Genomic DNA, 115343 nt, shown 5'->3' with positions numbered 1-115343 from the left:
CTGGAAACACGGCTGTTCAGCGAAGAGGAAATCCCCTGGGATCGACTGGCCTTCACCACTATCCGCAACGCGCTCAGGTTCTACTTCGCGGACAGAGCCGGGAAGGAGCCCGAATTTCCGCTTCGCCACATCGCCTTGAGCCCTGAACAGGACGATCTGGTCTTGATCAGGTAAACCCCAGTTGTTCGATTTCGCTACTGTAACGGCGATAGTCCGGGCTGTCGTGGCGACTGTAGTTCAGGTTACGGAACAGGCCGGTCAGCTTGACGAAGTGGTCACGGACCGCCTCCTTATCCGCAAAGTCATGTGGCGCATCAAGACATTTCAGCAGCAGCAAGAACAGCTCCTGCTGGCGCTCAACCGGTGTCGACGCATCCACATCGTCGAACGCATCCTGCTGCAAATAGACCTGATCGAGACATTGCGACTTCTGCCAGTCAAGATAGTCCTCCAGCGTCACCCCTTCTTCCCCGGTCACCTGCATCATCTGCTGCACCTGCTCCCCCTGTCGGATCAGTTCCAGCATGCGTTTGACATCCTGAACCCACTGCGGCGACAGCTCACGGCTGAACCAGTCACTCAGCTGATCAAGATAACGCGACCAGGAGATCAGCGGATCTACTGCCGGATAGGCACGCTTATAGGCTCGCTCGGCGCTCAGTCCCAAAAAGGTTTTCACCGTACGCAACGTCGACTGGGTCACAGGCTCCTCGAAGTTACCCCCTGCCGGCGAAACCGTGCCGATCAGCGTCAGACTCCCCTGCTCCCGATCATTGGTTTCGACAAGACCGGCACGCTCATACAACGCCCGCACGGCCGAATCCAGATAGGCCGGGAACGCCTCTTCACCCGGAATTTCCTCCAGACGCCCGGAGGTTTCACGCATGGCCTGCGCCCAGCGTGAGGTCGAATCAGCAATCAACAGCACGTTGTAGCCCATCTGGCGGTAGTACTCGCTGATGGTGATTCCGGTATAGATGGAAGCCTCACGCGCCGCCACCGGCATCGACGAGGTATTACAGATGATCACGGTGCGGTCCATCAGAGTGCCGCCGCGCGGATCAGGCATGTTGGGGAATTCAGTGATCGTTTCGACCACCTCACCGGCTCGCTCACCGCAGGCCACAATGACCACGATATCCACGTTTGAGTAGCGTGAAATCAGCCCCTGAAGCACGGTTTTACCGGCTCCGAAAGGTCCGGGTATACAGGCCGTCCCTCCCAAAGCGACCGGAAAAAAGGTATCGATCAGACGGATACTGGTCAGCATCGGTTGCTGTGGAAACAACCGCTGATTGTAGCCTTCACGCAGCAGGTCCCGATTGACCGGCACACGCACCGGCCAGCGCTGCTGCATGCTGACCTCTCGCTCCTCGTCATTCTCCAGTCGCAACCGCACCACCGGCGTCGTGACGGTAAAGCTGCCTTCCTGCACCCAGGTCACTTCAGCCTCACCCCTCAGGTTGAACGGCACCATGATCTTGTGACTGAATCGGCTCTCCGGCACTCGCCCCAGCAGGTCACCCGCCTTGACCCGTGCCCCGACCTTGACCACGGGCTGAAAGGACCATTTCTGCTGTTGATCGATGCCGTCCACGGACAGTCCGCGCGGCAGGAAGAAACCGTGCTGGCCCGCAATCAGTTCCAGCGGGTTCTGCAAGCCGTCATACACCTGCCCCAACAATCCGGGCCCCAGCGCCACGGACAGCATCTGCCCGGTTTGCTCCACTTCGTCACCGATGGCGACGCCACGGGTGGTCTCGAATACCTGTACATCGGCCTCGCCGTGACGCACTCTGAGCACCTCTGCCTGCAGCCGCTCCTGACGCTCTCCATCATGGCGTCGAGGACAGATCAGCACCACTTCGTTTTTGGTGATCGGGTAATACTCACCTTCGGCATCACGCAGCATGCGGATGCTGACAATATCGTCACGGACACCGATTACGCGGGCGGTCGGAGTGTTCGGAGTTGTCATCGGTCGGCCTCTGTTACCGGGTCGATCCGGACCGGGTCCATCCCGTCATCCTGAGTGGCGCCTGACAGCGCACGATCAACCAGTTGCGAAAAATTTTGTTGTGCCGCCTTCGCCTGCCAGCGCAGTCGATACTCGGCAATGGACCACCGCAGCCGGTAGGCGGCGACAGCGATCAGAGAAAAGGGGTGACTCTGCTCCAGCATGCGCAGCTTGCGCCACAGACGCGCCAGAATCTGCTGCTCCAGCTCGACACCCTGCCCCTGCTTGAGCTGGGACAGGGATTCGACCAGCCATGGATACTGGCGTCCCAAACCGAAATCGGGCTGCTGCCAGTCGCGACGAATCATCCAGACGTGCTTGCCGTAACCCTCAAAGCTGCTGCCTTCCTGCTGTCCTGCCAGGCGATACCGCTGCGCCGCGATTACACTGCGCCATTCAAGGTTCTCCGCCAGCACCGCGCGCAGCGACTTGTAGGGAATCGACGCAAGCTCCTGCTCCCAGTGCAACACTTCATCCCGATCGGAGAAAGCCTCATCCCCACTGCGCTCACGCTGAAACAGGCGCAAGGCGCGCACCAGCAGGTCTCGATCCTCTTCCGGCAACATGCCCAGCCGCCGCTCAAGCTGCAGTATCGAAATGGGCAACTCCTTGAGCTGTTCAAGCTGGACCGGCAACGCCGGCAACGCCGGAATCAGGGTATAGTAGACCGACACTAGCGGATCACTCCCTCCAGAATTGCGCGGAAGCGCGGCTGGAGATGGCGCAGTAAAAGCTCGGCCAGAGCCCGGTCGCTGAGATCAATCTCGGCATCATCACCGTTGCAGCGGATGCGGATACCACGTCCGTCGTGTACATCCAGCGTCACGCCTTCTCTGAGCTGGACGTTGAGTTGCTCCTGCACGTACTGGCTCAGCTTACCCTCGCGGTAGGCGTGTGGATTACGCCGCAGCTCCTCGAGCCCCACCACGCCCGCCGGCAACAACACTTCAACCCTGGGCATGGCACAGATAGTGGCATCCTGACAGGCCTGCATCACCACCTCGCGGATCACTTCACGGATAAAGACTTCACTGTCGAGCTGTTCACTGACCTGCAGCCGTACACGGTCGGCAAAGGTCTGGCCGAGCTGCTCGCGCAGCTGCAGATTCATGTCTCGAGCGGCCATTTTCAGCGCATCTTCCCCGGCTCGCTTCAGGCGCTCAGCATCTTCCTGAGCACGACGGCGCAGGTTTTCCGCTTCCTGACGTGCCTGCTCCAGCAGCCAGTCAGCACGACGTTCGGCTTCTTCAATCAGCTCGGCCGCCTCTTGCTGTCCACGCTCGACCCCTTGCTGACGCAGGCGTTCAATCAGTGCCTCAACGCCCGAGGCTGCATGTTGTTTGGCCTGATCGTTCATTCGCGCCTCCGTTATGCCGGAATGCCCGCACTGATGACCAGCGCGAAGATGAAAGCGAAGACCGCAAAACCTTCCACGATGGCCGCCGGTGCGATCGACATACCGAAGATTTCCGGCTTGATCTTGGAGACATTGATGGCACTGGCACAGCACTGCCCCTGACGCACGGCACTGAACAACAGCGCCAGCCCGGCGAGAATACCGATCGCAAACAGACCCGGCGCATTATCCAGCGTGACCGTGCGATTCAGGGAAAACATCACCACGATGCCGTAGATTGTCTGCGACGATGGCATAGCGGCTATACCCACATAGCGGCCATGACCGGTTTCGGTTTCCAGCAGGGCACCACAGGCCGCCTGGCCCGCCAGTGCGCAGCCGATGATACTGCCGATTGCACCCAGCGCCATAGGGCCATAGAGTCCTGCCCATCCCAGGGCCAATATCAGGTTATCCAAGGGTTCACCTCCCGCTTGGTGAAAGGTTGAAAAGCGTAGCCTTCATCGGCCAGGCTCCAGTTGTAAAATTCGATCAGGTTCAGGCGCAGGCCGTGGATCACGCCACTGACCACCGCAAGTACAAAATTGAGCAGATGGCCCAGCAGCAGGATCAGCACTTCAAGGAAAAGCCCCATCCCCGGTACGGCGGCAGCCACATCACTGGCCAGCTGATTGAAGGTAATCGCCAAAGAAGCACTGGCTAATCCCAGCGCAAAAAGGCGCAGGTAGCTGAGCACATCGCCAAACATCTTGGACAGGCCGGTCAGGGCCAACAGACCATCCACCAGTCGCCATAGCCAGTTGCGAGCACCGAACCAGGGACGATCACTGGAACAGAACAGGATCAACACCATTCCAACAACCATCATGCCCCATTCGACATCCAGCTGCTGACGCAGCCAGCCGCTGACCCCGGCCACAATCAACAGCACCCAACCCAATGGTGCCAGCATCTGCAGGTTCGCCCGGTGACGCCAGGCACTGATCAGGTTGGCCAGCACCAGGTGGCCTGCGCCCATGATCACTGAAACCTGCATCATGCTGTCGAAGTCATTCATATCGAGTATTTTCAGCGCCGCAAGCGGCGCTGGAGGTTCGGCACCAAAATAGCTGCCAACCAGTACCCCCCAGCCGGCCGAAAACAGTGTCAGCGTGGTCCCCAGAGCACGCAGCCGGCGACCGGTTGCGCTTTCTCCCATACGGGTCCAGTAAAACATCAGAACAGCCCCCAGCAGCAGGGCGTAACCGGCATCAGACAGAATCAGGGCGAAAAAAGCCGCAAAGGAGAAAAACACCACCCGAGACGGGTCCCAGGCTCGGTAGCCGGGCATCTGGTAGAACCGCACAATCTCTTCACCGCCGGCCATGCTTTCAGGGTTGGCCAGCAGTGTCGGAGGCGTTTCACCTTCGGCAACAGGCTCAATCACCAACGCCAGCCCCTCGTCCTGTGCAAAGACCTCCAGCTGCAGCCGCTGATCGGCCGCAAACCAGCCCTGGATGGCGAAAATTTCACCGGCATCCAGCGTCTGCCGACCGACCTGCGCGCATTCGGCCCGATCCTGACTCCCCGCCAGCGATCGCTGCAGCAGGTAAAGCCAGCGCGTGAGGGCTTCACGCTCCGCATCCAGGGCTTCCAGTTCAATTTCCAGGTCTTCCTGTCGGCGGCGCAGCTGGCTCAGCGGAACCGAACCGGTGTGGGTCCGGGGTACAGGCATCTGGTTGGCGCGCGGCTCCGTCTCGGAAACCACAGCAACATAGGAGTAACGGTTATCACGATGAACGACCGACCAGGGCAGGTCGGTTTTGACGACTTCGGACATGCGGTAGTTGGGCACCAGATAGAACCAGAGCCGATAACCCAATAGCCCGGATTCACCGGGAAGTTCAAAGCTCCCCCAGGGTTCGAGATCACGAATGCGCTTGCGCAAAAAATCCAGCTGCTCCTGCAGATCCAATCGACGCTTGCGATTTTCCAGTGCAGCCATCACCACTTTGGTCAGATCAAAGTGCCGTTCGACCGTTACCTGCTTGCGCTTTTGTGGACAACTGAGCAGATAGCGGATCGCTTGCTGCAGCTGATCCGGGTGAACGTCCTCGGGCAACTCAAGCAGCAGATCAGGGCGCGCCGCACTCAGTGGAATCACATGCAGCAAGCCCAGTGACTGCAGACGATCCAGCACCACCGCCTTATCAGTCGTCAGTCCGACCAGGGTCGCCTTACTCAGCGTCTGAATACTCATGACATCGCCATCCTGGCCCGTTTGTTTTTGGCAATCTTCGCCCGCACCACGCCGGCACGCTCGGCATCGGACAGCGCAATGCGGATGCGTCGAATATTGGCCTCGGTTCGGGGAATCAGTACCTTATCAAACAGGTTCAGGCGCTGCGTCGTCTTTTGCAGCGCTGATTCGAGACGCTCAAGCCGCAACAGCTCGACCTCATGGCGAACCTTCAGCTCCAGCATCTGTCGCAAACGGTCTGCCAGGATATCGACCCATTGGGGCAAGGCCAGACGGGAGTACTGACGACTGTCGATTTCAACCCGCTCGACCACCGGCAACTCAATCCCGACCAGGTTATCGGTGCGCTGGTGCACACGCCTCAGTTGCACCAGAGAGCCCAGATCCAGAGAAGTACCTGCCAGCATGGGCAACTGCACGGCAACCGCTTCATTCACCTGCTGCATGTGCATTTCAAAGTCGGCCAGCGCGCGCCGCGATTTCAGTCGAGCCGCCAGGATCTGCTTACGCTTCAGGTCCAGTGCCGGCACAAATTGACGAAACGACTTCAGACGCTGGTTTTCATGGTTGAGTGTGCTCTTGTTCAGCGCCAGCTTGCCCATCGGACGTTACCCTGCAGCCTGTACCTTGGGAAAATACTTATCCACAAGCTGCTGTTTCATCAGCAACTCCTGCGGCTGGAAGCATTCCGCCAGGGTCTGCCAGCAGAGATCAAGCGCTTCCTCCAGCGGAATGGAAACACTGATATCCATGAAACGGCTACGGAACAGGTCACCGAACCTGAGCAGCCGAAGGTCATACTCGGTCAAATCAAACGACATGGCCTGCTTCTGCTGCGCATCCCGGGCCTCAGCATAGAAGCGCACCATGGTATTCATGATCTGGCCGTGGTCCTCGCGTGTCACCTTGCCGATCACATGCTGTTTGAGACGCGACAGGGAGCCGAAGGGATCAAGCACTCCGTTGTGTAGATAAAACTGCCCCTCGGTGATGTAACCGGTGTTATCGGGTACCGGGTGTGTGACGTCATCACCCGGCATGGTCGTTACCGACAGGATGGTGACCGAGCCGGCGCCCTTGTAGTCACAGGCCTTCTCATAGCGACGCGCCAGCTGAGAGTACAGATCGCCGATATAGCCACGATTGGAAGGCACATGTTCCATGGAAATGCCCACTTCCTTAAGGGCATCGGCGTAGGCGGTCATGTCGGTCAGCAGTACCAGTACCCGCTTGCCTTCCTCAACCGCGAAACGCTCCGCAACCGCCAATGCCATGTCCGGTACCAGCAGCCCTTCGACGGTAGGGTCAGACCCCAGATGGACGAACATCACGGTACGGGCGCTGACGCCTGCTTCCTCGAAAGCGCGACGGAAGAAATGGTAATCGTCAAAGATCAAACCGATGCCGCCAAACACCACCACATCGGCATCGGCATTCGCACCGATCTGTGCCAGCAGGCGGTTATAGGGCTCGCCAGCCACTGAGAATATGGGGATTTTCTGACTCTCGACCAAACAGTTGAACACATCAATCATCGGCACGTCGGTGCGGATCATTCTTGATGCGAGGATACGCCGAGCCGGGTTCACCGTAGGTCCGTCGATCTCGATGCGTGCTTCTTCACTGAGACTCGGCCCCCCATCGATGGCACGACCTGAACCGGAGAATGCGCGTCCGAGTATGTTGGGGGAGAATGTCACCTGCATCGGGTGCCCCAAAAAGCGGATACCGGCCTTGGTCGACAACCCTTTGGTGCCAGAGAACACCTGCAGGGAAACGCTGCCTCTCTCCAGCTGAATCACCTGCGCCATGAAAGGCGGCTGATCGGGATCGAGTATGTTTTCGATCAGGGCGAGGTCACCATAGCCTATGGCTGATACTTCACCCTCTTCGGGCTCAGGCACATGAACTTTGACAATATCGCCGACAATTTCCAGTATCCGCGAGTAGCGCACCAACAGCTGTGTCACTCCGACCTCCCTTTCCGTGCCCGATTCAGATATCGGTCAGCTTGTAGACTTCATAGGCCACTTCTTCATAAGGATGGGCCTGTTTCAAGGCTGCCACGGCCGCATGAATCAGCTCATCGCTGCAGACCATTTCGACCTTGAACTCGACGACCTTCTCCAGCTGGCCGAGTTGCCCCAGATGCGGATCGGCACCGGCAAGCGGGCGAAACTGCCCCGTACCCGATGTCTGCCAGCAGCACTGATCGTAGTCGCCAATCTTGCCGGCACCGGCTGCAAAAAGCGCCGCCTTGACGGGCTCAGCATCCGCTTCGGGCACGAAGAAACAGAGCTTGTACATCCTGCCTCCAGCAATCCGGTTCAGGCAAACTTCGTCATACATTAGCGCTGACTGTGCAGTTGCAGCAAGCGCTATCCGCAGGATGACAATCAACAGTGACAAAAAGATTGCGTTCGCGCATAAAAAAGCCCGCTACGTGAGCGGGCAGAGGGAACAACAACAAGGTTGAATTCAGTGTAGACCCAGAACGTCCTGCATGTCGAACAGACCGGTCTGTTTGCTTTCCAGCCAACCGGCAGCACGCACTGCGCCTTTGGCAAAGGTCATGCGGCTGGAGGCCTTGTGCGTGATCTCGATGCGCTCACCTTCAGTAGCGAACAGAACCGTATGATCACCCACAACGTCGCCGGCACGGATGGTCTCGAAGCCGATCTGCTTGGCCGGGCGAGCGCCGGTGATGCCTTCACGACCATAGACCGCACACTCTTTCAGGTCTCGACCCAGGGCATCGGCGACCACTTCACCCATGCGCAACGCAGTACCGGACGGAGCATCCACCTTGTGACGGTGATGGGCTTCGATCACTTCAATATCGTAGCCGCTGTCATCACCCAGCGCCTTGGCGGCAATCTCCAGTAGCTTGAAGCAGAGGTTAACCCCCACACTCATGTTCGGCGCGAACACGATTGCCGTCTTGTCGGCGGCCTGCTTCAACTCATCCTTCTGACCGTCACTCAGGCCGGTAGTTCCAATCACGACTTTTTTGCCGTGGGCCGCGCAGAAGGCCACATTCTGCATGGTCACTTCCGGCGCCGTGAAGTCGATCAGCAGATCGAAATCATCGACTACAGCATCCAGGCTGCCGGCCAGAGCCACACCCAGCTTGCCAACGCCCGCAAGTTCACCGGCATCCGCCCCGATCAGCGAACTATCCGGCTCAACGATGGCCGCACTGAATGTAACCGCATCGTCCTGCTGCAGCGCTTCAATAATGGTCTTGCCCATACGGCCGGCCGCGCCGGTCACCGCTACTCTGATCATGCTGTATTCCTGTGTCTGTCTGTAACGGCACACGCCGACAGAGGGTCTCTGTCGGCGTGTGCGATCAGGTCATATCTTCAAAGAACTTCTTCACCGAGTCAAAGAAGCCTTGCTTCTTCGGGCTGTGCTTGCTGTTGCCCTCTTCGGTTGCTTCAGCAAATTCACGCAACAGTTCTTTCTGACGGCTGTTGAGGTTGACCGGCGTTTCGATCATCACCTTGACCATCAGGTCACCGGTACTGCCGCCACGGACTGGCGTAACGCCCTTGCCTCGCAAACGGAACAGCTTGCCGGTCTGGGTCTCGGCCGGAATCTTCAGTTTCACGCGACCATCCAGCGTCGGTACATCCAGTTCGCCCCCCAGAGCAGCATCAACGAAGCTGATCGGCACTTCACAGTACAGGTGTTTGCCGTCACGCTGGAAGATCGGATGTTCACGTACATGCACCTGCACATAGAGATCACCCGAAGGGCCACCGTGAGTGCCCGCTTCCCCCTCGCCGGACAAGCGGATACGGTCACCGGTATCCACACCGGCCGGGATCTTGACCTGCAGAGTCTTGGTTTTCTCGACACGCCCCTGACCATGACAGCTGTCACAGGGGTCGGAAATGACCTTGCCTTCGCCGCGACAGGTGGGACAGGTCTGCTGAACCGAGAAGAAGCCCTGCTGCATGCGCACCTGCCCCATACCGCCGCAGGTCGAACAGGTCTTGGCACTGGTACCCGGTTTGGCACCACTGCCATCACAGATTTCGCAGCCGACCAGGGTCGGGATTTCCAGGGTTTTCTCGCAGCCACGTACAGCTTCTTCCAGCGACAGGTCCAGGTTATAACGCAGGTCAGCGCCACGCTGGACACTCGAGCGACGACGACCTCCGCCACCACCGCCGAAGATATCGCCGAACACATCACCGAAGATGTCAGAGAAATTGCCCTCGAAGCCGCCACCGCCGAAGCCGCCACCCTGACCATCTACCCCGGCATGGCCGAACTGGTCATAGGCCGCTTTTTTCTGGGCATCCGACAGTACCTCGTAGGCCTCGCTGATCTCCTTGAATTTGTCTTCGGCCGCTTTATCGTCCGGGTTGCGGTCCGGATGGTACTTCATCGCCAGGCGACGATAGGCTTTCTTGATATCGCGATCGGACGCGTCACGCGACACACCCAAAAGTTCGTAGTAGTCCTGCTTTGACATGATCCGAATCTGACTGGTTAAGGTTTGGCCCGCAAGAGCCGGACATGACAACGCGGGCCTGGGCCCGCGCTGTCACACTGCAACGATCGACAAGCGCGAGCGCTTACTTCTTATCGTCCTTAACTTCTTCGAATTCGGCATCGACAACGTCGTCTGCCGCATCCTTGGCACCTTCGGCACCGCCAGCCTGTTCAGCCTGAGCCGCTTCGGCGTACATCTTCTGAGCCACAACTGACAGCGCTTCAGTCAGGGCTTCGGTCTTGCTTTCAATCGCAGCCTTGTCTGTGCCCTTCAGTGCTTCTTCCAGCTCCTTGATTGCAGCTTCGATCTTTTCTTTCTCTTCCGCTGTCGCCTTGTCACCAGCATCCTTCAGCGTTTTGTTCGCCGTGTGGATCATGGCATCACCCTGGTTGCGGGCGCCGGTCAGCTCCTCGAACTTCTTGTCTTCTTCAGCGTGCGCTTCGGCATCGCGTACCATCTGCTCGACTTCATCATCGCTCAGGCCAGAAGAAGCCTTGATCACGATAGACTGTTCCTTGCCAGTGGCCTTGTCCTTCGCAGACACGTTCAGGATACCGTTGGCATCGATATCGAAGGTCACTTCGATCTGCGGCATGCCACGCGGTGCCGGCGGAATGTCGGCCAGGTCAAAGCGCCCCAGGGACTTGTTCTGTGCCGCCTGCTTACGCTCACCCTGAACGACGTGAATGGTCACGGCAGTCTGGTTGTCGTCCGCGGTTGAGAACACCTGCGACTTCTTGGTCGGGATGGTGGTGTTCTTCTCGATCAGCGGAGTCGCCACGCCGCCCATGGTTTCGATACCCAGTGTCAGCGGGGTTACGTCCAGCAGCAGTACGTCTTTCACATCACCGGACAGAACCGCACCCTGGATGGCTGCGCCGATGGCAACTGCCTCGTCCGGGTTCACGTCCTTGCGCGGTTCCTTGCCAAAGAACTCGGCCACTTTCTGCTGTACCAGCGGCATGCGAGTCTGGCCACCGACCAGGATCACCTCGTCGATCTCGGATACGGATACACCGGAGTCCTGAACCGCAATGCGGCACGGCTCAATGGAGCGCACCACCAGCTCTTCAACCAGCGATTCCAGCTTGGCACGGGACAGCTTCACGTTCAGGTGCTTCGGGCCGCTCGCATCAGCGGTGATGTAGGGCAGGTTGACGTCGGTCGCCTGCGCGGACGACAGTTCAACCTTGGCCTTCTCGGCCGCTTCCTTCAGACGCTGCAGTGCCAGCGGATCGTTGTGCAGATCGATACCGCTCTCTTTCTTGAATTCGTCGGCCAGGTAGTTGATCACCGCCAGGTCGAAGTCTTCGCCGCCCAGGAAGGTGTCACCATTGGTGGCCAGCACTTCGAACTGGTGCTCACCGTCAACGTCGGCGATCTCGATGATGGAGATATCGAAGGTACCACCACCCAGGTCGTATACGGCTACAGTCTTGTCGCCCTTGGACTTGTCCATACCGTAAGCCAGCGCAGCAGCCGTCGGCTCATTGATGATGCGCTTCACTTCCAGACCGGCAATTTTACCTGCGTCCTTGGTCGCCTGACGCTGAGAGTCGTTGAAGTAGGCCGGTACGGTAATAACCGCTTCAGTCACTTTCTCGCCCAGGTAGTCCTCGGCGGTCTTCTTCATCTTCTTCAGGATCTCGGCAGAAATCTGCGGCGGCGCCATTTTCTGACCCTTGACGTCAACCCAGGCATCGCCGTTGTCGGCCGCGATGATCTTGTACGGCACCATCTTGATGTCTTTCTGTACCACCTGATCTTCAAAACGGCGACCGATCAGACGCTTGATCGCAAACAGGGTGTTGTCCGGGTTGGTCACCGCCTGACGCTTGGCCGGCTGACCGACAAGGGTTTCACCATCATTGGTGTACGCGATGATGGACGGGGTGGTGCGATCGCCTTCGGCGTTCTCGATCACCTTGGTCTTGTCGCCATCCAGAATTGCCACACAGGAGTTGGTGGTGCCCAGGTCAATACCGATAATTTTGCCCATGTTCTGCTCCGATATTTCTGTTGCCCGCCAAGCGGGCTGATAATCTGTCTAAAATCTGGTTGCTTCTGTATATGGGTGCGCGTTGAGAAATTTCAACGCCCCGCGTCAGCCTTTTGCGACCATTACCATGGCCGGGCGCATCAGGCGACCATTGAGCAGGTAGCCTTTCTGGATCACGGTCACCACCGTGTTTGGCTCCACTCCCTCTGCCGGCACCATCGACATCGCCTGATGGTGTTCCGGGTTGAACGGCTGCCCTTCCGGGTTCAGCTGTTCAACATTGAATTTTTCCATGCTGCCCAGGAACATGCTCAGCGTCATTTCGACCCCTTCACGGATCGCCTTCATCGCCTCATCGTCCCCCTGACTGGCTTCGATGGCACGCTCCAGGCTGTCCACCACCGGCAACAGCTCATTGGCGAACTTTTCCAGACCAAACTTGTGCGCCTTTTCCACATCCTGCTCGGCACGACGACGAATGTTCTGGATTTCGGCCTGAGCGCGTGGCTGCAGCTCGGCCAACTCCTTCTTCAGGGCGTCGACTTCGGCACGGGATTCCTCGAGCTTCTGCAGCAAATCAGCCGCTGACTCTTCGGCAGCACTTGGTTCACAAGCCTCTGTCTCGGCCAGGTTTTCGACCGCGTCCTGAATCGGCTCAACGGTTTCCTGTGTGTTTTGCTGCTCTTTCGACATCAGGTCTCTCCAACTGACTCTTGAGGTTACGCCTAGATGCCAACCTATATGGGGACCTGCAACGCGGATTCAAGCGCTCAACCTATTTTTTTCATTCAACGATTGATGACCGGGAGAAAATGGCTTATATAGTACTGTATAAATAAACACTGTATATAAACCCATAGGGTGGCAGCCATGCTGACGCAGATAACGATCCGTAACTTCGCGATTGTCGATGCTCTGGAAGTGGAACTGGACTCCGGAATGACCGTCATCAGCGGTGAGACCGGTGCAGGCAAATCGATCATGCTGGATGCACTGGGCCTGTGTCTCGGTGACCGTGCAGACAGCGACAGCGTTCTGAAGGATGCCGATCGGGCCGAACTGACCGCCAGTTTTGATATCCGCAACCTGCCTACAGCAATGCTATGGCTGGATGAGCATGAACTTGAAGGCGATCCTCAGGAGTGTCAGCTGCGCCGCGTCATCACCCGTGAAGGCCGAAGCCGCAGTTACATTAATGGCCGCCCCACGCCACTGACTCTGGTTCGTGAATTCGGCCAGCACCTGGTCGATATCCATGGCCAGCATGAGCATCAACGTCTGCTGAAGAAGGACTACCATCGCGTACTGCTTGACGATTTCGGCGGCCATGCAGAGCTGGCCGAACAGGTACGTCGTCACTTTCACAAATGGCGTCGTCTGAATACCGAGTGGCTGGAACTGACCCAGATTTCAGATGAACGTAATGCGCGCATCCAGCTGCTCAGCTACCAGGTTGAGGAGCTGGACCAGCTGGCTCTGCAGGAAGGTGAACTCGAGCAGCTGGAACAGGAGCAACAACTGCTTGAGAATGCCGGCAGCCTGCTCGGCACCGGACACCAGTTGCTGCAACTGAGCAGCGATGCAGACGGCGAGAACTGCCTATCGATGCTTCAGCATTGCCTTCACCTGCTGGACCAGCTTCACGCTGAAGACAAACGTGTGCAGCAGGCCGGTGAGATGTTCAACACTGCGCTGATCCAGGTCGAGGAAGCCGGGCGGGAAATCCGACATTTCCTCGACAGCATTGAAACCAATCCCGAGCGCCAGCAGGAAGTGGAAGAGCGACTGTCCGCCATTTACGATGTCGCGCGCAAGCACCGCCTGTTGCCGGAGCAACTGATCGAGTTCCACCAGTCATTACAGGCCGAATTGAGCACCCTGACCGGGTCCGACGAGGCACTGGCGCAACTGGAGCAGGATGTACTGAACGCACGTGCCGACTATCTCAAGGCTGCCGCCGAGCTGAGCGAGGCTCGCCAGCGCTGTGCCGGCATGTTGGATACACAGGTCGACGAGCAACTCAGCGCTTTGGGAATGCCGGCCGCCCACTTCAGCGCCTGCCTGACCCCGCTGGATGAAGAACGTTACAACGCCAACGGCCTTGAAGATATTGAATTCCTGATCAGCACCAACGAAGGCCAGCCAGCTCGAGCGCTGGCCAAGGTTGCCTCCGGCGGCGAACTGTCTCGCATCAGCCTGGCCATTCAGGTGATCACCGCTCAGACCTCAAGCACACCGACCCTGGTATTTGATGAAGTCGATGTCGGCATCGGCGGTGGTGTCGCGGAAGTGGTCGGCCGAATGCTGCGTGAATTGGGTCAGCGTGTGCAGATTCTGTGCGTGACCCATCAGCCGCAGGTAGCCGCTCAGGGGCATCAACACCTGTTCGTCACCAAGAAAGGGGTACAGAACGGCACTCACACTCGAGTGCACCGTTTGAACAAGACACAACGAGTAGAAGAGGTTGCTCGGATGCTGGGCGGCGTGGACATCACCCGGACATCCTTGAATCACGCACGAGAGATGCTGTCAGCCTGATGGCTGACAGCAAAAGAGCAGTGTTGCTTACTTGCTTTCCTCACAGCCGTCCTTGCAGACGCCGTAAAGATATAGAGTACGATCAGTAATGGTGAAGCCAAGCTCTTCGGCCACCTTATCCAGAATTTCGCCAACCTTGGGTTCGCTGAATTCCCGCACCTTGCCGCATTTCACACAGACCACATGATCGTGGTGCTCATCACGAGCCAACTCAAATACTGAATGACCACCTTCAAAGTGGTGGCGAGACACCAGACCCGCCGCCTCAAACTGGGTCAATACACGATAGACGGTCGCCAGACCTACATCTTCGCCCTGCTCCATCAGAAGCTTATAGATATCTTCAGCACTGAAGTGGTCGCCCTCTCCGGCACGCTCCAGAATCTGATAAATTTTGACCCGCGGCAGAGTCACCTTCAGTCCGGCCTTCCGCAGTTCCTGATTTTCCAGTGCCATATTAGGTCTCAATCACTATGCTGTTCGGGATTTGCAATGTTAGACTCCATTATCTTTGTTTAGGCATGAAAACGGAAGCCATTGTCCGATGCGAAAGGTTCTTCTTAGCGTTACAGCTGCACTTCTGATTGCCGGCTGCTCCGAGTTCCCCGGTGTTTACAAGATCGATATCCCCCAGGGCAACGTCGTCACTCAGGAAATGGTCGACCAGCTGCGCCCCGGCATGACCCCGTCACAGGTGCGCTACATTCTCGGCACTCCGCTGGTTAATGACAGCTTCAGCGAAAACCGCTGGGACTACATCTACAGCATCAAGGATGGTGACGGTCAGCGCTACCAGGAGCGCATCAGTCTGTTCTTCGAAAACGACAAACTGGTCCGCCTCAGTGGCGACTTCCGTCCGGGCGCCAAGCCGGAAACCACTCGCTGATCTCCGGCGCGCCACTCATTCCTTTTCGGCCTCGGCGGCCTTCTGCGCTTTCATCTTGGCCGCCCGCCGCGCCCTGACCTCTTTAGGGTCTGCAATCAATGGGCGATAGATTTCCACGCGATCGCCATCTCTCAATGCGGTATTGCCTGGATCCTTGATCGCCTTGCCGAAAATACCCATCGGGGTACTGTCAGGATTGATCTCCGGAAACAGCTCAACAATGCCTGAGCGGATCACCGCCTGCTGGGCAGTACAGCCTTCTTCTACCTGCAGAGCGATGATTTTCTGCTCATGAGGCAATGCATAGGCAACTTCAACTTTCATCATCCCTCTCCTAACCGTAGATCTGATCAGCCCGGCTGACAAAAGCATCCACCATGGTCGTGGCCACCGAGTTGAAAACCTTGGACATGGCCATTCCGGTCAGCTTGCCCTTGAACTCGAAGTCCATGGTCAGCTCGACCTTACAGGCCTCATCACTTAGCGGCGTAAACACCCAGATACCGCGCAGGGAGGAGAAAGGCCCCTCCACCAGCGCGATTTCCATTCGCCCGGGCCTTTCCAGCCGGTTGCGCGTGGTGAAACTGTACTTGAGCCCCCCTTTGGACAGGTTAAGGGTCGCGACCAGTTCGTCGTCTCGTTCCGAGATCACCTCGGTCGACGCACACCAGGGCAGAAACTGCGGATAGTTGCGCACATCATTGACCAGATCGAACATCTGCTCGGCAGTGTGCAACACCAGCGCGCTGCGATTTACTTGAGTCATGTCGGCGGTTACCTGGCTGGCCTGAATCAGGCCAGCTTGTCATACAGGTTGACGACAAAGATCACCATCACCGCTACTGGCGCGATGAAGCGGATCACCAGCGACCAGGCGCTGTACGTCATATTGGAACCCAATGCCAGCTCATCACGCGTGATGTGCTTGTTCAGCATCCAGCCGGAATAGATCGCGATCATCAGACCACTGAGCGGCAACATGACATTGGCGGTAATAAAGTCGAGGAAATCGAAAATCCCCATACCCAGGAGCTTGATCTCCTCCCAGTGGTTGAAAGACAGCAGCGAAGCGATTCCCATCAGCCATACGATCACACCCAGCAGCAGCGCTGCGGGCAGACGCTTGAGACCGAAACGCTCTACCAGCCAAGCCGTCGCCGGCTCCAACAGAGAAATAGCGGATGTCCAAGCGGCTACACCCACCAACAGGAAGAACAGGAAGCCAAAGACCTGACCACCCGGCATCTGACCGAAGGCGACCGGCAGGGTAATGAACATCAGGCCCGGACCGGCAGCTGGATCCATCTGATTGGCAAAGACCACCGGGAAGATCGCCAGACCGGCCACCAGCGCCACGAGCGTATCGAGCACACCGATGGTCAATACGGTTACCCCGATAGAGTCCTTTTTACCCATGTAACTGCCGTACGCCATGATTGCGCCCATACCCAGTGACAGGGTAAAGAACGCATGCCCAAGCGCTACCAGAACCGCATCCCATGTCAACGCTTCCGGGTTGAAGCTGAACAGGAACGACCAGCCCTGGCCAAAGCTGCCCGTATTGACCGAGTAACCCAGCAATACCAGCAGCAGTACGAAAAGGGCCGGCATCATGATCTTGGTCGCACGCTCAAGGCCCTTGTTTACGCCACCCGCAACGACACCGACGACCATCAGCACGAACAGGGTATGCCAGACCAGCATTTGGTCCGGACTGGCCAACAGGTTAGTAAAGCGCTCGCCAGCCAGATCACTGCTGATATCCACAAACTGGCCAGTTCCCATCCCGGCAATATAGTGCAGAACCCAACCTGCCACGACGGAATAGAAGGAGAAAATGATGTAGCCTGCCAGCACACCCAGCCAGCCGATCAGGCTCCAGTTCTTGTTCAATCCAGCCTCGGCGGCGGTTTCGCGTACCGCATTAATCGGGCTCTGGCGAGCACGACGCCCCACCAGAATTTCACCCATCATGATCGGAATACCGACCAGCATAATGCAGAACAGGTACACCAGTACAAAGGCGCCACCACCGTTTTCACCTGTGATGTAGGGGAACTTCCAGATGTTACCCAGTCCGACGGCTGAACCCGTCGCTGCGAGAATGAAGATCCACCGGTTCGCCCATGAACCGTGAATTGACTGTTTAGACTGCATATTGTTCTCAAGTTGGAAATTGTACACGGGGGGCAATTGTTCATAAATCGGACAGAGGTGACAACCTTTTCGACCATTAGTTGATGCCCAGGTAACGCTAAGGTGCTGAAACGACGCAATTTGCCCGCTTTCATTGCACCAAGGCCACCTATATAATCGCGCCATGGCGAAGAAAAAGAAGGCTCCAGGCGGAAACACCATCTGCTTGAACAAACGTGCCAAGCACGAATACACCATCGAAACCCGTTTCGAGGCTGGCTTGTCCCTGCAAGGCTGGGAAGTCAAAAGCCTGCGCGAAGGACGGGGCCAGCTGGTCGACTCCTATGTCGTATTCAAGAACGACGAAGCCTGGCTGGTGGGCGCGCACATCACGCCGCTGATTTCGGCATCGACCCACTATGTCACCGACCCACGTCGCGATCGCAAGCTGCTGCTGCACCGCCGTGAAATTGAAAAGCTTACCAATGCGGTGGAAGCCAAAGGTTACACCTGTGTTGCCCTGGCCCTCTACTGGAAAAACGGCATGGTCAAGTGCGAGATCGCACTGGTGAAGGGCAAAAAGCTGCACGACAAGCGCGCGGCCGAGAAAGAGAAAGACTGGAACCGTCAGAAGCAGCGTGAAATGTCTGTCGCCGCCCGCTGAACTTTTCCACTTTCGCCCGGTCAACTAAGTCGTTACAATAGCTCGTTACATATCTGGGGGTGACTTGGCTTCGACGCTGATTACGAACCCTTAGGTGCATGCCGAGAACGTGATGATTCTCGTAAATCCCTCATCACACAGTTATAGTTGCAAACGACGATAACTACGCTCTGGCTGCTTAAGTCAGCCAGCGCCGCGCTCTAAGGTGTCTGTAACTCAGAGATTTTGCGGTGTCATTCGAGACAGAATCGCCCGGATGCTTTGCTCTAAGCTGAACGGTTAAAACTAAAAGAGCTCGCCCATAGCACCCTGGCTCTCGGGTCGCGACGGGTTAACTAAATAGAGATGCCTAAGCATGTAGATCTTGAGGCAGAGGATTGGCGGACGCGGGTTCGAAACCCGCCACCTCCACCACCTTCCCTTCCCAGACTTTCCCAGACAATCCCACACCCCTTGAAACCATGGGCCTCACGGCCTATTGTTGGTTTCAGACAGTCCCAACAAGTGCCAGCAAATCCGGGGCACATTGGGGGCATCGCTGGGGGCAGATTGCTGGTTTGAATTTCTTATGCCCCCAAAGACATGCCCCCACTCGAATTGAGCAGAGGGAGCCATGCCACTTTCCGACCGTCAGATCAAAGCCGCCAAGCCCCGCGACAAGGTGTATCGCCTGAGCGATGAGAGATCCCTATACCTGGAAATCACTCCTGCAGGGGGGTAATCCCCCCGAAAAGTAGCAGTGCTCAAAAGTAGAATTTTCTCGTAATGTATACGCAGGAGGTTCTGCATGAAGAAGTCCCGATACACCGACAGCCAGATCATGGCGATACTGAAACAAGCGGAAGCAGGTACCCCAGTTCCCGAACTATGTCGTGAACATGGGATGAGCAGCGCCACATTTTATAAGTGGCGGGCGAAATACGGCGGCATGGATGCTTCGTTGATGGCTCGGCTGAAAGAGCTTGAAGATGAAAACCGCCGCCTGAAGAAAATGTATGCTGAAGAGCGGCTGAAAGCCGAGATCATCCAGGAAGCACTGCAAAAAAAGTGGTGAAGCCGTCTCGGCGCAAGGAGATGGCACAGACCTATGTTGCTTCCCGTGGCGTCAGTATCCGGCTTGCCTGTGCTGCCTTTGGTATCAGCGAATCCTGCTACCGGTACCAACCCAAGCTGTCATCGGAGAATGCTGAGATTGCAGATTGGTTGATCCGCCTGACTGAACAGGATTCAGACTGGGGCTTTGGTATTTGCTTTGACTACCTGCGTAATGTGAAAGGCTTCGGCTGGAACCATAAGCGCGTATACCGTATCTACTGTGAACTTGCATTGAATCTGCGCATACGGCCTCGGCGGCGCCTAAAGCGCCATAAGCCGGAGCCGTTGAAACAGCCCCTGCGACGCAACCAGGTGTGGTCGATCGACTTCATGCACGATCAGCTGTCGGATGGCAGAAGCTACCGGCTGCTCAATGTGATCGATGACTACCGGCGAGAAGGACTGGCAATAGAAGCAGGCTTCTCTCTGCCATCCATGCGAGTGATACGCACCCTGTCTCAGTTGATTGAGTGGAGGGGGAAACCATCGCACATTCGCTGTGACAACGGCCCAGAATTCATCAGTCACGAATTCACCAACTGGGCTCGTAAACATGACATCCGGATTGAGTATATTCAACCCGGCAAGCCTCAACAGAACGCTTACATCGAGCGTCACAATCGAACGCTCCGCTACAGCTGGGTCAGTAAGCATCTATTCGAAACACTAGAGGACGTTCAGGATTATGCAACGCAGTGGCTCTGGTTTTACAATCATGAGCGGCCGCACAAAGCCAATGGTGGCCAGCCACCACTAAAAGTGGCTTAGCCTCTACTTTTGGCATCAGCTAAAAAGGGGAGGATTACCGGGGCTCCTCGCCTTTATATAATGATCGGATTATTGCTCATGAGATGGTTCATGCCGTAATGGCGGTTAACATGGACCTGACCGCAGATGGCAGTAATAACCAGGTTGATGGTGGGGACTCCTTCCCCGGTTGGTTTACTGAAGGAGCCGCTGAATTTATTCACGGCGCGGATGAACGAGTTCAGTCAGATATCGCCCGAGTGGGTATTGCTGCAATACTGGCCGCTCACCAAACCACTCCAGGTTCTCCAACAACCAGCGAAGGTTATTCAGCAGCTTATATAGCGGTTAAAAAATTGCATGCCGATATCCAGTCAGCCTCTGGCGGTGCGGCTGGCATCAAGGATGTAATGGCTCACTTGGCAGCAGACAGGAATAACTCTCTGGATAGCGCGCTGGCAAGTTTAAAAGGAAGCTATGCCACATTGCCCTATGGCAGCTTGAGTGAGTTTGATACACATTTTGCCAGCAATGGAGCTGACTTTATCAATGGCTTGGGACTCTATGCTACCAATGGCCTTAATCTAGCTGACGATGATACTGGATCTATTGCTGGCTCAGATTACGGAGGCAGCGTGCTTAATGCCGAGAACGTTCTGGCTAACGATGTCAGAGCAGGAAGCGCTCAGAATTTTTCCCTGAATTCGCCCACTCTAGCCCCTGACAAGGTCTATACCTTCGTTATTGGTACTCATGCTTCCGATAAAATTGAACTTGCTACCAGTGGAGTCGATACGGTCAGTTTGGGAATTAGCCTGGTCGATATAGCTGTAGACGCTTCAGGTGCAAGTGATAAATTTGACAAAGCATTAGATGTGAATACTAAACACCTTGTTCACGCAGCTTCGGTATTCGAGACACCGGCGGTAGATTTCCGATACTGCCATGAGGGCGCTGTTTATTGTAGTGGTTGATCCAGTCTGTCAGCGCCCAGGCCCTTGATATGTCGTTTGCGTAGGGCACTGCATATGCCCACTCCCTGATCATTGTTTGTATAAATCGCTCCGCCTTGCCGTTCGTTCTGGGCGTGTATGGGCGCGTGTATACATGCTTGATCCCTTCCCGTTGTAAAACTGCATTGAACCGACGGGAACGATAGGCTGGACCGTTATCGGTCATCAGGCGTTTCACCTCTACACCTATTCCGCGGTAGGCCGCTAGAGCGTTTTCCAAAAAGCGCGTTGTGGTGCCTTGCTGCTCATCTGGTAGTACCCGGGCAAACGCCCAGCGGCTGTGATCATCAATACAGATATGAACGCACTCATAACCCGCACCTCGGGTATTCTGGCGACGGTTGTTTGTCACGCGGTGGCCGGGCCTGTCGAAGCGAGGCAGCTTCTTGATATCCATATGCAGCATGTCACCCGGCGCGGGGTGTTCGTAGCGCTGCGCAGGTTGCACCGGCTCCAGGTGTGAGGCTCGATTGAGCTTAAGTCGGCGCAGTACAGCTGTCACTGTGGAGTAAGCCAGACTCAGTGCCTGTGCGATCTGCTTGGCAGTCCACTTGAGTGTCAGGCGCATCTTCTGAATCAGCTCAACCCACTGTTTCGGCATCTGCCTCGGTGAGGCGTGGGGACGGCTGGATGCTGACTCAAGACCAGCCTCACCTGCCTCTCGATAACGAGCAATCCACTTGTACACAGTGTGCGTGCTGATACCAAAAGTGCTGGCAATGTCTCGCACCGGCTGCCGCTTACGGAGGGCTCGATCAACGATCAGGGCTCGAATATGAGGCGTAGTTCGGGCATTCTTGTGAGGGTTGTTCATGTCGGTTGTTCTGTGCTGTTTGTTTGGCGATAACCAGCATCTCGAACTTAACCGGCGTGAACAACCTCCTTAGCACCCACAATTAGAGCAGGTCAACTCTTTGCGAGGGAACTTCGGCTCGGTCCAGACACGGCTGAGCCTTAGCATTAGTTATATGAGCGGGGCCGTCACTATAAATTCAGAAGCTCGATCAAGAATCGAAGATGCTGATTTTGCCATTGAAAGTACAAATCTGGCCAAGTTTCAGATTATCCAGAGCGCAGCTACCTCTATGCTTGCGCAGGCAAATTTACAGCCCCAACAAGTTTTGAACCTTCTTCGATAAATTCGAACAAAAACAAACATCCTCTAATAATTGTCAGCCTCTCGACGTGATTTATGCGGAAGAGGCCTATCGGCTTTAACAGAAGCGGTCTCAGAGAAAGCATGCGATCAGCGAAAAGAGCATGCAACTCTTCTTTTCTGTTATCTGTTGAGCCGACCACACTCGATAAAAGACTAGCCACCTCTGTTACCAGCCCCGAACTGATTCCGGCGCTATCTCCGTGATAGTATCTTGGCCCGACACACTTTTATCCACAGCGAGGCCCCGATGATCTCCACCATTCTCGTCACCGGCTGTTCTACCGGTATTGGCAAACACTGTGCATTACGACTGCGTGAGTCTGGCTACCGTGTGCTGGCTACGGTGCGCAAGCAGGAAGATGTGGCGGCCCTCGAGGCACTGGGGCTGGAAAGCTTTGTACTGGACCTGAATTCATCCGAATCCATTGAGCAGGGCGTGGCTCATGCATTGGAACTGACCGATGGCCGTCTCGATGCGCTGTTCAATAATGGCGCCTACGGTCAGCCGGGCGCCGTAGAAGACCTCAGTCGCGAGGCTCTGCGTGAACAATTCGAAACCAACCTGTTTGGCTGGGTCGAGCTGACGAACCGTGTGATTCCGATCATGCGTCGACAGGGGCATGGCCGAATCGTCATGAACTCTTCAGTACTGGGACTGGTTGCGATGAAATACCGTGGCGCCTATAACGCCTCCAAGTTTGCTCTGGAGGGGATCACCGACACTTATCGTCAGGAGTTGAAAGGCTCGGGTATCGAGATTTCACTGATTGAGCCAGGCCCCATCACCAGTGCCTTTCGGCGTAATGCGCTTGCCGCATTCAAACGCAATATCGATCACCAGCACAGTGCTCATGCAGCGACCTATGCGGGTGTGCTAAAGCGCCTGGAAAGTGACGAAGACGAGGGGTCCCGTTTTACCCTGACCCCGGAAGCAGTTTTCAAGTCATTGCGCCATGCACTGGAGAGCTCTCGCCCGCGGGCGCGCTATTATGTAACGCTGCCAACCTACCTGCTGGGATACCTGCGTCGCTTGCTGCCAACACGATGGCTGGATGGATTGCTGATGCGATCATCCGAGAGCGAAAACCGCTGATCCAAACGTCGCGCACGGCCGTACTCTGGTTGTGGATAACCATGAAGAGGCCGTGCAATGTCGACTCGCTATCTGCTTCCCCTGCTAAGTCTGGTGCTGGCCCTGAGCGGCTGTTCCAGTGATGGCTGGAGGACGGCTAGTCGCGCCAGCGCCGGCATCGCCCCTTTGGCAGAGCACACCCCAGAGGCGGTCATTCAAGCCTATGCCGCTGATGCCTGGGGTTGGCGAGGTCTATTCGCGGTTCATACCTGGATAGCCGTCAAACCACAGCATGCCGATCAATATATAGTCTACGAGGTGATCGGGTGGCGAGAAAAGCGTGGACTACCGGTGCTGCGGCAGGAGCGAGACATTCCTGATCGCTATTGGTTTGGTGCCCGCCCGGAGTTGATTCTGGACCTGCGGGGCCCCGAAGCCGAGCGCCTGATAGCGCCAATACAAGCGGCCGTAAGAGACTACCCCTGGAAACATGAATACCGGGTGTTTCCTGGCCCAAACAGCAATACGTTTCCGGCATGGGTGGCACAAAAGGTTCCGGAACTGAATCTGGAACTCCCTTTTCGTGCAATAGGATCGGGCTGGACTCAATTTGCCCCCTGATAGCCAATGATCCAAGCAAGACTCTGCAGCGTAAGTCGCACATCAGATACATATTAAGAACCATTCAGGCTTATTTTTCTGTAGTATGTCTGGCCTCCGGCTCTCTGAACCCGGACGATCAGACTCATACCCTCTTGTGATGGCGAGACCTTCCATGTTCACACGTAAACTGAAACAAGAATTGTCCATCTGCAGGGAGCAGCTTTCAGAGAGTCAGCAATTGATTGCGGCCATAAGCAATTCGATGGCAATGATCGAGTTCACCCCGGAAGGGTATATCCTTAGCGCCAACGAGCTTTTTTCAAAAGTGATGGGCTATGCTGAGGATGAACTGATCGGCAAACACCACAGTATGCTCTGCGACTCGACCCTGACGCGCAGTCCTGATTACCGCCGCTTCTGGCAGAACCTTGCCCGCGGAAAAGGCGCCAGCGAACGCTTCAGTCGTATAGATAAGGGGGGACGCAGGGTCTGGCTGGAAGCCAGCTATATCCCCGTCAACCGTGAGGACGGCCAGGTGGCCAAGGTCATCAAGCTGGCCCAGGATATAACGCCCACCGTCTCACGCGAGCAGGATCACCAGAGCTTTCTGGATGCAATCAATCGCTCCATGGCGGTCATTGAGTTCAACCTTCAGGGTGAAGTGATTCGCGCCAATCAGAATTTCCTGTCCACAATGGGTTATCAGGAGAAGGACATTCTGGGTCGCCATCACCGCATGTTCTGCCCGGAATCCTATGTGGGCACCAAGGAATACACGCAGTTCTGGAAACAGCTCAACGAAGGTGAATACATGTCCGGCATGTTCGAACGTGTGGATCGCCATGGACGCACCGTTTGGCTCAACGCCACCTACAACCCGCTGTATGACGCTACCGGTAAGCGCTTTGGGGTTCTCAAGATCGCCAGCGACATCACCGCCGATATCGAACGAAGAAACGCCGAGTCAGAAGCCGCTCAGCTTGCATATGACATTGCGCTTGAAACTGACCAAAGTGCGGTCAACGGTGCTCTTGCTGTCGACGACACAGTCAGCATGGTACGCAATATAGAACAGCGCCTACAGACAGTGGCCGAACATGTGACCGCACTGAGTGATCAGTCCGGGAAGATTGAGCGCATTGTCGATGTCATTCAGGAAATTGCCGAACAGACCAACCTGTTAGCACTGAATGCGGCTATCGAAGCTGCCCGTGCCGGTAGTCAGGGTCGGGGGTTTGCCGTGGTCGCCGATGAGGTCCGCAATCTGGCGCGGCGAACCAGTCAGGCAACGGAAGAGATCAAGCAGGTCGTGGAGCAGAACCGCCACCTTGCAACCACCGCGGCTGACGAGGCCCGTAACAGTCAGACTCAAGCGGAACAAGGTGTCTTGCTCGCCAACAAGACAGGTACCGTCATGCTGGAGATCCGCCAAGAAGCGCAACGTGTAGTGGAAGCGATCGGTCAGTTCCGAGAGCAGGTTCAGGCGGACTGAATGCAAAAGGCCCGCAATATGCGGGCCTTGCTTGTGTATCCACTATCGATATTCAGACGACGCCCTGCTCCAGCATCGCATCCGCAACTCGGCGGAATCCGGCAATATTAGCCCCCAGCACCAGATTATGAGGCTGATCAAATTCCTTCGCGGTTTCACTGCAACGACTGTGGATATCGCTCATTATCGCCTTCAGTTGACGATCCACCTGCTCGAATGTCCAACGCTGCATGCTGGCATTCTGACTCATTTCCAACTGGCTGGTCGCCACACCACCGGCATTTGCTGCCTTGCCCGGACCATAATGGATGCGGTTGGCAATGAACAGTTCCACAGCGGCCGGTGTTGACGGCATGTTGGCTCCCTCGCTGACGCATCGGCAGCCACTGTTCAGCAACGCCCGGGCATCCGCTTCAGTGAGCTCGTTCTGCGTTGCACAGGGGAACGCCACATCGCCGTTGAAACGCCAGACGGCATGACCATCATCCGGATAGGCTTCTCGCGGGATGAATTCGGCCCTGGGGAACTCATTCAGGTATTCACGAAGCGAAACCCGCTTTTGCTCCTTGAGCAGCTTGAGGGTTTTGAGGTCTATACCCTGCGCATCATGGAGCGTTCCACTTGAATCTGAACAGGTAACGGGCCTGGCACCTAATTGATACAGCTTTTCGATGGTGTAGATGGCTACGTTGCCTGCCCCTGATACCAGGCAGGTTTTATCCTGCAGACTGTCACCGGAAGCCTTCAACATGTTTTCGGCAAAATAGACGCACCCATAGCCGGTTGCTTCCTTGCGCACCAGCGATCCCCCCCAGAGCAGTCCCTTGCCGGTCAAGACGCCTTCGTAACGACCGGTCAGACGCTTATACTGACCAAACATGTAACCGATCTCGCGCGCTCCAACCCCGATGTCACCCGCGGGCACATCCGTGTTAGGACCGATGTGGCGGTACAGCTCGTTCATGTACGACTGACAGAAGCGCATGATTTCCTGATCGGAACGCCCTTTAGGATCAAAATTGGCGCCGCCCTTGCCACCGCCAATCGGCAGCCCCGTCAGCGCATTCTTGAAAATCTGTTCAAATCCCAGGAATTTGATAATTCCGGCATTGACCGAGGGATGGAAACGCAGGCCTCCCTTGTAAGGCCCCAGCGCCGAATTGAACTCGATACGGTACCCCTTGTTGACCTGCACCTGCCCCTGGTCGTCAACCCAGGGAACCCGGAACATGATCTGGCGCTCTGGCTCGACCATACGTTCGATGATGCGGTTGTCACTATAGTGGGGGCTCTGTTCCAGCAGCGGCTCCAGCGACTCAAGCACCTCTTCGACCGCTTGGTAGAATTCGGTCTGCGCAGGGCTTGAGGCCATCAGGCCAGTGATGGTGTCATGAATATAGGACATTAAGTACCTCAGATAATGAAGCGGAAGATGGTCGGAACATCAACGTGCAGTCAGTAATGCCTTGCTGCATTTCTGACAAACGTCAGGCGACATCTGGAATACCGGAAAGCGCTGGAAAAATCCCGACACGATAAAGCGGCGACAATCATAAAGCACTACATTAGTGCAAACAACGCACCACATTAGGGCATTGAACTTATTTCAACCCGCTCCGTCTGACACCAATACTTGCTCGACAATAAACAACCGGGCTACTCTTTCACGCTGAAAATTCCACAGGGACAGGTCCTCATGAAGTTCATCCTGCAATTCTTGAACTCGCGAATCTACTGGCTGGTACTGCTTATTGGAGCTGTGACAGCCGAAGCCGTAGCGCTTTATTATCAATATGCACTCGACTATGGCCCCTGTGTTCTCTGCATCCATATTCGACTTTGGCTATTCGCACTGATTCTGCTGGCCATTGCAGCGCTGCTGTTGCCCCGCTGCCAAAAGGTGCAGACAGGAGGCAGATGCCTGGCTTTGCTCATCGCATTGGGTTTTACCGAACGCAGCTGGCGCACTCTGGCAATCGAGCGCTACTGGATTGAAAGCAGCTGTTCACTTGAATCGGGCCTGCCAACCTGGTTTGCACCCGATAAATGGTGGCCCTGGATGTTTGAGATCTGGGAATCCTGCGGCTACACCCCTGAGATGGTTGCCGGCTTTACCATGGCCGAACTGCTGTTGGCCTCAGGAGTGTTTTTCATCATCTTCAGCGCAACCGCTTTTGCCGCCAGCGTTGTCAGGAAAACACCTTAGAACTGACATCCAATTGTCACAATCAACCCCTCATAATGGCGCCATGACATAATCAAGAGGATAAGATCATGAGCGCCACTCAACTCACCGCTCAACTGCGCCAGTTGCTCAATCGGGGCTACTCCATCGAAGATGTACGCAATCTGGTTCCGGTACCGCATGAAGTGCTGGAACAAGCCATTCGCGAGCACCGCCTGCAGGAACACAGCCGTCGTCATGACCGCCTATTGCAGGGGCAGGCAGACTTCGCCATGCGCCTGGGACGCTGGAGCTGAACCCCTGCCACACTTTGCTTGACGCCGCTCACGGATGCGTTGATATGCCGCACCTTCGGAGTATTTACTTTCAGCAGAAGACAGGCCTAAACTCGCATTATTTGCGTACTAACGGTTGAAAACCGATCTAATAAAGGAAGCCTGCTATGAAGAAAACCCTGCTGATCGCAGCTGCTGCCGTGATGCTGTCTCCGGCTGCTGCCATGGCTGAACGCTCTGGCGAAGAAGTTTACAACACCAAGTGTTCCGTTTGTCACGTTGCCGGTATCGCTGGCGCGCCGAAATTCGGTGACGCTGCTGCCTGGGCTCCGCGTGCCGAGAAAGGCATCGATGCTCTGCTGGCAACCGCAATCACCGGTATCAAGGCCATGCCGCCGAAGGGTACCTGTGCAGATTGTTCTGACAGCGAACTCAAGTCCGCCATTCAGTACATGCTGGACGCTGCCAAGTAATCTCTTTGGCCGACTCAATAAAAAACCGCCTATTGGCGGTTTTTTATTGCCTACAACCTCTCTGTCCGATCAGAACAGGCTGGTCGGGTCCATCGGCTCTCCCTCGACATCCCCTTCAGGGCGTGACTGCAGCTTGTCGAGTGCTTCTTCCACGTCACCTTTCTGAATCACGATTTCAACCCGACGGTTACGCGCCCGCAGCTCCGGTGTGCTATTGGGACCCAGTGGACGAGTATCGGCATAGCCGGTGATGCTGTATCTCGACTGGTTGATACGACGATCGGAAAAGAGTTCATGTGCAACCGCCAGCGCACGCGCCGAGGACAGCTCCCAGTTGGATTCGAACTGACGCCCGCCGTAGGGAATATTGTCAGTATGCCCCTCAATCGCCACCTTGCCACTGATGTCGAGTAACAGGTCACGGATCTTCGCCACCACTGGAATGTATTCAAACTTCAGTGCAGCCGAGCCGGAATCAAAAGAACCACGCTCCTTCACCCGGATAATGATACGGGTACCGTCCGTTTCCACCTCGACGCTGCCCTCGCCTATCTCTGCCGACAGAGCCTCAGCCACTGCAATCGCTTCTTCGCGGGCCGTTTCTTCCTGCTCACGACGCAACGCCTCCAGACCTTTCAGCCGATCCTCGATCTGCGCTTCACCTTCAAGGGAACGAACATCAAGACTGTTCATGTCATTATTGATGGTCATTTGACGCACTTCGTTCAGCGGCGTTGGCTCTGGACGCCCGGGACTGAACTCCTGTGCAATGATAGAGGTACCCTTGGGGATATCTTCAACCTTGATCTGATTCTGTACGCCGAAGGCCTCGCGCATGGAACCGGCCAGCTGTTTGAACTTGAGCACGTCCATCTCGGAAAAGGACAGCAAGAGCACGAAGAAGCACATCAACAGCGACATCAAATCCGCAAAGGTCGCCATCCATGCAGGCGCACCGGGCGGGGGACATTTACACTTCTCTTCGTTATCGTCACTCATCGCCGCATCCCTCAGCTTTCGGCAACGGCACGTTTACCTTCGGGCAGGTAGCTGCGCAGCATCTGGTCGATTACACGTGGGTTCTGGCCTGCCTGAATCGCCAGCAGCCCATCAATCACCAGTGCCTGGTTAAGCGCTTCTTCGTCACGGCGCACTTCCAGCTTGTCCGCAATCGGCAGCGCAAACATGTTGGCAATCATGGCACCGTACAGCGTGGTCAACAGGGCCACCGCCATCGCGGGACCGATGGATTTGGGATCAGACATGTTGGACAGCATCTGTACCAGACCCACCAGCGTACCGATCATGCCCATCGCCGGGGCAACATCCCCCATCGCCTTGAAAATCTTGGTCCCAAAGTCATGACGGTCGTAGGTCAGGCCCGCTTCCTTTTTCAGCAGTTGCTTGACCACTTCTGGGTCATGGCCATCCACCAGCAGCTGAATGCCCCGCTGCATGAAGTCAGATGACACTTGCTTGTCCTCCAGCGACAGCAGCCCGCCCTTGCGTGCGGCATCCGCCAGATCAACGGTTTCAGCGATGATGTCTTCAGGGTTAAGAGACTTGAACATGAACGCCTTGACCATCACTTTGCCGGCGGCAAGGAACTGGGCAAGCGTGAATTTCATTAACACGACCAGCAGTGTCCCGCCAAGAACGATCAGAATAGAGGGCGGGTTCACGAAAATGCCGATATCGCCGCCGAGCACCATAGCCGCGATGATGATGCCAAAGGCCCCGATAAGGCCTACGAGGGTAGCCAGATCCACTGATCGCTCCTGAATAGATATTTCCGACCGAAAACGCGTGCAAAACCGGTAGTTTCGCCAGTAACGATGATACCAGAATGGAACAGGTGTTCACCCCATTTACCGGCTTTTTCCCACTGCGGATTGACCCCCCTCACTGGGTTGGTTAACGTGAGCGGCCTATAGAGGACAGTAAACCGCCATGGCATCCAAATCCAAGACTCCCGACTTTGAACAGTCCCTGCAACAACTGGAAGGACTGGTTGAACAGCTTGAGCAGGGCGACCTGCCCATCGAAGAAGCGCTGAAGGCGTTTGAGCAGGGTATACGGCTGACTCGTGACTGTCAGACCATACTGCAGCAGGCCGAGCAGAAAGTTCAGCTGCTGACCGAGCAGGACGGCGAAATCCATGCCAGCGACTTCCCGGAACAGGTAGACTCTTGATATGAGTGATCTCGCACAGCTGTTGCAACAGTATCGTCAGCGGGTCGAGCAGCAACTGGACCGTCTGGTAACGACCGAACAGGCTCTGGAACCCCGACTGCAGCAGACCATGCGCCATGGCCTGTTGAATGGTGGCAAGCGTCTTCGCCCGGCACTGGTGTATCTGAGTCACAAGCTCTGCAGCGGAGAAGGGCCCCACATTCTCACCGACCGGGCAGCGGTCGCCATTGAGTGCGTGCACAGCTACTCGCTGGTGCATGACGACCTGCCCGCCATGGATGACGATGATCTGCGCAGGGGACAGCCGACCTGCCATATCGCCTTTGACGAGGCCAGCGCCATCCTTGCCGGTGACGCGCTTCAGTGCCTGGCATTCGAACACCTCAGTGAGCCTTGTGAAGGCGTATCTGCCGCATTGCAGCTGCGCATGCTCAACGTGCTGGCCCGTGCCAGCGGCGAGCGCGGCATGGTTGCCGGTCAGGCATTTGACCTGTCACATGTGGACAAGCCGTTGGCGCTGGAACAGCTGCAGGCGATGCATGCCCACAAGACCGGCGCCCTGATCACCGCCGCTGTCGAACTGGGCGCGCTCTCCGCTTGCGCTCCGGGCGAAGACAAGCTGGAGCTGTTGCGCCGTTATGGCGACCTGATCGGACTGGCCTTCCAGATTCAGGACGACCTGCTCGATATCGAAGGTGATACCGCCACTCTGGGTAAGCCACAGGGTTCTGATCTGGCCCAGAACAAGCCGACCTACCCGGCCCTCCTGGGCCTGGAGGGTGCACGGGAGCGCCTGCACCAGTTGCATGAAGAGGCTGTCACCATACTGCGCGGTTTCGGGCCGGACGCCAACGACCTGATCGCACTGACCGATTACATCGTAAACCGCGATCATTGATGATGTTCAACCAGATTCCGACTACCCGACCGATCACACCGCTGCTGGACCAGATTGATTCACCCGCAGCCCTGCGCCGGCTGTCCCGGTCACAATTCCCCCAGCTCGCGCGTGAACTGAGAGCCTTCCTGCTCTATTCGGTTGGACAGACCGGTGGCCATTTTGGCGCCGGGCTGGGCGTGGTGGAACTCACCATCGCCCTGCATTACCTGTTACAGACACCCGATGAGGATCTGATCTGGGACGTGGGTCATCAAAGTTATCCACACAAGATACTGACGGGTCGTCGGGAGCAGATGCTGAGCATGCGTCAGAAGGGTGGCCTGTCCCCCTTCCCCAAGCGCAGCGAGAGCCCTTTCGATACCTTCGGTACCGGCCATTCCAGTACCTCCATATCCGCAGCACTTGGCATGGCGCTGGCCCAGCGCCTGCAGGGACATGACCGCCACACGGTTGCCGTCATCGGCGATGGTGCCATGACCGCCGGCATGGCCTTCGAGGCGTTGCATCACGCCGCCCACACCGGCGCCAATCTGCTGGTGATCCTCAATGACAATGACATGTCGATTTCGCGCAACGAGGGGGGACTTGCCAGTTACTTGGCGCGCAATTTGAAGCAAAAGACCGATAGCCCGGTAACTGCCGAACTGTTCAAGGCGCTGGAACTCAGCTATACCGGCCCCGTGGATGGCCATAACTTCAGTTTGCTGCTGCCCGCGCTGGAACAGGCGCTGGCTCAAAACGGCCCCAGGCTGCTGCATGTCGTAACCCGCAAGGGCAAGGGCTTTGCACCTGCAGAAGCGGACCCGGTGGGCTACCATGCACTGACCAAACTGGAACCACCGGCGAAAGCCTCTACCTCAGCCACCCCCAAGCGCCCCAAGTACTGTAATGTGTTTGGTCGCTGGCTGTGTGAAACCGCCTCTGTGGATAACCGCCTCGTCGGTATCACACCGGCCATGCGCGAAGGCTCAGACCTGGTGGCCTTCTCCCGGCAGTTTCCGGAGCGCTATTTCGACGTCGCCATCGCCGAGCAGCATGCCGCCACTCTGGCGGCCGGCTTTGCCTGCCGCGGCATGAAGCCGGTACTGGCAATCTATTCCACCTTTTTGCAACGCGCCTATGATCAGGTCATCCACGATATCGCGACCCAGCAACTGGATGTTCTGCTGGCCGTGGACCGGGCGGGCCTGGTGGGCGAAGACGGCGCCACCCATGCCGGATGCTTTGACCTGGCGTTCCTGCGCTGCCTGCCCGACATGGTACTGATGACACCGGCGGATGAGGCCGACCTCATGACCATGCTGACGTTGGGTTACCAGCATAAAGGCCCTGCCGCCGTGCGTTATCCCCGAGGCGCCGCAGCCCTGCCTCAGGCAACTGCCATTGACTCACTGCAACTGGGCAAGAGCCGCACCTTGCGCGAGGGCAGTAAGGTTGCGCTGCTCAATTTTGGCCCCTTGCTGAACAGCGCCCAACAGGTGGCCGAGGCGAATGACTACACGCTGGTGGATATGCGTTTCGTCAAACCGCTTGATTCAAAAAGACTGGAAGCATTGGCGGCGAGTCATGAACTGCTGGTCAGTATCGAGGATCATGCCGTGCAGGGCGGTGCTGGATCAGCCGTGGCAGAGTTTCTGCAACAGGCCGGTTTAACCACACCGCTGCTGATGCTTGGCATTCCGGATCGCTGGATTGCCCATGCGACACGAGAAGAACAGCTGATCGAGTGCGGACTGGATGCTGGCGGTATCGAAGCCTTGATCCATCAGCGTCTGGGACATTGACCGCCTGAAGGCTGTAAGGCCTGCGACCGCTGCACTGATACCAGCGGGTCGACAGGCTTACCGCAGCGCGTTATTCGTCCTTGAAATGGTGCTCGGTCATCATGTGACCCAGCTTGCCCATCTTGGTCTGCAGATAGTTTTCATTGTGGCGGTTCTTGCCAACCTGCAGCGGTACGCGCTCGGCCACGTTGACACCGTACTTCTCCAGTGCCGCCACCTTGCGCGGATTGTTGGTCATCAACTTGACCGCCTTGATCCCCAGATGCTCAAGCATCGGTTCACACATGCTGTAGTCACGCATGTCGGCGGCGAACCCCAGGCGTTCATTGGCTTCAACCGTATCGGCTCCACCATCCTGCAGGTGGTACGCCTTGATCTTGTTCAGCAGGCCGATGCCACGTCCTTCCTGACGCAGATAAAGCAGCACGCCCTTGCCCTCTTCCGCAATGCGCTTCAGTGCTTCCTGCAGCTGAAAGCCACAGTCACAACGCAGGCTGAACAGCGCATCGCCGGTCAGACATTCTGAATGGATACGGGCCAGTACCGGTTCATCACCGGCCACTTCGCCGAACACCAGCGCGACATGCTCCTTGCCGGTAGCGGGATCTTCAAAACCCACCATGGTAAAGACCCCCCAGGGGGTCGGCAGCCGCGAATCGGCTACATACTGTACTGACACCTTGGTTGTTTCCTCTGTCACTATACGTTTCACGGGGGCGACGCAGACTCAGCCCCAGAACAAGAGCAGCCCCTGAAGCACCAGCGCGGCAAAAACACCGGCCAGCACATCATCAAGCATGATTCCCAGGCCACCATGAACACGACGATCAATCGGTCGGATCGGCCAGGGCTTCCAGATATCGAACAGGCGGAACAGGATAAAGCCGAGCAACGCCCAGATCCAGTCCACCGGCACCGCGATCATGGTGATCCAGTAGCCGACGAACTCGTCCCAGACGATCCCGCCATGATCATGAACGCCCAGATCGCGTGATGTACGACCGCAAAGCCATATCCCGATCACAAAGGCGACCAGCGTCAATCCCAGATAGACCGGCAGACTGGTCTGAGCCATCAGATACCAGAGCGGCACCGCCGCCAAGGTGCCAAAAGTGCCCGGCGCCTTGGGCGCGGCACCACTGCCCAGCCCGAAGGCCAGAAAATGAACGGGGTTACGCCAGACCGAAGCCGGTGCCTTGTTCATGAAGACTCCTTGAAATGATCATACCCCTGCGCCAGCCCCTCGACCGGCTGCCCGAACTCGTCCAGCACACGCAGCCCCGGCTCAGCGGTGATACAGCCCACCTCGGTCAGCCGAATACCCAGACGCTCCGCTGCCGCGACACAGCCTCTTACCTGTTCGGCCGCAACGCTGAGGCAAAGTTCGAAATCCTCGCCGCCGGACAATGCCCACTCGGATGCATGTTGTGGATAAAGTCGGCGCAAGGCTGCCGAGCAAGGCACACGCTGTTGCTGTACCTCGGCCCCAACACCCGATGCCTCCAGCATATGGTTAAGATCGGCCAGGAGACCATCGGAAATATCGAGACCGGCATGAACCCGGCTACGCAGACGCTGGGCAAGCGACACTCGGGGCTCGGGACGGTGGAAACGCTGCTGCAGATAACGCACATCGGCATCGACCGGCAGCGGATGCAATAAGGTTTCCAGCCCGCCACGACTGTCACCCAGAGTGCCCGATACCAGAATGCGATCTCCTGCCCGGGCTCCGCTGCGCAACAGCGCTTGCCCCTCAGGCACCAGACCATGTACCTGGGCACTGAGCGTCAGGGTGGCACCACGGGTGGTATCACCACCAACCAGGCTCATACCCAGCTCAGTGGCTCGCTCGGCCAACGCGGCGGCAAAAGGTTCCAGCCAGGCTGCATCGCCACGGGGCAGAGTCAGCGCCAGCGTCAACCAGGCCGGTGTTGCCGCCGCCGCGGCCAGATCGCTGACAGCCGCACCCAGCAGGCGATAAGCCACCTCTGCAGGTGGGGTACCGGGCAGAAAATGGGTCCCTTCGACCAGCGTATCAATCGACACCACCAGCTGCTGTCCTGCAGGCACCTGAAGCACGGCGCAGTCGTCACCGATACCGGTGATCACGCCTGCCCCCTGCTTCGCCTGCATGAAACAGCGGCGGATCAGCTCGAACTCACCCACGATGGTTTGCTAAAACGCTCAGTTGCCGGAGCGACGTTCGCGGATCTCGGCCGCACGCACCCGCTGGGCCAGCTTGTCGAGAATACCGTTCACGTACTTGTGGCTCTCGGTGGCGCCAAATACTTTAGCCAGCTCCACGCTTTCATTGATCGCCACACGATAGGGCACCTGAAGGCGATGAATCAGCTCATAGGCACCGATGCGCAGTACGCTCAGCTCCACCGGGTCCAGATCATCCAGCGGACGATCCAGAAACGGACGAAACGCCTCGTCCAGATCACGGCTGCCACTGGTCACACCGCGCAGCAGTTCAGAGAACAGCTGAGTGTCGGTGTTGCCCATATCGTTATCGACACGGAACTGGGCTTCGATCTCGTTGGCACTCTGACCGGCCAGAGACCACTGATACAACGCCTGCAGTGCGAAGCTGCGAGCATTGCGGCGCATCTCGGTCAGGTTGGGCTTGCCCTTCTTACGCGGAGTGGTGTCGCTCATGCTCAGACCTCAAGCTGACGCAGCAGGCTGACCATTTCCAGTGCAGACAGTGCGGCTTCGGCGCCCTTGTTACCAGCCTTGGTTCCGGAGCGTTCAATGGCTTGTTCGATGGAGTTCACGGTCAGGATGCCGTTGGCCACCGGTACGTCGTAATCCATGGAGACCTGGGCCACGCCCTTGGAGCTCTCGGCAGAGACGTATTCGAAATGCGGGGTGCCACCGCGAATCACGGCACCCAGAGCGATAATGGCATCGTCCTGCTTCTGCTGGGCCACGCGCTTGACCGCCAGCGGGATTTCGAACGCACCCGGCACACGGATCACGCGGATATTCTCTTCAGCCACACCATGACGAGTCAGTGTGTCGATCGCACCATCCAGCAGGCTCTCGACCACGAACGCGTTGAAGCGGCCGACCACGATGGCGTATTTGCCGTTGGCGCTGACGAAGTCGCCTTCAAAAACTTGTACTGTCATAAGCTAATCCATCAATCCTCGTAGGGGATGTACTCTTCGATCTCGAGATCAAAACCCGAGATCGCATTGAATTTCATCGGCGAGCTGAGCAGGCGCATCTTGCGCACGCCCAGATCACGCAGAATCTGGGAACCTGTACCCACGGTCAAATAGGCACCGGAGGCACTGACATTTACCTTGGAACGCTTCTGGCTGGCATTGAGCAAGCTATCAATCGCCTCACCCAGATCGACACGGCGGCCGCTGTCGATCAGCAGTACCACACCCTTGCCTTCCTCGGCCACACGCTCCAGTGCACGGCGCATGGTCCACTTCACTTCCGGACCGCGGCGGACGCCGACCACGTCACGCAACACTTCAGTACGCACGTGCACACGCACCAGCGTAGACTCGTCCGGGGTGATGTCTCCCTTGACCAGTGCCAGATGGGTGCAGTTCTGAATCTCGTCGCGGTAGCTGACATAGCGGAAATCGCCGAACTCGGTCGGCAACATGCCTTCGTCCGTCCGCTCGACGGTATGCTCGTTCATGGTGCGGTAGTGGATCAGGTCGGCGATGGTGCCGATCTTCAGTCCGTGCTTGGCCGCGAACTTCTCCAGGTCCGGGCGGCGCGCCATGCTGCCGTCTTCATTGATGATTTCGACAATCACCGATGACGGCATGAACCCGGCCATACGCGCAATGTCACAACCTGCTTCAGTATGGCCCGCACGACTCAGGACGCCACCGGGCTGAGCCATCAACGGGAAAATGTGCCCCGGCTGAACGATATCCTCAGGCACGGCGTCGGCCTTGACCGCCGCATGTACGGTGACCGCACGATCAGCCGCAGAAATACCGGTGGTCACGCCCTTGGCCGCTTCGATCGACAGGGTAAAGTTGGTGGAGAAGGCAGCGCCATTGCTCTGCACCATCAGCGGCAGCTTGAGCTGCTCGCAACGCTCGCGGGTCAGGGTCAGACAGACCAGACCACGGGCGTGGGTAATCATGAAGTTGATATCTTCAGGACGCACGCACTGGGCAGCGATCACCAGATCACCTTCGTTTTCCCGGTCTTCGTCATCCATCAGGATGACCATCTTGCCCTGGCGAATATCTTCGATCAGTTCTTCGGTGGTGTTCAGCTGCATAATCCTCTCCCGCCGCCTCAGCGACGCATGAATCCGTGGTTAGCCAGCAACGCCAGAGTCACCCCTCCGGCATCGCCGTCAGCAGGTTCGTCAGTCTGCGCTGCACCCATCAGGCGTTCCAGATAGCGGGCTATGATGTCCACTTCCAGATGCACCTGACGACCGGCTGTATAACTATCGATAATGGTTTCCTGTGCCGTATGGGGCACTATATTCAGCAAAAAGCTGTCACACTCAAGGGCATTGACCGTCAGGCTGACGCCATCGACGGTGATCGACCCCTTGGCAGCCACGTAGCGCTGGATCGATGCCGGCATGCGTACTTGCAAGCGTACTGAACGGGCATCCTCGCTGCGCTCGACAATGGTACCCAGTGCGTCAACATGCCCAGTGACGATATGACCGCCGAAACGGGTATCGGCCCGCATCGCCTTTTCCAGATTGACCGCTTCACCGATGGCAAGCGACTCAAATCGGGTATGGGCCAGTGTCTCCCGCGACACATCGGCGATGAAGCCGTCGCCGGGCAGTTCCACCGCCGTCAGGCACACGCCGTTGGTGGCAATGCTGTCACCGAGCTTGACGTCGCTCAGGTCCAAACCGCCGGTACGCACATAAAGCCGCATGTCTCCACCAATCATGCGGATGTCTGCAATGCTGCCAACGGCTTCAATGATTCCGGTAAACATCAATCAGTTTCCTCGCGACAGCTCAGGGTCAGACGCAGGTCATCACCCAGCTGGCGCGTATCGGTTAATTGCAGACGATACTGCTGTGCCATCTGATCCAGCGGCAAATTGAACAGCGGTCGAGCCGAGCTGCCCAATAGCGTAGGCGCCATGTACAACACCAGTTCGTCGACCAGCCCCGCCCGCAGGGCGGCACCGGCCAGCGTCGCACCGCATTCGATCAGCAGTTCGTTGCACTGCTCATGTTCCGCCAGCCAGGGCAGCAGGGCCGCCAGATCCACTCGGCCATCGGCCGAGGGCAAGGATAACACCCGCGCGCCGGTAGCACTGAGAGCGATGGCGGCCGGCTCGTTTTCGGCCCGAGTCGTAGCGACGAGCGTACTGCCCGGCAGGCTCAGCATGGCGGTCGAAGCCGGTAAACGCAACTGGCTGTCAACGACCACTCTCATCGGCTGACGCTCTGCCGCCAGTGCCGCCTGCTCAGGCGGCAGTCCCAGCTCCGCAGCCCTTACGGTCAACGACGCATTGTCGATCAGCACCGTGTCCACGCCGGTTAGCACGGCTGAGCTGCGTGCCCGCAAGCGCTGCACGTCAGCCCGGGCGGCAGCCCCCGTAATCCATTGTGACTCCCCGCTCTGCATGGCGGTACGACCATCCAGACTAGAGGCCAGTTTCAGTCTCGTGTAGGGGCGCCCCCTCTCCATACGACTGATGAAGCCGGGATTAAGCGCTCGCGCCTCGGATTCCAGCAGTCCGGAAGCGGTTTCGATTCCGGCTTCCTGCAACCGCACCAGCCCTCGACCGGCCACCAGCGGGTTAGGATCCTGCATGGCACAGATCACACGGGAGACACCCGCCTTGACCAAGGCTTCGGCACAGGGCGGTGTTTTACCATGGTGACTGCAAGGCTCCAGAGTGACATACGCGGTCGCACCCCTGGCCTTGTCACCCGCGGCGCGCAGGGCATGGACCTCGGCATGGGGTTCACCTGCCTTGAGGTGGGCACCTTCACCGACCTTCTCGCCATCGCGTACGATCACGCATCCGACGCGCGGATTGGGATCGGTGGTATAAAGTCCCTGACGAGCCAGCTGAATGGCACGGGTCATCCATTGATGATCCTGGGCATTGAAGACACTGCTCATATCAGCATCACTCCCCGTCACCGCTGTTCGCCACAGGGTCGGACAGCCGCTCAATCTCTTCGCGGAACTCCCTGATATCCTGGAAGCTGCGGTAAACAGAGGCGAAACGGACGTAGGCAACCTCATCCAGCTTGCGCAATTCGGCCATCACGGCTTCGCCCACCTCACGCGAAGGCACTTCACGTTCACCGGTGGCACGCAGGCGCTGCTTGATGCGGGTAATGCAGGCTTCGATTTCCTCGATGCTGACCGGGCGCTTTTCCAGCGCTCGCTGGATGCCGGCACGCAGCTTGTCTTCATCGAATGGCTGACGGCTGCCGTCATTCTTGATCACGCGAGGCATGAGCAGTTCGGCAGTTTCGTAAGTGGTAAAACGCTCATGGCAGCTGATGCACTCACGCCGACGCCGGATCTGCTGGCCTTCGGCGACCAGCCGGGAGTCGACAACTTTGGTCTCATGGGTGCCACAAAACGGACAGTGCATGCATGCCTCAGCTTAAAGAGCGTTTGCCGTACAGGCGTTTCCCGAATGGGAGCCTGCCGGTGAGAATGTCTGGGCCTATGCCCTGGTATAAAAAAAGGGCGGCCGCAGCCGCCCCTGCTATTCTACCGGCTTACTTGTAAACCGGGAAGCGGGCACAGATTTCCTTAACCTGTTCCTTCACACGAGCGATGGTGTCTTCATTGTTGATATCGTCGAGGATATCGCAGATCCAGTTCGCCAGCTGAGCCACTTCCTCTTCCTTGAAACCGCGACGGGTCACGGCCGGAGTACCGATACGCAGACCAGAGGTCACGAACGGAGAACGCGGATCGTTCGGTACGGAGTTCTTGTTCACGGTGATGTTGGCGCGACCCAGGGCGGCGTCCGCATCCTTACCGGTGATGTCCTTGTTGATCAGGTCAACCAGGAACAGGTGGTCCTCAGTACCGCCAGACACGATATTGATGCCGCGATCCAGGAATACCTTGGCCATTGCCTTGGCGTTTTTGACAACCTGAGCCTGATACTCTTTCCATTCCGGCTCCATCGCTTCCTTGAAGCAGACAGCCTTGGCAGCGATCACGTGCATCAGCGGACCGCCCTGAGATTCCGGGAATACCGCGAAGTTCAGTTTCTTCTGCAGCTCTTCATCCGCATTGGCAGACAGGATCAGGCCGCCACGCGGACCACCCAGTGTCTTGTGAGTGGTAGTCGTCACTACGTCTGCGAAGGGCAGCGGAGTCGGGTATACACCTGCCGCGACCAGACCGGCGATGTGCGCCATGTCGACGAACAGGTAGGCGCCAACCTTGTCGGCGATTTCGCGGAAACGTGCCCAATCAACGATCTGAGAGTAGGCAGAGAAACCGGCCACGATCATTTTCGGCTTGTTCTCAACGGCCAGACGCTCAACTTCGTCGTAGTCGATGGCACCGGTTTCCGGGTTCAGGCCGTACTGTACCGCATTGTAGATACGGCCGGAGAAGGATACCGCCGCACCGTGGGTCAAGTGGCCACCGTGCGCCAGGCTCATGCCCAGAACGGTATCGCCCGGCTGGCACAGCGCCATGTAAACGGCTGCGTTAGCCTGGGAGCCGGAGTGCGGCTGAACGTTCGCATACGTTGCGCCGAACAGTTCTTTCGCACGTTCGATCGCCAGTTCTTCAACCACATCGACGTATTCGCAGCCACCGTAGTAACGCTTGTGCGGGTAGCCTTCGGCATACTTGTTGGTCAGAACGGAGCCCTGGGCTTCCATGACACGCGGGCTGGTGTAGTTCTCGGACGCGATCAGTTCGATGTGCTCTTCCTGACGAGTCGCTTCTGACTGCATCGCAGACCACAGATCCGCATCATAACTGGCAATAGACATATCTTTGCTAAACATTGCTGTCCCCTGAATTTGCAAAAATAGCGGCAAAGTTGGCGCAGGTAGTGACGGACTGACCTGTATGACCTGTAGCTGCCTTAAAAAAGAGGCGCATTATAGTCTAAAAATCATACGGAAGGCACATGAAAAGGGGTCAGTCCATTACGCAAAAGATTCATTTTATGGCAGACCCCCTTCAGATATTGCCCTGAAGACACTGCATTCATCTTCCATACGCTCATCAGCCGACAATTCGCAACGCACCAGCCCGTCGTGTTCCGTTGGGCAAGGGAACACGACGGGCCATAACGTGCAGACATCTGATGATGACCATCTCAGTCGATACTGATTTTCACACCTTCTTTCGGCTCGGCCGGCTTCTTGGGCAGAGTGATCGCCAGCACGCCATCTTCGAAGGCCGCTTTCACCGCCTTGGCATCCACATCACTGCCCACGGACAGCTGGCGGACGAACTGGCCGACATGACGTTCCTGACGGATCAGTTTGCCATCTTTTTCTTCCTTGTTTTCAGTACGCGTCTCCCCCTTGACCGTAAGCACACCGTTATCGAGGGAGATGTGGATATCCTCTTTCTTCACGCCCGGCATATCGACATTCACTTTGTAGGCGCTATCGCTTTCATGAACATCAATTGCCGCAACCCGGTCGCCGTTGGAACGGCTTGCCAGGGGACGGAAGAAATCATCAAGGAAGGTATCATCAAAAAGGCTGTTGAAACGGGTCAGACTTTTACTCATCTCAATGCCCCCATTCAGGTTGGATTATTGATCAGAGACCCAATCGGCACAGAGGCCGGTCGTCATGAGTGTAGGCCGGACCGAGTAATCGTGCCATTGCACCGGCTCAAATGGCTTTCGTGCCTGTCGACAGGTAGAATCTGGCTGTTTTTTAACCCCAAACCTACAGGCATATTGATGGCTCAGTACGTTTATACGATGAACCGCGTGGGCAAGGTGGTACCGCCCAAGCGTGAAATCCTCAAGGATATCTCCCTGTCGTTCTTTCCCGGCGCCAAGATCGGTGTACTTGGCCTGAACGGTGCCGGCAAATCCACCCTGCTGCGCATCATGGCGGGCGTTGACAAGGACTACACCGGCGAAGCGCGCCCCATGCCCAACATGAAAGTGGGCTACCTGCCGCAGGAGCCGGAGCTGGATGACAACAAGACTGTACGCGAAGTAATCGAGGAAGCGGTTTCCGACGTTAAAAATGCGTTGGCCGAGCTGGATCAGGTCTATGCAGCCTACGCCGACCCTGATGCCGACTTCGACGCTCTGGCCAAGAAACAGGCTGAACTGGAAAACCTGATCACCGCCAAGGACGGTCACAACCTGGATCAGGCATTGGAGCGCGCGGCCGACGCCATGCGCCTCCCGCCCTGGGATGCCAAGGTCGAACACCTGTCCGGTGGTGAACGCCGCCGTGTTGCGCTCTGCCGCCTGCTGCTGGACCACCCGGACATGCTGCTGCTGGACGAACCGACCAACCACCTGGATGCCGAATCCATCGCCTGGATCGAACGTTTCCTGCAGGAATACAGCGGCACCGTCGTGGCCATTACCCACGACCGTTATTTCCTCGACAACGCGGCCGGCTGGATTCTGGAACTGGACCGCGGCCACGGCATTCCCTGGGAAGGCAACTACTCCAGCTGGCTGGAGCAGAAGGAAGCGCGTCTGGAGCAGGAGGCCAAGTCCGAAGCAGCTCACCGCAAGGCGATGAAAGCCGAGCTGGAATGGGTGCGTCAGGGCGCCAAGGGCCGTCAGACCAAGTCCAAGGCTCGACTGAAAGCGTTCGAGGAGATGAATTCACGCGAATTCCAGCAGCGCAATGAAACCCAGGAGATCTATATTCCACCGGGTCCGCGTCTGGGCGATAAGGTCATCGAGCTGCATAACGTCACCAAGTCCTACGGCGACAAGCTGCTGTTCGAAAACCTGAACTTCTCTATCCCGCCGGGCGCCATCGTCGGTATCATCGGTCCCAACGGTGCCGGTAAATCTACCCTGTTCCGCATGCTGACCGGCGAAGAGCAGCCTGATTCCGGCGAAATCGAGATCGGTTCTACGGTACAGCTGGCCTATGTCAACCAGTCCCGTGAACTGAACGGCAACAACACCGTGTTCCAGGAGATTTCCGACGGTCAGGACATCATCACGGTAGGCAACTACCAGACGCCGTCACGAGCCTACTGCGGACGTTTCAACTTCAAGGGCTCCGACCAGCAGAAGTTCGTCAAGGACCTGTCCGGTGGTGAGCGCAACCGTCTGCACATGGCCAAGCTGCTGAAAGAAGGCGGCAATGTCCTGTTGCTCGACGAACCGACCAACGACCTTGACATCGAGACGCTGCGCGCACTGGAAGAAGCCCTGCTGGCCTTCCCGGGTTCCGCTGTGGTGATCTCGCACGACCGCTGGTTCCTCGACCGTATCTGTACTCACATCATCGCCTATGAAGGCGACTCCAATGTGGAGTTCTTCGAAGGCAACTACACCGAGTATGCCGAGGACTACAAGCGCCGTTACGGCAAGGACCATCAGCCTGAGCGGATCAAGTACCGCCGCATGAGCTGATTATAAAGGCCGCCTCTGGGCGGCCTTTTCGTTTGGCTATCAGGCAGCCTGCTCCAATTCCGCCATGCAATGGCGGTCGCGGCCACCATCCTTGGCGCAGTAGAGCGCTTCATCAGCGCGCTGCAACAGACTTGAGTGATCTTCCCCACCCTGCAGCATGGCGATGCCGATACTGGTGGTAAAGCTGACTTCGTCACCGGTTGGCACCTGGAGACTGGTCTGATGACAGGCGGCACGGATGGCTTCTGCCCGCTCACGAGCCTGATCGGCATCGACTCCGGGCAGAATCAGCAGAAACTCTTCACCACCGAAACGACCGGGCAGCTCATCCTTGCTCCTGGACTGCTGGCGCAGAATGCGTGCAAACTGCTTCAACACAATATCCCCGGCCGCATGACCATACTGATCGTTGAATCCCTTGAACTTGTCCAGATCGAACATCATCACGGCGAGCGGACGTCCCTGGCTGTGTGCATCCTTGATATCCTCATCCAACTGCTCCATCACCTGGCGACGGTTGGCCAGCCCGGTCAAGGGGTCGCGTGTCGCCTGTCGGTACAGCACCAGCAGCAGATTAAGTTGATTGACTGAGGCCCAGCCGGCAATGCAGCCCAACAGCGCCAGCAACCAGAGGTCGTTGACGGCAGTCACCTGACCAAAGCTGCTCAGCCAAAGCTGAGTGACCAGCTCGACGAGTACGACAAACAGTGTAAAGCCCAGTATCTCAAATACGGTCAGTGGAAAGATCGCCAGCATGGTGATGATCATGAACGGGAAGAATGCATATCCGGCCACACTGGTTTGATAGCCCTGATTCTCCAGAATCAGCGTACTTCCTGTCTGGAACAGCGTCAGCACCATGACCAGCAACAGCAGACGGATCAGGGACACTTCAAGACGGTAGGGCTGAGACGCCCAAAGTCCCAGCAGTAGACAGCTACAGCTGGAGGCAAGACGGGCATAGGCGATAGTGGTACTGACATCAGCCGGTAACAGCCACCAGTCAATCAGAATCCAGGCACTTTGCAGTACCATCAGCAGCCAGGCAATCATGCGCACCCGGGTAAAAAGATGATAACTGCGGGTATGATTGAAATAGCGCGAGTGCCGCCCGGCTGCCAGCAAATCTGTCATGACGTCCCACATTCCGAAACCTGCCTGAGATTATTTTTATAACCGACAAGATTAGGACAACAACCTGCAAACATTATTGATCTGGCGCACTCAGTCTCCACAATCCATCTGTGGTGTAATACCATTCGAAAGAAACTGGATCCTCAGGAGCCCGAGCGTGAACAATCATCTAGAACGGCGCCGCTTTACCCGCATCCCTTTTGATGCCGAATGCGAATTGCACAGCGACAAGGGCTCAGCGGTAGTCCAGTTGCTCGATATCTCCCTGCGCGGCACGCTGATCGAATCACCGCGCCCGCTGCCCATCGAGGTCGGCGAAACCGCCCGACTCCACCTGTATCTGGCCAACGATATTCTGATCGAAATCCCGGCGACCCTTAAGCACGCGGCCCCTCCGCAGTACGGTTTCGTTGCCGAAGGCATCGAGATCGACAGCATCACGCACCTGCGTCGCCTGATCGAATTGAATCTCGGTGACGAGACCCTGCTGGAGCGAGAGCTGGAACAACTCCTCGAGGGTTAAGCCAGCGCTGACTCAGATCGCGTCCAGTGCTTCGGAAAGGGTCTTCACACCGACCACTTCCATGCCGGGCATGGGCTCACGCGGGACATTGGCGATCGGTACGATGGCGCGTTTGAAACCGTGCTTTGATGCCTCGCGGATCCGCTCCTGACCATTTGGCACCGGTCGAATCTCTCCCGACAGCCCCACCTCGCCAAACACCATCAGCTCCTGCGACAGCGCCAGATTGCGAAAACTTGAGACAACGGCCAGCAAGAGCGCCAGGTCGGCACTGGTTTCCAGCACCTTGACGCCCCCCACCACATTGACGAATACATCCTGATCGCCGGTCATCAGACCGCCGTGACGGTTCAGCACCGCCAGCAGCATCGCCAGCCGGTTCTGCTCCAGACCCACCGCTACCCGGCGCGGGTTGGACAGATGTGAGGTATCCACCAGCGCCTGCAACTCCACCAGCAGCGGCCGGGTCCCTTCCCAGACCACCATCACCACACTGCCGGGGCTGGGTTCGCTGCCACGACTGAGGAAGATGGAACTCGGATTCTTCACCTCCTTGAGACCGTTCTCGAGCATCGCAAACACCCCCAGTTCGTTGACGGCACCAAAGCGGTTCTTATGGCTGCGCAGGGTACGAAAACGGCTGTCGGATGATCCCTCCAGCTGCAGTGAGCAGTCGATCATGTGCTCCAGCACCTTGGGGCCGGCCAGGGAACCATCCTTGGTGACATGACCGACGAGGAACAGCACCGTACCGGTCTGTTTGGCAAAGCGCGTCAGGAAAGCCGCACTTTCACGTACCTGAGAGACGGACCCCGGCGCCGATTGCACATCGGCCACGTGCATGACCTGAATGGAGTCGATCACAATCACCTTGGGCCGCAACTCGTTGGCCAGGTCACAGATGGTTTCCACCGCGGTTTCCGACAGCATCTGCAACTGGTCAGCCTTGAGTCCCAATCGTGCCGCCCTCATCGCAACCTGCTGTAATGACTCCTCCCCGGTGATATACAGTGCCGGCATCTGCCCGGCCAGGTGACACATGGTCTGCAGCAGCAGCGTACTCTTGCCCGCGCCCGGATGACCGCCGATCAACACCGCCGAGCCAGGCACCAGCCCACCGCCCAGAACACGGTCCAGCTCTGCGCTGCCGCTGGAGAAACGCGGCATCTCCTCCAGCGCCACTTCACTGAGGCTGACCACCTTCTTCTGCGCACCCGCCCCGCCGGCATAGCCATCAAAACGCGCACTGCGCACGCCGCCGGCATCGGAGCCCAGCCGCACCTCGGTAATCGTGTTCCACGCCCCGCAGGCACTGCACTGCCCCTGCCACTTGCGGTAATCAGCGCCGCAATCGTTGCAGACAAAGGCGGTTTTGGTTTTGGCCATCGGGGTGCCTCCTGAAGGATTAGGGTTTACACTGAGCGTCTGTTTGCAGAACTCGATTGTATCAAGCGGCAGCTGTCCGGGTCAGCCTCGGCCCCCTGTGAACGACCGCGCCGATCTAGCCAACAAGGAAAATCTAATAATGAAACTGGAAACACTCGCCCTGCATGCCGGTTACGAAACCGATCCGACCACCAAGTCCGCGGCTGTGCCGATCTACCAGACGACTTCCTATACCTTTGATGATGCCCAGCACGGTGCCGACCTGTTCGACCTGAAGGTGGCAGGCAACATCTACACTCGCATCATGAACCCGACGACGGATGTGTTGGAGAAGCGCGTCGCGGCAATGGAGGGCGGTGTCGCCGCGCTGGCGGTAGCCTCCGGCATGGCGGCCATCACGTATACCATCCAGACCCTGGCCGAGGCAGGGGACAATATCATTTCCACCAGCGAACTGTACGGCGGCACCTACAACCTGTTCGCCCACACCCTCCCGCGCCAGGGGCTGGAAGTGCGCTTTGTGCAGAAAGATGACTTTGCCGCTCTGGAAGCCAAGATTGATGCACGCACCAAGGCGATCTACTGCGAATCCGTGGGCAACCCCTCCGGTGGCATTGCCGATATCGAGAAGCTGGCCGAGATCGCTCATCGTCATGGTGTGCCGCTGGTGGTCGACAACACCGTGCCCAGCCCGTCACTGTGGCGTCCGATCGAACAGGGCGCTGACATCATAGTCACCGCAGCCACCAAATACATCGGCGGTCACGGCACGACCATCGGCGGCCTGATCATCGATTCCGGCAACTTCCCCTGGGCTGACAACAAAGAGCGCTTCCCGCTGCTCAATGAGCCCGACGTGTCCTACCACGGCGTGGTATACACCGAAGCCTTCGGCCCGGCCGCTTTCATTGGTCGTGCACGCGTGGTCCCGCTGCGCAACATGGGCGCGGCTCTGTCGCCGATGAACGCTTTCCTGCTGCTGCAGGGACTGGAAACCCTGTCGCTGCGCATGGAGCGCATCTGTGAGAATACGCAGAAGGTCGCCGAATATCTGGAGAATCACCCTGAGGTTACCTGGGTCAACTATGCCGGCCTGGAAAGCCACAAGGACCACGCTCTGGCGCAGAAGTACATGGGCGGCAAGGCATCCGGCATCCTCAGCTTCGGCCTCAAGTCAGGCCGTGAAGGTACGCGCCGATTCTACGATGCTCTGGAGATTTTCCTGCGTTTGGTGAATATCGGCGACTGCAAGTCTCTGGCGTCCATCCCGGCAGAAACCACCCACCGTCAGCTCAACGATGAAGAGCTGAAATCCGCCGGCGTTTCACCGGAGATGGTGCGTCTGTCAATCGGCATCGAACATGTCGACGACCTGATCGCCGACCTGGAACAGGCCCTGTCCAAAAGCGCCCAGTAAGGGTCAGCTTTCCGGCGGACAACACGCCAGAAAGCGCGCCACTGCAGCGGTATCAGGCCGCTGCCGGTGGCGCAGCAGGTACAGCTGACGCCGGATACTGTGTTCCGGCGCCAGCACCTGCAACTCGCCACTTTGCAACGACTGCTGCACCACATGCCTGGACAGGCAACTGACTCCCAGCCCTGCACGCACCGCATTGTGAATCGCTTCCGAACTGCCCAGCTCCAAAATCGGCTGCACGCCCTCCAGCGTACCGAAGAGTTCCTGTTCGACCACGCTGCGGGTACCCGACCCCGGCTCACGCATGATCCAGGGCAGATGAGCCAGCGACTGGCCCTTGAATGAAGGCGCTGCCACAATCACCATCTCATCCTGCCGCCAGGGTGTCATCACCAGATCCGGATGCAGGGCACGTCCTTCGATAAGCCCAAGATCAAGCTCGAATCTGAGCATCCGCTCGGCGATGTCGTCGGTATTCGCAATCTCTACCCGCTCACAAGGCAGTTCGCCACGTGCCTCTCCCAGAAGTCGTGGCAGCAAGTAATTACCGATGGTGGTGCTGGCACCTACCTTCAGCTGGTTGCCGCCGTCACGAAACAGGGCTTCTGCATCCCGTGCCTGTACCAGCAGCGCCCTGGCGCGCGGCTGCAATGCGCGCCCACTGGCATTCAATACCAGCCGCTTCCCCACCCGGTCAAACAGCCGCTCGCCCAGACGCGATTCCAGCTCCGAAAGGGCATTGCTGGCCGCCGACTGCGACAGGGAGACCGCTTCTGCCGCACGAATCGTAGAACCGGTTTCAATGACAGCGAGAAAAACCTGAAGTTGGCGCAGAGAAAGCATCGTCACCTCCATATCGAAAAAACAGGTAAATAATACCAAATCAATCCGTTTCTAAATTATAAACAATGACATTAGAGTGCTCACCTGCTTCACAGGAGATGCCCGATGCCACTGCTGTCACGATTCAATCTGCCTCATCTGTTGCCCGGCCTGACGCTGACACTGGTGTTGAGTCTGGGCGCCCTGCTGCTGGTGAAAATGCCACTGCCCGGCATCGCCATGGCCGGCCCACTGACACTGGCGATGCTGCTGGGGATACTGGCGGGTCATCTGGCCGGAAACAGGCTGGAACAGCTGAGCACTCAGGGACTTCACTTCAGCCGCCACTATCTGCTGCGTGCCGGCATCATTCTCTATGGCCTGCGCATCAGCTTCGATGATCTGCAGGCAGCCGGGCTCAGCGCACTGCTGATCGACCTGGTGGTTGTAGCCGTCACGCTGGCCACAGCCGCCTGGGTCGGTATCCGCTGGCTCAAACTGGAAGCCCGTACCGCCGTGTTGATTGGTGCCGGCAGCGCCATCTGTGGTGCGGCTGCCGTGCTGGCCAGTGCCCCCACCATTCGTGCCCGCCAGCAGGCGGTGCCCATTGCCATCGCCACCGTGGTGCTGTTCGGCAGTGCTGCCATGGTGCTGTATCCCTGGCTGTTCACTCAGCCGTGGGTACAGGCGTTGTTCGATAACGGCGACGTCGCGTTCGGAAGGCTGGTCGGCGCCACCACGCATGAGGTCGCTCAGGTCACGGCGATAGCGGCTACCCTGCCAGAAGAAGCCGCCCATACGGCCGTCGTGACCAAGCTGATGCGAGTCATGCTGCTGGTACCGGTGCTGCTGTTGCTGAGCCAGCTGTTCGGCCGCGAGGAAACGCCCGCAGCCGGCACCCAGCGACTGCCCATTCCCTGGTTTGCGCTGGTGTTCATGCTGCTGCCGCTGGTGAACACGCTTGAACTCTTGCCCGACAACCTGCTGATGCTGCTGCACCAGCTGGATCAGCTTTTCCTGGCAATGGCGATGGCCGCACTGGGCTTTGCCACCCGTTTGAGCGCAATCCGCGCAGCCGGCTGGAAACCGATGGTTCTGGGGGCTCTGCTCTTTGTTCTGCTGCTGCTTGGCGGGACAGCCCTGACAGTGCTGTTGGGCTGAGAAACAAAAGCCCCTCTATGATGAGGGGCCGGGTATAACCAACGGCAACCGAGTCACCTAGCTGAAGGCGCGGATGGACTCAATGCGCGCAATCGCCTGCTGCAGCTCAGGCTCCACCTCATCCGGGGTACCGGCACAAAACTCCAGGTCGGTCAGACGACCGTTCTTCAGGCTGTAAACCCAGCCATGAATGCTCAGCTCCTGACCGCGCGCCCAGGCGTCCTGAACGATAGTGGTATTGCAGACGTTATGGGCCTGCTCGATCGCATTCAGCTCACACATCATGTCCACCTGGGCAGGCGTATCCTTCCAGGGACCAACAAGCGCGCGGTGCTTGTTGTAAACATCCCGAATATTCCTGAGCCAGTTGTCGATCAGGCCATGAGAACGCTGATCCAGCGCAGCTCGTACACCACCACAGCCATAGTGCCCCACGACCATGACATGTTTGACCTTGAGTACCTCAACCGCGTATTGCAGGACCGACAGGCAGTTCATGTCGGTATGGACCACAATATTGGATACGTTGCGGTGGACAAACAGTTCCCCCGGCAGCAGATCGACAATCTCGTTGGCCGGCACACGGCTGTCGGAACAGCCGATCCACAGGTATTCGGGGGCCTGCTGAGATGCCAAAGCCGGGAAAAAGGCCGGGTCCTGCTCATGGATGCGGTCGGACCAGGTGCGGTTGTTCTGGAAAAGGTTTGAGAGCTTTTTCATCTGTTCTATCCGGTCGAAACAACACAGGCAGCGATGGGTATCACCGCTGCCCGTGTCTGACGGCTTTTTAATGCGGCCTGTTAGCGGTGGTACTGAGCACTCAGCTCGTGAACCGCATCGACAAAGACCTTAGCGCTCTCGGGATCAACAAACTGGTGGATACCATGACCGAGGTTGAAGACGTGACCGTTACCCTCACCAAAACGGGCCAGGATGTCGGCCACTTCCGCACGAATACGCTCCGCTGGAGCATAGAGTACGCTGGGATCCATGTTGCCCTGCAGGGCGACACGATCGCCGACACGGCGGCGGGCGTCATCGATGTTGGTGGTCCAGTCCAGACCCAAGGCATCAGCACCGGCCTCTGCCATCATTTCCAGCCACTGACCACCATTCTTGGTAAACAGGATCACCGGTACACGACGGCCTTCATGCTCACGGATCAAGCCGGACACGATCTGCTGCATGTATTTGAGCGAGAACTCCTGGTACATGGGTCCGCTGAGTACACCACCCCAGGTGTCGAAGATCTGTACCGCCTGAGCACCGCAGCGAATCTGTTCGTTCAGGTATCCGGTGACCGACTGCGCCAGCTTATCCAGCAGGGCATGCATCACCTCGGGAGTGGCATACATCATCTGCTTGATGTGGCGGAAATCCTTGCTGGAACCGCCTTCTACCATGTAAGTGGCCAGCGTCCAGGGGCTGCCGGAGAAACCGATCAACGGGACGCGTCCAGACAGGGCGCCACGGATTTCGCTGACCGCCGCCATGACGTAATCCAGATCCGAGGCCGCATCCGGGATCGGCAGCTCGGCCACGTCCTTTTCAGTGCGGATGATCTTCTTGAAGCGCGGGCCCTCGCCCTGTTCGAAGTAGAGCCCCAGCCCCATCGCATCCGGGATAGTCAGAATATCGGAAAACAGGATGGCCGCATCCAGATCGTAGCGTTCCAGCGGCTGCAGAGTTACCTCGCAGGCCAGTTCACGGTTTTTGCACAAACTCAGAAAGTCCCCCGCCTGAGCACGGGTCGCCCGATACTCCGGCAGATAACGCCCTGCCTGACGCATCATCCATACCGGAGTCACATCAACCGGTTCAAGCAGCAGCGCACGCAGAAAGCGATCGTTTTTCAGTTCAGCCATCTCGCCATCTATCCTGTAAGTCAGAATTTATTTGCCGACATTGTACCCGTAAAAGCGGGCAAATGCGCTCCACCTGATCACATCCATCCGGTTGCGCTGTATAATTTGTAGGCTAAGGTTAACTGAATAATGACTATCCGGTGACGATGTTACATGACGCGAAGCACCAAAGTTCTCAGCCTGCCCCCCTCCGCAGATCAGCACGACCACCAGCATCACCAACTGGTGTTTGGACTCGAAGGTGATACTGCCTTTGAACTGGTAGGGCATAGTCGCGAGGTGCGTATCGGTCACGGTTGTCTGGTTCCCTGTGCAACCGACCACATGTTCAGCGGCCTGGGCGACAACCGCATTCTGGTGCTGGACCTTCCGGTTGAGAGCGACGACCGCTTGCAGCAGGAACGTATCGACCGTCTGTTCCAGCAGGCCAGCTATTTCCACTGTCCTCCCGAACTGCAACTGTTGTTGCGTTCACTGAGCCGAGAGATTCAGCATAATCCCACCGACCCCCTGTTGCAGGAAGCCTGCAGTAACACCCTTATCTGCGCGCTGCAACGCCAACTCGATCAGACTCCACCCAGACGCATCCAGGGCAAACTCAACCTGGACCTGCTGGATGATTACATCGATATGCATATCGACCGTCGCCTCCCGGTGGAAGAGATGGCGGGCCTGTTTTGCCTGAGCAGCAGCCAGTTTTTCGCCCGCTTCCGTGATCAAACCGGGGTGACTCCCATCCAGTATGTCAACGAGCGGCGCCTGCAGGCGGTTCGCAAGGCACTGCTGCAGGCACCTGACTCCATTGCACAGCTTGCCGGCCGTTACGGTTTTGGCAACCAAAGCGCCCTGACCCGTGCCTTCAGCCAGCGTTTCGACATGTCACCGGCCCAGTTCCGTCGTCAACGAAGCGATCTGCCATCGGAGAATTAAGCAAAACAACCGTAGAAACCGACAAGACCGCTCCGCAACGACTGTTATTAAATGCCGCTTCAGTGGGCAATTCGGCTCTCTGAATCGGCAATACCCCAGGATGTCTGCCTGCAACCGGCAGCCCGGCATCTGCGGAAGAGTTGAGGAAAAGTCTATGTTCAAAGCGATCGATGCACTGCATCCGGGATTGATCGAGCAGCCTCTGACAGCGCTCTGGGAGCAGATCTCCCCGCTTTACGCCATTGACGAGAGCCGCTGGCTCAGGGAACTGATGGCGCTGGCCGAACCGACCGGCGATCAGATCCGCCAGGCAGAATCACGCGCGACCAGCCTGATCGAGCAGGTTCGGGCCGATGATGGTGCCATCCACATGATCGACGCCCTGCTGCTGGAATACAGCCTGGATACCCGCGAAGGCATCCTGCTGATGTGCCTGGCAGAAGCGTTGATGCGCATCCCCGATGCCGAAACCGCCGATGCTCTGATCCGCGACAAACTCAGTGTCGCCGACTGGAAGAGCCACCTGAGGAATTCCGACTCCCTGCTGGTCAACGCCTCCACCTGGGGCCTGTTGCTGACCGGCAAGGTGGTCACCATGGATGAGCGCGAAGACGGCACTCCGTCTGGCGTCATCAACCGTCTGGTCAACCGCCTGGGTGAGCCACTGATCCGCCGCGTCATGCAGCAGGCGATGAAGATCATGGGCCACCAGTTCGTACTCGGCCGTGATATCAACGAAGCGATGAAACGCGGCAGCGAGTACCGTCAGAAGGGTTACACCTACTCCTTCGACATGCTGGGCGAAGCCGCCCTGACCCGCACCGATGCTGCCAAGTACCTGAACGACTATAGTCGCGCCATCGACTTCGTCGGCAACTATCAGGACAAGAAGGCCAAGGGTCCGAAGCCGAGCGTTTCGATCAAACTGTCCGCCCTGCACCCGCGCTACGAGCCGGGACAGGAAGAACAGGTCATGGAGCAGCTGTTCGAGACCGTGCTGAAGCTGATTCGTCAGGCCCGTGCGCTGGATGTCGCCATCACCGTCGATGCCGAAGAAGCGGACCGTCTGGAGCTTTCCCTGCAGCTGTTCCAGAAGCTTTATCAACACCCCGATTGCAAAGGCTGGGGTGGATTTGGCCTGGTGGTACAGGCATATTCCAAACGCGCCCTGCCGGTCCTGATCTGGCTGGCAGCGCTGGCCAGGCAGCAGGGAGACCTGATCCCGGTACGCCTGGTTAAAGGCGCCTACTGGGATTCCGAGATCAAACTCTGCCAGCAGAAGGGTCTGGATGGTTACCCGGTCTTCACCCGCAAGGAGTCCACCGACGTCTCCTATCTGGCCTGTGCCCGCTTCCTGCTCAGCAGCCATGTTAAGGGCCTGATCTGGCCGCAGTTTGCCAGCCACAACGCGCACACGGTTGCCACGATCATGACCGAAGCGCAGCACAATCAGTTTGAATTCCAGCGCCTTCACGGCATGGGTGATGCGCTCTACGACCGCGTGCTGGAACAGGCCGGCGTGGCCGTGCGCATCTACGCACCCGTTGGCAACCACAAGGACCTGCTGCCTTACCTGGTTCGCCGCTTGCTGGAAAACGGCGCCAACAGCTCCTTCGTCCACCGTCTGGTCGATGCCCGTTGTCCGATCAGTGAACTGACCGAGCACCCCTGGCTGACCCTGAACAAGCGCAACCCGCTGCACAACCCGCATATCCCGCTGCCGCGCGACATTTACGGCCAGCAGCGCCAGAACTCTCGCGGTCCCAACATTGACATTGCCTGCGAGTGGAAACCGTTCAGCGCCAAAGTGAACGAATGGCTGAACCACCAGTGGCTGGCTGGACCGATCATCAACGGTGAGAGAATCGAGACCGGTCGTATCGTTGAGGCCAAGGCTCCTTACGATCACCGCCACCATACCGGCCGCGTTCACTTTGCCAACGCGGAACTGGTGGCGCAGGCAGTTCAGGTCGCCAGCGATGGTTTTGCCGACTGGCACGCCACTCCGGTCGGTATTCGAACTCAGGCACTGATGCGTCTTGGCAACCTGCTGGAAGAGAACCTGGAAGAACTGGTCGCACTCTGCCATCAGGAAGCGGGCAAGACCATTCAGGACAGCATCGATGAAGTCCGTGAAGCCGTGGACTTCTGTCGTTACTACGCGCTGCAGGCCAACGACCTGTTCAGCACTCCGACCAAGCGTATCCTCGCCGATGGCAGCAGCCATCAGTTGATTCGCGATGGCCGTGGCGTTTTCGTCTGCATCAGTCCGTGGAACTTCCCGCTGGCAATCTTTCTCGGTCAAATCACCGCAGCTTTGGCGGCCGGCAATACCGTTGTCGCCAAGCCGGCTGAACAGACCAGTCTGATCGCCGCACGCGCGATTGAGCTGATGCTGGCTGCCGGCATTCCGGGAAGCGCCATCCAGCTGCTGCCCGGTACAGGTGCCGACGTTGGTGCACCACTGACTGCCGACCCTCGAATTGCCGGTGTTGCCTTTACCGGATCGACCGAAACCGCACGGCTGATCAACCGCGCACTCGCGGCGCGCGACTGTGCGCCAGTGCCGCTGATCGCCGAAACCGGTGGTCAGAATGCGATGATTATCGATTCCACCTCCCTGCCGGAGCAGGTGGTCAAGGACGCCGTGCAGTCCGCGTTTGCATCCGCCGGCCAGCGCTGTTCAGCACTGCGCGTCCTTTGCGTGCAGAAGGACATTGCCGACCGCATCATCGATCTGCTCAAGGGTGCCATGGCCGAGCTCAAGACCGGCAACCCCTGCCTGCACAGCACCGATGTAGGCCCGGTGATTGACGCCGGCGCTCAGCAGGGACTGCTCAACTACATCGAGCAGATGAAGTCTCACGCTACGCTGCTGGCGCAGTCGGCACTGCACCCTGATGCGGATCAGGGCACCTTCGTCGCACCCACCGCGTTCGAAATCGACTCCATCGAACGCCTGGGTCGTGAACAGTTCGGTCCGATCATGCACCTGGTGCGCTATGAAGCCAAGGACCTGGATAAGCTGATCGATCAGATCAACCACTGTGGTTACGGCCTGACGCTGGGCATTCATACCCGCAACGAAGGTACCGCCGCGCACATCGAATCCCGTGCCCGCGTTGGCAATACCTACATCAACCGCAACCAGGTGGGTGCCACCGTTGGCGTGCAGCCGTTCGGTGGTCAGGGCCTGTCCGGCACCGGCCCCAAGGCAGGTGGCCCACACTACCTGCTGCGCTTTACCCGGCTGCAGCCGAATGTGACCCGACCGGCGTCCAAAACTGACAAGGTGGAGGGATAATGATGCATCACTCTGATATTCGCGACATCCAGGCTTCCGCAGTCTGGGAAGCCTGGAACCGCCGCGGCTTCGCTGACCGCTGCCGTCTGCTGACCGCCGCGCTGGAGCATCTGCCCGCACATGCCGAGGCAGCTCTGACGGAGCGCCTGGCACGTCAACTGATGGTCGATGCCGAAGCGCTGGAGATCACGCTGGAGATGCCGGGCCCCACCGGTGAATCCAACGAACTCTACCTGACAGGACGAGGGGTTGCCCTGATTCTGGGCACCGAGGCCAGCACTGAAACCCTGGTCGCCTGCCAACTGCTTGCTGCTCTGGCCTGTGGCAATGCCGTGGTGCTGCGCTGGCCCGGTCAGGAAAGCTGGCTCAGCCAACTGGTGGAAGCACTCCACCAGGCGGGTGTTCCCCGGGCGCTGCTGGCTGTCGACACCGATTCTCCGGAACCGGTGCTGTTCAGCCATAGCGACCTGCGCATGGTCATCGCCAGCTGCACACCTGAACAGGAAATCCAGCTGAACCGTTCGCTGTCCGCTCAGGAAGGCGTCCTGCTGCAGCTGGTTGCGGAAACGGATCTGCAGCATTGTCCGCTGCTCACCAGCCCCGATTTCCTGCTGCGTCTGGTGACTGAAAAAACCCGCACCATCAATACGACAGCCGTTGGCGGTAACGCGACCCTGCTGGAGCTCGGCAGCCGCACCGTCTAACATATCTGGATGGCAACGCCCCCACACCATCCGTTGTCGACCTGCCTCAGCTTCTCTGAGTTCACGCATGAGGCAGGCGTACAATAATCAGGCCCCACGAGGGCTGCAGAGAGGCTTTTTGCATGATTGAAAACAACTATGCGGTCTACGGGACCTTTGTCGTTTACCTGATTCTGATGCTGGCAATCGGTGTCATCGCCTACCAGCGCACTGCAAGCTCATCCGACTACTTCCTGGGCGGTCGCTCACTCGGCCCCTGGCCCGCGGCTCTTTCCGCCGGTGCTTCCGACATGAGTGGCTGGCTGCTGCTCGGTCTGCCGGGCTATGCCTTTGGCTCCGGTCTGGAAGCGCTCTGGCTTGCCGGCGGTCTGTTGATCGGTACCTGGGGCAACTGGGTACTGACAGCCAAGCGTCTGCGCACCTACAGTATCGAAGCCGGTGATGCCCTGACCCTGCCGGAGTTCTTTGCCAATCGCTTTCACGACAAATCGCGCATGCTACAGGTAATCTCAGCGTTCTTTATTCTGCTGTTCTTCCTGTTCTACACCAGCTCGGGACTGGTAGCCGGTGGCAAGCTGTTCGAAACCGTATTCGGTCTTGAATACACCACTGCACTGATCATCGGCACCATCTGCATCGTGTCCTATACACTGTTTGGCGGCTTCCTCGCCGTGTCCTGGACCGACTTGGTACAGGGGCTATTGATGGCGGCTGCCCTGCTGATCGTACCCGTTGCAGCGATTCAGGCAGACGGTGGTTTCTCTGCCATGTGGACCGCGGTCGAAGCGAAGAATCCCGAACTGCTGACCCTGTTCAATAACGCGGATGGTGAACCACTGGGCTTCATCGCCATCGTCTCGCTGGCAGCCTGGGGCCTGGGTTATTTCGGTCAGCCACACATCCTCGCCCGTTTCGCGGCCTGCCGCAGTAACCAAGAGATCCCGACTGCACGCCGCATCGCGGTGGCCTGGAGTGGCCTTTCCATGGCAGGCGCACTGCTGGTCGGTCTGGCGGGCATGCTGTTTGTCGAAACCCAGATGGGTGGTGAACTGGGCGATGGCGAAACCATCTTCATGCTGCTGGTCAATGCGATCTTCCACCCGGTCATTGCCGGTATCCTGCTGGCTGCGATTCTGGCGGCCATCATGAGCACCGCGGATTCTCAGCTGCTGGTATCATCCTCGGCCCTGGCCGAAGACTTCTACAAGCAACTTCTGCGTAAGGATGCTTCTCAGAAAGAGATCGTGATGGTCGGTCGTCTGGCTGTTATCGGACTTTCCCTGATTGCCATGTTCCTGGCATTCAACCCGGAAAGCACCGTACTGGGTCTGGTGTCCTATGCCTGGGCCGGCTTCGGCGCGGCCTTCGGCCCTGCACTGCTGATCAGTTTGTACTGGAAGAAGATGACTCGCAACGGTGCCCTGGCCGGTATCGTGGTCGGTGCCGTCACCGTAGTCGTCTGGAAACAACTTTCCGGCGGTCTGTTCGACATGTACGAAATCGTACCGGGCATCATTTTCGCAACCGTTGCGATCGTACTGGTATCGCTGATGGGAGCTGAACCCGATGCCGAGGTTCAGGCCCAGCACGAACGGATGTTGAAGAACCTCTGACCCACTCTGACGGCAGCCCGCTTTTCGCGGTGCTGCCGTTGCTGCACCTCCCTTTATCATCTATACATTAGGTGAACCCATCAGGGATGCAGTCAGCATGAAACTTTCACCGATTGCCTTTCTGGCTCTGGCCTGCGTCAGCCAACTAACCTTGGCCGGCGACGACTCAGACCTGCCGGACTGGGCAGCCAACAGTCTGGATCGCACCCATGACACCATCGGCAGCTGGGTCGACTATTCCGCACGTCGACTTGACGGACTGTTCGGCACCGAGGAAAGCCTGACGGTGGATAATGAATCCTTCCTGCGCATTACGCATGAGACGCTCTGGCAAGAGTCAGACGGTTTTTCGGATGATTTCAGTGTGCGCTTCAAACTCGATCTGCCCACCAGCCGAGAGCGCTTGCGACTGCTGATCGAGAGCGATCCCGAGGAATCCCTCGGCACACTGGCGGAACAGGGCAGCGACAGCCAGCTCAACCAGCGACTGGACGGCAACAATGTCACGATCGGTCTCGATAAACTGGACCCGGACGACAAGCGCCAGCACTGGAGTTACCGTTTTGGCGGCGGCATCAAGGTCAGAACGCCGATTGATCCCTACCTGCGCGCGACCGGAGAACGCGTCTGGAGCTGGGATGACAGCCCCTGGGAACTGAGCAGCTACAACCGCCTTTCCTGGTTTGACAGCGATGGCTACTCTGCACGCAGCCATTGGGATCTGAGCCGGCCACTGGCCCCCAATCGCCGCCTGCGCTCATACACCCAATTTCAATGGCAGGAAACAGAAGACACCCTGGAGTTCTCCCAACGTTTCGAGATTGCACGTCAGATCAATAACCGCAGCAGCCTCCGCCACGGGCTGATCATGGTCGGCGACAGCCTGTCCAGACCGCATATCAATGACTATTACCTGCAAAGCTGGTATCGACGCGACATCCACAAGGGGCGGTTGTTTCTGGACCTGATCCCGGAGCTGCACTTCGACCGTGACTCTGATTTTGACCCCCGCTGGGCCGTCACATTGAGACTGGAGTTTTTCCTCAGGAAAACGATCGACCGGGCAAGTCGTTAGAGGCCAGGCACAAAAAAACCGGATGCCATGACAGCATCCGGTTTTTTAAAAGTCGCTCAGGCAAGCAATCAGACTTCGAGGAAGTCCAGAATGCCCTCAGCAGCTTTACGTCCTTCATCAATGGCCGTTACCACCAGGTCAGAACCGCGCACCATGTCACCACCGGCAAACACCTTGGCATTGCTGGTCTGGAAGGCGAAACGGCCAATTTCCTGTGGCTGTGCCTGAGTCTTGATACGACCATCATCATGCAGATCGATACCGAAATCGGCAAACCAGGACGCCGGGCTCGGGCGGAAGCCGAAGGCCACCAGCACAGTGTCTGCCGGCAGTACTTCTTCAGATCCAGGCACCACTTCAGCTCGACGACGGCCGTTTTCATCAGGCTCACCCATACGGGTGGTGACCAGCTTGACGCCAGTAACCTTGCCATTCTCGCCAACCACTTCCACCGGCTGACGGTTGAACATGAATTCCACCCCCTCTTCGCGGGCGTTTTCCACCTCGCGCTTGGAGCCCGGCATGTTCTCTTCGTCACGACGATAGGCACAGATCACCGATTCGGCACCCTGACGGATGGAGGTACGGTTACAGTCCATGGCCGTGTCGCCGCCACCCAGTACCACAACTTTTTGACCCTTGACGCTGATGTATTCAGCCGGATCCTTCTCAAAGCCCAGGCAGTGGTTGACGTTGGAGATCAGGAACGGCAATGCGTCGTAGACACCGTCCAGGTCTTCACCCGGGAAACCGCCCTTCATGTAGGTGTAGGTTCCCATGCCCAGGAAGACGGCATCGTACTCGTCCATCAGCTGCTGCATGGTCACGTCCTGGCCGACTTCGGTGTTCAGACGGAACTCAACGCCCATCTCGGTGAACACTTCGCGACGACGGCTCATCACGCTCTTCTCAAGCTTGAACTCCGGAATACCGAAGGTCAGCAGACCACCAATCTCCGGGTTGCGGTCAAATACGACCGGCTTGACGCCGTTGCGCACCAGAATATCGGCACAACCGAGGCCCGCCGGGCCTGCGCCGATGATCGCAACCTTCTTGTCGGTCCATTCCACCTTGGACATATCCGGCTTCCAGCCCATGGCGAAAGCGGTGTCGGTGATGTACTTCTCGACAGAACCGATGGTCACGGCACCGAAGCCGTCATTCAGTGTACAGGCACCTTCACACAGACGGTCCTGCGGGCAAACACGGCCACACACTTCCGGCAGGGAGTTGGTCTGATGACTCAGCTCCACTGCTTCCATGATGTTGCCTTCAGTGACCAGCTTCAGCCAGTTGGGAATGAAATTGTGTACCGGACACTTCCATTCACAGTAAGGGTTACCGCACTCGAGACAGCGATGTGCCTGAGATGAGGCATCCTTGGGTTTGAACGGTTCATAGATCTCGGCAAACTGCTGTTTACGCACGCCCGCCGGGATTTTTTCCGGTCCCTGACGGCCAACATCGATAAACTGGAAATCGTTTTTCAGACGGTCAGTCATGTTACCACCTCGTCCGGCACCTGCCCCTCGGGCAGGTGCTGCTGTTAGTCGTTCTCTGTGCTTACTCGGGACGTACACGCACAGTGTTCAGAAGTTCATTCAGGCTTGCGGCCTTCGGCTTCACCAGCCAGAATTTGCCGCTGAAGTCGTAGAAGTTGTCGAGGATCTCCTGACCCCAGGCACTTCCGGTCTCCGCCGTGAACTCCTCGATCACCGAACGCAGGTGGTTCTTGTAAGCTTCCATCTGCTCGGTCGCGATGCGGTGAATGTCCACCAGCTCGTGGTTGTACTTGTCCACGAAACTGTTGTTCATATCCAGCACATAGGCAAAACCGCCCGTCATGCCGGCACCGAAGTTGTAGCCGGTCTCGCCCAGTACGGTCACCATACCACCGGTCATGTATTCACAGCAGTGGTCACCGGCCCCCTCGATCACCGCGTGACAACCGGAGTTGCGCACGGCAAAACGCTCACCGGCATGACCCGCTGCGAACAGCTTGCCACCGGTCGCACCATACAGGCAGGTATTACCCAGGATGGTGGTCTCATTGGACTTGAAGGTGACTTCCTTGAACGGACGCACGACGATCTTGCCACCCGCCATGCCCTTGCCGACATAGTCATTGGCATCACCTTCCAACAGCAGGTTCTGGCCACCGGCGTTCCACACACCGAAGGACTGACCGGCATGACCACGGAAGTTGAACGTGATCGGCGCATCGCTCATGCCCAGGTTGCTGTGCAAGCGCGCGATTTCACCGGAAGTACGTGCACCCACAGAGCGGTCGCAGTTGGTAATCTCCAGCGTCCACTCACCGCCCTGCTTACCGGCGATGGCATCACGCGCCAGCTCCAGCATCTGGGTATTCAGGCTGCCCGGATCATAGGGTTCGTTACGTGCCTGCTGACAGGTATGCGGATACTCTTCCGGCACCCCGGCAGTACCGATAATCGGTGTCAGGTCCAGGTTGGCATGTTTTTCGGTCACGCCTTCCAGGATTTCCAGCAGGTCGACACGACCGATCAGCTCGTCAAAGCTGCGTACGCCCAGCTGAGCCATCAGCTGACGGGTCTCTTCCGCCACGAAACGGAAGAAGTTTTTCACCATTTCCACGGTGCCGCGGAAGTGGTCGTTACGCAGATCGGCACGCTGGGTCGCAACACCGGTCGCACAGTTGTTCAGGTGACAAATACGCAGGTACTTACAGCCCAGCGCCACCATCGGCATGGTACCGAAGCCGAAGCTTTCCGCACCCAGAATCGCAGCCTTGACCACGTCCAGACCGGTTTTCAAACCACCGTCTGTCTGCAGACGAATCTTGCCGCGCAGCTGGTTGGCACGCAGTGCCTGCTGGGCATCAGCCAGACCCAGCTCCCACGGAGAACCGGCATAATGGATGGAGGTCAGCGGAGACGCCGCAGTACCACCGTCATAACCGGAGATGGTGATGAGGTCGGCATATGCCTTGGCAACACCACAGGCGATGGTGCCGACACCCGGACGGGATACCAGCTTCACTGACACCAGACCTTCAGGATTGATCTGCTTGAGGTCGAAGATCAGCTGCGCCAGGTCCTCGATCGAGTAGATGTCATGGTGCGGCGGCGGTGAAATCAGAGTCACGCCCGGTACCGAGTAACGCAGGCGTGCGATCAGATCGTTCACCTTGCCACCCGGCAGCTGACCACCTTCACCCGGCTTCGCGCCCTGAGCGACCTTGATCTGCATGACGTCGGCGCTCATCAGGTATTCCGGCGTCACACCGAAACGGCCCGAGGCCACCTGTTTGATCTTGGAGCGCTTGATCGTGCCGTGACGGGCTGGATCTTCACCACCCTCGCCGGAGTTGGAGCGACCACCCAGTTCGTTCATGGCCACAGCCAGCGCTTCATGCGCTTCCGGAGACAGCGCTCCCAGAGACATGGCGGCACTGTCAAAGCGCGGGAAGATATTCTCGACCGGCTCGACTTCGTCCAGCGGCACCGGCTTCAGGCCCTTTTTCAGACCCAGCAGGTCACGCAGTGTAGCCACACCACGGTTGTTGACCAGTTCCGCGTAACGGTCATAGGCGCGCTTATCGCCCGTGGTGACCGCTTCGTGGATCGTCTTGACCACATCCGGGTTGTAGGCATGGTATTCACCACCGTGAACGTACTTCAGCAAACCACCCTGACGAATCGGCTTACGGGGGCTCCAGGCCTGCTTGGCCAATTCACCCTGTTCCTTCTGGAAGTCGGTGAAGCGAGCACCTTCGATACGGCTGCAAACGCCACGGAAGCAAAGCTCAACCACTTCGCTGGACAGACCCACGGCTTCGAACAGCTGAGCACCACGATAGGACGCGATGGTTGAGATACCCATCTTGGACAGGATCTTCAGCAGACCCTTGTTGATGCCCTTGCGATAGTTTTCATGCGCCTGCAGCGGCTCCAGACCCAGTTCACCGGTGCGACAAAGGTCATTGAGCACACGGTAGGCCAGATACGGATATACCGCGGTGGCACCAAAGCCGAACAGCACTGCGAAGTGATGCGGGTCACGCGCAGTCGCGGTTTCAACGATCAGGTTGGTTTCGCAACGCAGTCCCTTCTCCACCAGGTGGTGGTGTACTGCACCGGTGGCCATGGAGGCATGGATCGGCAGCTTGCCGCGCTGGATGTAGGCATCGGTCAGGATCAGCAGCACCTTGCCACTGCGAGCGGCTTCTTCAGCCTGGGCACAGAGGTTCTGGATCGCCTGCTGCAAGCCGATTTCAGGATCGTACTGCAGATCCAGCTGCTGAGATTCGAACCCCTCATGCGGGCAATTCAGCAGATAGCGGAACTTGTTGGCAGACAGCACAGGCGTGGTCAGGATGATACGACGCGCATGCTCCGGCGTTTCTTCGAAGACGTTTTGCTCGGCACCGATACAGGTCTCGAGAGACATGACGATCGCTTCACGCAACGGGTCGATCGGCGGGTTGGTCACCTGCGCGAACTGCTGACGGAAGTAGTCGTACGGCGAGCGGATCTGACTGGACAGGACCGCCATCGGCTTGTCGTCGCCCATGGAGCCAACCGCTTCCATACCGGACTCGCCCAGCGGGCGCAGAACCTGATCACGCTCCTCGAAGCTGACATTGAACATCTTCATGTGTTCCCTGGTCTCTTCCGGCGACATTTCGCGGAAGGACTGGGACTCCACTTCGAAGTTCATGTGCTGTTCAAGGCGAATGGCATTGTCCTTCAGCCACTGCTTGTAGGGCTGACCGGACTTGAGCTTGTTGTCCACATCTTGTGTGTGCAGAACTTCACCGGTCTGGGTATCGATCGACAACATCTGACCCGGTCCGACACGGCCCTGAGCCACAATGTCTTCAGGCGCGTAGTCGAACACGCCGATCTCGGACGCGGTGCAGATATAACCGTCACGGGTCATTACCCAGCGGGACGGACGCAGTCCGTTGCGGTCCAGCATGCAGACTGCGAAGCGGCCATCGGTCATAACCATACCGGCGGGGCCATCCCAGGGCTCCATGTGCATGGAGTGATAATCGTAGAAGGCACGCAGATCGGAATCCATGGTCTCGACGTTCTGCCATGCCGGCGGCACGATCATGCGCACGGCCTTGTAGATATCCATGCCACCCACCAGCAGGAATTCCAGCATGTTGTCCATGCTGGAAGAGTCAGAGCCGGTTGTATTGACGATCGGCTGCAGCTCATCCAGATTGGGCAGAAGCTCAGTAACGAACTTGGTGCGACGTGCACGTGCCCAGTTGCGGTTGCCGTCAACAGTATTGATCTCACCGTTGTGTGCCAGGAAGCGGAAAGGCTGAGCCAACGGCCAGCGTGGAGCCGTGTTGGTCGAGAAACGCTGATGGTAAGTACAGATAGCCGTTTCCAGACGCGGATCGTTCAGGTCCTTGTAGAACACCGGCAGATCGACCGGCATCATCAGGCCCTTGTAGGACAGAACCTTGTCGGACAGGCTGCAAATGTAAAAATCAGGATCCTGGCTGAGAGCGTTTTCGGTGAGGCGGCGGGCTGTAAAGAGGCTAACGGCAAATTCTCGATCACTCTTGCCGTTCGGATTGATAAATACCTGCTCGATCTGTGGCAGTGTATCTTTCGCGATCGGCCCCAAGCAGCTTTGATCTGTTGGCACTTCACGCCAGCCAGCAACTTCAAGGCCCTGGGCCTCCAAAGCACTGTTCAGCTCATTCCGAGCCTGCTCGGCAAGGGCCGGCTCCCGGGACAGAAATACCATGCCCACGGCATAGTTTTCGCCGAGCTCTACGCCCCGCTCTTCTTTCATGACTGCACGCAGGAAAGTGTCCGGCTTCTGCATCAGCAGGCCACAACCATCCCCTGTTTTGCCGTCCGCAGCGATTCCCCCGCGGTGAGTCATGCAAGCCAGTGCTTCAATCGCCTTTTCCAACAAGTCGTGACTGGTCTGACCCTGCATATGGGCCATCAGACCAAAGCCACAGTTATCCTTGAATTCTCCGAGGCGATAAAGACCTTTATTCATAAGCCGACCTCACTAAAAAACTCTTCAAAAACAAATAGTTATAATATCTCCTTTCTCCCGGGGCATACTGGACGGGCAAAAAGGGGAAGCAATTTTACACGCGCGGTGAAAAAAGAACAAATTTTATCCAGCAAGGGGTAAAATTCGAGACCAAAAAAATGGCACCCAAAGGTGCCATTTTTCATCGTAAGCTACTGATTTTTCTGTATATCTGATTTAACACCCGCTATTGATCGTGCCCAGGGCCGCAACTTCTTGAGATCGGCCGGCAATGCATTTACGGCGCTCACAGCGGCTGCACGGTCAGCATATTGCCCATAGACCACGACATGCCAGGGCTTACCCTTGAACAGGGTACGGAAATAGTAGAAACGCTGCGGTTGGGACTGAGCCTCAATGAAGTCCTTAACGCTCTTTTCTTCGCGGGCTCCCAGCATCTGCAGGGTATATCCCTGCTCTGGCCAACCCAGCAACTCCTGCTCACGAAGCCAGCGCTCGGCCACGCCAGCCGTCGATTCAGCCTGAGCAGGCTTGGGCTCGGGTTCCGGTTTTGGTTCCGGTTTTGGTTCCGGTTTGGGCTCAGGTTTGGGCTCTGACTTCGGTTCCGGCTTGGGTTCTGGCTTAGCGACGGGTGTTGCTTCGGGTTCAACTGCTGCCTTGAGATCAGGCTCAGACTCAACAGCCAAGTCAGAGCGGGGGCCGGAATCAGCATTGGCAACAGAAATCGCCTCTGTTACCGGTGTCGCCTCCAGCGGCTCAGAAATGGCCTGTGCAACCGGTGAAGAAGCGCTGCCTGCAGATACATCATCAGACACAGCAGCCTGCGCAGCCACTTTCGGCAGTTCCGGCCTGACCATATCAATGTTTTCTGCTTGCGGAGCCTTGAACGGTGAAGGCTCTTCATCCAGAGGAATCTCTTTGACTGAACCTGTCTGCGCCTGAGGCACTTTATTAATGGCCAGCGGCAGGGTTACTCGTTCTGCAACCACTTGCTCTTCCTCTTCGTCCGGCAGGTATTGCCAGATGGCAACCGAGAAAACCAGCAGCAGGATCACAAAAGCGGCACTGATATGCTTGGGAGGCATCGGCAACCGGCCGGGCGAGCGAGATACCCCGGCGTCACGCTTGAGCACCTCGGCAACCGCCTGACGCAGCCGCGCTGGTCGGCCGGCAGACTGTTCAACCAGAAGGCGCAACTGTCGTTCCTTGAGTGCCACCCCATCCGGCAACAAGGACTCGATGAATTCCGCCGACTCTTCAGACGTAAAGGGTTCAAGGTTCTCGACATGCAGGTGCCCTTCGAGACGCTGATCCAGCTCCAGACCTCTGAAGCGCTGCTCAAACGCTGCGGTGCCCGCCAACAGGATGCGGGGAGCAGCAGCCCCCTCGAGAGTGGCAAAATTGATCAGCAATTCCAGCGCATTATTGGTCAGGTAGTCAGCATCATCGATCAGCAATACCAGCGAGAGGTCATCCTCCGCCAGCTGCTTCGCCAAGCCATGCAGTTGCGAAAGACGCGCCTGATTGCCATCTGCCGGTTCCAGCTGCAAGGCATGCGTCAACGCCTGCAGCAAGCCGGTTACATCCGCTGTGGCTTCAAAGCCCACCATTGCCGACCGACCCGTCGACGCCTGCCCGTCCTGCTCCAGCTTCTGCAAGAGTGTCGTTTTTCCACAGCCTTCGACACCCGTTATCAGGATCAGAAAGTCGGAAAAGCGCACCAGATGCTGCAGTTTTTCCGACAACTGCAAGCGCGAACCAGGCTCATGGTAGTAACTGGGTACACTCATGTCCGACCTTCAACCTCCTGTTCCGAATCTGCCTTCCAGCCGGTTATAGCTGACCCAGGCACTCACCTGCGGTCAGCGTTTCGGTCAGCCGCTCTGCAGGGAAATCAGACGTTACGACTGCCTTACCCAACTGCTGCAGTAGCACCAGACGCAGACTGCCGTCGATCACCTTTTTGTCTACCGCCATCAGCTCCACGAAACGCTCAGAACTCATGCTGGCCGGCGGCTGTACAGGCAAGCCTGCCGCCTGCAGGATTTTGCGAACACGGTCCAGGTCGGCCTGAGTCAGCCACCCCAAACGAGCCGACAGGTCCGCTGCCATCATGGTGCCAGCCCCAACGGCTTCGCCATGAAGCCACTGACCATATCCCTGATCGGTTTCGATCGCGTGACCGAAGGTATGCCCCAGATTCAACAGTGCACGAACACCTGATTCACGCTCATCCAAGGCCACCATCTCGGCCTTGATCTCACAGGAGCGGTAAATGGCCTGACTGAGTGCTCCGGCATCGCGCCGACGCAGTGCCGACATGTTCTCTTCCAGCCAGGCGAGAAACTCTGCATCATGGATCAAGCCATACTTGATCACTTCTGCCAGTCCTGCGGACAGCTCTCGTTCGGGTAAGGTTGCCAACACATCCGTATCGGCCAGCACCACCTGCGGCTGATGGAAGGCTCCGATCATGTTCTTGCCCAGCGGATGATTCACTCCAGTCTTGCCTCCAACAGAGGAATCAACCTGCGACAGTAGCGTCGTCGGGACCTGAATGAAAGCGACCCCACGCTGGTAACAGGCGGCCGCAAAACCGGTCATATCCCCTACGACACCGCCACCCAAGGCAATCAACGTGGTGGTTCGGTTGTGCCGCTTTTCGAGCAGGGCATCGAAGATCCGGTTGACATGATCCAGATTCTTGAAGGCCTCACCATCCGGCAGGATGATCATGTCGACCTGAAAACCGGACAACTGAGACATCAGTTTGTCCAGATATAACGGCGCAACGGTTTCATTGCTGACCACCATGACCTGTCGGCCTTTGATGAACGGCGCAAGCAGAGGCTGTGCCAACAGGTTCTGACCAATATGAATGGGGTAGCTGCGCTCCCCAAGATCAACATTCAGCGTTTGCATCAGTAAGTCTCCGAAAGCGCTTTACTCTGGCGTAGTGAGGGGTTTCTGCCGTTTGAGGTAACGAACGATGTCGTTGACGACCCCTCTGGGATGACGTCGATCGGTTTTGATCAACAGATCACAGCAAGCGCGGTACAGAGGATCACGCTCCTTGATCAGCGCTTCCAGCACAGCTCGTGGGTTCTCCGTCTGCAGGAGGGGCCGATTTCGGTCCTTTGCGGTCCGCTCAAGCTGTTGCTCAATGGAGGTATGCAAATACACCACCGTACCTCTGCTTTGCAGATGACGGCGATTGGGCTCACGCAGAACAGCACCGCCCCCGGTCGCCAGAACGATATTGTCCAGCAGAGTCAGCTCATCAATGGTTGCTTCTTCACGCTGGCGAAATCCCGCTTCACCCTCGACATCGAAGATCCACGGAATATTGGTACCGGCTTTGGCCTCGATTTCACGGTCGGAATCGTGGAACTCCAGCCCCAGCTCCTGGGAAAGCAAACGCCCTATGGTGCTTTTGCCAGCACCCATAGGGCCAATTAGAAACACATTCAAATTGTTATTAACTCTTTGTACTTATCGTCTCAGTGACTCGCGGATCATCTGCGGAGTAATGAAGATCAGGAGTTCACGTTTTTCGGCGCTACTGGAGCGACTTTTAAACAGATTTCCAATAACTGGTATGTCACCAAGCAAAGGCGTTTTAGTAAAGTTTTCATTACTTTGTCGACGCAGAACTCCGCCCAGCACAACTGTTTCACCATCAGCTATCACGATGGAAGTACGCAATTCTTGCTTATTAATTAGACGGTTGCCAAGTTCATCATAGACCTCACCAACTGAATCTTCAGTAATAATCAAGTCAAGCTGTACTTTATCACCCGGTATAAGCTGTGGCACGACATCCAGTTTGAGGACAACTTCTTTCCACTCAACTGTTACTTCACCATCACCATCGATAGTACGAGTTGGTATCTCCTGCCCAGCTTTAATAACAGCAGCCTTACCATTGGTTGTAATCACTTTCGGCTGTGAAACAACCTCAACCCGCCCATCAGTTTCAAGAGCAGATAGCTCAGCATTAATCAGGACATCACCGCTAATAAACCCAAGCGCAAGGCCTGATTTTATGCCGGTAGTTGGCCCCATATCGATCATTAAGCCAGTTGAATCCATCATGTTGCTTGTGGTGATTTCCTCTGTCACACCATCTTCAACTTGTGCAAGACGGCCACCTATTACCCAGTTATCGCTGCTGTGGTTCACGCCCCACTTTACACCAAGTGACTTTGCATCACTCATCGTAGCAGTCACTAGACGAGCCTCAACCATCACTTGCGCAACTTCAATATCAAACTGCTCGATTGTCCTGCGGATCTCTTCTATCTGACTGGCAGTTTCACGAACCATCAACGTATTGGTTTCATCATCTGCCATCACAAAGCCACGCTCTGAAACCAGCTTGGCTTCAACAACTCTGTCTTTAATGTCAGATGCTTTGCGATAGTCGATCTGAATGAAGTCGGTTACCAACGGCGCTACGGTGATCTCGCTCTGCTGACTCTGCAGTTCAACGGCTTCTCGCTCTGCAATCTCCTGAACAGTACCAACCAGCAGTACATTACCGGCTTCGCGCTTGTCCAGTCCCTTGGTTTTCAGCACGATATCCAGCGCTTGGTCCCAGGGCACATTTTTCAGACGCAGGGTAATATCACCCTGAACGTTGTCGCTGACCACCAGATTCATCTTGGCCACTTCGGCAATGATCTGCAGAACGGTACGAATCTCGACATTCTGGAAATTCAGATCGATCTTTTCGCCGTTGTAGGGGAACAGATTTTCCTTGGCTTTCTGCTCACCGACTGTCAGCGGTTTGAAGTCCAAAACCAGCTGGCTGCCACTCTGGTAGGCCATATAGTCATAAGGCGCGGAAGTCGTTTTGATCAGGATGGTCGCGTTACGACCATTGACTGCTGTGTCGATGAAGTTGACCGGTGTGGCAAAATCCTGCACGTCGAGACGCTGCTGCTGCGAAGGGTCCAGGTTAGCGTTGGTCAGGTTGACCACCACATTGCCGCCTTCCTCAATGATGTCGAGCCCGGCACCGGGATTGGCCAGATCGATGGTGATGCGCCCGCGATCACCCTCCAGGCGATGGAAATCCACTCCAGTGGACTGAGCAGGTGCATTTGTCTCGGCGCGCACTGCAGCTTCAGCACGGTTGGCTTTGGGCTGAGCCTGATCCGCACTGGCGACAACCTGATCTCCACCCAATTCCAGCAGCAACTGATTACCCTCGACACGAATGTCGTATCCCATCACCTCATTCAGGTTGGCTACGATACGCATACGGCCGTTGGCTTCCGCAAAATGCAGGCTGTCAACGTCACCGGACTTCACCGCCAGCATTTTCTGATCCATGCCGTTGCTGGCTCCCCAGACATCCATCACCAGTCGAGGCGGCGTTTCGATCAGGTAAGCCTTTGGCGCGGGAGGAGTAGAGTCGAAGCTCAGCTGAACCTCGATCTTCTTACCCGGCAAGGATGCAAAGTGTACGTCCTGAAGGACAGCATTCTGCGCCACCGCGGCACGACCAAAGACAGTCAGCATCAACGCCATTAGCAGGAGCCAGAATGGCGCCAAGCGTCGGGTCTGCATCCGGTTGGTTTCGATCCGTCTATCTGTATTCACGGTCTGCATCCTTATCAATCCTGCTGCTCTTCTAACGTCAGTGTACGCGGCCGCTTCATCCAGCCGCCCCGCCCATTGGAAATAATCTCTACCAGCTGAAGCTCACGCTCACTGATTTCGGTGACTTCACCGTAATCGTTGCCCAAGTAATTACCTGCGACAACGCGATGAACCTCCTGGTTGGGATCCTTGATCAAAGCCCAAAGAGTGTTGCCACCCGGTTCTGTGATGATGCCAACCATATGCAGGTCATCAACCGAGAACTCTTCCAGGTATTCCTTGGGCCGATCCAAATCCGGCTGAACCGCATCGTTGACGGTATTCTCGTCACGATCAGCCGTCACCCGAACGATGGGGCGGAAAGGATTCCTCAGACTGGCACCTTCATAAACGAAGCTTTCATAAGGCTTGAATGTAGGCAACGGCTCTATCTTGCCACTGGGCCGGGCCTGCTGTTCGCGTGTATAACGCTCGAGATCCTGAGTATCATCCACCCAAAGGCATCCCGCCAACGGCAGCACCAGAAGCAAGGCCAACCCCAGCCGGCCTTTTGACCGAGTATTATTTTGTATCATCATAGCGGTAAGTCTTCGCGCTGATTTCCATTGACAGTCGCCCGCCTGCTTCAGGCGAAAGAGAGAAGTCGTGCAGCGTTACGATACGCTTGATTGCGGCCACGCCACTGACGAATTCACCCATCTGGTGGTAGTTGCCTTGAACCATGATTCTGATAGGCAGCTCTACATAGAACTGTTCCTTTCTCTCAGGCTCAAGTTGTATCAGAGTAAACTCCAGCCCGGCCGCCTGACCGATCTCCGTAATATCTTCCAACAGGCCCGGTACTTCTTTATCGGTTGGCAGCTGCTTCAATAATTCGGCAAATCGACCTTCCACATCGGCCATCTGCTTGCGCAGCGCATCCAGGCTGGCCACCTGAAAAGCCTTGGTCTGGTATTCCTGCTTGTGCTCACGTTCCTTGCTGATCTCACGCTCAACCGCCACATGCTTGTCTTTGATGAAGAAGTGGACACCCGCCCCCACTACAACCGCAAATACCAGCAGATACACGACCACCTTGACACCAATCGGCCAGTTACCGGCCTGATTGATATCCACATTGTTAACATCAAAACCCTGAAAGGCGCGCTTGAATGAGTTGGCATCCATTTATTTAGCCTCCTCAGCATCAGGACGGCTCATGCCAACCTGCATATTGAAATGCTTGACTTCGCCATCTTGATCGACTTGACGCAGATCAGGCTCGGCAAACCAGATGGAGCCATCCAGTCTGCGCATCAACTCTGAAACCTCGTTATTGTTTTCCGCGAAGCCATCGATGGTGATTTTCTCACCCTTGCGCACCAGCAGTTCATAGTGCGCACCGTCCGGCAGCACACGAACCAACTCATCGAAGTTACGCACAATGACGGGACGATTGCCCTGTAACTGCTGGATCGCATTCAAACGTTCCAACAAACGCTCACGCTTGGCCCTGAGTTCCTGAATTTCCTTGATCTTCTGGTCCAGCTTGGCGATCTCGGTTTTCATGTAGTTGTTACGTGCGTTCTGACGATCCATCTGAACGTCGTAGTAATAGCTGATCGCCAGCACCACGAGCACCCCCAGAAGGGCGGCACCGACGATATTGCCGATGAAACGCTTCTGCAGCCGTTCATTCCGTTCTTCGCGCCAGGGTCTGAGGTTAATACGTGCCATACATAATCCCTATGATCCCTAAATATCAAAGCTTCGCTGCGCCAGGCCACATGCCTTGAGCAGGCATGGCGCATCCTTCTGCAACCGTGCCGCATTAACCTTGGAAGCCACTTGCATATTAACGAAGGGATTGGCGATGTGCGTGCTGACGCCAATCTCCTCTGCAACCATATCTGAGAGCCCTTCAAGCCCCGATGTACCACCCGCCAGGTAGAGCTTGCTCAACTGCCCCTGAGAGCCGGACGAGTAATAGAACTGGAGCGCACGGGACACCTGCTGCACGACCGTCTGACGGAAAGGCAGCACCAGCATGTCCATTGTCTCCTCATCCAACTCACCGGAGCTGAGCATGCGTTCAACGTCTGCCACTTCGATCCCTTTCTGCTGATGGATCATGTTGGTCAGATCATTGCCGCCAAACGCCTGCTCTCGGTTGTAAATAATCTTGTTACCCTTGAACACATTCAGGGTCAGGGTCGCAGCACCGATGTCGACGATACCCACAAGCTGACCGCCCGGTTCGCCCTGCTGAAGCAACGGCAAGGTCCGTTCGATCGCATAAGTATCAATATCGATGACTTCACACTTCAGGCCTGAGCCGTTAATCGCCTCTTCGCGGCTGTCGGCATCGTCCCGACGGCAGGCAACCAACAGAATATCGTTGAGCTCTGGAGCTTTGTCGACCGGTCCCTGCACCTCGAAATCCAGTGCGACTTCTTCGAGGGGGTAGGGAATGAACTGATCAGCTTCAACCTGAACCTGTTCTTCCAGCTCCATGCCAACAAAGGCATTACTGATTTCCAGGCGCTTGGTAATGACCGCAGAGGAAGGCACAGCCGTAACCGCATGAGACAGACTCACGCCACAGATTTTGATGCCTCGTTCGATGGCATCGGACACTTCACCGGGAATCTCGACATTGCCGTCGACAACCGCAGCAGGAGGCAAAGGAACGACAGCATAGCCTTCTATCTGGTATGACTGTCCATGTTTGGTAAGCGCGACCAGCTTGACAGAAGCGGACCCGATATCCACTCCTACCCAGCCGGCAGTCTTGGGCTTGAATAAGCTGAGCACGACATTTTCCTTATATCATCAACCAGGTGAAGTCCCGCAATCGGTCACAATGTAGCCTGATTCAGGAACAATTTAAACTGCAAGTTCACTGTGGACCGCGCTAGTTACACCTATATAATGATCCAGCTCTATTTTTTTCCAACGGACTTTCCAGGGCCCGCATGCGTATTCTGAAACGGCTATTTAAGTGGTTACTAACACTGTCTCTAATCGGCGTCTTTACTGGCTTTGCGACTTTTGCCGGCGTGTATTACTACTTCAGTCCGGAACTTCCCGACGTTCAGAGCCTTAGAGAAGTTAAATTCCAGACACCACTTCGCGTTTATTCCGCAGACGACAAACTGATTGCCGAATTTGGCGAAAAGAAACGCTCCCCGATCCCGTACGAAAAAATCCCCGACAATTTCATCAAGGCATTGCAAGCAGCTGAAGATGCGCGCTTCTTCGACCACTTTGGCATCGACATCAAGGGCCTTAGCCGTGCAGCCTTCCAGCTTGCTTCAACAGGACGCATCCAGAGCGGCGGCTCCACCATCACCATGCAGGTTGCCAAAAACTTCTTCCTTACCCGGGAACAGACCTTTAAGCGCAAGTTCATCGAAATTCTGCTGGCCCTGCAGATCGAGCAGGAGCTGAACAAGCAGGAGATCATGGAACTCTACGTCAACCAGATCTACCTCGGACACCGCGCCTATGGCATCCAGGCCGCCGCCAATACCTATTACGGCCAAAACATCGAAGACTTGAGCCTGGCACAGCTTGCCATGATTGCCGGCCTACCCAAAGCCCCTTCCGCCTTCAACCCGATCACCAATCCACAACGCGCTCTGGAGCGCCGAGACTGGATTCTGGGCCGCATGCTCCAACTGGGATACATCTCTCAACATCAGCATGAAGAAGCGGTTTCTACCCCGGTCACAGCACGCTACCACCGCAGCGACATCGAACTGGATGCTCCCTACATTGCGGAAATGGTTCGACAGCAGCTTTATGAGCAGTATGGTGAAGACCTTTACACCGATGGCTACCGTGTCTGGACAACCGTAAACAGCGGCATGCAGAAAGAAGCCACCGCCGCGCTGCGTCGCGGCCTGCTCGACTATACGGACGATCACGGCTACCGCGGCGCCGAGGCCAACATCGACATCGATTCACTGAACCCTGAAGACCAGCTTAACGCGCTGCGACAGTACACCGCTTACGCCGGACTGGAGCCCGCTCTGGTACTGGAGGTCACCGACAGCGGTGCTCGCCTCTTACGTACGGATGGCAGCGAGAGCCCGCTCGACTGGGCCGGGATCCAATGGGCGCGACCCTACCAAACCGTACACTGGACAGGCCCCGCGCCGAAACGCCCGGTAGACGTACTCAACGCCGGCGACATTATTCGGGTCATGCTGGATGATAACGGAGAACTTCGACTCACCCAGATGCCACAGGTTCAGGGCGCCCTGATCGCACTAAACCCTCAGGACGGCGCTATCCGCGCATTGACCGGCGGTTTCAGCTTTTACCACAACAAGTTCAACCGGGTTACTCAGGCCTATCGCCAGCCTGGCTCCAACATCAAGCCCTTCTTGTACACGGCCGCGCTGGAGAACGGATTCACTCCCGCTTCCATCATCAATGATGCGCCGGTTGTCTTCCATGACGTGAGCCTTGAGGGCACCTGGCGCCCCGAGAACGACAACGGCAAGTTCAATGGCCCGACCCGTCTACGCGAGGCCTTGTTCCGCTCACGCAATCTGGTATCGATACGCCTGATGCGCGCCCTCGGTATTGAGCAGGCGCGCGATTTCATTTTGCGCTTCGGTTTCGAGCCCGAGAACTTCCCTGGCAACCTCTCACTCTCACTGGGCAGCGCCAGCGCCACACCTCTTCAGGTCGCACGCGGCTATGCCGCACTGGCCAATGGCGGCTTCCTGGTACAACCCTACCTCATCAGTCGAATTGAGAACGCTGAGGGCGAGATCCTGTTGCAGGCAAACCCGATTCAGGCCTGCCCGGATTGCGCCCCGACCAGCACCTCAGAGAATACCAGCCCGGCACTGACCGGCGATGACACAAGTCCTTCTGACAGCGACAATCTGGTCGCAACAGAAGCACCGATACTGCTCCCCCCTGAGCAGATTCCGGCAAGCCCGACGCCGGCACCGCGCATCATCAGCCCGCGCAACGCCTTCCTGATCTACGACGTCATGCGTGATGTCATCACCCGCGGCACTGGCACCCGCGCTCAGGTGCTGCAGCGCGCAGACCTGGCGGGCAAAACCGGCACCACCAACGAGCAGAAAGATGTATGGTTCAGCGGCTTCAGCCCTGATCTGGTGGCTACCACTTGGGTAGGCTTTGACCAGCCGTCCCCCCTTGGCCGTGGTGAATACGGCAGCAGCCGAGCCTTGCCGATCTGGATCGATTTCATGGAAGAGGCACTGCAAGGCATTCCGGACAACCCGCCAGCCGTTCCTGAGGGTGTCGTACGCATCAGCATTGACCCCGCCACCGGCAAGCGCGCCTATCCGGGCCAGGAAAACGCCATGCCCGAGTACTTCAGAAGCGAGGATGTGCCACGCGAAACGGCCCGCAGCCCGGAGCAACAGCTCAAGGCACCGGCGACTGAAGCCATTTTCGGTTTCTGAACCGACCACTCGACAGGCATAAAAAAACCGCTGCGAACGCAGCGGTTTTTTTGTATTTTCCCGTGATACCGGCTGACTTACAGCGGGTAGCTCGCCGGGATCGGCAAACGTGCCACTCCAGTATCCACTGCAGCTTTGGCAACAGCGTAGGAGATTGCACCCAGCAGACGGGAATCAGTCGCCTTCGGCAGGATGTATTCACGACCGAACTCCAGAGCATCCAGACCGTAAGCGTTCAGTACTTCCTGAGTTACCGGCTCTTTCGCCAGATCAGCCAGAGCACGAACCGCCGCAGCCTTCATCTCTTCATTGATCGCGGTTGCACGAACATCCAGTGCACCACGGAAAATGAACGGGAAGCCCAGTACGTTGTTTACCTGATTCGGGTAATCGGAACGACCAGTCGCCATGATCACATCAGAACGGGTCTCACGCGCCAGTTCCGGCTTGATTTCCGGATCCGGGTTTGCGCAGGCGAAGACGATCGGGTTGTCCGCCATCTTCAGCAGGTTTTCCGGTGACAGCAGGTTCGGACCAGACAGGCCAACGAACACATCTGCGCCAGTAATTGCGTCTTCCAGAGTACGCTTGTCGGTTTCAGTGGCAAATGCCGCTTTTTCCGGTGTCAGATCTTCACGACCGGAGTGGATCACACCCTTGCGGTCCAGCATGAAGATGTTTTCGACCTTGGCACCCATATTGATCAGCAGCTTCATGCACGCGCTGGCAGCAGCGCCCGCACCCAGGCATACGATCTGTGCTTCTTCCAGCTTCTTGCCAGCCAGTTCCAGCGCGTTGATCATGCCGGCCGCGGTTACAATCGCGGTGCCATGCTGATCATCGTGGAAAACCGGGATCTTGCAACGCTCGATCAGGGCGCGCTCGATCTCGAAGCATTCAGGTGCTTTGATGTCTTCCAGGTTGATTCCACCGAAGGTTTCAGCGATACGCGCTACGGTATCGATGAATGCCTGCGGGCTCTCAGCATCCACTTCAATGTCGATAGAGTCGATATTGGCAAAACGCTTGAACAGCAGGGCCTTACCTTCCATCACCGGCTTGGAAGCCAGCGGACCCAGGTCACCCAGACCCAGGATAGCGGAACCGTTGGAGATCACGGCAACCAGGTTACCTTTGGCAGTGTAGCGATACGCTGCTTCCGGGTCCTTGGCAATCTCACGGACCGGTTCGGCCACGCCCGGCGAGTAAGCCAGGGAAAGATCGCGCGAAGTCTCAGCAGGGGTAGAGAGCTCTACACTGATTTTACCTGGACGAGGAAACTCGTGGTAATCGAGAGCAGCTTGTTTGAAATCTTGAGACATGGTTGCTGTTTCCAACTAAGGTTTAATAAGACGGACTTGCATCATATATAAAACCTATAACCACAACAACCGTGCTTCGGGCGATGCAATTTAGCACTTCAGTGCTCTCTTATGTGGTACTTATGCATCACTCTCAACAGCCAGCGCTGCTGGCCTGCAGCCAAATTCTGCTGACGCTGCAAGCGATCCACCAACCAGCCACGGGCCTCCAAAACCTGCCCCGTTTGCCAGAGATCCGCCCCAACCTCATCGACCACGTCCTCTGACAAAAACAGCGCCAGGTGTTGATCCAGGTCGATATAAAGCCCCCGCCGGGTCGGCGTGATCCTTGTCACCCTGCCTCGCACGACAGCAAAGCCACTCTGGCTGACATCCCCTGCCGCCACTGGCGACTGTTGCCATAACCGCTCAGACTTCTGCCTCGCTTCCTGCTCTGCCTCAAACAGACAATCAGCCAGGCGTTCATCGCTACCCATGGCCAACGCATAACCCAATCCCTCTCGCACCATCCATTCGGCAGCAAGACGGCCATCCGGCAGATAAAGATGCGCCAACAGTCGCCCATAGCGGTCACGAGACTCGCTCCCCGGCAACAGGTAAACCCGCTGTCGGTCTGCCCGTTGTTTCAACCAGTTACGTGCTTCCCGGGCATAAGGCTCATCAGCACGCCCGTCGCGCCCCATCTCCGGCGTGTTCACACCCACCAGGCGCACCTTGCGGCCATCCTGCAGGCGCAGGGTGTCACCATCGTAGACATGATCAACATGAGCCGAGAAGCCGCCGGGCAATTGCGAACAGGCAGCCTGCGTCAGCGCAGGAAACAAAAGAAAAAAAACAAGCAGACACACGGCCCGCGCAGATACAAAAAAGGCACTCATTATGAGTGCCTTTTTTTGTTCACGTGGAAAGAGTCGCTTACGACTTGAAGCCACGAGAACCGAAACGTTTCTTGAAGCGGTCAACACGGCCACCAGAAGTCGCTTCCTTCTGCTTGCCTGTGTAGAACGGGTGGCACTGGCTGCATACGTCGACCAGCATGTCCTGACCCAGAGTAGAACGGGTGTTCATTACGTTACCGCAAGAACAGGTAACTTTGATTTCGGTGTATTCCGGATGGATACCAGCTTTCATCTTAAACCTCGACAAAATTGGCGTGCCGCCACCCGGTCGCATCTGACGCCAGGCACCGCACATTTATTTGCGTGCTTTCAACAAGCACAATATATGTACAACCAAGGCGCGAAATTATACGCACTGTTACCCCTGCGGGCAAGCATCCAAAACCATTCCCTGTTCGTGCCAAAACCCCTAGACTGCAGCCTTAGATTCAGCGCTTATTCGCCACTCAGAGGCCCCATTTTGATTTTCCGCGTCGCCATACCCACACCTCTGTACCGCCTGTTTGATTACCGTCCGCCGATCTACGGCCCGGAGACGGCTCAACCCGGCTGTCGGGTGCGCGTACCCTTCGGCCGTCGCGAGGTCATTGGAGTACTGGTTTCGCTGGAGACCGAAAGCGAATTCCCTCTGAGCAAACTAAAACCGGCGCTGGAACTGCTCGATACCACCCCCGTACTCACTCAGGACCTTTTCCAACTGACCTCCTGGGCGGCTCAGTACTATCAACATCCATTGGGTGATGCTCTGCAACAGGCACTGCCGGTTCTGTTGCGCCAGGGACAGCCCGCGCACTTCCAGCACCAGACACTATGGCGACCTTCCAGCGAAGCTGATCTTAACCAGCTGTCGTCCCGCGCCGAGCGCCAGCGTGAACTGCTAACCTTGCTCCTGGAACATCCTCAGGGCATCAGCACCGACGCCCTGCGCGCTGAAGGGGGCAACCCTGCCCTGCTGAACACACTCAGCGAAAAAGGGTTGGCCGAGTCTTTTGAACGCCCCCCCGCACTCCCCCATGCAGACAACACCGGCCATGAACTCCTGCGTGAAGCACCATTGCCCCTGCATGACGAGCAACTTCAGGCCGTTGAAGCCATGCACCGGGCTCAGGGGTTTGCCCCCATGCTGCTGGAGGGTGTCACCGGCTCAGGCAAAACCGAAGTCTACCTGCAGGCGATTCAGCGCTGCATTGAAGAAGGCAAACAGGCACTGGTCCTGGTCCCCGAGATCGGGTTGACCCCCCAAACCATTGCCCGTTTCAAGGCCCGCTTCCGCGTACCGGTGTTGGCTCTGCATTCAGGACTGACCGACCGCCAGCGCCTGGATGCCTGGCTCTGGGCTCGGGAGGGCAGCGCACGCATTCTGATAGGCACCCGCTCGGCCATCTTCACACCGTTAAAACACCCGGGACTGATCATTGTCGACGAGGAACATGACGGCTCCTTCAAACAGCAGGACGGGTTTCGCTACCACGCCCGCGATCTGGCGATCTTCCGGGCTCGCGAGCACGGTATCCCGATTTTGCTCGGCAGTGCCACGCCCTCCCTGGAAACACTGCAGAACGCCCTCAGCGGACGCTTTCGCCACTTGCGCCTGACCCGCCGTGCAGGCAATGCGAAACCGCCCAGATTCGAGCTGCTCGATATCCGCCAGCAACAGCTGGATGCCGGACTCTCCGCACCTCTGATCAATCGCATTCACGAACATCTGGCCCGCGGCACCCAGGTATTACTGTTCCTGAACCGGCGCGGCTTTTCCCCGGCTCTGGTCTGCCACGATTGTGGCACCCCCGTTGATTGCACCCGCTGCGATGCACGCATGACCCTGCACCGCCAGCCGCCACACCTGCACTGTCATCACTGTGACCGTCAGACCCCCATCCCTCGTCAATGCGCCCAGTGCGGCAGTGACCAGTTGAGACCGGCCGGCAGCGGCACCGAAAGAGTCGAAGATCGCCTGGCCGTACACTTCCCCAAGACACCGATTCTGCGGGTCGATCGTGACAGCACTCAGCGCAAGCATGCACTGGAGCGGATTATGGACCAGGTTCATCAGGGCGACCCCTGCATACTGGTTGGCACCCAGATGCTGGCCAAGGGGCACCATTTCCCGAAGGTGACACTGGTCGCCATTCTGGATGCCGATGCCGGTCTGTTCAGTGCGGACTTTCGCGGCATGGAAAAAACCGCCCAGCTGATCCTGCAGGTTGCCGGTCGCGCCGGGCGTGCCGACCTGCCCGGCGAAGTACTCCTGCAGACGTTCAACGCCGATCACCCCATGCTCAACACGCTGGTCCATGCCGGCTACGACGCCTTTGCCCGCGAAGAATTGCAACTGCGCCGCGGCGGCTACCTGCCGCCCTTTGCCTACCATACGCTGATTCGCGCCGAAGCCACCCGCCAGGGGCTGGCAGAAAGCTTCCTGCTCAGCCTGCGCGAGCTCGCCGCCCAGCAACAACTGTTGCCGGACAGTGTTCAGTGCATCGGTCCCTTTCCCTCTTTGATGGAGAAGCGCGCAGGACTGTTCCGGGCGCAACTGCTGCTTCAGGCAGGTCAGCGCAAGCCCTTGCACCAGACGGTGTCGATCCTGATCGGACTGATGCAGACACACCCGGAAGCGCGAAGGGTGCGATGGACGCTGGATGTGGACCCAATCGACAGCTACTGACTGGCAATTAACCACTTTCGCGGCGTACAATATCCGGTTTATTGCATCATTCTGATCTTCAATTCCAGCCAGAGTACCCCGATGAAAGAACAGATTGCCCAACTGATTGAGGCGGCACTTTCAACCCTGACCGCTGACGGCACCCTGCCCGCCGACATCACGCCCAACATCCAGGTGGAAAACACCCGCGACAAGGCCCATGGCGACTTCGCCAGCAACATCGCCCTGACTCTGGCAAAACCGGCCCGACGCAATCCGCGTGAACTGGCTCAACTGCTGTGCGACGCCCTGCCGACCAACGGCAGCATCGAGAAAACCGAGATCGCAGGCCCCGGCTTCATCAATTTCTTCGTCAGCCAGGCTTCGATCTTCAACGTGGTCGGCGACATCCTGGAACAGGGTGATGGTTTCGGCCGCGGCGAGGCCAACTCCGGCCCTCGCATGCAGGTCGAATTCGTTTCCGCCAACCCGACAGGTCCTCTGCACGTCGGCCACGGCCGTGGCGCGGCCTATGGCGCGACTGTCGCCGACCTGCTGGAAGCCGCCGGGGTCGAGGTTGAGCGTGAATACTACGTCAACGATGCCGGCCGCCAGATGAATATCCTCGCCGCCAGCATCTGGCTGCGCTACCTGGAGCTGAACGAGCAGGAGCTGACATTCCCGAGCAACGGCTATCAGGGGCATTACATCCGCGATATCGCCCACGACCTGATCAAGGACCACGGCGACCGTTTCAACCGCCCGATTGCCGATGTATTTGCAGACATTCCGGCTGACGAACCGGCCGGCGGCGACAAGGAAGTGCATATCGATGCCCTGATCGAGCGTGCCCAGCAGCTGCTGGGTGACGACTACGAACTGGTTTTTGATGCCGGTCTGAACTCCATCCTGGCTGACATCCGTGAAGATCTGGGCGAATTCGGCGTCAATTACCAGGAGTGGTTCTCCGAGCGCTCCCTGACCAGCAGCGGCGACGTCAGTCGTGCACTGGAGCAGTTGGACGCCAAAGGCTTCCTGTACGAGCAGGACGGCAACATCTGGTTCCGCTCCACCGACTTCGGTGACGACAAGGACCGTGTGGTCAAGCGTGCCAACGGCCAGACCACCTACTTTGCCTCCGACATCGCCTACCACATGAACAAGTTCGAGCGCGGCTTCGACAAGGTGGTCAACATCTGGGGTGCCGACCACCACGGCTACATCGCGCGCGTAAAGGCGGCCATCCAGGCGATGGGGTACGACCCGGACAAGCTGGAAGTGCGCCTGGTGCAGTTCGCGATCCTCTACCGCGGCAGTGAACGCGTACAGATGTCCACCCGCTCCGGCTCCTTCGTCACCCTGCGCGAGCTGCGCAACGAAGTCGGCAACGATGCTTGCCGTTTCTTCTATGTGACCCGCAAGGCCGACCAGCACATGGACTTTGACCTGGAGCTGGCCAAGTCAGAATCCAAGGACAACCCGGTGTACTACATCCAGTATGCCCACGCCCGCGTCTGTTCGGTACTGCGCAAGCTGGAAAGCGAAGGCATGGCCTGGGACCAGGCCGCCGGTCTGGCGTCACTGGAGCGACTGGAAAGCGAAACCGAAAGCGATCTCGTCAAGCAGCTGGGCAAATACCCTGAAACCCTGCAGCATGCGGCACTCAACTTCGAGCCGCATGTACTGGCCAACTACCTGCGTGATCTCGCCGGTGATTTCCACACCTGGTACAACGGTCACAAGCTGATCATCGATGACGCCGAACTGCGCAACGCCCGCCTGACCCTCAGCGTCGCCGTACGTCAGGTACTGGCCAATGGCCTGAAACTGCTGGGCGTGTCCGCACCGGAGCAGATGTAAGTAATGGCCAAGCAGGATTTCGCCCGCAAGCGTCGCAGCGGCAACAGCGCCAGCCCAAAGCCGGCGCGCCAGCCGGCCCGACAGGCTGCCCCAAAGCGTACGGCGCCCCCTCCGCGCCGAACGCCCTGGGGACTGATGCTGTTCACGCTGGCAGTGCTGGGCGGCCTCGGCTACCTGGTCTACACCCTGCTGCAAACACCGCCGGAGACGGCCCCGGCCTCGGCCACGACCACAACGGTTGCACCCAAGCCGGCCTCGAAACCGACACCCAAACCGGCAGTCCCGTCACAGCCTGAGCCCGAGCCGGAAAAGAGCAAGTTCGAGTTCTACGAAATGCTGCCCAAGGCAGAAGTCGTGGCGCCCAAGGTGGAGGCCTACAAGTCGACCCCCAAGGACGCCAAGATGGAGCATCGCTATCTGTTGCAGGCCGGTTCCTTCCGCGACCCGGGTGATGCCGAACGGATGCGTGCAAAGCTTATTCTGCAAGGCTTCCCCGGTGTACGCACCGACCGCTCGGAAGGCAGCAATGGAGTCTGGTATCGGGTTCGTCTCGGTCCTTTCGACAACCAGACCGAAATAAACCAGGCTCACAACAAGCTGGGCAAACTCAATATCATTCCGATGCAGATCCGGATCGACTGATCCGGGTCCCCCCTTGAAATTCCGTCACCCGCATCCATATCTGTAGTCATCTGACACCCGGGTGAGCCCTGACAGCCTCCTGGGGTGTCCATTATCGGACCGACAGGATTTTTTTCTTATGACAACTATTGTTTCCGTGCGCCGCGGCGACCAGGTCGTAGTCGGCGGTGATGGCCAGGTTTCACTGGGCAACACCGTGATGAAAGGCACCGCCAAGAAGGTCAACATGCTGCCCAAGCATCAGGTGATCACCGGCTTTGCAGGCAGCACCGCGGATGCCATCACCCTGCGCGACCTGTTTGAGCAGCAGCTCGACAAGCACCAGGGCAACATCGTCAATGCCGTGATCCATCTGGCCCGTGAATGGCGGTCCGACCGCGTACTGCGCCGTCTGGAGGCGCTGATGCTGGTAGCCAACCGTGACAAGACCTATCTGATATCCGGCAACGGTGACGTGATCGAACCGGAAGACGGCGTCATCGCCATCGGCTCCGGCGGCAATTACGCACTGGCCGCGGCTCGAGCACTGGTGGACAACACCGAACTGAGCGCACGCGACATCGTTGAGAAAAGCCTGCATATCGCCGCCGGTATCTGTGTCTTTACCAACGACAACCTGACTATCGAAACCCTGACCAGCAGCCGCGAGGAGAGCTGAACATGTCCAACATGACCCCGCGCGAGATCGTGCATGAACTCAACCGTCACATCATCGGTCAGGACAACGCCAAGCGCTCCGTCGCAATTGCACTGCGTAACCGCTGGCGCCGGATGCAGCTGAACGACGAGCTGCGCCCGGAAGTGACGCCCAAGAACATTCTGATGATCGGCCCGACCGGTGTCGGCAAAACCGAAATCGCTCGCCGCCTGGCCAAGCTGGCCAACGCTCCCTTCATCAAGGTAGAAGCCACCAAGTTTACCGAAGTGGGCTACGTTGGCCGCGACGTGGAAACCATCGTCCGCGACCTGGTCGAGATGGCCGTCAAAATGGTACGCGAGCAGGCGATGGAACAGGTCCGTTTCCGCGCCGAGGAAGCCGCTGAAGAGCGCATCCTGGATGCCCTGCTGCCGCCGGCACGTCCTACCGGCTTTGGTCAGGAAGAACCCAGCAAGACCGACAGTGCTACCCGCCAGATCTTCCGCAAGAAGCTTCGTGAAGGCCAACTGGACGACAAGGAGATCGAGATCGAGGTGGCACAGACACCTGTCGGTGTCGAAATCATGGCGCCTCCCGGCATGGAAGAGATGACCAGCCAGCTGCAGAACATGTTTGCCAACCTGGGACAGGATCGCAAGAAGACCCAGCGCCTCAAGGTCAAGGATGCGTTCAAGCTGCTGACCGACGAGGAAGCGGCCGGCATGGTCAAGGAAGAGGAAGCCAAGCAGAAGGCAGTGGAACTGGTTGAGCAGAACGGTATCGTCTTCCTCGACGAGATCGACAAGGTGTGCAAGCGCGGTGAGAGCAACAGTGGTGGTGACGTGTCCCGTGAAGGGGTTCAGCGCGACCTTCTGCCGCTGATCGAAGGCTGCACCGTCAGCACCAAGTACGGCATGGTCAAGACCGACCACATCCTGTTCATCGCATCCGGCGCCTTCCACCTGGCTCGCCCATCCGACCTGATCCCCGAACTTCAGGGCCGTCTGCCGATCCGTGTCGAACTGAACGCCCTGACGCCGGACGACTTCCGTCGCATCCTGACCGAACCCAAGGCCTCACTGACCGAGCAGTACAAGGCGCTGCTGGCAACTGAAGGCGTCAACGTGGAATTTACCGAAGACGGTATCGAGCGTATTGCCCAGCTGGCGTTCGAGGTCAATGAACAGACCGAGAACATTGGTGCCCGCCGTCTGCACACCATGATGGAACGCCTGCTGGACGAGCTGTCGTTCGTGGCCTCCGACAAGTCCGGCGAAACCATCCGGATCGACGCAGACTACGTCAACGCGCAGCTGGATGAACTCAGTCACGACGAAGATCTGAGTCACTACATCCTCTGATGACCCTTAGCCGGGGTGAACCCACCCCGGCCTTTACGGAGCCCACCATGAATACTTCGGTTCCCCTGCCCTCCGATATCAAGCTGCACCTGAAGTCCCGCACGCTGGAACTGATCTACGCCGACGGCAGCTTTGAGCTGACCGCCGAATTTCTGCGTGTACACTCACCCTCGGCCGAAGTTCGTGGCCACGGCATCGGTAACGGCGTATTACAGACCGGCAAGCAGCATGTCGGCATCAAGGGTGTTGAGCCGGCCGGCAACTATGCCCTGAAAATCATCTTTGATGACGGTCATGACTCCGGCCTCTACACTTGGGAGTATCTGTACGATCTGGCCCACAATCAGGATGATTACTGGCAACGCTACCTGCAGCAGCTGGAAGCAGCCGGAGCCAGCCGTGACAACGGCCTGATCGCAAGGGGCTGACTGCCCCCGCCTACACGGGTGCGACAAACGCCGGGGCGCAGAGTAGAATGCCCCCAACCAGATCAACAGTCGGACAGAGAACAATGTCAGAGCAGAACGAGAAAAAAACCACTCACTTCGGCTATCAGGACGTCCCGGTCGAAGAGAAGGTCAAACGTGTTGCCGATGTCTTTCATTCGGTAGCAGGCAAGTACGATCTGATGAACGACCTCATGTCCGGCGGCATCCACCGCCTGTGGAAGCGCATCACCATCGACCAGAGCGGCGTGCGCCGGGGCCACAAGGTACTCGACATTGCCGGCGGCACAGGCGACCTGACGCGCAAGTTCGCGCGTATGGTCGGCTCCGAAGGCAAGGTGGTGCTGGCCGACATCAACGACTCCATGCTCAAGGTGGGGCGCGACAAGCTGCTTAACTCCGGTGTCGCCGGCAACGTGGAGTACGTTCAGGCCAATGCCGAGTGTCTGCCGTTTGAGGACAACACCTTCGACGTCATCACCATCGCCTTCGGTTTGCGCAACGTCACCGACCAGAATGCGGCCATCGCGTCCATGCTGCGCGTGTTGAAACCGGGTGGCAAACTGATGATCCTGGAGTTCTCCAAGACCGACAACCCGGCCCTGACCAAGCTGTATGACTTCTACTCGTTCAACATTCTGCCGCAGATGGGCAAGGTGATCGCCGGTGACGCCGACAGTTACCGCTATCTGGCCGAGTCGATCCGCAAGCATCCCGATCAGGAAACCCTGAAAGGCATGATGGAGCAGGCCGGCTTCGTCAACTGCCGTTATCAGAATATGACCGGCGGCATCGTGGCCCTGCATACCGGCATCAAACCCTGATACTGTCCTGAACCCGGTCCCACAGGAGTAACGTCATGGCCTCAGGAATGATCAACGCGACGCTGCTGACCCTGGCCGAGGCAAGCCTCAATCGAGTGTTGGCAAGAGACCCGGTGACCCTGGCGCGACTGGGCGAACTGGCCGGGTGCGAAATCCGCGTCGAGTGCCATCAACCGGAATGGCATTGCACCCTGTTGCCCCACAATCAGGGTATCGACCTGCTGGCCGAGAGCGGTGACGAAGCCGACGCCTGTATCCGCGGATCTGCGCTGAACCTGATACGCCTGCCCCAGGCGGGCAATCAGGTGCTGTTCGGACACGGCGTGACGATTGAAGGGGATAGCGGACTGGTCCACCGGCTGCAACAGATTCTCGCCGACAGCCAGATCGACTGGGAAGCCTGGCTGGCCGACATTATCGGCGACACCGCGGCACACCCGCTGGCCAACCTGCTGCGCACCGCCGCGCACCAGCTGCGCTATGGCAGCAGCAGCCTGATCCACAGTCTGGAAGAATACCTGCACGAAGAAGCGCGTCTGCTGCCAACACAGGTAGAAATCGATATCTGGCAGGAACAGGTGGAGGAACTGCGCGAAGCGACCGACCGGCTGGAGGCACGCATCGCACGACTGGAACACAAGCAGGCCCGCACCGATTGATGCAGACCTGCTCAAGGGTCAGAAGGGTTTGACCACCACGAAGATCAGGATCGGGATAAAAATCAGCAGCGGCAGCTCATTGTAAAGACGAAAATAGCGCCCGCTGCGGCTAAGCTCACCTCGCTGCATCTGCTTCAGATACGCACGACACCAGAAGTGGTAACCGATCAGCAAAACGACAAACAGCAGCTTCGCGTGCAACCAGCCACCACTGAACCCGTATCCCAACCAGAGCCAGAATCCCAGACCCAGCGTAAACACGGCCATGATGGTCATGAAACCGAACAGCTTGCGCGCCATGATCTCCAGACGGCTCACATCCTGCCCAGCCTCGCGACCTTCCACATAGTGCACAAAAATACGTGGCAGATAGAAGATACCTGCCATCCAGCTGGTCATCGCCAGGATATGCAGCATTTTAAACCAGAGCATCAAATTCCCCTTGTCGGCACAGGCTTGCCTCAGTCGTCCGTTTCGCAGTATCGGTTCTTTGCGGCGGTTTAGAGCACCGAGGTATCGACTCTCAGCAGGTCCACCAGTTCCACTCGCAGTTGATCGCCAGGCTGCACCGGCCCAACACCGGCCGGAGTACCGGTCAGCACCACATCCCCCGGCTCCAGCGTAAACCAGTGGCTGGCATAGGACAGCAGCTTGAGGACCGGCGTCAGCATCTGCGCCGAATTGCCATCCTGGCGCACCTCACCGTTAACGGTCAGTCGTATCTGCACATCGGTAAGATCATTCACCGATGCCGGGGACAGGAAGGCCGACAGCGGACAGGCGCCATCAAAGCATTTGGATTTCTCCCAGGGCTGGCCCTTCTGTTTCAGCTGATCCTGAACCTCACGCAGGGTCAAATCCAGCCCCAGACCGATACCGGCAATGGCATGCATCGCCTGCTGCTCATTGGCAGCACGCAACGTCTCGCCGATCAGTACCGCCATCTCGGTTTCGAAATGTACCGCTCCCTTGTCGACAGGGACATGGAACGGCTGCTCCATTGGCACCACCGAAGTTGCCGGTTTGATAAACAGAATCGGCTCCTTGGGAATGGGATTGTTCAGCTCCAGGGCATGATCGGCATAATTACGACCAATGCAGACCACTTTACCCAATGGCAGCTCCAGTTCGCGGCCATCAGCCGCACGATGTTGATACGTCATCACGAAGGATCTCCGAAACAGATTCTGTCCACAGTCTAACAGATCAGGCCAGCGCCGCGTTCAGCTGACGCTGCTGTAACCGGTAAAGACAAAGACTCAATGACAGGGTCACCGCCAGTACCATTAGCGATCCGACCACCACGCCGTTCCAAGCCTGCCATTCCCAGAACGGATGCAGATAGAAGCCGCCCGTGCTGGCACCGGTGTAATAGAACAGCAGATACAGGGATGAAGCACTGGCACGGGCATGGGTCGCATTCTGGCTGACCCAGCTGCTGGCGCTGGAATGGGCAAAGAAAAATCCGAAGCTGTTCACCAGAAAGCCCAACACGATGAGCCACAGCTGCGACGACAATGTGAGCAGACTTCCGGCCATCAGCACCATGATTCCCAGGGCCATGCACAGAGGCTGAGCCAGTTTCTGACCGACCTTGCCGGAAATCGCTGAACCGAAGGTGCCCGCAAGATAGGTCAGGAACAGCATGCCCAACAGGCTGGCCGGCAGGCTGTAAGGTTCATCAGCCAGCACGAAAGTAATGTAACTGTACTGATTGATAAAGATAAAGAAGTTGAAGCCACCAATCAGGTAGGCCAGCAGCAGCACGGGGTTCCCCAAGTGGCTGCGCAAATCTGCCAACATGCGACGCGGTTTCACGGGCTGTGGCTGAAAGTGCCGTGACGCCGGCAACAGCAGTGCGAAAAGAATCAGACAGAGCAGGCTGATCAGCGTCATCACCAGAAATGCCTCGGACCATCCCAGCCAGTCCCCGACAAAACCGCCGATCAGGCGACCACTGATACCGCCCAGGCTGTTGCCACCGATGTAGAGCCCTACCGCCAGCAATACGGCCGGACGCTCGAACTCATCCCCCATCCAGGCGATCGCAATCGCCGGCAGGCCGGCCAGCAGGACGCCCTGCACCGCACGCAATACGAGCATGCCGGTATAACTGTCAATAAAGGAGAGCAACAAGGTGACAAGCGTCGCGCCGCCCATGGTGAGCAACATGATCCAGCGCCGCCCCAGAGCATCAGACAGCGGACCCCAGATCAGCAGCGAGAGTCCCAGCGTCAGCGTCGTGACGGTAAAGGTCCAGCCCGCCTGCAAGGGCGAGACCTGAAACGCCTCGGCCAGCATCGGCAGCAGCGGCTGCGTCACGTAGACATTGGAGAAAATCATGAACGACCCCAGGCACAGGGCCAGAGTTGCCCGCCAGAAGGCGGCGCTGCCGGAAACAATCATGGGGCGTACCTGAATCGAGCATTCGGAAAGTTGAGTGGTCCGACAATAACAGTGGATTTAAAATCATTAAAATATATAGTTTTTATAAAACCAATAATTAATATTGATATGGAACTGCGCAATCTTCGCTATTTTCTTGCCGTTGCCGAACAGGGCGGTTTCACCGCCGCCGCGGAACAACTGCACATCGCCCAACCGGCCGTCAGCATGGCCATTCGCAAGCTGGAACAGCAGCTGGAATTGCCCCTGTTTGACCGACAGGAGCGGCAGGTGCGATTAACCAGCGAAGGAGAAGTGCTGGTGCGGCATGCGCGACGGATTCTGCAAGCCGTTCAGGACGCCGAACGAGAGATGCGCGAACTGCATACTCTGGAACGGGGCGAGGTCCGTGTCGGCATTCCCAGCATGCTGGGCTCCTACTATTTTCCACCGATTCTGATGGCGTTCCGCCACCGCTATCCCGGCATTCGGCTGGAGGTCGTGGAGGCCGGCACGCGCAAGCTGCAACAGATGATCCACAGAGGTGAGATCGACATGGGGGTTATCGTCAGCGACACCCCACCGGAGGAACTGGAGACCCACCGCTTTCTGCAGGCACAAATGATGGCGATTCTGCCTGTCGATCACCCCCTGGCCGCAGCCGACAACATCAGTTATGACGCATTTTTTGCAGAGGAGCTGGTGTTGTTCAAGGAAGGCTATTTTCATCGCGAAGTGATCGACCGAATCAGCCACGAAGCCGGGGTGACTCCCAACATCGGTTTCGAAACCAATCTGATTCCGCTGATCAAGCAGATCGTTTCCCATGGTTATGGCATCACCACCCTGCTGGAAATGGTCGTTATCGATGACCCCTCCCTGGTGGCCATTCCCTTCGCCACTCCGGTCTGGTTGGACCTGTCTCTGGCCTGGCGCAAGGGGCATCATCTCTCGCGTGCCAACCAGACATTTGTCGACCTGGTGCTGGAACAGGCACGACCTGTTCAGGGCAGATGACAGCTGCAGGGCCTGCAGATTATGATGCGACTCCCAATGACGGCCTGACGGCCCCTGAGTTCAAGGAGAGCCCATGCTCAGCACCAACAGCTACTTCGACGGCAAAGTCGTTTCCATCGCATTCGAAACCCCGGAAGGTCCCGCCACATCCGGCGTCATGCTGCCGGGTGAGTTCACCTTCGGCACCAGCCAGAACGAGCGCATGATCGTAACGGCAGGTGAACTGGTCGTTCGCCTGCCGGGCAGTGACGAGTGGACTTCATTCCCCGCCGGTACGGAGTTCAACATCACCGCTGGTGACTCGTTCGACGTGCGCATCGAAACACCGACCGCTTACCTCTGCTATTACAGCTGATTACGGTCGAGCCTGCAGGGCTGATCCCCACCTCAGCCCTCATCTTCGCTTGTATTCATGACGAGCTGAATAATTTTCCACCACGCAACTCTGTGTGACCCCACACCGTCACCGAGTTTGTGATAGACTTGCCAACCTCAATTTTTCCCTGGCTGGACGACTTTCCGCCCAGCTGCAGCATGAGTCGCAGAAGATGAGCAAAACTACTTCTCTGGATAAGAGCAAGATCAAGATTCTGTTGCTGGAAGGCGTGCACCAGTCCGCGATCGACACGCTGAACGCGCAGGGCTACACCAACATCGAGTTTCATACCGGTTCCCTGCCGGAAGAAGAGCTGATCGAAAAGGTTCGTGACGTTCACTTCATCGGCATCCGTTCACGCACCCAGCTGACCCGTCAGGTGTTTGAAGCGGCCGAAAAACTGGTTGCCGTCGGTTGTTTCTGCATCGGTACCAACCAGGTTGACCTGCAGGCCGCAACCGAGAGCGGTATCGCCGTTTTCAACGCGCCTTACTCCAACACCCGCTCTGTTGCCGAGCTGGTGCTGGCCGAAGCGATCATCCTGCTGCGTGGCGTAGCGGAAAAGAATGCCAAGGCTCACCGTGGCGAGTGGCAGAAGAGCGCCAAGAATTCCTACGAGATCCGTGGCAAGAAACTGGGTATCGTCGGCTACGGCAGCATCGGCTCTCAGCTGAGCGTACTGGCCGAAGGCCTCGGCATGGACGTCTACTTCTACGACGTCGTGACCAAGCTGCCGCTGGGTAACGCCAAGCAGGTGAGCTCTTTGCCGGAACTGCTGGGCATGTGTGACATCATCAGCCTGCACGTACCGGAAACCGCTGCGACCAAGGACATGATGGGTAAATTCCAGTTTGAACAGATCAAGCAGGATGCCATCTTCATCAACGCCGCACGTGGTACCGTGGTCGACATCGATGCTCTCTGCGAAGCACTCAAGGCCGGCAAGCTGCTGGGTGCGGCTATCGACGTATTCCCGGTTGAGCCGCGCACCAATGACGATGAGTTCATCAGCCCACTGCGCGAATTCGACAATGTGATCCTGACCCCGCACGTGGGCGGCTCCACCATGGAAGCCCAGGAAAACATCGGCTACGAAGTCGCCGAAAAGCTGGTCAAGTACAGCGACAACGGTTCTTCCATCACCTCCGTGAACTTCCCGGAAGTGGCGCTGCCGGAGCATCCGAACAAGCACCGTCTGCTGCACGTCCACGAGAACATCCCGGGTGTCCTCACCCAGATCAACACCGTGTTCTCCGAAAACGGCATCAACATCTCCGGTCAGTACCTGCAGACCAACGACAAGGTTGGTTATGTGGTGATCGATGTCGATGCGGACTACTCCGAGCTGGCGCTGGAGAAGCTGAAGCAGGTCAACGGCACCATTCGCTGCCGCCGCCTGTTCTGATCAGTCGAACACAGACCTCTGCCTGACGGCAGTCGTCAGACGACAAAAACCCCGGTCTCATCAACCGGGGTTTTGTTTTATGGCCGTCACTGGTTTCTAAACGGCGACGCGGGGCAGTCGCTGCGGCCTCGAATGAGTTTTCAGCCGCTGACTGATCCGGTCCAGCACCTCTCGACGCCAGGGTTCTGCTTCGTTGACCAGGTGGTGACGTGCGGCCACCAGCCGCTCGATATTGGCCCGCGGCAGCAGGCGCGCCAGCACTTCCAGATTATGTTCCCACTCCAGCGTCTGATCATCTGTCCCCTGAACGATCAGCGCCGGAATCTGGATGGCATCCACCGACTCCACCAGATGCACCCACTCCAGCATCGCACCCACCCAGCCGACATCGACGAAATTACCCTGCATGGGGTCGTGATGGCGCATGAAATGGACGAAATCACTGTCATTGGAGCTCTCGCTGTGTTCACGATTCACACGCTTGAGGCACCAGTGCAACCAGCGATAGCTCAGCTCGATACGGTTGAAGTGACGTGGACGCACCAGCGGCGACAGCAAAACCCGGTCCCGCAGCAGCAAGCTCGCACGCTGCCGCTCCAGCGCCACCTGCAACAGAATGGCACCACCGGTACTCTGACCAATGCCGACGCAGGGCATTGTCAGCTTGTGTTCATGCCGCTGCAGCAGGCTGGTCAACTGACGCGCATAGGTGCGAAAAGTGTCGATGGCATAACGCTGCCCAGAAGACAGTCCATGCCCCGGCAGGTCATAAATCAACACATCCCAATGCTGATCTAGCAGATGTGCGATCAGATGGCGATACAGCCCGGCATGATCGGTATAACCATGTACCACCACTGCCGTGCCACGACTGTGAGCACGACTGAAATGCTGCACCACCAGTAGCGTGTCACCGATCAGCTCGGTACCAATGCTGTAGCGCGCCATTGCGCTGACCGCTTCCAGGCCGTAATAGGCCAGATAGGCCTGAACCTCATTATTGCAGAGAGTCTGCTCTCCCGGGATGAAGGTATCCAGCGACTCACGCAGCCGACAGGGATGGAAACCCGGTTCTGCATGACTATCAGGTCGTATTATTCTTGTTCTGTTCACCGTCATGCTCCTATGCTCTGATTAGCAACTACGATTATGCCCCCTCTCCATGTGCTGATATTGACAGACTGATGACAATACGATTACTGCGACTCTGGTTATTACTGGCCGGTTTGCTCCTGACCTGTACCTTAACTTTAGCTGCTTCCCCGGAAGAAACCATCCAGCGCCTGGAGCAGCAGCTGGAACAACAGCAGGATTCGACAGGCGATCAGGCTGCTCTGAGCGACCTCTATCAGAGAACCCTGAGTGCCCTGAAAAGCAGCCAGCAATACCAGCGACGCGCCGAAGAGCTGCAGCAACAGCTGGAACAACAGCCAGAGCTGTTGCGCCGTCAGCAGCAGACACTGGAGCAGGCCGCTGACCCGATTAAAGACAGCGGTTTTCTACAGCTGGACCGACCCGAACTGGAACAGGCGATTACGCTGAAGCGTGCGACCCTGCTGCAGCTTGAGCAGCAGCAGGAACAACAGAGTCAGCAGATCGACCTCAATGAACAAAAGCTGCTGAGCCTGCGCGAGCAACTGGCTGAGCTCAAGCAGACCCCGCCGGACCTGTCCGCTCTGCCCGCCGAGCAGGCAGGCCGGGAGTTCAACGATGCTCGTCTGCAATTGAAAAACGCCCTGCAGGAACGTCGCAGCAGTCACATACGGGCACTGGAACTGGAGCTGTTGGCTTTGCCTGGACAGACAGAGCTGGCACGCCTGCAACTGGAACAGCTGCGACGTCAGGTTCAGCAGGCCAGTCTCGACCTGAAAGGGATGCTGGATCGCCGTGAACAGATGCAGCGGGACGAGCTGGAGAGCACGCTGAGCAGTCTGACGGTGCCTGACGAAACGGCCATGGAACATCCGATGCTGACCGATCTGCTGCAACAGAACCGGGAGTTGAGCGAACAACTGCGGCAACTGATCGAGCACACCAGTGACGCCCAGCACCAGCGCGGGGTACTCGAACGTGAGCTGGACCTGATCACGCGCAGCTTCAAAACCATACAGCAGCAACTGGAGCTGGAAAGCTACAGTGCCAGTTATGAACTGCGCCGCTTCATGCAGGAGCTGTCCCGCCCGGTGGATACTGCAGACACGCGACAGGCGTTGAACGCTCTGCGCCTGAGCAGTCTGGACCTCAACAGCCTGCGTCAAACTGACAGCGGCAGCGGTATGGAAATCGCCGATCTGACTGCTACGCAGCGCCGATATCAGGAGCAGCTGCAGCAAAACCAGCAGACCCTGCGCGACCGCCTTCAGGAAAACCGCCAACAACTGATCAGTGAGCTGTCACAACTCTTGGCGGTCAAGGAACAGCTCAACGAACGCCTGCAGCAAGCCCGACGCCTGATTGAGCAGCAGCTGTTATGGTTGCCGGTTGCGCCTCCGGTTTCATGGCAGTGGCCTGGCGAGGTCGCTAGCGGTCTGAGTATGCTGCAACAACAGCTGATACAGCTTTTTGCCCAGCCACTGCTGGCCAGGGATGCCCACCTGAACTCACTGCTTGGGTTCTTCGCCCTGCTGCTGATCCTGTCACTGGCAACCTACCGCTACCAGAAACAGCACCGCCAGCGCTGGCGTCAGGAACTGGGCAACGTGGTCCACGACCGTTTTTCCCGCACGCTGCGACTGCTGTTGTCCGGTGCCATCGCCGCGTTGCCGGCACCGGCGCTGTTGCTGCTGCTGCGCAGTTACAGCCTGAACCCGGACCACCCCTATCATCAGGTCATTGATCAGCTGCTCCTGCTATGGGCATTGAGTCTTCAGTTCTATGGCATGGCCCTGATCTGGCTCAGAGCTCCAGACGGCCTGATGAACGGCCACTTTTCGGTGCCCGCCCCCCTGACCCGTGTGATCAGGCGACAGTTTCACCTGTTGTTCTGGGTTTCTTTGCCACTGCTGTCCTTGCTGCTGGTCACCGACAGCTATAACGCCATCGAGTTGCAAAGCGGTCCTGGTCGTCTGCTGTTCCTGCTTCTGGTAGCAAGCCTGCTGCTGTTCTGGCGAGGCTTCTGGCATGTCGGCCACGCCCTCGCACATCTGCGGCCAAATCACCGCTGGTGGCACAACACTCACCTGTGGGTCAGCCTGCTGATCCTGTTCAATCTGGCCATGTTCGGACTGGGACTCTGGGGCTACACCCTCACAGCCCTGTTCTTCATGTTGATATTGCTGGTCGTGATACTGCAGTTCATCGGCGCGTTTATCCTGTTCAAGCTGGGCCTGCGCTGGCTGCTGATCGAAGAGCGCCGCCTGGCGTTCAGTCGCGCCCGTGCCCGCCGGGCAGAGATTATTGCGGCTCGCGAAAGCAAGGAAGAAACGGCGCCGCTCAAGGAGGACTATCTGGATCTGCAGACCATTTCAGACCAGTCTCGGGTGCTGCTCAAGACCTCCATCGTGCTGCTGCTGGGCGTATTCCTGTGGCTGACGCTGGGCGACTTTCTGCCAACCCTTCAGGTGTTGGAGAGTGTTCAGCTGTGGAGCAGTCTGGAACAAAACGGAGACCAAAAGGTGCTCACCCACGTAACCCTGCGTGACCTGGTCGTCGGGGCGTTGATTGTCTGGCTCAGCCTGCTGGCCGCCAAGAACCTCCCGGGCCTCCTAGAGCTGCTGGCCTTGCGTCATCTGGACCTGTCACCGGGCACGGGCTATGCCGTCACCACCCTGCTCAAGTACTCATTGATTCTGGTCGGAGTCATGATCGCCATCGGCCAGTTTGGGGTTCAATGGAGCAAACTGCAGTGGCTGGTGGCCGCACTGGGTGTGGGGCTGGGCTTCGGTCTGCAGGAAATCGTGGCCAACTTCGTTTCAGGCCTGATCATCCTGTTCGAGAAACCGGTCCGCATCGGCGATACCGTCACCCTGGGCAATGTCACCGGCACCGTTTCACGCATCCAGATTCGCGCCACCACGATAACCGACTGGGATCGCAAGGAAGTGATTATCCCCAACAAGACCTTCATCACCGAGCAACTGATCAACTGGTCACTCAGTGATGCCACCACGCGTGTCGTGATCACCGTCGGTATCGCCTATGGCAGTGATGTCGAACTGGCCGAACAGCTGTTGCTGAAAGCCGCACAGGAGAATGAACGTGTGCTTGAAGACCCGGCACCGGACGCCTATTTCCGCGAGTTTGCCGACAGCACCCTGAGTATTGATCTGCGCGTATTCGTCAGCAGCATGGCAGACCGGGTACCCGTCACCGACGAGCTGAACAAGGCGATCAACCGGATGTTCAATGAGCACAACATCGAAATTGCCTTCCCGCAACTGGATGTCCACTTGCATCGCTCAAGGTAGGGGATTTCCCCTTTCCTGTACAAGCGCATAGAATCGGTTCCGATGTCTGCCTTTGGAGCCGTTCTATGCGCCTGGACCCCACCTCTTTGCGTCTTTTTGTCCGCGTTCTGGAAACCGGAACGATTGCCGCTGCCGCAGAACAGGAGCACATCGCGGCCTCCGCTGTGAGCAAGCGGATCAGCGAACTGGAAGCCAGTCTTGATGCCCAGCTGCTGACGCGGACCAACCGGGGTGTCGAAGGCACCCAGGCCGGCCTGGCACTGGCTCAGTTATCGCGCAGCGTGCTGCATCAGCTGGATGAGGTGCATGCACGCATGCACGAGTACTCTCAGGGTGTTCGCGGGGAAGTGCGGATCGTTGCCAACATTTCGGCCATCACCCAGTTCCTGCCCCGCCAGCTGAAAGCCTTTCTTGATCAGCACCCACGCATCCAGATCCAGCTGGAGGAGAAGATCAGTTCTGAAATCATAGAGACAGTCGCCCAGAACAAGGCTGATATCGGTATCTTTACCGAGGTGCTGGGCAACACCGACAACCTGCAGATTCACCCTTACCTTTCCGACCGTCTGGTGCTGATCACCGCCAACCAGCACCCGCTGGCCAGTGCCGAGCGCCTGCATTTCACCGATACACTCGAATTTGACTATGTGGGACTGCATACCGGCAGCGCTATCAACAACAAGCTGATTCATGCAGCCGCAGCGGCAGAACGCCCCTTCCGCATGCGGATTCAGGTCACCAGTTATGAAGCCCTGTTGCGCATGGTCGAACAGGATCTGGGGATCGGTATCATGCCGCAGGATATCGCCCGCCCCTATGTCAACACACAGCGCATCAAAGCCATTGCACTGGAAGATGCCTGGGCAAGCCGCAACCTCAAGCTGTGTACCAGCCGACAGCACCCCATGTCACAGGCGACAAGACGTTTGCTGGAGTACCTGAGACAGGACAGCTGACCCTTGCCATCGCGAAAGGAGATGGCAGCCTCGCATTTAACCATTTTGTCATTTTCGTATTCAGGACCATCATCTCTACACACAGAGTTGTAGCCATGTGATGCGAAGATGAGGTAAACATGACCGAGGAACACTCCTCCGCCAAGGAACAGGCAAGTCAGCCGCTGCCGCTGGAAGGCGTACGCGTGCTTGAGCTGGGCTCCCTGATCGCCGGCCCCTATGCCGCAAGTATTCTGGCCCAGTTCGGTGCCGAAGTGATCAAGGTCGAGCCCCCCGGTACCGGAGACCCCCTGCGCCGCTGGCGCAAGATGTACAAGGACACCTCCCTCTGGTGGTACTCACAGAGTCGCAACAAGAAATCCCTGACGCTCAACCTGAAGGATCCTGATGCACAGGCCGTGATCCACAAACTGGTGGAAGAGTGCGACATCGTGATCGAGAACTTCCGTCCCGGCACACTGGAAAAGTGGAACCTGGGCTGGGAACAGTTGTCGGCCATCAACCCTTCCCTGATCATGATCCGTGTTTCCGGCTACGGCCAGGATGGCCCCTATGCCTCCCGTCCCGGCTTTGCCGCCATTGCCGAATCCATTGGCGGCCTGCGTTATCTGGCCGGTTATCCGGACCGCCCGCCAGTCCGTGCCGGCGTCAGTATCGGCGACACTCTGGCCTCGCTCTATGGCGTCATTGGCGCCATGATGGCCATGCACCATCTCAAGGTGAATGGTGGCAAGGGCCAGTATGTGGATGTCGCCCTGTATGAAGCGGTATTCGGTGTCATGGAGAGCCTGATCCCCGAGTACGGCATGTTCGGCTTTGTGCGTGAGCGTACCGGTGCCAGCATGCCCGGCATCGCCCCCTCCAGCACCTATCGCAGCGCCGATGACCGCTACATCGTCATCGCCGCCAACAGTGACAGTATCTTCAAGCGTCTGATGAATGCCATTGATCGTCCGGATCTGGCCGAGGACCCCGAACTGGCGCATAACGACGGACGTGCCCGTCGCAGTGACGAACTGGACGAGGCGATCGAAGCCTGGACCTCCAGCCGCAGCCTGGAAGCAGCGCTGAAGGTGCTGGAAGACGCCGCCGTCCCCTCCAGCGGTATAAACACCGCAGCCGATATTTTCGAAGACCCCCACTTCCGGGCCCGCGGCATGATCACCGAACAGCCACTGCCGGATGGCGAGCAGATCTCCCTGCCGGGCATCGTACCCAAGCTCAGCGAGACGCCGGGAGCCACCCGCTGGCTGGGCCCTCAGCTCGGTGAGCACAACGAGGAGATTCTGTCTGCACTGGGTTACGACGCCGACGCGATTCAGGGTCTGAAGGACAAGGGGGCACTCTGATGTTTGCTCAGTTCCCGCAACAGGTCTGGGTCAACGAAGTGGTAACCCGCGACGGTTTCCAGAGCGAACCCGAGTTTGTCCCGACCGAGACCAAGATCGAGCTGATCAACAAACTGGCCCGACTGGGTCTGAACAAGATTGAAGTGACCTCCTTTGTATCACCACGCGCGATTCCCAACCTGCGCGATGCCGAAGAGGTAATGCGCAGCATTACCCGCGATACCGACACCCGGTATGTCGCGCTGGTGCCCAACGAGAAAGGCTGTGCCCGTGCACTGGAACTGGCTGTGGACGAAATCAATCTGGTGATGTCGGTCAGCCAGAGCCATAACCTGGCCAACATGCGCATGACCTGCGAGCAGTCACTGCAGCAGTTCACCCGCATTGCCGAGATGACGGCAGGGACTGCGATGCGCCTGAACGGCTCTCTGGCCACGGCGTTCGGATGCCCGTTTGAAGGGTCTCAGGCGCAGGAGCGCATCCTGCATTTCATCGACGCCTATCTGGAACGCGGCCTGCACAGCATCACCCTAGCCGATACCACCGGCATGGCCGTACCCAATCAGGTCCACGACCTGTGTCAGGCGGTCCGCGAGCGCTGGCCCGAGCTGGAAGTCACCATGCACTTTCACAACACCCGCGGCCTCGGCTTGAGCAATGTACTGGCAGCACTGGCCGCCGGCATGAACCAGTATGACGCCTCCCTGGGCGGACTCGGCGGATGTCCTTTCGCCCCCGGCGCGACCGGCAACATCTGCACCGAAGACCTGGTGCACATGCTGCATGAAATGGGTCTGAGCACCGGAGTGAACCTTGACGGTCTGCTGGCGCAATCGAGTGCACTGGCTTTCATCGTGGGACGCGACCTGCCCGGACAGGTTGGCAAAGCCGGCCCCCGGACCCTGACGCGTCCACTGCCCGAATCCGTAAAACAGCTGATGCAACAACACGGCCAGAACTGATCAGGCCGGCTCTACCCAGAGAACTATAAGATAAGGATTGATCATGAAACTGAAAACATTGCTCTGCTCCAGCGTACTCATGACTGCTCTCACCGCCATGCCCGCTCTGGCAGAGACCACCCTGAAGGTCACGCTTCAGTTGCCGCTGAAACACCATCTGGGCCAGAACCTGGTGGATTTCAAGAACGAAGTTGAAAGCACCAGTAACGGCGATATCAAAATCCAGATTTTCCCGGCGGCTCAGCTTTACAAGGATAAGGAAGTCCACCATGCGGTCACTTCCGGTGCGATCGAAATGGGCGTGCTGAGCGTTACCCAGCTGGCCGGCACCATCCCGGCGGTGGACGTGTTCTACGTACCTTTCATGTTCCCGACCTATGACAAGGTGATCAAGGCCACCGAGCCGGGTAGTGAACTGCGCAGTCTGCTCGACAATGAAATCATCAAGACCGGTGCCCGCCCGCTGTGGTGGCAGGCCTATGGCGGTGTAGCACTGCTGTCCAAAAACAAGCCGATCCAGCTGCCTGAAGATATGGATGGCATGAAGGTTCGCGTTTTCGGCAAGACTCTGGGTGAGTTCGCCAAATCCGTGAATGCCGCGCCGACCGTGATGGCCGGTTCTGAGCAGTTCCTGGCCTACCAGCGTGGTACCGTGGATGCCGGCATGACCGGTGTTACCGCCGTGGGCCCGCGCAAGCTCTATCAGGTCATGGATCACCTGACCCTGACCAACCATGCCAACATCGAGTTCATGACCATCATCAACGAGAAGGTATGGCAGGGTCTGAGCGATCGCGAGCGCGAAATCCTGCAGAACGCCGCACTGAAGGTGGAAAAGCAGCTGCGTGACAAGATTCAAACGCTGGAAGCGGATGCCGTGGCCAATGCCAAGCAGGAGATGAACGTGATCGAGCTGAGCGCGGACGATGTTGCCAAGTGGCAGCAGGCGACCCGCCCGGTACTCGACAGCTTCATTGAGAATGCAGGACCGCTGGGCCAGCAGGTGATCGACGCGGCTCGCGCACTCTGATCACAACCCTACCCCCACCCCTAACGGGCACCCTTTAGCGAGGGTGTCCGTTTTGTTCGCTACAAGTCGTCGGAATTACCCATGTCAGATGTGAACGCCTCCCAACATGACAAGCAGGCATGGCGCGCCAGCCATCCCTCACGCTGGATTCGCTTCAACCATGCTGTGGTCACTCTGTGCGGACGCCTGGCCGCGGCCCTGTTCGCCACGATTGCGGTCATGATCACCTACGAGGTGATCGCCCGTTACATTTTTCTCGCCCCCACCATCTGGGTGGAAGACCTCTCCCTGCTCTGCCAGATCTGGGCATCCTGCATGGGCGCCAGCTGGTTGCTGCAACATCAGGCACTGATTCGTATCGACATACTCACCACCCGTTTCGGTCCTCACATGCGGGTGTTTGCCGAACTCTGGTCGCTGCTGGTGGTGGCCCTGTTTTCAGCCTGGGTGGCCTGGTACGGCACCGAACTCGTGATCGAGTCCATCGCCATGGGCTCGGCATCAGCCTCCATGCTGGGACTGCCGATGTGGATTACCAAGAGTGCCATTCCCGTCGGTTTCGGCCTGTTGTTCGTTCAATGCCTGACGGAAGCCGTTCTGGTTCTGGGCGGTCACCTTCAGGCTGCTGAAGAGGTGAATATCTGATGACTGTTGCACTGATCATTTTCGCCCTGCTGATGTTGCTGCTGTCCGGCGTGCCGGTTGGCTTCGTGCTGGGCGGCCTGGGGCTGGCCATGCTGCTGCTGGCGGATATTTCGCCTCTGATGGTACCCATGGCGCTCTATTCTTCCTTCGACAGTTTTATTCTGCTGTCTGTGCCCCTGTTCCTGCTGATGTCCAACATCCTGCTTCAGGGTGGCGTGGGCAAGGACCTGTTCAACGCCGTCCAGAGCTGGGTTGGGCACTGGCCGGGTGGTCTGGGCATCGCCACCATCACCTCCTGCACCATTTTCTCTGCCATTTCAGGCTCTTCCGTGGCGACCGCTGCCACCATCGGCAGTGTCGCGATCAAGGAGATGACCGACCGAGGCTACTACCGTCCCTTCGTACTCGGCCTGATTGCCGCCGGGGGTACGCTGGGCATTCTGATTCCTCCGTCGATTCCCATGATCGTCTACGGCGTCATCACCGAGGAATCGATTGTTGACCTCTTTCTCGCCGGTATCGTGCCGGGCCTGATCATGGCCGGCAGCTTTATCGCCTTCAGTTTCTTCTATGCCATCTTTGGCAAGGCCTGCACACCGGTTGCCAGAGCCAACTGGCAGGAGCGTCGCACCGCGACCCTGCGTGCGCTGCCGACACTGTTGCTGGCTGCGTTGATCATCGGTGGTATCTATGCCGGTATTTTCACGCCAACCGAATCAGCCGCCATCGGCGTTGCCGTGTCTCTGGTGATCGTGATGGCGCTGCGCACCCTGACATGGAGCGGCCTCAAGGCCGCCTGCATGGATACCATGAAGACCTCCATCACCATTTTCCTGATCATTGCCGGGGCCAAGGTATTCGGTAAGGCGATCACGCTTTACCAGATCCCTCAGGAGATCTCGATGTTCGTCAGCATGCATATCGGGGAAGCTGGACTGTTCATTATGGCCGTGTGCCTTGTCCTGCTGATCATGGGCTTTTTCCTGGAGTCCATCTCCATGCTGCTGATCATGATGCCGGTTCTCTACCCCTCTCTGGCGCCGCTGGGCATCGATCCGATCTGGTTCGGTATCATTTTCGTCATCATGATCGAGTGCGCTCTGATCACGCCTCCGGTCGGGCTCAACCTGTTCGTGATACAGGCCGTCGCCGGGGGCCAGGTCATGGATGTGGTGCGCGGCGTCTGGCCGTTCATCCTGCTGATGTTCGGCTGCCTGCTGCTGGTTTTCTTCTTCCCCAAGGTCGCACTCTATCTTCCCTTCTACATGTAAAACTCCGCCGGGGCTTCGCCCCGGCGCCTTTTTTTTGCCGGATGGCTTCCAGCTCCAAAACGACCGGGCACCGGCTCCCCACAATTGACGCCCCCGTCACAAAACACGAATATCATCTTTCTCCCCCAACCCTGTTCAAGGAGAACAACATGACGGAAACTCCAGCACCGGTGCAGCCGCAAGATGGTGGTGCCAGCAATGCCAAGATTGTCTACATCCTCTATCTGGTCAGCTTGATTGCAGGCATTACCAGCATCATCGGTGTCGTCATGGCCTACATCTACCAGGGCGATGCCTCGGACTGGGTACGTGACCATTACCGCTGGCAGATCCGCACCTTCTGGATCGGCATCCTGTACAGTCTGGCCGGCTTTCTGCTGACCTTCATCGGTATCGGCTTCATCCTGTTATTGCTGGTTGTGGTCTGGTTCATCATCCGCTGCATCAAGGGTTTCCAGTGCCTGGAGAAACGCCAGCCGCTGCCCGATTCAGGCAGCTGGTTGTTCTAAAATTACGAAATCCAGTCGATTCTGTTTAACACATGCACAAGGGGCCGCTTACAGGCCCCTTTGCTTGTAAAAAAACAACGTAAAATTCACGAAAAACTGTCAACACACTGCGATCTTTCACGAAAATACCACCATCGACCCACTTCCTCATACTTTAGGCGCATACGCGGGACAGGCGAAAAAAAATGCGCTATTTTCGCAATGCACAATCCTTTGATGGACAGATTTCCTGTCTTTCTTCGCAGCAGGCGAGGAAAGAAGAGCTTAAAAATTGAGGCAAGAAGATGAGCCAACGGGTACAGGTCGGTGGCCTGCAGGTCGCCAAAGAGCTTTACGATTTCATCAACAACGAAGCACTGCCGGGCACCGGCGTCGATGTGGACCAGTTCTGGAGCCGCTTCGACAGCATCGTGCACGACCTCGCACCGCGTAACCGTGAGCTGCTGGCCAAGCGTGATGCCATTCAGGCGCAAATCGACGCCTGGCACCGCGACAACCGCGGCAACTTCAGCTTCGACGCATACAAGTCATTCCTGCAGGACATCGGTTACCTGCTGCCGGAGGGCGAGGACTTCACTGCCACCACCGAAAACGTGGATCCGGAAATGGCCACCATGGCCGGTCCTCAGCTGGTGGTACCGGTGATGAACGCACGTTACGCGCTGAATGCGGCTAACGCCCGCTGGGGCAGCCTGTACGACGCACTGTACGGTACCGATGCCATTCCCGAAGAGAACGGGGCCGAAAAAGGCCAGGGTTACAACCCGGCCCGTGGCGCCAAGGTCATCGCTTTCGGTCGCGAATTCCTCGACGAGAGCGCCCCGCTTGCGGGTGCATCGCACAAGGATTCTGCCGGATACAGCATCCAGAACGGTCAGCTCTGTGTTGTCCTGCGTGACGGTGGCGAAACCACTCTGGCAGATGGCACCCAGCTGGTAGGTTACACCGGCAACGCCAGCAACCCCACCGCGATCCTGCTGAAGCACAATGGCCTGCACTTCGAAATCCAGATCGATCGCGACAGCCAGATCGGCAAGAGCGATGCAGCCGGCGTCAAGGACATCCTGATGGAAGCGGCGCTGACCACCATCATGGACTGCGAAGACTCCGTTGCCGCAGTCGATGCCGAAGACAAGGTACTGGCCTACAAGAACTGGCTCGGCCTGATGAAAGGCACTCTGACCGAAGAGATCGCCAAGGGTGGTCAGACCTTTACCCGCAGCATGAACCCGGACCGTGAATACACCGCGCCGAACGGCGACAGCCTGACACTGAAAGGCCGCAGCCTGATGTTCGTGCGCAATGTCGGTCACCTGATGACCAACCCGGCCGTCATCGACAGCGAAGGTAACGAAATTCCTGAAGGTATCATGGATGGTGTCGTCACCACCCTGATCTCCCTTCACGACCTGAAAGGCAACGGCAAGTTCCGCAATGCGACCACCGGCTCCATCTACATCGTGAAGCCGAAGATGCATGGCCCGGAAGAAGTGGCCTTTGCCAACGAGCTCTTCGGTCGCGTCGAAGACGCACTCGACCTGCCCCGCTTCACCATGAAGATGGGCATCATGGACGAAGAGCGTCGTACGACCGTCAACCTGAAAGAGTGCATCCGCGCAGCCAAGGAGCGTGTTGTATTCATCAACACCGGCTTCCTCGACCGCACCGGTGACGAAATCCACACCTCCATGGAAGCCGGTCCGATGATCCGCAAGGGCGACATGAAGGGCGCTGCCTGGATCAAGGCCTATGAAGACTGGAACGTGGATATCGGCCTTGCCTGCGGCCTGAGCGGACGCGCCCAGATCGGCAAGGGCATGTGGGCCATGCCGGATCTGATGGCCAACATGCTTGAGCAGAAGATCGGTCACCCGCTGTCCGGCGCCAACACTGCCTGGGTTCCGTCCCCGACCGCCGCTGCGCTGCACGCGCTGCACTACCACAAGGTCGATGTGTTCGCCCGTCAGCAGGAACTGAAGAGCCGCGCCCGTGCCAGCCTCGATGACATCCTCAGCATTCCGGTCGCGCAGGACCCGAACTGGAGCGCCGAAGAGATTCAGCAGGAGCTGGACAACAATGCTCAGGGCATCCTCGGCTACGTGGTGCGCTGGGTCGATCAGGGTGTTGGCTGCTCCAAGGTCCCGGATATCAACGATGTGGGCCTGATGGAAGACCGCGCCACCCTGCGTATCTCCAGCCAGCACATCGCCAACTGGCTGCATCACGGTATCTGCTCGCAAGAGCAGGTAATGGAGACCATGCAGCGCATGGCAACCGTGGTTGACCGTCAGAACGCAGGTGACGATGCCTACCAGCCGATGGCACCGAACTTCGATGACAGCATCGCCTTCCAGGCAGCCTGCGAACTGGTCTTCAAGGGTTGTGAGCAGCCGAGCGGCTACACCGAGCCGGTCCTGCACCGTCGCCGCCTGGAGCTGAAGGCCAAACAGGCCAGCTAATCCGGCACCGTTGAGGCATAAAACAAAAGCCCCGCCGGCCAACGCCCGCGGGGCTTTTATGTACAGGAACGCCAGTCGTCGAGATTCAGTCCCTGAATTTGTCGTGACAGGCCTTACAGCTTTGCGCCAGACGACCCACCATTGACCGGAGGTCATCGCGCGCCAGCCGTTCGGCAGCGGCCTGATACAAGGCCTGACTGCGCATCTGCATCTCGTCCATCAGGCCATTGAAGCGCTCCGGGGCTTCCCAGATACGATAGGAAGCACGGCTTTTCACGGTCTCGCCACGGACGCTGTTGGCATCAGCAAAGCCCTCATCAACGATCTTGCCCAGTAGCACCAGACGCTCGGAGCGACTTTCAAACTCAACGGCATCAAAGGTCACACGCCCCTGCACCATCGCCGCCAGACGGCTCAGATTCCACTCCATCGCACGGTAGACGCCCTGACGATACTCAATTGCCGCATCGGCCTCCGTTTGCGCCTGCGCCATTTGGGCGGACAGACTCAAGACTCCGGCAGCAAGGATGACTCCAACCTTCATCTTCTCTCCTCAAACTGCGCGCTCAAAGTAAAGCTCGACGCCCCCCAGCTCTGCCACTTCATGCAACCACTGCTGCAGCCGTGGCGGGAACGTCAAGCCATCAACCAGAGTGAGATACTGCAACGGCGGAAAGTTCAACACATCATTCCAGCTCAGGGTGTCACCCTGTTCGGACGGCAACGTCAGCGGCGGCAGTTCAGCGAGGACTCGCTCGATCACCGCCTTGTGCGTGTCGGTTTCAGCCAGCGCCTGTTCGAACGAACAGCCCAACAGCGCCTCTTTCTTGGCACGAAAGTAATCACAGGCGGATTCAGTCGCAAACGTATCCATACCGATCCGGGTGACACGCGGGTAGGTCAATGCCCAGCTGTGCGCCTGCACCGGCTGCAGTCTGGGCTGAATCGCTTCGCCCAGTTGCAGAGGGCGCAGCGCTTTCGGGCCTTCTCCCAGTTCGTCCAGCAGCTTGGCAATATCCATGCTTTCGGCAATGGTAATGCCCTGATGCTCGAAGATCGGCACCATTTTCCTGCCAATCAGGCGATGGCAACTGTCTTCATCATCGTTCAACAGTACCACCTGTTGCAGATCACTGACCTGCCGGTAGTGAGCCACGATCAGGGTTCTGATGCAAAACGGGCAGTGGTCATAGATATACAATCGGGACATCCAAAATCTCCCCGCAGAGGTAAAAAGGGCTATCCTGACAGCATCACCCGGTGAAGCCAATGCCTGTTAGCCCGCTGGCTCAGCCATGCGTGACAACAACCGAGCGCACCGGATGTTCTGTGCTTCACCCAACCTTGCCTATTGAATGGAGCAGAGCCTTGACCGAAATCTGTATCTTCCCCATACCCGGCTGCGTAACCTTTCCCGGCACGGTGTTTCCCCTGCACGTGTTCGAACCGCGTTACCGGGAGATGATTCATCACTGTCTGGATACCGGAATGCCTGTTGCCATATGCCATACCCGAAAGGAGATCAGCCCGGGCAAACCGGTCGAAAGCCTGGAACAGGCTCTCAACTCCAATCAGGCCACCTACCGCCCCTACGACATTTTCAGTGCCGGACCTTGCGAGCTGCTGGACACCACCGAGGATGGCCGCATGCTGCTGAACGTGCATATCGAGCAACGCTATCGACGTGATCGGGAGATTCAGCTGCTGCCCTATCAGGTCTACGAATGCAGCCCCTTTCCGGACCTGGCGTCCACGCCGGATGAAGCAGCGGCCAACGCACTGCTGCGGGACAAGATCATCCACCGCCTGCAGGCACTGTCGCATCCAGAACCGGCTGCACGCCAGGCCATTGACCAGATTGCCGAGTCACCCGCATGGCAGGCCAAATCCGACAGCGAGTTCAGCATGGCACTGTTCGGCATCATCCGTTTCGATGCCGATATTCTGCAGGGGCTGCTGGAAATGAATTCAACTCACCAGCGCCTTCAGCACACACTCGAACTGCTCAACGAGGTGTGAACACGTTCAGATCCAGCCCAGTAGCTGCCACCACAGGTAATCCAGCGGCAGCAGGATGATCACGGTCAGCAGCGCCAGCACCAGACACAGGCGCGCTGCGTGACCAATGGAAACACCCGCCAGCGGCATTGCCATCATCAGCGGCACCGATTGATAGGTAAACACCACGGTGGAGAAGCCGAAGACCTGCGTCATCAATACCGCTTCCAGACTGAAACCGGTCATCTGGCTGATTTGCTCCGCCAGCGGCGTCAACGTCGCCGGCACTCCAGCCAGCGTCGCCACCACCCCGGTCAGCATCGCCGCCAGTGACAGCGAGAAGAAATTGATTGCGTCACGACCCGGTTCCAGCGGGAGCCACTCCAGCACCCGTTCACCGATCACCTGACTTACCTGGCTGTAATTGATCAGGCTGGCAATTCCGAGCAGTCCCGCCACCACCAGAATCGAGCTGATATTGACCTTCTCGTTAAAGCTCTTGGGCGACACCATGCCCACGCCAGGCAACAGCAGGAGCGTAGCCGCCGCCAGCCCGATCCATGCCGCTGAAATATGGTGTACCGAATCGGTCAGCCAGAAACCCAGTGTCCCCAGCATGATCAGCATCAGGCGGCTTTCGCGAAAACTGAACTCCCCATTGTCGCGGATCGCATCTGCACGCCGGGGGGTATCCGGATAGAGCTTGAGGATGATCAAAATCAGCAGCACGGCTTTCAATGCCCCCAGCACCGGAAAGTGCAACAGCAGGTATTCGGTAAACATGGGGGTCCAGCCATGGATCTTCTCGGCCGAGCCGATCATGATCATGTTCGGAATATTGGCCGGCAGGATGGCAAAGGTGGGCAGGTGACAGCCAAACGCTGCCGCCAGCACCACGCCGTGCTGGCCATTACTGCCCTTGGCAAAACCGCAGTGCTCGGCAATGGCCAGTGCGATGGGAATGAACAACACCACGCGTCCTACCGAGGAAGGCATCACAAAACCCAACAGCACCCCCATCAGCACAATACCGGTAATCAGCCCCGCATAGCTGCTGTCCAGATAGCGACTGAAGCGGTTCGAGATACGCTGTGCCAGACCGGTCTCGGCAATCGCGATCCCGATGACCAGGCCGGAAAAGATCAGCCAGCAGGCGGTTGACGTCAGCCCCGCAAACACTACCTCGGCCGGCGCCAGCGACAGCAGCATTGCCAGCACCAGCACGACCAGGGCCGTGACGAACTCCGGCAGCGCACCGGTGGCAAACAGCACCATCCCCGACATGATCAGCAACGCCGACACCTGCTGCTGACCGGTAAACAGATCAGCTGCCGGCGACAGCATCAGCAGCAACGACAAAGCAGGAATCAGAATCAGCGCAACTAGTTGAGAGCGTTTCAGTGGAATCGTCATGGCCAACCCCCGAATGACTGGATACTGGCTATTTTGCCAAAGGCCGATTAAGGTTTAAGTCGACAAAATGACATTCAATATCGAATTTCGGACATCATGTCGGAACAGCCCATCCCGCCACGCAAGCGCTACCGTTCAAAGCTGGGTCAGAGGGTCGACCCTGCACTGCCGATCCTTGGCCTCCACGACCTGATTCTGACCGACTTCGAATTCGACTTTCACAGCCACCCGCGCGGCCAGCTCGCCTATGCGTCCGCCGGCGTGATCAAGGTCTACACCGACAACGGCAGCTGGATCGTGCCGCCTTCACAGGCCGTCTGGATACCGGGAGGCCTGCGCCACTCGGTCAACCCTGAAGTCACCTCGGAGATTCGTCACCTGTTTGTCGACCCCTCCTGCCTGCACCGATTCCCGGAACAGTGCAGTGTCGTCGAGGTCTCGCCACTGTTACGCGAACTGATCCTGCGTGTCGCCAACTTCGGCGACGACTATGCTTCGGACAGCCCCGCCAGCCGTATCGCCGCCGTCATTCTCGATGAACTTCAGGCACTGGAGCCATCACGGCTTCACCTGCCGCTCTCTGGCGAGCGCCGCCTGCAACGGGTGATGCAAGGCATGATCGAACATCCCGATGCCGATACCGGGCTGGCCCAGTGGTCAGCCCGAGTCGGGGCCAGCGAACGTACCCTGCGCCGCCTGTTCATCCGTGAAACCGGTATGACCTTCCAGCAATGGCGTCGCCAGCTGCTGTTGCATGAGGCCGTGGGTCGACTGGGTCGCGGGGATTCCGTGATGAGGGTCGCGCTGGACCTGGGCTACAGCAGCCCCAGTGCCTTTGTCGCGATGTTCAGGAAGGCGCTGGGAAAGGCGCCCGGGCAATACTTCAAGGCCAGCCAATAATCAGGCGTGCCCCTGTTCGGGAGTCAACAGCTCCACCCGGTTGCGTCCCGCATTCTTGGCCATGTAGAGCGCATTATCGATTCTGGCGAACAGCTGATCGATACTGTCACCGGGATGATATTCGGTCACTCCGAAGCTGCAAGTCACAGTCAGACCCGGCATCATCTCCTGTTCACTGATCAGCTGGCGCAGCTTGTTAGCTGCACCCACCGCGCCTTCCAGCGATATGTCCGGGAAAATCAGTACGAACTCCTCTCCGCCCCAGCGGGCAAAGAGGTCAATATCACGAATATGCTGGTTCACAAAGGCTGACAGGTGCTCCAGCACGCCATCACCGGTTTTATGGCCGTAGGTATCGTTGATCTGCTTGAAATGATCGATGTCGAAGATCGCCATCGACAGTGGATGTTTGTAGCGATCCGCCCGGGATTTCTCCTTGATCAGCTCTTCCTCGAATTTCTTGCGATTGGCAATTCTGGTAAGCGCGTCAGTATTCGAGATATGCTCGATCTGCGCCACCTTTTCCTGCAGCTCCCGGTTTCGCCGTTCGAGCTCCTCGGCCTTCTTTCGCAGGCGCTTCTCCAGTGTCAGGTTACCCGCCTGCAACAGACGGTTCTGCTCGATCAGCTCAAGCTGGGCCACCTTGCGTGCGTGAATGTCCAGATGCGCGCCGATGATACGAGTCGCCTGCCCATCGTCGTCTCGCCCAACCGCCAACGCGCGATCCGTAATCCACAGATAGCTGCCGTCTGCCTTTTTACAGCGATAATCGATGCAATAGTCGTTTGTCGTTCCGCGGCTGAACAGCTCGAAGTTGCGCATGACGCGCGCATAATCGTCGGGATGTATGACATTTTCCCAGGTGAAGACATTATTTCCGAATTCACCCACGGCATAACCGAGCATGCGGAACCAGCCGGGACTGCGCAGGACTTCACCGGTTTGGCCGTTCCAGTCCCAGGTCCCTTCCACTATCAGGTCCAGGATGCTGTTTAATGTCCAGTCGGCATCCTCAAGACTGAGGTGCTGATAGGTGATGGCGGGCATGGTTGCTTTCATGGTAGTTGACCATCGAACCTGATCTGCTTGACACAGGGGGGCTATAAAAGAATGGCCCATACCGCTGCACTGCACAACTTTAAAATGCCCTGCAAAGAACAATTCATGAATATGGCCCGCGAACCAAATTCCGATTGACCCATCCCCGCGTTGTGATACCGTACTAGTACATGAATACAACCCATTTGAATGAGCTGCTCGATCACCTGCTGGAAATGCAGAATCGGGACTCCCTTGAAGAAGCCCTGCGCGACTTACTGACCCCGGCGGAGCTGACCGAGGTCTGCAATCGTCTGCAAATTCTGCGCATGCTGGAAGCCGGCGTGCCGCAGCGGGAGATCGCCAAACAGCTCGGCGTCGGTATCGCCACCGTTACTCGCGGGGCACGCGCCCTCAAGATCAAACAGCAACAGAGGCTAACATGAGCCAGAAACCGGCCCGCATCACGCTGCCTCGCAAGCCACATTACGTGACGCTGGCGGCAGACATCGACTTCTTTGGCCTGTTCAAGAAGATCGAGAAACGCTTCGACAACTGCTTCATGCTGGAGTCGCTGGGTGAAGAGAGCCACATCTCCCGCCACTCCATCATCGGCTTCGATCCGGAACAGATTCTCTGGGCCACCGAAGGCGAACTGCATGTGCAGGGCCGTGACGGTGCGGTCAACAGCTACGCCAGTGACAACCCCTATTACCTGCTGCGCGAGATCGTGCCCCAGAACATCATCTCGCGGAAGTATGCCGGCGGCCTGACCGGGTATATCGGCTACGATTGCATGAACTACTTTGAGCCGAGTCTGAAACTGCAGCACAGCGACATGTTCGACGTGTTCCGTTTCGGCGTGTTCAAGGACGGCTTGATCCTCGACAAGATGACCGGCGAAGTGATCTATTTCCACTATGATGACAGCCGTTTGGAGACCATCGAGCAGATTCTGGCAGAACCGGCCGTCAGTAACGGGCCACTGCAGGTGACGCCGATGGGCGAAACCATGACCCAGGCAGAACACGCTGCCGCGGTGATGAAAGTGAAGCAGGACATCATCGACGGCAAAGTCTTCCAGTGCGAAGTGGGCTTCAAGAAGCGTTTCCGCCTTGAGGGCGATACGATCAACCTGTACGAGCAGCTGCGTGAGGTAAACCCCTCACCGCAGATGTATTACGTCAAGTTCGGCGAGCAGAAACTGATCGGCGCCAGCCCCGAGCTGCTGTTCCGCCTGCGTCAGGGCGAAATGGAAACCTTCCCGCTGGCCGGCACCACCAAGCGTGGCGCCAACGAGGTGGAAGACACTCAGTTTGCCCGCACGCTGCTCAACGATCCCAAGGAGATCGCCGAGCACAACATGATCGTCGACCTGCACCGCAACGACATCGGCCGTGTGGCCCGCTTCGGCACGGTAAAGGTACGCAGCCTGATGGATATCAAGCGCTTCAGCCACGTGCAGCACATCTCCAGCGAGATTGTCGGCATTATTTCCGAGGATCACGACATGTTCTCGGCATTGGCCAGCAACTTCCCCGCCGGCACCCTGACCGGCGCACCCAAGATCGAAGCGATGAAGATCATCGACGACCTGGAATCGGATGGCCGCGGTCCCTATGGCGGTGCCGTGGGCCACTTCTCGTTCAACGGTGACTGCACCTTTGCCATCCCGATCCGTACCGTGTTCGCCAACGGCGAAAACGCCTATGTACAGACCTGTGGCGGCAACGTCTATGACTCCAACCCGGAGGACGAGTACGAGGAAATCCGGCGCAAGTTCGCCGGCACCAAGAAGGTTCTGGACCAGTTTATCGCGGAGGATGAGGCATGAAGGTCTATATCATCGACAACTATGACTCCTTCACCTACAACCTCTACCAGTACATCGGAGAAATCCTCAGCACCGAGCAGCATCAGGGCCGCCTCGACAGCTTCGACATTGTCGTCAAACGCAACGACGAAGTGACACTGGCCGATCTGCGGGATGCCGCACCGGACCGAATCATCATCTCGCCGGGCCCGGGCTCGCCTGACGACCCGGAATACTTCGGTGTCTGCGCCGAGGTGATCCGCGAGCTGGGGCCTCAGATTCCGCTGCTGGGCGTCTGCCTGGGCATGCAGGGCATCGTGCACGTCTTCGGCGGCAAGGTGGTCAAGGCGTCGCTGCCGATGCACGGCAAGATCAGCCCGATCAGCCACACCGCCGAAGGCGTGTTCGCCAATACGCCGGACCAGCTGGAGATCATGCGCTATCACTCGCTGATGGCCGAGCCGGAAAGCCTGCCGGAGTGTCTGGATGTGACGGCCGTGGTGGGCGACCTGCCGGTCGCAAGCTTCACCGACCACGCCCGCATTCATCAGGGCGGCGAATTCGAGATCATGGGGGTCAAGCACCGCGAGTACCCGATCCACGGCATTCAGTTCCACCCTGAATCCTTCGCCACCGAAGGGGGCAAGGAGCTGATCGCCAACTTCCTGTTCCAGGCCTGATCATCACCCACCTGCCGGCCTTTCCGGGCCGGCGGGAACCTCTCGGCCTGCGCCCCGGTTGACGGCCAGCACTGGCAGCAGAGTGTTTCTGCACTGACCACCCCACACAGACCATCGCATGGAATCCGGTTATCGCGCTACACTCAGTGCCTGCAGCCAGCCAGATGACAAGGAGTGCCTGTGCAATCGATCATCAAAATCCAGGGGGTCAGCAAGACCTACGCTTCAGGATTCACGGCCCTGAAGTCGGTCGACCTGGAGATCCGCCGCGGCGAGATTTTTGCCCTCCTCGGGCCCAACGGGGCCGGCAAGACAACACTGATCAGCATTATCTGTGGCATCGTCAATGCCAGCTCGGGCCGGGTGCTGGCGGATGGCGTCGACATCGTTGACGACTATCGCCAGGCACGCAGCCTGATCGGGCTGGTGCCCCAGGAGCTGACCACCGATGCCTTTGAAAGCGTCTGGGATACGGTGTCCTTCAGCCGCGGCCTGTTCGGCAAACCGGCTGATCCTGACTACATCGAGAAGGTGCTGCGCCAGCTCTCGCTCTGGGACAAGCG

General features: G+C 57.7%; 107 protein-coding genes, 1 other RNA gene and 2 pseudogenes (2 of these 110 cut by a window edge). 53 read left to right on the top strand and 57 right to left on the bottom strand.

Annotated features, from left to right (window positions below; translation table 11 throughout):
• A protein-coding gene (locus tag LN244_RS01880) for an NUDIX hydrolase (RefSeq protein WP_239041170.1) crosses the window boundary here: on the top strand, positions 1-174 show its 3' end. 390 nt of this gene lie to the left of the window's left edge; 174 of the gene's 564 nt are visible here — the last part of the coding sequence; the start codon falls outside the window, past its left edge; its stop codon occupies positions 172-174.
• Here the strand turns inward: LN244_RS01880 and LN244_RS01875 are convergent.
• The 12 genes from LN244_RS01875 to grpE form a co-directional block, all read right to left on the bottom strand.
• Complete coding sequence (locus tag LN244_RS01875) at positions 167-1978, bottom strand: V-type ATP synthase subunit A (protein ID WP_239041169.1); 1812 nt, start codon at positions 1976-1978, stop codon at positions 167-169. The genes LN244_RS01880 and LN244_RS01875 overlap by 8 nt on opposite strands.
• Positions 1975-2691: a hypothetical protein gene (locus LN244_RS01870; protein ID WP_239041168.1), complete on the bottom strand. Its 717-nt coding sequence runs from the start codon at positions 2689-2691 to the stop codon at positions 1975-1977. Before LN244_RS01870 ends, LN244_RS01875 begins: the two co-directional genes overlap by 4 nt.
• On the bottom strand, positions 2691-3374 hold the full coding sequence (locus LN244_RS01865) for an ATPase (RefSeq protein WP_239041167.1): 684 nt from the start codon (positions 3372-3374) through the stop codon (positions 2691-2693). The genes LN244_RS01870 and LN244_RS01865 overlap by 1 nt, the downstream gene beginning before the upstream one ends.
• An 11-nt stretch (positions 3375-3385) precedes the next feature.
• The gene (locus LN244_RS01860; RefSeq protein WP_239041166.1) at positions 3386-3832 is read right to left on the bottom strand and encodes an ATP synthase subunit C; all 447 of its coding nucleotides are present in this window, start codon (positions 3830-3832) and stop codon (positions 3386-3388) included.
• A complete protein-coding gene (locus LN244_RS01855; RefSeq protein ID WP_239041165.1) occupies positions 3820-5613 on the bottom strand; it encodes a V-type ATP synthase subunit I in 1794 nt (597 codons plus the stop codon). Before LN244_RS01855 ends, LN244_RS01860 begins: the two co-directional genes overlap by 13 nt.
• Positions 5610-6215: a V-type ATP synthase subunit D gene (locus LN244_RS01850; RefSeq protein WP_239041164.1), complete on the bottom strand. Its 606-nt coding sequence runs from the start codon at positions 6213-6215 to the stop codon at positions 5610-5612. Before LN244_RS01850 ends, LN244_RS01855 begins: the two co-directional genes overlap by 4 nt.
• 6 nt (positions 6216-6221) lie before the next feature.
• Positions 6222-7583 carry a V-type ATP synthase subunit B gene (locus LN244_RS01845; protein WP_239041163.1) on the bottom strand — a complete coding sequence of 454 codons (1362 nt, stop codon included), beginning with the start codon at positions 7581-7583 and terminating at the stop codon, positions 6222-6224.
• A gap of 25 nt (positions 7584-7608) precedes the next feature.
• On the bottom strand, positions 7609-7920 hold the full coding sequence (locus tag LN244_RS01840) for a Nif3-like dinuclear metal center hexameric protein (protein ID WP_239041162.1): 312 nt from the start codon (positions 7918-7920) through the stop codon (positions 7609-7611).
• Positions 7921-8091: 171 nt separating this feature from the next.
• Entirely contained in the window at positions 8092-8901 is an 810-nt protein-coding gene (gene dapB, locus LN244_RS01835) for a 4-hydroxy-tetrahydrodipicolinate reductase (RefSeq protein WP_239041161.1), read from the bottom strand.
• 64 nt (positions 8902-8965) lie between these two features.
• A complete protein-coding gene (gene dnaJ / locus LN244_RS01830) occupies positions 8966-10099 on the bottom strand; it encodes a molecular chaperone DnaJ (RefSeq protein ID WP_239041160.1) in 1134 nt (377 codons plus the stop codon).
• Between the two features lie 103 nt (positions 10100-10202).
• Positions 10203-12119 carry a molecular chaperone DnaK gene (dnaK, locus tag LN244_RS01825; protein WP_239041159.1) on the bottom strand — a complete coding sequence of 639 codons (1917 nt, stop codon included), beginning with the start codon at positions 12117-12119 and terminating at the stop codon, positions 10203-10205.
• A gap of 105 nt (positions 12120-12224) precedes the next feature.
• The gene (gene grpE / locus LN244_RS01820) at positions 12225-12812 is read right to left on the bottom strand and encodes a nucleotide exchange factor GrpE (protein WP_239041158.1); all 588 of its coding nucleotides are present in this window, start codon (positions 12810-12812) and stop codon (positions 12225-12227) included.
• 177 nt (positions 12813-12989) lie between these two features.
• Between grpE and recN the strand changes: the two genes are divergently transcribed.
• Complete coding sequence (gene recN / locus LN244_RS01815) at positions 12990-14657, top strand: DNA repair protein RecN (RefSeq protein ID WP_239041157.1); 1668 nt, start codon at positions 12990-12992, stop codon at positions 14655-14657.
• A gap of 27 nt (positions 14658-14684) precedes the next feature.
• Here recN and fur read toward each other — a convergent pair whose 3' ends face one another.
• Positions 14685-15113: a ferric iron uptake transcriptional regulator gene (gene fur, locus LN244_RS01810; protein ID WP_239041156.1), complete on the bottom strand. Its 429-nt coding sequence runs from the start codon at positions 15111-15113 to the stop codon at positions 14685-14687.
• An 88-nt stretch (positions 15114-15201) separates the two neighbouring features.
• On the opposite strand from fur, the gene LN244_RS01805 reads away from it, so the two are divergent.
• Positions 15202-15543 (top strand): outer membrane protein assembly factor BamE, encoded by a 342-nt coding sequence (locus LN244_RS01805; protein ID WP_239041155.1) that lies wholly within the window; start codon positions 15202-15204, stop codon positions 15541-15543.
• A 15-nt stretch (positions 15544-15558) separates the two neighbouring features.
• Here the strand turns inward: LN244_RS01805 and LN244_RS01800 are convergent, their stop codons facing one another.
• From LN244_RS01800 to LN244_RS01790, 3 genes are read right to left on the bottom strand one after another with little or no spacing between them, the layout of a single operon-like run.
• On the bottom strand, positions 15559-15870 hold the full coding sequence (locus tag LN244_RS01800; protein ID WP_239041154.1) for an RnfH family protein: 312 nt from the start codon (positions 15868-15870) through the stop codon (positions 15559-15561).
• Between the two features lie 7 nt (positions 15871-15877).
• The gene (locus tag LN244_RS01795; RefSeq protein WP_239041153.1) at positions 15878-16309 is read right to left on the bottom strand and encodes a type II toxin-antitoxin system RatA family toxin; all 432 of its coding nucleotides are present in this window, start codon (positions 16307-16309) and stop codon (positions 15878-15880) included.
• A gap of 26 nt (positions 16310-16335) precedes the next feature.
• Complete coding sequence (locus tag LN244_RS01790; protein ID WP_239041152.1) at positions 16336-17700, bottom strand: sodium-dependent transporter; 1365 nt, start codon at positions 17698-17700, stop codon at positions 16336-16338.
• Positions 17701-17863: 163 nt separating this feature from the next.
• Between LN244_RS01790 and smpB the strand changes: the two genes are divergently transcribed.
• The 4 genes and pseudogenes from smpB to LN244_RS01770 all read left to right on the top strand — a co-directional run.
• Positions 17864-18343 carry an SsrA-binding protein SmpB gene (smpB, locus tag LN244_RS01785; RefSeq protein WP_239041151.1) on the top strand — a complete coding sequence of 160 codons (480 nt, stop codon included), beginning with the start codon at positions 17864-17866 and terminating at the stop codon, positions 18341-18343.
• A 55-nt stretch (positions 18344-18398) separates the two neighbouring features.
• Positions 18399-18757: a transfer-messenger RNA gene (gene ssrA, locus LN244_RS01780) on the top strand.
• Positions 18758-19130: 373 nt separating this feature from the next.
• Positions 19131-20206, top strand: a protein-coding gene (locus tag LN244_RS01775) for an IS3 family transposase (protein WP_239041150.1) whose coding sequence is annotated in 2 segments (ribosomal slippage) — positions 19131-19380 and positions 19380-20206 — 1077 coding nt in all. Because the reading frame shifts where the segments join, the coding sequence is not laid out codon by codon here.
• A gap of 53 nt (positions 20207-20259) precedes the next feature.
• Positions 20260-21159: pseudogene (locus tag LN244_RS01770) on the top strand (flagellinolysin); the annotation flags it as partial.
• On the opposite strand, the gene LN244_RS01765 reads toward LN244_RS01770, so the two are convergent.
• Complete coding sequence (locus LN244_RS01765) at positions 21068-22012, bottom strand: IS481 family transposase (RefSeq protein WP_239040410.1); 945 nt, start codon at positions 22010-22012, stop codon at positions 21068-21070. The pseudogene LN244_RS01770 and the gene LN244_RS01765 overlap by 92 nt on opposite strands.
• A 94-nt stretch (positions 22013-22106) precedes the next feature.
• Between LN244_RS01765 and LN244_RS16475 the strand changes: the two are divergent.
• The 4 genes and pseudogenes from LN244_RS16475 to LN244_RS16405 form a co-directional block, all read left to right on the top strand.
• Positions 22107-22337: pseudogene (locus LN244_RS16475) on the top strand (flagellin); the annotation flags it as partial.
• A 267-nt stretch (positions 22338-22604) separates the two neighbouring features.
• On the top strand, positions 22605-23450 hold the full coding sequence (locus LN244_RS01760) for an SDR family oxidoreductase (protein ID WP_239041148.1): 846 nt from the start codon (positions 22605-22607) through the stop codon (positions 23448-23450).
• Positions 23451-23507: 57 nt separating this feature from the next.
• The gene (locus LN244_RS01755; RefSeq protein WP_239041147.1) at positions 23508-24050 is read left to right on the top strand and encodes a DUF3750 domain-containing protein; all 543 of its coding nucleotides are present in this window, start codon (positions 23508-23510) and stop codon (positions 24048-24050) included.
• A gap of 154 nt (positions 24051-24204) precedes the next feature.
• Entirely contained in the window at positions 24205-25524 is a 1320-nt protein-coding gene (locus LN244_RS16405) for a methyl-accepting chemotaxis protein (RefSeq protein WP_275424703.1), read from the top strand.
• A 52-nt stretch (positions 25525-25576) separates the two neighbouring features.
• Here LN244_RS16405 and gdhA read toward each other — a convergent pair whose 3' ends face one another.
• Complete coding sequence (gdhA, locus tag LN244_RS01740; RefSeq protein ID WP_239041146.1) at positions 25577-26929, bottom strand: NADP-specific glutamate dehydrogenase; 1353 nt, start codon at positions 26927-26929, stop codon at positions 25577-25579.
• Between the two features lie 291 nt (positions 26930-27220).
• On the opposite strand from gdhA, the gene LN244_RS01735 reads away from it, so the two are divergent.
• The 3 genes from LN244_RS01735 to LN244_RS01725 all read left to right on the top strand — a co-directional run bounded on the left by LN244_RS01735 (position 27221) and on the right by LN244_RS01725 (position 28457).
• Entirely contained in the window at positions 27221-27730 is a 510-nt protein-coding gene (locus tag LN244_RS01735) for a disulfide bond formation protein B (protein WP_239041145.1), read from the top strand.
• Positions 27731-27798: 68 nt separating this feature from the next.
• Entirely contained in the window at positions 27799-28005 is a 207-nt protein-coding gene (locus LN244_RS01730; RefSeq protein ID WP_239041144.1) for a hypothetical protein, read from the top strand.
• 146 nt (positions 28006-28151) lie between these two features.
• The gene (locus LN244_RS01725) at positions 28152-28457 is read left to right on the top strand and encodes a c-type cytochrome (protein WP_239041143.1); all 306 of its coding nucleotides are present in this window, start codon (positions 28152-28154) and stop codon (positions 28455-28457) included.
• Positions 28458-28526: 69 nt separating this feature from the next.
• On the opposite strand, the gene LN244_RS01720 is transcribed toward LN244_RS01725, so the two are convergent.
• Both LN244_RS01720 and pomA read right to left on the bottom strand, forming a co-directional pair.
• Positions 28527-29456 (bottom strand): flagellar motor protein MotB, encoded by a 930-nt coding sequence (locus LN244_RS01720; RefSeq protein ID WP_239041142.1) that lies wholly within the window; start codon positions 29454-29456, stop codon positions 28527-28529.
• 11 nt (positions 29457-29467) lie between these two features.
• Entirely contained in the window at positions 29468-30226 is a 759-nt protein-coding gene (pomA, locus tag LN244_RS01715; RefSeq protein ID WP_239041141.1) for a flagellar motor protein PomA, read from the bottom strand.
• Positions 30227-30407: 181 nt separating this feature from the next.
• Here pomA and LN244_RS01710 point away from each other — a divergent pair, with 181 nt between their 5' ends.
• The 3 genes from LN244_RS01710 to dxs are packed head-to-tail and all read left to right on the top strand — an operon-like array spanning position 30408 to position 33335.
• Positions 30408-30650, top strand: coding sequence for an exodeoxyribonuclease VII small subunit (locus LN244_RS01710; protein WP_239041140.1), 243 nt, complete (start codon positions 30408-30410; stop codon positions 30648-30650).
• Position 30651: 1 nt separating this feature from the next.
• Positions 30652-31548 carry a polyprenyl synthetase family protein gene (locus tag LN244_RS01705; RefSeq protein ID WP_239041139.1) on the top strand — a complete coding sequence of 299 codons (897 nt, stop codon included), beginning with the start codon at positions 30652-30654 and terminating at the stop codon, positions 31546-31548.
• Between the two features lie 2 nt (positions 31549-31550).
• Positions 31551-33335: a 1-deoxy-D-xylulose-5-phosphate synthase gene (dxs, locus tag LN244_RS01700; protein WP_239042350.1), complete on the top strand. Its 1785-nt coding sequence runs from the start codon at positions 31551-31553 to the stop codon at positions 33333-33335.
• A 70-nt stretch (positions 33336-33405) separates the two neighbouring features.
• Here dxs and ribA read toward each other — a convergent pair whose 3' ends face one another.
• From ribA to LN244_RS01645, 11 genes are all read right to left on the bottom strand, one after another.
• Entirely contained in the window at positions 33406-34014 is a 609-nt protein-coding gene (gene ribA / locus LN244_RS01695) for a GTP cyclohydrolase II (protein ID WP_239041138.1), read from the bottom strand.
• Between the two features lie 48 nt (positions 34015-34062).
• On the bottom strand, positions 34063-34539 hold the full coding sequence (locus tag LN244_RS01690) for a phosphatidylglycerophosphatase A family protein (protein ID WP_239041137.1): 477 nt from the start codon (positions 34537-34539) through the stop codon (positions 34063-34065).
• Entirely contained in the window at positions 34536-35501 is a 966-nt protein-coding gene (gene thiL, locus LN244_RS01685; protein ID WP_239041136.1) for a thiamine-phosphate kinase, read from the bottom strand. Before thiL ends, LN244_RS01690 begins: the two co-directional genes overlap by 4 nt.
• Positions 35502-35519: 18 nt before the next feature.
• Positions 35520-35996, bottom strand: coding sequence for a transcription antitermination factor NusB (nusB, locus tag LN244_RS01680; protein WP_239041135.1), 477 nt, complete (start codon positions 35994-35996; stop codon positions 35520-35522).
• Positions 35997-35998: 2 nt separating this feature from the next.
• Positions 35999-36472 carry a 6,7-dimethyl-8-ribityllumazine synthase gene (gene ribH, locus LN244_RS01675; protein ID WP_239041134.1) on the bottom strand — a complete coding sequence of 158 codons (474 nt, stop codon included), beginning with the start codon at positions 36470-36472 and terminating at the stop codon, positions 35999-36001.
• A gap of 11 nt (positions 36473-36483) precedes the next feature.
• On the bottom strand, positions 36484-37602 hold the full coding sequence (gene ribBA, locus LN244_RS01670; RefSeq protein ID WP_239041133.1) for a bifunctional 3,4-dihydroxy-2-butanone-4-phosphate synthase/GTP cyclohydrolase II: 1119 nt from the start codon (positions 37600-37602) through the stop codon (positions 36484-36486).
• A gap of 17 nt (positions 37603-37619) precedes the next feature.
• Positions 37620-38291, bottom strand: a complete 672-nt coding sequence (locus LN244_RS01665) for a riboflavin synthase (protein ID WP_239041132.1) — start codon at positions 38289-38291, stop codon at positions 37620-37622.
• The gene (gene ribD / locus LN244_RS01660; protein WP_239041131.1) at positions 38291-39436 is read right to left on the bottom strand and encodes a bifunctional diaminohydroxyphosphoribosylaminopyrimidine deaminase/5-amino-6-(5-phosphoribosylamino)uracil reductase RibD; all 1146 of its coding nucleotides are present in this window, start codon (positions 39434-39436) and stop codon (positions 38291-38293) included. The genes LN244_RS01665 and ribD overlap by 1 nt, the downstream gene beginning before the upstream one ends.
• 7 nt (positions 39437-39443) lie before the next feature.
• A complete protein-coding gene (nrdR, locus tag LN244_RS01655) occupies positions 39444-39920 on the bottom strand; it encodes a transcriptional regulator NrdR (protein ID WP_239041130.1) in 477 nt (158 codons plus the stop codon).
• 130 nt (positions 39921-40050) lie between these two features.
• Positions 40051-41307, bottom strand: coding sequence for a serine hydroxymethyltransferase (gene glyA, locus LN244_RS01650; protein ID WP_239041129.1), 1257 nt, complete (start codon positions 41305-41307; stop codon positions 40051-40053).
• Between the two features lie 317 nt (positions 41308-41624).
• Positions 41625-42047 carry an Hsp20/alpha crystallin family protein gene (locus LN244_RS01645; RefSeq protein WP_239041128.1) on the bottom strand — a complete coding sequence of 141 codons (423 nt, stop codon included), beginning with the start codon at positions 42045-42047 and terminating at the stop codon, positions 41625-41627.
• Positions 42048-42224: 177 nt separating this feature from the next.
• On the opposite strand from LN244_RS01645, the gene ettA reads away from it, so the two are divergent.
• Positions 42225-43883, top strand: coding sequence for an energy-dependent translational throttle protein EttA (gene ettA, locus LN244_RS01640; protein WP_239041127.1), 1659 nt, complete (start codon positions 42225-42227; stop codon positions 43881-43883).
• 39 nt (positions 43884-43922) lie between these two features.
• Here ettA and LN244_RS01635 read toward each other — a convergent pair whose 3' ends face one another.
• Positions 43923-45017, bottom strand: a complete 1095-nt coding sequence (locus LN244_RS01635) for a GGDEF domain-containing protein (protein WP_239041126.1) — start codon at positions 45015-45017, stop codon at positions 43923-43925.
• Between the two features lie 157 nt (positions 45018-45174).
• Here LN244_RS01635 and LN244_RS01630 point away from each other — a divergent pair, with 157 nt between their 5' ends.
• Complete coding sequence (locus tag LN244_RS01630; protein WP_239041125.1) at positions 45175-45540, top strand: PilZ domain-containing protein; 366 nt, start codon at positions 45175-45177, stop codon at positions 45538-45540.
• 12 nt (positions 45541-45552) lie between these two features.
• On the opposite strand, the gene radA is transcribed toward LN244_RS01630, so the two are convergent.
• Complete coding sequence (gene radA / locus LN244_RS01625; RefSeq protein WP_239041124.1) at positions 45553-46926, bottom strand: DNA repair protein RadA; 1374 nt, start codon at positions 46924-46926, stop codon at positions 45553-45555.
• Between the two features lie 139 nt (positions 46927-47065).
• Between radA and LN244_RS01620 the strand changes: the two genes are divergently transcribed.
• Positions 47066-48343 carry an O-acetylhomoserine aminocarboxypropyltransferase/cysteine synthase family protein gene (locus tag LN244_RS01620; RefSeq protein ID WP_239041123.1) on the top strand — a complete coding sequence of 426 codons (1278 nt, stop codon included), beginning with the start codon at positions 47066-47068 and terminating at the stop codon, positions 48341-48343.
• Positions 48344-48346: 3 nt separating this feature from the next.
• On the opposite strand, the gene LN244_RS01615 is transcribed toward LN244_RS01620, so the two are convergent.
• Positions 48347-49186: a LysR family transcriptional regulator gene (locus LN244_RS01615; protein ID WP_239041122.1), complete on the bottom strand. Its 840-nt coding sequence runs from the start codon at positions 49184-49186 to the stop codon at positions 48347-48349.
• A 105-nt stretch (positions 49187-49291) separates the two neighbouring features.
• Between LN244_RS01615 and LN244_RS01610 the strand changes: the two genes are divergently transcribed.
• The gene (locus LN244_RS01610) at positions 49292-50326 is read left to right on the top strand and encodes a YeiH family protein (protein WP_239041121.1); all 1035 of its coding nucleotides are present in this window, start codon (positions 49292-49294) and stop codon (positions 50324-50326) included.
• A gap of 57 nt (positions 50327-50383) precedes the next feature.
• Here the strand turns inward: LN244_RS01610 and can are convergent, their stop codons facing one another.
• Both can and hemE read right to left on the bottom strand, forming a co-directional pair.
• Entirely contained in the window at positions 50384-51046 is a 663-nt protein-coding gene (gene can / locus LN244_RS01605) for a carbonate dehydratase (protein WP_239041120.1), read from the bottom strand.
• Between the two features lie 80 nt (positions 51047-51126).
• Positions 51127-52191 carry a uroporphyrinogen decarboxylase gene (hemE, locus tag LN244_RS01600; RefSeq protein ID WP_239041119.1) on the bottom strand — a complete coding sequence of 355 codons (1065 nt, stop codon included), beginning with the start codon at positions 52189-52191 and terminating at the stop codon, positions 51127-51129.
• A gap of 153 nt (positions 52192-52344) precedes the next feature.
• Here hemE and LN244_RS01595 point away from each other — a divergent pair, with 153 nt between their 5' ends.
• The 5 genes from LN244_RS01595 to LN244_RS01575 all read left to right on the top strand — a co-directional run bounded on the left by LN244_RS01595 (position 52345) and on the right by LN244_RS01575 (position 59817).
• A complete protein-coding gene (locus tag LN244_RS01595) occupies positions 52345-53121 on the top strand; it encodes an AraC family transcriptional regulator (protein ID WP_239041118.1) in 777 nt (258 codons plus the stop codon).
• Between the two features lie 154 nt (positions 53122-53275).
• Positions 53276-56425, top strand: coding sequence for a bifunctional proline dehydrogenase/L-glutamate gamma-semialdehyde dehydrogenase PutA (gene putA / locus LN244_RS01590; RefSeq protein ID WP_239041117.1), 3150 nt, complete (start codon positions 53276-53278; stop codon positions 56423-56425).
• Complete coding sequence (locus LN244_RS01585; protein ID WP_239041116.1) at positions 56425-57129, top strand: hypothetical protein; 705 nt, start codon at positions 56425-56427, stop codon at positions 57127-57129. The genes putA and LN244_RS01585 overlap by 1 nt, the downstream gene beginning before the upstream one ends.
• Before the next feature lie 122 nt (positions 57130-57251).
• Positions 57252-58742 (top strand): sodium/proline symporter PutP, encoded by a 1491-nt coding sequence (putP, locus tag LN244_RS01580; RefSeq protein WP_239041115.1) that lies wholly within the window; start codon positions 57252-57254, stop codon positions 58740-58742.
• A 97-nt stretch (positions 58743-58839) separates the two neighbouring features.
• Positions 58840-59817, top strand: coding sequence for a hypothetical protein (locus LN244_RS01575; protein WP_239041114.1), 978 nt, complete (start codon positions 58840-58842; stop codon positions 59815-59817).
• Positions 59818-59885: 68 nt separating this feature from the next.
• Here LN244_RS01575 and LN244_RS01570 read toward each other — a convergent pair whose 3' ends face one another.
• The 10 genes from LN244_RS01570 to pilM all read right to left on the bottom strand — a co-directional run bounded on the left by LN244_RS01570 (position 59886) and on the right by pilM (position 74235).
• The gene (locus LN244_RS01570) at positions 59886-61319 is read right to left on the bottom strand and encodes an FAD-dependent oxidoreductase (RefSeq protein ID WP_239041113.1); all 1434 of its coding nucleotides are present in this window, start codon (positions 61317-61319) and stop codon (positions 59886-59888) included.
• Positions 61320-61380: 61 nt separating this feature from the next.
• Positions 61381-65835, bottom strand: coding sequence for a glutamate synthase large subunit (gltB, locus tag LN244_RS01565; protein ID WP_239041112.1), 4455 nt, complete (start codon positions 65833-65835; stop codon positions 61381-61383).
• Positions 65836-66026: 191 nt separating this feature from the next.
• Positions 66027-67625, bottom strand: a complete 1599-nt coding sequence (locus LN244_RS01560; RefSeq protein ID WP_239041111.1) for an SPOR domain-containing protein — start codon at positions 67623-67625, stop codon at positions 66027-66029.
• 43 nt (positions 67626-67668) lie between these two features.
• The gene (gene aroB / locus LN244_RS01555) at positions 67669-68757 is read right to left on the bottom strand and encodes a 3-dehydroquinate synthase (protein WP_239041110.1); all 1089 of its coding nucleotides are present in this window, start codon (positions 68755-68757) and stop codon (positions 67669-67671) included.
• Positions 68758-68778: 21 nt separating this feature from the next.
• On the bottom strand, positions 68779-69306 hold the full coding sequence (gene aroK, locus LN244_RS01550) for a shikimate kinase AroK (protein WP_275424702.1): 528 nt from the start codon (positions 69304-69306) through the stop codon (positions 68779-68781).
• A gap of 21 nt (positions 69307-69327) precedes the next feature.
• Positions 69328-71451, bottom strand: coding sequence for a type IV pilus secretin PilQ (locus LN244_RS01545; RefSeq protein ID WP_239041109.1), 2124 nt, complete (start codon positions 71449-71451; stop codon positions 69328-69330).
• Positions 71452-71456: 5 nt separating this feature from the next.
• On the bottom strand, positions 71457-72020 hold the full coding sequence (locus LN244_RS01540) for a pilus assembly protein PilP (RefSeq protein ID WP_239041108.1): 564 nt from the start codon (positions 72018-72020) through the stop codon (positions 71457-71459).
• Complete coding sequence (locus tag LN244_RS01535; RefSeq protein ID WP_239041107.1) at positions 72004-72609, bottom strand: type IV pilus inner membrane component PilO; 606 nt, start codon at positions 72607-72609, stop codon at positions 72004-72006. Before LN244_RS01535 ends, LN244_RS01540 begins: the two co-directional genes overlap by 17 nt.
• Complete coding sequence (locus LN244_RS01530; protein ID WP_239041106.1) at positions 72610-73158, bottom strand: PilN domain-containing protein; 549 nt, start codon at positions 73156-73158, stop codon at positions 72610-72612.
• A gap of 18 nt (positions 73159-73176) precedes the next feature.
• Positions 73177-74235, bottom strand: coding sequence for a type IV pilus assembly protein PilM (gene pilM, locus LN244_RS01525; RefSeq protein WP_239041105.1), 1059 nt, complete (start codon positions 74233-74235; stop codon positions 73177-73179).
• Positions 74236-74396: 161 nt separating this feature from the next.
• Here pilM and LN244_RS01520 point away from each other — a divergent pair, with 161 nt between their 5' ends.
• Positions 74397-76874 carry a penicillin-binding protein 1A gene (locus LN244_RS01520; RefSeq protein WP_239041104.1) on the top strand — a complete coding sequence of 826 codons (2478 nt, stop codon included), beginning with the start codon at positions 74397-74399 and terminating at the stop codon, positions 76872-76874.
• Between the two features lie 77 nt (positions 76875-76951).
• Here the strand turns inward: LN244_RS01520 and LN244_RS01515 are convergent, their stop codons facing one another.
• The 3 genes from LN244_RS01515 to rpmE all read right to left on the bottom strand — a co-directional run bounded on the left by LN244_RS01515 (position 76952) and on the right by rpmE (position 79327).
• The gene (locus LN244_RS01515; RefSeq protein WP_239041103.1) at positions 76952-78196 is read right to left on the bottom strand and encodes a malic enzyme-like NAD(P)-binding protein; all 1245 of its coding nucleotides are present in this window, start codon (positions 78194-78196) and stop codon (positions 76952-76954) included.
• A gap of 98 nt (positions 78197-78294) precedes the next feature.
• A complete protein-coding gene (locus LN244_RS01510) occupies positions 78295-79074 on the bottom strand; it encodes a thermonuclease family protein (RefSeq protein WP_239041102.1) in 780 nt (259 codons plus the stop codon).
• Between the two features lie 37 nt (positions 79075-79111).
• A complete protein-coding gene (gene rpmE, locus LN244_RS01505) occupies positions 79112-79327 on the bottom strand; it encodes a 50S ribosomal protein L31 (protein WP_239041101.1) in 216 nt (71 codons plus the stop codon).
• A gap of 228 nt (positions 79328-79555) precedes the next feature.
• On the opposite strand from rpmE, the gene LN244_RS01500 reads away from it, so the two are divergent.
• The 8 genes from LN244_RS01500 to LN244_RS01465 all read left to right on the top strand — a co-directional run bounded on the left by LN244_RS01500 (position 79556) and on the right by LN244_RS01465 (position 88168).
• Positions 79556-81760 carry a primosomal protein N' gene (locus LN244_RS01500; protein ID WP_338037883.1) on the top strand — a complete coding sequence of 735 codons (2205 nt, stop codon included), beginning with the start codon at positions 79556-79558 and terminating at the stop codon, positions 81758-81760.
• An 81-nt stretch (positions 81761-81841) separates the two neighbouring features.
• The gene (gene argS / locus LN244_RS01495; RefSeq protein ID WP_239041100.1) at positions 81842-83599 is read left to right on the top strand and encodes an arginine--tRNA ligase; all 1758 of its coding nucleotides are present in this window, start codon (positions 81842-81844) and stop codon (positions 83597-83599) included.
• Between the two features lie 3 nt (positions 83600-83602).
• A complete protein-coding gene (locus LN244_RS01490) occupies positions 83603-84241 on the top strand; it encodes an SPOR domain-containing protein (RefSeq protein ID WP_239041099.1) in 639 nt (212 codons plus the stop codon).
• A 118-nt stretch (positions 84242-84359) separates the two neighbouring features.
• On the top strand, positions 84360-84899 hold the full coding sequence (hslV, locus tag LN244_RS01485) for an ATP-dependent protease subunit HslV (protein ID WP_239041098.1): 540 nt from the start codon (positions 84360-84362) through the stop codon (positions 84897-84899).
• Between the two features lie 2 nt (positions 84900-84901).
• Positions 84902-86239: an HslU--HslV peptidase ATPase subunit gene (gene hslU, locus LN244_RS01480; protein WP_239041097.1), complete on the top strand. Its 1338-nt coding sequence runs from the start codon at positions 84902-84904 to the stop codon at positions 86237-86239.
• Positions 86240-86286: 47 nt separating this feature from the next.
• Positions 86287-86667, top strand: coding sequence for a gamma-butyrobetaine hydroxylase-like domain-containing protein (locus LN244_RS01475; protein ID WP_239041096.1), 381 nt, complete (start codon positions 86287-86289; stop codon positions 86665-86667).
• A gap of 83 nt (positions 86668-86750) precedes the next feature.
• Entirely contained in the window at positions 86751-87509 is a 759-nt protein-coding gene (gene ubiE, locus LN244_RS01470; protein ID WP_239041095.1) for a bifunctional demethylmenaquinone methyltransferase/2-methoxy-6-polyprenyl-1,4-benzoquinol methylase UbiE, read from the top strand.
• Positions 87510-87544: 35 nt separating this feature from the next.
• Positions 87545-88168: a ubiquinone biosynthesis accessory factor UbiJ gene (locus LN244_RS01465; RefSeq protein WP_239041094.1), complete on the top strand. Its 624-nt coding sequence runs from the start codon at positions 87545-87547 to the stop codon at positions 88166-88168.
• Between the two features lie 18 nt (positions 88169-88186).
• Here LN244_RS01465 and LN244_RS01460 read toward each other — a convergent pair whose 3' ends face one another.
• The 3 genes from LN244_RS01460 to LN244_RS01450 form a co-directional block, all read right to left on the bottom strand.
• On the bottom strand, positions 88187-88600 hold the full coding sequence (locus tag LN244_RS01460) for a CopD family protein (protein WP_239041093.1): 414 nt from the start codon (positions 88598-88600) through the stop codon (positions 88187-88189).
• 68 nt (positions 88601-88668) lie between these two features.
• The gene (locus tag LN244_RS01455) at positions 88669-89331 is read right to left on the bottom strand and encodes a fumarylacetoacetate hydrolase family protein (RefSeq protein ID WP_239042347.1); all 663 of its coding nucleotides are present in this window, start codon (positions 89329-89331) and stop codon (positions 88669-88671) included.
• Between the two features lie 43 nt (positions 89332-89374).
• Positions 89375-90574, bottom strand: coding sequence for an MFS transporter (locus LN244_RS01450; protein WP_239041092.1), 1200 nt, complete (start codon positions 90572-90574; stop codon positions 89375-89377).
• A 108-nt stretch (positions 90575-90682) separates the two neighbouring features.
• Between LN244_RS01450 and LN244_RS01445 the strand changes: the two genes are divergently transcribed.
• From LN244_RS01445 to serA, 3 genes are all read left to right on the top strand, one after another.
• Complete coding sequence (locus LN244_RS01445) at positions 90683-91570, top strand: LysR family transcriptional regulator (RefSeq protein WP_239041091.1); 888 nt, start codon at positions 90683-90685, stop codon at positions 91568-91570.
• Positions 91571-91643: 73 nt separating this feature from the next.
• Entirely contained in the window at positions 91644-91925 is a 282-nt protein-coding gene (gene ppnP, locus LN244_RS01440) for a pyrimidine/purine nucleoside phosphorylase (protein ID WP_239041090.1), read from the top strand.
• A gap of 193 nt (positions 91926-92118) precedes the next feature.
• The gene (serA, locus tag LN244_RS01435) at positions 92119-93351 is read left to right on the top strand and encodes a phosphoglycerate dehydrogenase (RefSeq protein WP_239041089.1); all 1233 of its coding nucleotides are present in this window, start codon (positions 92119-92121) and stop codon (positions 93349-93351) included.
• A 96-nt stretch (positions 93352-93447) separates the two neighbouring features.
• Here serA and LN244_RS01430 read toward each other — a convergent pair whose 3' ends face one another.
• Positions 93448-94464 (bottom strand): alpha/beta hydrolase, encoded by a 1017-nt coding sequence (locus tag LN244_RS01430; protein WP_239041088.1) that lies wholly within the window; start codon positions 94462-94464, stop codon positions 93448-93450.
• 71 nt (positions 94465-94535) lie between these two features.
• On the opposite strand from LN244_RS01430, the gene LN244_RS01425 reads away from it, so the two are divergent.
• The 9 genes from LN244_RS01425 (at position 94536) to LN244_RS01385 (ending at position 106938) form a co-directional block, all read left to right on the top strand.
• Positions 94536-97757 (top strand): mechanosensitive ion channel domain-containing protein, encoded by a 3222-nt coding sequence (locus tag LN244_RS01425; protein ID WP_239041087.1) that lies wholly within the window; start codon positions 94536-94538, stop codon positions 97755-97757.
• A gap of 65 nt (positions 97758-97822) precedes the next feature.
• Positions 97823-98713 (top strand): LysR family transcriptional regulator, encoded by an 891-nt coding sequence (locus LN244_RS01420; RefSeq protein ID WP_239041086.1) that lies wholly within the window; start codon positions 97823-97825, stop codon positions 98711-98713.
• Between the two features lie 119 nt (positions 98714-98832).
• Positions 98833-100062 carry a CaiB/BaiF CoA transferase family protein gene (locus LN244_RS01415; RefSeq protein WP_239041085.1) on the top strand — a complete coding sequence of 410 codons (1230 nt, stop codon included), beginning with the start codon at positions 98833-98835 and terminating at the stop codon, positions 100060-100062.
• Positions 100062-101024 carry a hydroxymethylglutaryl-CoA lyase gene (locus LN244_RS01410; RefSeq protein ID WP_239041084.1) on the top strand — a complete coding sequence of 321 codons (963 nt, stop codon included), beginning with the start codon at positions 100062-100064 and terminating at the stop codon, positions 101022-101024. The genes LN244_RS01415 and LN244_RS01410 overlap by 1 nt, the downstream gene beginning before the upstream one ends.
• Positions 101025-101067: 43 nt before the next feature.
• Positions 101068-102054, top strand: coding sequence for a TRAP transporter substrate-binding protein (locus LN244_RS01405; RefSeq protein ID WP_239041083.1), 987 nt, complete (start codon positions 101068-101070; stop codon positions 102052-102054).
• Between the two features lie 81 nt (positions 102055-102135).
• Positions 102136-102699 carry a TRAP transporter small permease gene (locus LN244_RS01400; RefSeq protein WP_239041082.1) on the top strand — a complete coding sequence of 188 codons (564 nt, stop codon included), beginning with the start codon at positions 102136-102138 and terminating at the stop codon, positions 102697-102699.
• Positions 102699-103970: a TRAP transporter large permease gene (locus tag LN244_RS01395; RefSeq protein WP_239041081.1), complete on the top strand. Its 1272-nt coding sequence runs from the start codon at positions 102699-102701 to the stop codon at positions 103968-103970. Before LN244_RS01400 ends, LN244_RS01395 begins: the two co-directional genes overlap by 1 nt.
• A 149-nt stretch (positions 103971-104119) precedes the next feature.
• Positions 104120-104479, top strand: a complete 360-nt coding sequence (locus tag LN244_RS01390) for a DUF4870 family protein (protein ID WP_239041080.1) — start codon at positions 104120-104122, stop codon at positions 104477-104479.
• A gap of 284 nt (positions 104480-104763) precedes the next feature.
• On the top strand, positions 104764-106938 hold the full coding sequence (locus tag LN244_RS01385; protein WP_239041079.1) for a malate synthase G: 2175 nt from the start codon (positions 104764-104766) through the stop codon (positions 106936-106938).
• Positions 106939-107023: 85 nt separating this feature from the next.
• Here the strand turns inward: LN244_RS01385 and LN244_RS01380 are convergent, their stop codons facing one another.
• Both LN244_RS01380 and grxB read right to left on the bottom strand, forming a co-directional pair.
• Positions 107024-107482 carry a c-type cytochrome gene (locus tag LN244_RS01380; protein ID WP_239041078.1) on the bottom strand — a complete coding sequence of 153 codons (459 nt, stop codon included), beginning with the start codon at positions 107480-107482 and terminating at the stop codon, positions 107024-107026.
• 9 nt (positions 107483-107491) lie between these two features.
• Positions 107492-108148, bottom strand: coding sequence for a glutaredoxin 2 (gene grxB / locus LN244_RS01375; RefSeq protein ID WP_239041077.1), 657 nt, complete (start codon positions 108146-108148; stop codon positions 107492-107494).
• 158 nt (positions 108149-108306) lie between these two features.
• Here grxB and LN244_RS01370 point away from each other — a divergent pair, with 158 nt between their 5' ends.
• Positions 108307-108957 carry an LON peptidase substrate-binding domain-containing protein gene (locus LN244_RS01370; RefSeq protein WP_239041076.1) on the top strand — a complete coding sequence of 217 codons (651 nt, stop codon included), beginning with the start codon at positions 108307-108309 and terminating at the stop codon, positions 108955-108957.
• 6 nt (positions 108958-108963) lie between these two features.
• Here the strand turns inward: LN244_RS01370 and LN244_RS01365 are convergent, their stop codons facing one another.
• Complete coding sequence (locus LN244_RS01365; RefSeq protein WP_239041075.1) at positions 108964-110349, bottom strand: SLC13 family permease; 1386 nt, start codon at positions 110347-110349, stop codon at positions 108964-108966.
• A gap of 96 nt (positions 110350-110445) precedes the next feature.
• Here LN244_RS01365 and LN244_RS01360 point away from each other — a divergent pair, with 96 nt between their 5' ends.
• The gene (locus LN244_RS01360; RefSeq protein WP_239041074.1) at positions 110446-111249 is read left to right on the top strand and encodes an AraC family transcriptional regulator; all 804 of its coding nucleotides are present in this window, start codon (positions 110446-110448) and stop codon (positions 111247-111249) included.
• Here LN244_RS01360 and LN244_RS01355 read toward each other — a convergent pair whose 3' ends face one another.
• Positions 111250-112308 (bottom strand): sensor domain-containing diguanylate cyclase, encoded by a 1059-nt coding sequence (locus LN244_RS01355; protein ID WP_239041073.1) that lies wholly within the window; start codon positions 112306-112308, stop codon positions 111250-111252. It lies immediately after the preceding gene.
• 170 nt (positions 112309-112478) lie between these two features.
• Here LN244_RS01355 and LN244_RS01350 point away from each other — a divergent pair, with 170 nt between their 5' ends.
• The 4 genes from LN244_RS01350 to LN244_RS01335 all read left to right on the top strand — a co-directional run.
• Positions 112479-112733: a Trp family transcriptional regulator gene (locus LN244_RS01350; RefSeq protein ID WP_239041072.1), complete on the top strand. Its 255-nt coding sequence runs from the start codon at positions 112479-112481 to the stop codon at positions 112731-112733.
• On the top strand, positions 112730-114121 hold the full coding sequence (locus LN244_RS01345; protein WP_239041071.1) for an anthranilate synthase component I family protein: 1392 nt from the start codon (positions 112730-112732) through the stop codon (positions 114119-114121). Before LN244_RS01350 ends, LN244_RS01345 begins: the two co-directional genes overlap by 4 nt.
• Complete coding sequence (locus tag LN244_RS01340) at positions 114118-114780, top strand: anthranilate synthase component II (protein WP_239041070.1); 663 nt, start codon at positions 114118-114120, stop codon at positions 114778-114780. The genes LN244_RS01345 and LN244_RS01340 overlap by 4 nt, the downstream gene beginning before the upstream one ends.
• A gap of 180 nt (positions 114781-114960) precedes the next feature.
• A protein-coding gene (locus tag LN244_RS01335) for an ABC transporter ATP-binding protein (protein WP_239041069.1) crosses the window boundary here: on the top strand, positions 114961-115343 show its beginning. It continues 547 nt past the right edge of the window; the window shows 383 of its 930 coding nt (coding positions 1-383); the start codon lies at positions 114961-114963; its stop codon lies off the right edge, out of view.

The organism is Marinobacterium sediminicola (assembly GCF_022343685.1).
In the GTDB taxonomy this organism is placed as follows: Bacteria; Pseudomonadota; Gammaproteobacteria; order Pseudomonadales; family Balneatricaceae; genus Marinobacterium; species Marinobacterium sediminicola.
Note: the sequence above shows the minus strand (reverse complement) of the source record. Positions and strands in the feature narration are given on the sequence as shown.

What these genes read in the sequence shown, in the direction of transcription:
- LN244_RS01875 (WP_239041169.1), bottom strand. Translation starts at nt 1,978, where the DNA reads ATGACAACTCCGAACACTCCGACCGCCCGCGTAATCGGTGTCCGTGAC.
- LN244_RS01865 (WP_239041167.1), bottom strand. Translation starts at nt 3,374, where the DNA reads ATGAACGATCAGGCCAAACAACATGCAGCCTCGGGCGTTGAGGCACTG.
- LN244_RS01855 (WP_239041165.1), bottom strand. Translation starts at nt 5,613, where the DNA reads ATGAGTATTCAGACGCTGAGTAAGGCGACCCTGGTCGGACTGACGACT.
- LN244_RS01850 (WP_239041164.1), bottom strand. Translation starts at nt 6,215, where the DNA reads ATGGGCAAGCTGGCGCTGAACAAGAGCACACTCAACCATGAAAACCAG.
- LN244_RS01840 (WP_239041162.1), bottom strand. Translation starts at nt 7,920, where the DNA reads ATGTACAAGCTCTGTTTCTTCGTGCCCGAAGCGGATGCTGAGCCCGTC.
- dapB (WP_239041161.1), bottom strand. Translation starts at nt 8,901, where the DNA reads ATGATCAGAGTAGCGGTGACCGGCGCGGCCGGCCGTATGGGCAAGACC.
- dnaJ (WP_239041160.1), bottom strand. Translation starts at nt 10,099, where the DNA reads ATGTCAAAGCAGGACTACTACGAACTTTTGGGTGTGTCGCGTGACGCG.
- dnaK (WP_239041159.1), bottom strand. Translation starts at nt 12,119, where the DNA reads ATGGGCAAAATTATCGGTATTGACCTGGGCACCACCAACTCCTGTGTG.
- grpE (WP_239041158.1), bottom strand. Translation starts at nt 12,812, where the DNA reads ATGTCGAAAGAGCAGCAAAACACACAGGAAACCGTTGAGCCGATTCAG.
- recN (WP_239041157.1), top strand. Translation starts at nt 12,990, where the DNA reads ATGCTGACGCAGATAACGATCCGTAACTTCGCGATTGTCGATGCTCTG.
- fur (WP_239041156.1), bottom strand. Translation starts at nt 15,113, where the DNA reads ATGGCACTGGAAAATCAGGAACTGCGGAAGGCCGGACTGAAGGTGACT.
- LN244_RS01805 (WP_239041155.1), top strand. Translation starts at nt 15,202, where the DNA reads ATGCGAAAGGTTCTTCTTAGCGTTACAGCTGCACTTCTGATTGCCGGC.
- LN244_RS01800 (WP_239041154.1), bottom strand. Translation starts at nt 15,870, where the DNA reads ATGATGAAAGTTGAAGTTGCCTATGCATTGCCTCATGAGCAGAAAATC.
- LN244_RS01795 (WP_239041153.1), bottom strand. Translation starts at nt 16,309, where the DNA reads ATGACTCAAGTAAATCGCAGCGCGCTGGTGTTGCACACTGCCGAGCAG.
- LN244_RS01790 (WP_239041152.1), bottom strand. Translation starts at nt 17,700, where the DNA reads ATGCAGTCTAAACAGTCAATTCACGGTTCATGGGCGAACCGGTGGATC.
- smpB (WP_239041151.1), top strand. Translation starts at nt 17,864, where the DNA reads ATGGCGAAGAAAAAGAAGGCTCCAGGCGGAAACACCATCTGCTTGAAC.
- LN244_RS01765 (WP_239040410.1), bottom strand. Translation starts at nt 22,012, where the DNA reads ATGAACAACCCTCACAAGAATGCCCGAACTACGCCTCATATTCGAGCC.
- LN244_RS01760 (WP_239041148.1), top strand. Translation starts at nt 22,605, where the DNA reads ATGATCTCCACCATTCTCGTCACCGGCTGTTCTACCGGTATTGGCAAA.
- LN244_RS01755 (WP_239041147.1), top strand. Translation starts at nt 23,508, where the DNA reads ATGTCGACTCGCTATCTGCTTCCCCTGCTAAGTCTGGTGCTGGCCCTG.
- LN244_RS16405 (WP_275424703.1), top strand. Translation starts at nt 24,205, where the DNA reads ATGTTCACACGTAAACTGAAACAAGAATTGTCCATCTGCAGGGAGCAG.
- gdhA (WP_239041146.1), bottom strand. Translation starts at nt 26,929, where the DNA reads ATGTCCTATATTCATGACACCATCACTGGCCTGATGGCCTCAAGCCCT.
- LN244_RS01735 (WP_239041145.1), top strand. Translation starts at nt 27,221, where the DNA reads ATGAAGTTCATCCTGCAATTCTTGAACTCGCGAATCTACTGGCTGGTA.
- LN244_RS01730 (WP_239041144.1), top strand. Translation starts at nt 27,799, where the DNA reads ATGAGCGCCACTCAACTCACCGCTCAACTGCGCCAGTTGCTCAATCGG.
- LN244_RS01725 (WP_239041143.1), top strand. Translation starts at nt 28,152, where the DNA reads ATGAAGAAAACCCTGCTGATCGCAGCTGCTGCCGTGATGCTGTCTCCG.
- LN244_RS01720 (WP_239041142.1), bottom strand. Translation starts at nt 29,456, where the DNA reads ATGAGTGACGATAACGAAGAGAAGTGTAAATGTCCCCCGCCCGGTGCG.
- LN244_RS01710 (WP_239041140.1), top strand. Translation starts at nt 30,408, where the DNA reads ATGGCATCCAAATCCAAGACTCCCGACTTTGAACAGTCCCTGCAACAA.
- LN244_RS01705 (WP_239041139.1), top strand. Translation starts at nt 30,652, where the DNA reads ATGAGTGATCTCGCACAGCTGTTGCAACAGTATCGTCAGCGGGTCGAG.
- dxs (WP_239042350.1), top strand. Translation starts at nt 31,551, where the DNA reads ATGTTCAACCAGATTCCGACTACCCGACCGATCACACCGCTGCTGGAC.
- LN244_RS01690 (WP_239041137.1), bottom strand. Translation starts at nt 34,539, where the DNA reads ATGAACAAGGCACCGGCTTCGGTCTGGCGTAACCCCGTTCATTTTCTG.
- nusB (WP_239041135.1), bottom strand. Translation starts at nt 35,996, where the DNA reads ATGAGCGACACCACTCCGCGTAAGAAGGGCAAGCCCAACCTGACCGAG.
- ribH (WP_239041134.1), bottom strand. Translation starts at nt 36,472, where the DNA reads ATGACAGTACAAGTTTTTGAAGGCGACTTCGTCAGCGCCAACGGCAAA.
- ribBA (WP_239041133.1), bottom strand. Translation starts at nt 37,602, where the DNA reads ATGCAGCTGAACACCACCGAAGAACTGATCGAAGATATTCGCCAGGGC.
- LN244_RS01665 (WP_239041132.1), bottom strand. Translation starts at nt 38,291, where the DNA reads ATGTTTACCGGAATCATTGAAGCCGTTGGCAGCATTGCAGACATCCGC.
- ribD (WP_239041131.1), bottom strand. Translation starts at nt 39,436, where the DNA reads ATGAGCAGTGTCTTCAATGCCCAGGATCATCAATGGATGACCCGTGCC.
- nrdR (WP_239041130.1), bottom strand. Translation starts at nt 39,920, where the DNA reads ATGCACTGTCCGTTTTGTGGCACCCATGAGACCAAAGTTGTCGACTCC.
- glyA (WP_239041129.1), bottom strand. Translation starts at nt 41,307, where the DNA reads ATGTTTAGCAAAGATATGTCTATTGCCAGTTATGATGCGGATCTGTGG.
- LN244_RS01645 (WP_239041128.1), bottom strand. Translation starts at nt 42,047, where the DNA reads ATGAGTAAAAGTCTGACCCGTTTCAACAGCCTTTTTGATGATACCTTC.
- ettA (WP_239041127.1), top strand. Translation starts at nt 42,225, where the DNA reads ATGGCTCAGTACGTTTATACGATGAACCGCGTGGGCAAGGTGGTACCG.
- LN244_RS01635 (WP_239041126.1), bottom strand. Translation starts at nt 45,017, where the DNA reads ATGACAGATTTGCTGGCAGCCGGGCGGCACTCGCGCTATTTCAATCAT.
- radA (WP_239041124.1), bottom strand. Translation starts at nt 46,926, where the DNA reads ATGGCCAAAACCAAAACCGCCTTTGTCTGCAACGATTGCGGCGCTGAT.
- LN244_RS01620 (WP_239041123.1), top strand. Translation starts at nt 47,066, where the DNA reads ATGAAACTGGAAACACTCGCCCTGCATGCCGGTTACGAAACCGATCCG.
- LN244_RS01615 (WP_239041122.1), bottom strand. Translation starts at nt 49,186, where the DNA reads ATGCTTTCTCTGCGCCAACTTCAGGTTTTTCTCGCTGTCATTGAAACC.
- LN244_RS01610 (WP_239041121.1), top strand. Translation starts at nt 49,292, where the DNA reads ATGCCACTGCTGTCACGATTCAATCTGCCTCATCTGTTGCCCGGCCTG.
- can (WP_239041120.1), bottom strand. Translation starts at nt 51,046, where the DNA reads ATGAAAAAGCTCTCAAACCTTTTCCAGAACAACCGCACCTGGTCCGAC.
- hemE (WP_239041119.1), bottom strand. Translation starts at nt 52,191, where the DNA reads ATGGCTGAACTGAAAAACGATCGCTTTCTGCGTGCGCTGCTGCTTGAA.
- LN244_RS01595 (WP_239041118.1), top strand. Translation starts at nt 52,345, where the DNA reads ATGACGCGAAGCACCAAAGTTCTCAGCCTGCCCCCCTCCGCAGATCAG.
- putA (WP_239041117.1), top strand. Translation starts at nt 53,276, where the DNA reads ATGTTCAAAGCGATCGATGCACTGCATCCGGGATTGATCGAGCAGCCT.
- LN244_RS01585 (WP_239041116.1), top strand. Translation starts at nt 56,425, where the DNA reads ATGATGCATCACTCTGATATTCGCGACATCCAGGCTTCCGCAGTCTGG.
- putP (WP_239041115.1), top strand. Translation starts at nt 57,252, where the DNA reads ATGATTGAAAACAACTATGCGGTCTACGGGACCTTTGTCGTTTACCTG.
- LN244_RS01575 (WP_239041114.1), top strand. Translation starts at nt 58,840, where the DNA reads ATGAAACTTTCACCGATTGCCTTTCTGGCTCTGGCCTGCGTCAGCCAA.
- LN244_RS01570 (WP_239041113.1), bottom strand. Translation starts at nt 61,319, where the DNA reads ATGACTGACCGTCTGAAAAACGATTTCCAGTTTATCGATGTTGGCCGT.
- gltB (WP_239041112.1), bottom strand. Translation starts at nt 65,835, where the DNA reads ATGAATAAAGGTCTTTATCGCCTCGGAGAATTCAAGGATAACTGTGGC.
- LN244_RS01560 (WP_239041111.1), bottom strand. Translation starts at nt 67,625, where the DNA reads ATGAGTGTACCCAGTTACTACCATGAGCCTGGTTCGCGCTTGCAGTTG.
- aroB (WP_239041110.1), bottom strand. Translation starts at nt 68,757, where the DNA reads ATGCAAACGCTGAATGTTGATCTTGGGGAGCGCAGCTACCCCATTCAT.
- LN244_RS01545 (WP_239041109.1), bottom strand. Translation starts at nt 71,451, where the DNA reads ATGCAGACCGTGAATACAGATAGACGGATCGAAACCAACCGGATGCAG.
- LN244_RS01540 (WP_239041108.1), bottom strand. Translation starts at nt 72,020, where the DNA reads ATGATGATACAAAATAATACTCGGTCAAAAGGCCGGCTGGGGTTGGCC.
- LN244_RS01535 (WP_239041107.1), bottom strand. Translation starts at nt 72,609, where the DNA reads ATGGATGCCAACTCATTCAAGCGCGCCTTTCAGGGTTTTGATGTTAAC.
- LN244_RS01530 (WP_239041106.1), bottom strand. Translation starts at nt 73,158, where the DNA reads ATGGCACGTATTAACCTCAGACCCTGGCGCGAAGAACGGAATGAACGG.
- LN244_RS01520 (WP_239041104.1), top strand. Translation starts at nt 74,397, where the DNA reads ATGCGTATTCTGAAACGGCTATTTAAGTGGTTACTAACACTGTCTCTA.
- LN244_RS01515 (WP_239041103.1), bottom strand. Translation starts at nt 78,196, where the DNA reads ATGTCTCAAGATTTCAAACAAGCTGCTCTCGATTACCACGAGTTTCCT.
- LN244_RS01510 (WP_239041102.1), bottom strand. Translation starts at nt 79,074, where the DNA reads ATGAGTGCCTTTTTTGTATCTGCGCGGGCCGTGTGTCTGCTTGTTTTT.
- rpmE (WP_239041101.1), bottom strand. Translation starts at nt 79,327, where the DNA reads ATGAAAGCTGGTATCCATCCGGAATACACCGAAATCAAAGTTACCTGT.
- argS (WP_239041100.1), top strand. Translation starts at nt 81,842, where the DNA reads ATGAAAGAACAGATTGCCCAACTGATTGAGGCGGCACTTTCAACCCTG.
- LN244_RS01490 (WP_239041099.1), top strand. Translation starts at nt 83,603, where the DNA reads ATGGCCAAGCAGGATTTCGCCCGCAAGCGTCGCAGCGGCAACAGCGCC.
- hslV (WP_239041098.1), top strand. Translation starts at nt 84,360, where the DNA reads ATGACAACTATTGTTTCCGTGCGCCGCGGCGACCAGGTCGTAGTCGGC.
- hslU (WP_239041097.1), top strand. Translation starts at nt 84,902, where the DNA reads ATGTCCAACATGACCCCGCGCGAGATCGTGCATGAACTCAACCGTCAC.
- LN244_RS01475 (WP_239041096.1), top strand. Translation starts at nt 86,287, where the DNA reads ATGAATACTTCGGTTCCCCTGCCCTCCGATATCAAGCTGCACCTGAAG.
- ubiE (WP_239041095.1), top strand. Translation starts at nt 86,751, where the DNA reads ATGTCAGAGCAGAACGAGAAAAAAACCACTCACTTCGGCTATCAGGAC.
- LN244_RS01465 (WP_239041094.1), top strand. Translation starts at nt 87,545, where the DNA reads ATGGCCTCAGGAATGATCAACGCGACGCTGCTGACCCTGGCCGAGGCA.
- LN244_RS01460 (WP_239041093.1), bottom strand. Translation starts at nt 88,600, where the DNA reads ATGCTCTGGTTTAAAATGCTGCATATCCTGGCGATGACCAGCTGGATG.
- LN244_RS01455 (WP_239042347.1), bottom strand. Translation starts at nt 89,331, where the DNA reads ATGACGTATCAACATCGTGCGGCTGATGGCCGCGAACTGGAGCTGCCA.
- LN244_RS01450 (WP_239041092.1), bottom strand. Translation starts at nt 90,574, where the DNA reads ATGATTGTTTCCGGCAGCGCCGCCTTCTGGCGGGCAACTCTGGCCCTG.
- LN244_RS01445 (WP_239041091.1), top strand. Translation starts at nt 90,683, where the DNA reads ATGGAACTGCGCAATCTTCGCTATTTTCTTGCCGTTGCCGAACAGGGC.
- ppnP (WP_239041090.1), top strand. Translation starts at nt 91,644, where the DNA reads ATGCTCAGCACCAACAGCTACTTCGACGGCAAAGTCGTTTCCATCGCA.
- serA (WP_239041089.1), top strand. Translation starts at nt 92,119, where the DNA reads ATGAGCAAAACTACTTCTCTGGATAAGAGCAAGATCAAGATTCTGTTG.
- LN244_RS01425 (WP_239041087.1), top strand. Translation starts at nt 94,536, where the DNA reads ATGACAATACGATTACTGCGACTCTGGTTATTACTGGCCGGTTTGCTC.
- LN244_RS01420 (WP_239041086.1), top strand. Translation starts at nt 97,823, where the DNA reads ATGCGCCTGGACCCCACCTCTTTGCGTCTTTTTGTCCGCGTTCTGGAA.
- LN244_RS01415 (WP_239041085.1), top strand. Translation starts at nt 98,833, where the DNA reads ATGACCGAGGAACACTCCTCCGCCAAGGAACAGGCAAGTCAGCCGCTG.
- LN244_RS01410 (WP_239041084.1), top strand. Translation starts at nt 100,062, where the DNA reads ATGTTTGCTCAGTTCCCGCAACAGGTCTGGGTCAACGAAGTGGTAACC.
- LN244_RS01405 (WP_239041083.1), top strand. Translation starts at nt 101,068, where the DNA reads ATGAAACTGAAAACATTGCTCTGCTCCAGCGTACTCATGACTGCTCTC.
- LN244_RS01400 (WP_239041082.1), top strand. Translation starts at nt 102,136, where the DNA reads ATGTCAGATGTGAACGCCTCCCAACATGACAAGCAGGCATGGCGCGCC.
- LN244_RS01395 (WP_239041081.1), top strand. Translation starts at nt 102,699, where the DNA reads ATGACTGTTGCACTGATCATTTTCGCCCTGCTGATGTTGCTGCTGTCC.
- LN244_RS01390 (WP_239041080.1), top strand. Translation starts at nt 104,120, where the DNA reads ATGACGGAAACTCCAGCACCGGTGCAGCCGCAAGATGGTGGTGCCAGC.
- LN244_RS01385 (WP_239041079.1), top strand. Translation starts at nt 104,764, where the DNA reads ATGAGCCAACGGGTACAGGTCGGTGGCCTGCAGGTCGCCAAAGAGCTT.
- LN244_RS01380 (WP_239041078.1), bottom strand. Translation starts at nt 107,482, where the DNA reads ATGAAGGTTGGAGTCATCCTTGCTGCCGGAGTCTTGAGTCTGTCCGCC.
- grxB (WP_239041077.1), bottom strand. Translation starts at nt 108,148, where the DNA reads ATGTCCCGATTGTATATCTATGACCACTGCCCGTTTTGCATCAGAACC.
- LN244_RS01365 (WP_239041075.1), bottom strand. Translation starts at nt 110,349, where the DNA reads ATGACGATTCCACTGAAACGCTCTCAACTAGTTGCGCTGATTCTGATT.
- LN244_RS01360 (WP_239041074.1), top strand. Translation starts at nt 110,446, where the DNA reads ATGTCGGAACAGCCCATCCCGCCACGCAAGCGCTACCGTTCAAAGCTG.
- LN244_RS01355 (WP_239041073.1), bottom strand. Translation starts at nt 112,308, where the DNA reads ATGAAAGCAACCATGCCCGCCATCACCTATCAGCACCTCAGTCTTGAG.
- LN244_RS01350 (WP_239041072.1), top strand. Translation starts at nt 112,479, where the DNA reads ATGAATACAACCCATTTGAATGAGCTGCTCGATCACCTGCTGGAAATG.
- LN244_RS01345 (WP_239041071.1), top strand. Translation starts at nt 112,730, where the DNA reads ATGAGCCAGAAACCGGCCCGCATCACGCTGCCTCGCAAGCCACATTAC.
- LN244_RS01340 (WP_239041070.1), top strand. Translation starts at nt 114,118, where the DNA reads ATGAAGGTCTATATCATCGACAACTATGACTCCTTCACCTACAACCTC.